Below are 88,899 nucleotides of genomic sequence, written 5' to 3' on the forward strand. Positions count from 1 at the left end.
ATTCTAAAGTTTATATATAATTGAGGTGATTGATATATTTAATTAAAATGTTTGTGGGAAATATAAATTCTTCTTCATCTTGGGGTGAACGAAGTTGTCCTGCAACAGAAATTGGATTTAATTTGTTTACAAAGTCTAGCTACGATAGATCCCAATTAATAACAGAAATTACTTTCTATTTTGACGATTCACGATCATTGCCACTTAAATATATTTCAATAATACTTAACACATCATGCTGTATATCCAATGATCTCGATGAAAGCAATTCAATTATTTCAACAAGTGTATCTTTATTCTCAATAAGGCTAAGTTTATCTGAATATAGTACTAGATCTGATAAAGGAATATCTAGTGCCTTTGCAATCTTTGCTAATATTTCGTAAGACACATTTGTTTCTGATCTTTCGATTTCACCCATATAAGTGGAGGAAATGCCAACTTCTTCTGCCAAATCAAGCTGAGTCCAATTTCGTTTTTTTCTTAAGATCTGAATTCTTTTACCAACCGTATCTGACATTAAAATCACCTCTAGAATAAGTAAATCCTAGAAGAAAACAAATGTTAACCAACTATAGTTGGTACTTACATTTGAATACCAACTATAGTTGGTATTTAGAAATTTTTTTGTTATTTTCACTTAAAATCGAAGTGATTTACCGTTGAAAGTGACTATGTTTTCGAATGTATATTCTTATGTTCAAATTATTTAAGAAGTAAGAGACTTCTAATTGAAATGAAAATTTATAGATAAATCCTAATGTGTTTTTTCTTAGTAGATCAGAATATGCTGCATTAGAAAAACACCTAACTCGAAGTCAGGTGTTCATACTCTACGATATATTTTTTTTAGTTTCATAAGACGGATCCGCCTTCATGCTTTGTGGTAGCATTTGTATTGAATCAATGACACTATCAAGCTTAGTTTCGATCCGATGCAGCAGGTAGAATGTCACGACAACCGGAAATCCAACCTCTTGAATAAAAGGCAATAACTGTTCCACTATGTTTTCCTCCTTTCTAATAATAAAGCCAACTCCTTAAAAAAAGAGTTGGCTCACATTTGTTTAGATTTCCACTTCTTCAACATTACGCTCCACAACACGTGCGCCTTTTTTCGCTGTAATCGGACCACCAGGTGTTAAAAACACATCTGATGAAACAATTAAGTCCATTGCTGCGGAAAGTGCTACTGAATCAACCGGTTCCTTTGGATTTTCAATGGAAACAGTTGCTGTTTTTCCAGCCAAGTTTGTAAACTGCATTTCAAGTGTTTTAGCCATTTATTATTCCTCCTTTCCCTAGATTTTGATTAATGATTATTCTCCATCCCCAGCTAGCATGTAGCTATCATTACGCTCGATGTTGAATAACTGTAAGCTTTGAAGCTTTTCGATTGCAACGGCAACTGAATACAATTGATCAGCAGTTGCAGAAGGGTTGATATTGTTGTAGTTTTTGTTTTTGTAGATTACTTTCCCCTTTTCGTCAACACCGGTTTCAAATACTAAGCGTAATTGTGTGTCTTGAATATCTTGGTATGCTGCCATGTCCCTCACCTCCTTTACACTTATGTTATAGAGGGAAAGGGGGCAAAAAGGGGCACCTCAATTAAAAATTTTTAAAGAAAATCTATCACTAGTAGATAAAATGAAAAATGTTCAAATATTTTTCACGAAATTCCAACTATTGTGGGGGATTTTGTAGAAAATACCCACTATAGTTGGTATACAACTTTCGTTTTTTAGGTTTTACTATATGTAGAGGTGATTGTTTGAAATAACAGAATGTACAATCCCCTAATTACATACTTTTTAAAAAAACGATTATCCACGAAAAGTTACTTCGCAAAAGGAGAAGACCCCATGAATCAAATACTAAATTTTTATGAAATCAATCCTCAAACGCAGGCAATTCTGTCAGTTGCTGAAATTGAATATTCTGCGATTGTTCTTGAGGATGGTAAGGAAATTCTTGTTAGAAAAACACCTTTACAATTAATTAAAGCAGCATGTTTAGAAGGTGGTGCTTCCTATGAAGGTAGACGAAAGGCTGTCAGCCATTTAACCGGGCGAAGCAAAAGGTACCCATTCCAATCAATCCACGAAGAAAGATCTTCGCATTTCCTACTCATTCACCTACCACGTTTGAGTGCAACTGGATTTTCTATCATCACATAAAATCTATTACTTTCCCAAAGGTTCTAAGTCCAACAAACCAATCTATTATTCAATTTAAGAATAACCAATCACTTTCCATGAATGAATCTTGTTATGTCTTGCAGAAACAATACCAGCGTACGGCTATGTGTATCTTGCAATATTCAACGCCTGAACAAATGCAAGCGCATTCAGTTCTCGGTATATAAACCAAACCTCGCAAAAAATACCTCAAAAAGGATGGAAACCACAAATGAGCGAAAAATTACTACTTAATGAAAGCCCTATACCTCTTCTACCGACGCTAGCAAGGAAGATTGGACGAAGTGCAAGTTTAGTTCTTCAACAGATTCATTACTGGCTTCAACGCACCGATAATATCCGACAAGAACGAAAATGGGTATATATCACGTATGATGAATTAGCGAAGCAAATCCAGGTCTCAAATAGTACGGTTAGGAGGGCCATTGAGAAGTTAGAAAATAAAGGTTTTCTCGCTTCCGACAATTTCAACAAAATGAAAATGGATAATACAAAATGGTACTCAATCAATTATGAAAAAGTAAAAGAACTAAAAGCGGATGATAATGCATTGCAACATGACGTAGAAGAAAAGACCGAAATCCCGCAACCCAACCATGAATCGTGTCCAAATAGAGCAGACGATATGCTCAAAGTGGACAGCACATCTGCTCAAAATGAACAGAAGATGTGTTCAACTTGGACAGACGTTGTGTCCAACATGAGCAGAGCAATACCAGAGATTACTTCAGAGATTACTTCAGAGAATACATCAAAGACTTCTTCTTCTTCAAAACAAACAAATGACAACGAAGAAGAATCATTTCGATTTTTCGAGCAAAATGGATTTGGAAAAATTGGAAACTATTATGCGCAAAAAATAAAATCATGGTGTGAGAAATTATCTTGTGAAATCGTCATAGTGGCAATGAAACTAGCATTGGAAAATGGATCGAAACGGTGGAATTATGTAGAGGCAGTCCTAAGAGATTGGAGTAGAAAAGGGTACAGAAGTGTTAAGGAAATCCAAGACGCACAACATGCTTATAAAACAAAAAAACAGCAGCAAACCTTTAGAAAACCACTTCGAAAAGAACTCATTCCGGAGTGGCTCCATAATGAAAATTTACCGGACAAACCAATAATTGAATTGGATTTTGAAGCGAAGAAAAGGCTGTTTGAGGAGAGGCTTAAGTTCCATTCCGGAGTGTAATTTGTATGGAAATCTTTTTAGAACGTAGTATTAAATATATTAGGTACATTTTAATTATGTTATTTTAATATCTATTTCTATTGGTAATTACTTGGGACTTTACGGAATGTTATAATTATACTTATTTACTAATCTTTATCCAATTGTGTTGACGAAATATACGTGTTACAAATACAGACTACTAGGAACTAGAGAATGGAGGACATGTATGGATGTAAATAGTATGATTACTACTATTTTTCAGGATTTTACTGTAATTGCTGGGAAAAAAGGTCTAGATAGAGAAGTGAAGACAGTAAATGTAATAGATGCACCTGGTATTCATCATTATCTTAAAGGCGGAGAGTTTCTGATTACAACAGGATACTTATTGAAAGAGGATCCTTCAAAGATAAAAGATTTAATTATAAGTATTCATTCTTATGGGGCTGCAGCACTTGGTATAAAACTTAAACGGTTTATAGATGAACTACCTTCTGAAGTAATAGAAACAGCTGAAAAGGTAAATCTTCCTATCATCTCGATACCTATCCATTATTCATTTTCTGATATTATTAATCCCGTTTTATCTGAGATAATCAACAAGCAAGCAAGGAGTCTTTTGTATTCTAATAATATCCATAAGTCTTTCACTGACCTTGCGATTAGAGGTGGAGGAGTTGATGAAATCATCGATACATTGGCAAATTTAATTGGGACGGACATCATTTATCATGATATTTTTTTCGAAAAGGTATATAAAAGTACAAACGCATATGAGTTTTTAGAAAAAACCAAAGGTATTAGCTTGTACCAAATTACAAAAGAGTTTAAAAGTTATCCTATAAAAATTGACTCGAAAACTTATGGTTATATTGTGTTGAACTCTTTATGTGACCATAATAACGAGGATGAAAATGAACAAATCGCTCTAGAGCATGCCAGTACTGTATTAAAATTAGAGATTCAAAAAAAGATTTCAAATCGACAGATTGAGGAACGCCATAGAGATGAATTTATACAAGATTTAATCCTTAATAATATCCAGTCGTACGATGAGATAAATAATAGGGCGAACCTATACAATTGGAATATGGATATAGAAACAACGGTAGTTATAGTGGATATCGATCATTTTAAGGAGAAATATAGTAAACTTACTAATCTTGAAAATCAAAAAAGATTGGATGAACTACAAGAAAAGATATTTACACTAGCAAAAACAAAAATAAAACAATCTTTTTCAAATGTCTTTTATACACACTTCAGTGATAGTATTACTTTTCTCATTCAGCATTCCGTAGATGATATTTATAAACTAAAACAAGACATAATCAAGGTAAGTAAGCAAATTAGGGACCAGGTTTCTTCAACTCTTAATTCCAGCGTTATGATTGGAATCGGAAACTATAAAAAAAATCCTAGTGACATTCATATGAGCTATCGTGAGGCAAGAAATGCTATTAGATTAGGAAGGATTATTCACAAAAATAATGAGACTGTATTTCATGACCAATTAGGTATATTTAACCTTCTTGAGACAGTCGATAAAGAAGAAGCAAGGTCCTTTCGTGATACCTATTTAGGAAAATTGTTAACTTATGATAAGGTGGATGATTCTACCCTTTTTGACTCCTTACTAGTTTTAGTAGAAAACGATTGGAATCTTAAATTAGCAGCTGAACAGATGTTTGTACATTATAATACGATGAAGTATCGATTTCAAAAAATATGTGATGTTCTTCAGATGGATTTAAAGAAATTTGAAAATAAAATCAATGTTACCATCGCTATACGTCTGTATCAAATGATTGATTGAGGTTTACCTATTAAAATTCGCATTATAAATAATTGTCCTTATGGTACATCTTTTTAAAAATTTTATGTCCCTTGGGTACAAAGACAAGTGTAGATAAGTAGAGTAAGATGGTAATAGATGTTGAATTTTACGAATTTTCAAAAGGAGTGAAAGAATGATGTATAGTCCAATTAAGGAAGATTTACCTAATTCTTTAGCTACTGTAATAAATGAAACTCTACAGGACCCAATAGGTGATTTGCAGCTTTCCGGAAGAACAATCTTAAAGGGCGGAACTGTAATCGATCCTAAAAATAGAATAGAAGAGATTAAAGATATTTCTATTTTACATGGTCGTATTCACCAAGTTGAAAGCGATATTATCCCTGAAAAAGGGGATAAGGTCATTTATTGTGAAGGATTACTTGTTGTACCAGGTTTAATAGATATGCATCTCCATTTAGGAGACTTATTCGATGTATCATCTGCACCTATTTTTGAAGCTGTACAGGATGGAGTTACGATGGGATTGTCACCTGGAGCTGGCAATTCATTTATGACACCTGCTCTAGTAGGGGCAGAAATGGATCGTGGCCTTCCTCTTAATATTGGGGTATTCTTAGGAGCACCAAATGTACTAGGAACTATGCTTGATGTAGAAGAACTAATTCTATTGTTTCAAGGGAAGTTAGACCAAGAGATAGCTGAACGTAAAATGACAAGAAATATGCTAACTTATAAGACTGCTCCATTAATTGTTGGACTTAAAGACCATATGGGTCATTATCTTATGCCGGACGAAAATTTTGATAAGATATTTGAAATTACATCAAGAGCTAAACTAATCTTTATGTCCCATACGCAGTGTCCAAGTCATGCAAATCGTGTCTTAGAATTATCGAAAGGACGTCCTGTACATTTAGCTCATGCTACAGCTGCGGGCTGTGGAAGTCATGCAGATCCAGTTGAAGGCATGAAAGAGGTAATTGAGCTTTGTAAAAGGGATAATGTCTCTGCTGAATTTGTTACAACAATGTTAAGAGAAGGGTTAGGTAGTCGAGAAGGATTAATGATGACAAAACAATCACAGCAACTTGCTTTTGATGCTCTATCTTCTGGGGTCGTTGACGTTCTAATCTCTGATGGTCAAAATGCTGCCACTATGAAAGGCTTTGGGGACACCCGCGACAACATCCCTGCCCTAATTGAGTTGGCAGAGCAAGGAGTATTGACTCTTTCTGATTCGATTGCCACTATGACAAGTAATGTTTCTAGACTAATTGCAGAGAAGACGAACAATCAATGGTGGACAGAAGAGGTTGGTCATCTTGGAGTCGGTGCCTTAGCGAATGTAACCATTATTGATAAAGCAGACAAAATGGCTACATATACCATTGTTAATGGAGAATTGGTTTCATTTGAAAATAGAGCTATTAGACGAGGTAATGGAGCTGGAGGTTGGGTAAGTAAGTTCGGAATGGTTAAGAGGGTTGGAGTTGGTGATTTAACGACACACTCCTACGAAAAACCTGCAGTTCGTTCCTAGAGGGAGTTTTAACATGAAGACAGAAATAAATAAGTTCGTGACAGAAGAACGTTGTATAGATATCCTTTCAACACTAGTGAAAATAAATACTACTCATCCTAATGGGAACGAAATGGATGTAATGAAAACTATTTTATCCTTTTTCAAAAACTATTCGATAACGTATCACCTCATTGATCATGGTGAAAATAGGGGTTCCCTCGTTATTACCATTCCTGGGAAAGATGCATCTGCATCCGTTGCTTTTATAGGACATGTAGATACTGTCCCTATTGGTGAACCAACAGAGTGGTCGTATCCACCATTTGAAGCGATTATTGAAGGCGATTATATGTACGGAAGAGGTACTGCAGATATGAAAGGTGGAGTAACCTGCATGATTATGACAGCGCTTCACCTCCTTGAACAGAAAATTACGCCAGCTCATGACATACTGTTCTGTTTTACAGCTGACGAGGAAGCTGGAGGAATGGGGATTCTGGCAATTAAAGAATCTGGGTATTTAGATCGTGTTAAGGAACTTATTGTTCCTGAGCCTTCTAATGAGAAGATTGGAATTGCAGAAAAAGGTGCCTTATGGTTGGATATTACAGTTGAAGGTTTACCTGCACATGGATCAAGGCCAGAACTTGGAGTAAATGCTGTTGAAAAGTTTGTTGAATTCACAGATAGGTTTAAAGCAGAGGTAGACACGGAGTTTACACATCCTCTATTAGGGAAAGCAACTATATCTGTAACAAAATTAGAAGGTGGTTATAAAACGAACGTGATCCCTGATTTTGCAAAGGCTTCACTTGATATTCGAACTCTGCCATCTGAGAAGAATGATATCGTAATTAAGAAGGCTAATAAGGTCGCTAAGGAACTAATGCAAGAGTTGGAGCATCTTTCGATAAAGATTAAGGTAGAAAATAATCGACCTCCAATCGAAACTCTACCAGACCATATATTTATAAAAAAGGTAAAGAGAACGTTCGATGAATTATCGATACCTGTGGAATTTACCGGTTTATATTTTTATACAGATGCTTCCCAAGTCGTTCCTGATTTACAGATACCTTTTGTAATAATAGGACCTGGTGACGATAAAATGGCCCATCAAAGAGACGAGCGAATTCAAATTTCATCTATTGCGAGAGTAACAGAAATATATATTCGCTATGTATTAGATTATTCATAAGTAAATACAAAGGGGGGATTAGATGGCAAAGGCACAAGTCACTGAAGAATTTGAACATGTAAAACCTACAATTGATTCTACAACAATTGGCCCATTACTTGGTTTTATTTCGGTATTAATACTTGGGTTTGGTTTATATTTCTTTTTAACCTTATTTCAAACGGATGGAACCTGGCTTCCTTATGAAACGGTTATTGCAAATGCCCATCACAACCTTTTTTACAAATTTATTTGGTTGTTAATGAACTTTACGGAAGCACAGTTTTATGCAGGTGCTTTAGCCTCCATTTTTATGATTGTGGGTGCTTTTATTGCCTGGCGATTAGATGTCAAAAGGTCACCTTTAGCAGGTATTAGAATTAGTTATGGAAGCAATCTCTGGCCGTGGATCTTTGCCTCACAATTCATTTCAGTCGCCATTGCGATTTTCATTTTGAATTACACGAATGCCTTTTCTACTGGAGAATATACGTGGCTTCCGACATTCATATCGGTTGTCGCTGTTCCGCCAGCTGTCATGCTTTTATATGGCCCAAGTTATCGAGCATTATTTACAGGTTCTATATTGGGCGGATTAATTAGTTATCCGGTTGCTTTTTGGATCATGACGACAATTATTCCTGTCTTAGGTGTTCCGGGAGTAGTAAGTAATGTATTGACGATGGCTATTACGGGTATTGTAGTCTACCACCTATGCCACGTTCTCCCTTGGATGAAAAAAGTACCGGCAAAAGAAATAAAACCGATTGAGCCAGCACCAACGAAGGATGAAATGAAGCAACAAATGTCTACTCCTTCATGGTTTGTTAGAAGGGTTTTGGCAGATTTTACGGAAGCACCTTTTTATGGAAATGAGATTGCAAGTATCTTTTTACTAGTAGGTGTGAGTATCGAATGGATATTAAATAGCGGTCATGGTGCGTATGCTTCTGGGGCCATTCCAGCTATAATACTTTCACAATTTATTAGTGCAGCAGTGGGAATCTACCTTTTCCGAGGTAAATATATCGAGCAAGGTTGGTATGCAACCTATGTTCCTGTTGTTAGTGTTGGTCCGGCTTGTGTTCTGATGTTTGGTCCAACAATCCCAGTTGCCGTTTTTGCAGGAGTACTTGGAGGTATAATTGGTGCTCCGGTTGCTGAATATTTTGCGAGAAAATTACCTGAACATATTCATCCAACTGTCGCAAATGTTACTTCAATGGCTCTTTGTACCATCGTAGTGGCTGTTGTTATGAATGCTTTACCATGGTTTTGATTTTAAATTTTAAAATTTAATTAAATAAAAATAAGATGAAGAGGTTGTGATTATTTTGGCAAGTCCAGTAAATGTTGCTGTCGTACAAATGGATCCACAAGTTGGATTGGCTAATAAAGAGGGAAATATCGAAAAAACACTTTCGTTTATTGAGCAGGCTTCTAACAATGGAGCTAATCTGATTGTTTTGCCTGAACTATGTAATACCGGTTATAGTTTTGAAAATCGTTTAGATGCTTTTGCTCATGCTGAACCCGTACCAGGTGGTCCAACAATAGAAAAGTGGATGGAAAAGGCTAAAGAAAAAAATGTATATATCGCTGCTGGAATTACAGAGGTAGATGGTGAAAAATTATATAATACGTCTGTATTAATAGGGCCAAAAGGATATATTGGAAAGTATCGTAAGACTCACCTTTGGAATCAAGAGAAGCTCTTTTTCACACCGGGTGATATAGGATACCCTGTTTTTGAAACTGAAATCGGTAGAATAGGATTATTAATTTGTTGGGATATTTGGTTCCCGGAAGTAGCTAGAATTCTAAGTATGCAAGGAGCGGATATTATTTGCTCATGTAATAACTGGGTATTCACTCCTCCTCCATTATTTGATGAAAGTGGAAAATGTATGGCGACCTATTTAACGATGGTGGCTTCGCATACAAATAATGTTTTTATTGCCGCTGCTGATCGCGTTGGTGTCGAAAAGGACTCAAAATTCCTAGGTTGTAGCTTAATTTCCGGTACAAATGGATGGCCACTTACAGGACCAGCTGAGCCAGAAGGAGAAACGATTTTACAGGCAAGTATCGATTTGTCTGATGCAAGGACTGCACCAATATGGAATGATTTAAATGACTTAGTACGCGACAGAAGAACCGACCTTTATGATGAGATGCTCGGCTACAAATTAGGAACAAAGTTCCCACGATAAAGTAGCCAAGACAGATATCAAGACTTTTCTTATATAGCTTGAGGTGTCTTAAAGTCAGGAAACAGGCTTTTGGGCCACCTCTTTTTTATACATGTCACTAATAACGAGGTGTAAGACAAAATGATAGATAGTTTGAAAGTTGCTCTTGTACAATTCGAGCCACAGCCACTGAATAAAAAAAGGAAAACTTACGATTTCATTTAGAAAAAATTGATAAACTGGCATCCGAGGGACATAAATTAATCGTATTTCCAGAAATGAGTTTAACAGGATTTTTTGTACATCAGCAGAATGAACGAAGACGCCATTGGGAGGAAGACGCAGAATACATAAATGGTGATCTCGTTCAATCCATTATCGAAAAAGCGAGACAGCATGATTGCTATGTGATTTGCGGAATGGCAGAACGTGACGAGAGAGAGTACGATGTTTTTAATAGTATTGTCCTGATTGGTCCTGAAGGAGTCATAGGAGTTTCCCGCAAACTCCATCTACCCTCTGCTGAAAAGCTTTATTATAAAAAAGGGAATGTTGGAGATGTATATGATACGCCAATTGGAAAAATTGGTATGATGACTTGTTATGAAATCTTTTTTCCGGAAGTGTCACGTGTACTAGCGAAACGAGGTGCGGAAATTCTAATAGCACCAAGTTCAATCTGGAAAGGTGGAAGCAATGGAGGCGTTGGATCAGGACAAAGCAAACAAAGACTGTTCTCTTATGCCCCTATAATGAGGGCAATCGAAAACCAAGCCCATTTTTTACTGTGCAATGCTGCAGGAGGACAATATTTAGGTGAAGCTTTTGGTAGATGGGAAAGGTTTGGACAAAGTAAAATAGTGAATGCACAAGGAGAAATACTTGGAGAAGCTTTGACAAATGAACCTATTGATATTTCGGCTACCTTAACGAACGAATCCTTGTTGAAAAGCAGAAGTGATTACATGTTTTTTACTGATAGAGAACCCAAATATTACGAAGATCTTGTTAGATAGGTTTAAACATAACTAAAAACACGAATAGCGCACATCTAAGTGCGTTATTTTTTGATTTACGGTAAAATTCTATTTCCCTTTTTAATATGATTCCAATAATTTTACTTTTAAAAAACAACTTACAATTCTATTGAAAGTGACATAATTTTTGCAAGGAGAAACAAGCATTGGAATGACACGTTCATCAAATGCTATTTTTTTTGCTCAAATGAAACTAGCGAAATCCAATACAGGTAGTTATTCAAGTATTTCATTGCTACACTTTAAATGTACACAACCTATACCAGAAGAAAAAATTGGTATTTTTTCATATTTGCATCAAACCCCAGTCATTATAAAAAGGATTTTGTAGAATTTTGATGAATATAGAGAGTATACAATATATGGGAAGGAGAGAATTTCTATGAACTATTGGATTTTCCAAGGAAACCTCAAGCAATTTGATGTGAATACATATTTGGAAGAGAATAAAGAAGTAACCTGGGATATCAGGCAGAAGCATTTCCTTGATGATATCAAAATCGGAGACAAAGTCTTCATATGGAGAGCGGACGGTGGAAAGAAGAATTCAGGAGGGGTAATTGCGCTAAGTGAAATCACTTCTGAACCCTTTGAAGGGAAAGAATACAATGAAGTGGAGTTAGAAGTCCTCGAATACCGGTTGACGAAAGAGGACGGTATGTTGATGCGCCATGAGCTAAAGGAATTACCAGAAATCAACACAATTCAAATTTTGAAAGCGGGTATGGGTACAAACTTCAAACTATCGGAACACGAATTTAACACGTTATTACATTTTTGGGAAAACCCAGAGTTGTTAGAAGAACGACTCCAACTTCCACTAGTCGAACGGTATTTACATGCATTTTTACCGAAAGCAAAAGAATGGTTTCAAAATACGCAATTCCTATATGATAACCATGCGTTTTTTGAGCGTTTTAAATCATTGGAGCATCTGCAGCAAATGGAATGGAGCGACATTCAAGAGTTAGGAAACCATATTAATGCGTTTGTCACAATGCCTCTCGCAAAGAAACGGGCACTTGGTAACCCGAATGCGCCCATTGAAAAATATCGAGAAAGTTTTATTTATCTTCTTTATGGTGAAGACCCAATGGAAATACGTATCAACCGATTTTTACAAGATGACAAGTACAAGCTCTTTGGAATTGGCGTAAGTTTTGTCAGTGAGTTTATTGGAAATGTGTTTCCTGAGGAGTACTGTTTTTACAATCAAAGAGATAAAGTAGCTGTGGAAAATATTTTGGAACTCGATCCCGAGTATGCAAGAAAAGATACAATCGGTGAAAAGTTTATGAAGTTTCAAAAGTGCCTTGAATTGAACGACATATCATGGCAATACCTCAATATTGTTGGGAAACAAACAGAGCTCCCTAAGTACCTTGAATTGGATCAGTTTTTTAGCTACTTATATGAAACATTTAGCAAACCGGGTGAGGAAGAGACAGAGGATATCATTGACGGGCCACAATATTGGTTGTTATCTCCGGGTGAAAACAGTTCGATGTGGGATGATTTTAAGAACAATGAATTGATTGGAATCGGGTGGAAAGACCTAGGTGATTTAAAGAAATACGGAAGTAAACGCGAGATTATTGAAACTTTAAAAGAGATTCATCAATTGGATTATAATCCGAATAATGATGCATTGGCGAATTACCAGTTTGCATTTGAAATGAAAATTGGAGACTATGTTCTGATAAAAGCAGGGATTCGAAAGCTGATTGCGTTAGGAAGGATTACATCTGAGTATATATATGATTCTACTAGAGAAGGCTATCACTCCATACGTCAAGTTGAATGGTTGAAATTTGGAGACTGGGATACAGGTGAGTTAACATTACATCAGAAAACATTGACGGATATAACACCATATGACGATTATCTTCAGGAACTTCTTGAAATCATGGAAGTAGGGGAGTCTGGCTCTACCTATCAACCTCCAAGTCATGGTGCGGATTCTATATCAGAAGGACCACCGGAAGAACAAGTGGAAGTACCTCCTTTTCATCCAGAAAAAATCCAACAGGAAATATTCATGGGAGAAGATGAAATCGAGGAAATTCTTGAAACCTTGGACTACAAGAAAAACATTATCCTCCAAGGTCCTCCAGGTGTAGGGAAAACATTCGTAGCGAAACGACTCGCCTATTTACATATGGGGGCCATTGATGAAAGTAAAATTGCAATGATTCAATTCCACCAATCATACTCTTATGAAGAGTTTATTCGGGGATATAAGCCAAATGAAAATGGCCATTTCGTCTTAAAGGACGGGATATTCTACGAGTTTTGCAAAAAGGCAATCGAGGATCCGGAAGGGAATTATTACATGGTGATTGATGAAATTAATCGTGGAAATCTCTCGAAGATCTTTGGTGAATTAATGATGTTAATTGAATCAGATAAACGAGGAAAGAAATATGCAGTGCAGCTCGCTTATAGTAGGAATAAGGGAGAAACTTTTTATATTCCGAAAAACCTTTATCTGATTGGTACGATGAATACCGCTGACCGTTCAATCGCCTTAGTGGATTATGCGTTGCGAAGACGATTTTCATTTATCAATATTGAACCAGCCTTTGATTCTGAAAAATTCAGTGAGTATTTACGAAAAAAAGGCTTAAGTCAGGGTTTTATTTCGACGATTATTCAAAATATCAACGATCTTAATCGGGAAATCGTAAATGACACTGTCAATTTAGGAAAAGGGTTTGTGATTGGCCACTCTTATTTTTGTCCTACAGTCGATACGGTAGCCGACGAGCAAAAATGGTATGACCGCATTATCAAGTTGGAAATTAAGCCATTGTTAATGGAGTATTGGTTTGACCAGGAGGAGAAAGTTCATGAGCTCCTTGACAGAATTAAGTAGAATTCCGGTAAAAAACATTTATTACATGCTCTGTTATGCCTGGGGGCATTTAGCGGAAAAGGACATGAGTAAAGTTGCACGGGAAGATGAAAAAGATATACAGCATCTGCTCACGAGAATTCTAGTGATTAAGTTACGTTCATTAATTAAGAGGGGATTTTATCGGGAATACAGAGGCAATCAAGAAGAGATGTCAATGTTAAGAGGAAAAATCCTATTTTCAGAATCCATTCATTCGTTTTCTTTTAACCGGGGGAAAATGCATTGTGAATATGAGGAGTTAAGTCTTAATATCCCTCACAACCAAATCATTAAGGCTACTTTGCACTCCTTATTAATGGTGCGTGAGTTCGATCAAACTTTACTAGATGAAGTAAAACGCTTATATCACAATTTTGAAGGTGTCAAGTTAATATCCCTCCATACAGGGGTGTTTTCCAATGTAAAAATACACAGAAGTAACCAGCAATATCGGTTTGTATTAGACATCTGTCAGTTTTTATTTGAATCTCTCTTGATTCACGAAAATGGAGAGGACGCGAGGTTTACTGATTTCGAAAGAGATGCAAAAAGAATGCCTCGTTTATATGAGGAATTTGTCCGGAACTTTTATAAAAGAGAATTACCTTCCTATCAAGTAAAGCGGGACAGATTTAATTGGGACGCAGAAGGGGACCAATTAAGCTATTTGCCGATTATGGAAACCGACATCTCATTGGAGAACAAAGAAGAAAAATGGATCATCGATACTAAATTCTATCAAGAGGCAGTAAAGGGCCATTGGGGCTCAGAAAAATTAATTAGTGGCAATCTCTATCAACTGTTCTCGTACTTAAGCAATTACCAAGATAGGGGTTTTCCTAAAAAGGAACTAAAGGGAATGCTGCTTTATCCGTTAACGGGAAAGGAACTGGATTTATCATATGAAATCAAAGGGTATCGGATTAATGTTTGTACCGTGGATTTGAATCAGGATTGGAAAAGGATTCATACGAGATTGAAGGAGATAGTTAATTAGAAATTGGAGGTGAGGTATCTCATCTCCATTTGTTTGAAATGGAGTAAGAGTATGAAAATATCGAATGCTGTCGTATATAAGAGAAGGGTTTTTGAATGGATTGCATTGACATGTACGAAAATTTAGACTATTCTAATACTATGAAAACAGCTTGTTACAATCGAATCGTAAACTCGTAATGACAGCAACTTATTTTCATTTTGATAACTACCAATCATTTTTTTTAAACAAATAACTCAAATGGTATATACCAATAATGCACAAGACATTTTTTGTAAAAAGCATCTTCAATTTCATTTATAATGGTATTGAAGATACTTGAAGGAAGTAGGAGAACATGTGTGAAGAAGAAATCCTTAGGAAAAGAGGAAGCCGTTCCTTTTTATAAACAACTCAAAGAGAAAATCATAGAAGATATCGAAGTTGGAAAGTTGAAGCATGGTGATAAGCTGCCTTCGGAACGTGATCTTGCTGAGCAGTATGGAATCAGTAGAATGACTGCAAGACATACCTTGTCCGTTCTAGAAAGAGAAGGCCTTGTTGAGCGTCGAGTTGGAGCAGGTACCTTCGTTTCAAATAATAAGATTCAAATGGATTTTATTACGTTTAATAGTTTTACAAACGATATGTTAGGCAAGGGATTAACGCCTAGTACACAGGTGCTTTCAATGGGACATATGGAAGCAACTCCATTATTAGCAGAGAAATTGCAGATACCCATGGGGATGGAGTTGTTTACTGTAAAACGTCTTCGCCTAGTCGATGATAGACCAATATCCATTGAAGAATCGTTTATTCCAGAAGAATATTGTAGCAACATAAAGGATTACATAACGAATGATATCTCTTTATATAACATTTTAGAGAATGAATATGGAATTAAACTTGTTAAGGCAAAAGAGTATATGAGAGTCACTTATTCGGAAGACCATGAGAGTAAGCTGTTACGCATTCGGTCAGAAAGTCCGTGTATTTTCCGTGAGGCCGTTGCGTTTGATCGAAACAATAAAGAAATTGAATTTTCTACATCATTAACTAGAAGTGATATTGTTAAATTCTACTCAGAATTGAACCTAAAATGATCTTCATTTTAGGTATTACTTTATAGTTAATGGTATATACCATTAATTGATTTGTTAGGGGGAGAAACAATGAGAGTAATTGGTGTAGGTGATAATGTAGTCGATAAATATGTGCACAAACGAATCATGTATCCAGGTGGTAATGCACTGAATTTTAGTGTATATGCAAAGCAGCTAGGCAAAGATGCAGCTTATTTGGGAGTATTTGGTGATGATGAAGCGGCAAACCATATTATGAAAACCCTTACAAACTTAGAGATTGATATTTCTCATTGCAGACAACATGAAGGTGAAAATGGATATGCCGCAGTCGACCTGGTAGACGGTGACCGAGTCTTTGTCGGTGGGAATGATGGTGGTATCCAAATTGAGCATCCTGTTGTGCTGATGAAGGAGGATATTGAATTTATCAAACTGTTTGATATTGCCCACAGCAGTGTATACAGTGACATGGACTCTGAATTACATAAAATCAAGCAAGCTGGTGTTCTCTTATCCTATGATTTTTCGAATGAGTATAATGACGAGAAATTATCCTCTGTTTGCAGAGATATTGATATTAGTTTGTTGTCCTGTGGACAATTGGTAGAGGAAGAAGTGGAGTCTTTACTCAAAAAGGTCCATCGGTATGGAAGTAGTTTGGCAATTGGTACGATGGGCTCCCGTGGAGCGATGGTCTTTGATGGGAATAGCTTTTATAAGCAGGAACCTCACTTTGTAAAACCAGTTGATACATTAGGCGCTGGTGATTCCTTTTTCACCGCCTTCATTTTGCACTATTTAGAAGGTAGGAAGGAAAATCGATATGATTCGCAGGCTCAGCTTATACAAAGCAGTCTTGAAAAAGGCGCTAAATTTGCAGCGAAAATCTGTTTAGTAGATGGCGCATTTGGTCACGGACTCTCTTATTAATGACTCTCATTTTGAGAGAATTTATAAACATGTTACATCATGTAGGAGGTGAAGAATGGAAATTAGAAATTAGTCCGAAGTAGTAGATCACAAAAAATAAGGAGGGTTAATGAGTGGGAAAATGGACAAAGACTCTTGGTATGGCAATGTTACTTTTCGTCCTTTTGTTATCTGGATGTTCTGATTCCTCATCGGGGGATGGAAAAACTGTCTTGAAATTTCTGCATAAATGGCCTCAACCAGAATACGCACCGTACTTTGAAGAGGTAGTCAAGGAATTTGAAAAGCAAAATCCCGATATTAAAATTCAAATGGAAGCAATCGCAGACGAACCCATTAAAGATAAACTGCGGGTTATATTAGGTGGTAGTGAAGTACCTGATATTATGTTTTCATGGTCAGGAGAGTTTGCTAGAAAGTTCGTTCGTGCTGAAGCAGCCTTAGACTTAACACCTTATTTAGAAGAAGATACTGCTTGGAAGGATAGTTTCATTCCGGCATCACTTCAGCCATTTTCATCTGATGGCAAAAATTACGGTATCCCTCTACGTTTTAATGGAAAGTTCTTCGTATACAACAAGGAAATCTTCGATAAATACAATCTACAAGCACCTCAGACATGGGATGAGTTTATCAATGTCTTAGATACACTCAAAAAAGGTGGGGAAACCCCGATTATTTTAGGTAATGAAAGTCCTTGGGCAGCCATTCATTATTTAACTGGCTTAAATCAAAAAATGGTTCCGCAAGATGTTCGAATGAAAGATTATAATCCTGGCTCAGGTGAATTTACAGATCCTGGCTATGTAAAGGCAATGGAAATGTTTGCTGAACTTAACGAAAAGGGTTATTTAATGGATAATGTGAACTCAAGCTCACATGATATGGCAAAGCAGTATTTCTTTACTGGAGAAGGAGCTATTATGTATGTGGAATTGGAAGAGTTCCAGAATGTTGAAGATAACATGCCAGGGAATTGGGGTTTCTTTCAACTCCCAACGATTTCAGAAGGAAAGGGTAATCAGAACTTCATAACAGGAGCGCCAGATGGATTTATTGTATCATCTAAAACTAAGCATCCTGAAGAAGCCATTAAATTCTTAAAGTTTTTAACGAGTAAGGAAAATGCAATAAAATTAGCAGAACAAATTGGTTGGCCTAGTCCAATCGATGGCGCAACAAACCCAGATACAGCGCTACAACAAGTTGTAGAAGGTGTTGAAACGATGAAAAAAGCAGAGGGTATGGCAGAATGGTTAGATACCGATGTCCATGCAAAGGTTGCAGATGTGTATCTCGCAAACATTCAATTACTACTTGATGGATCAAAATCACCTGAAGAAATCATTAAAGAGGTTCAGAAGGTCGCCAAAGAAATCCAAAGTGAAGTTGAATAATAACGAAAAGGGTAAACATATGAAAATAATGTTTACCCCCTCCTGGAGGGGACGTGATGAAAAATTATAGAAGTAGTCGAACCGCACTCCTTTACATCTTGCCGTCTTTTCTCATAGTTGTATGTATGGTTTTCCTGCCAATTGTACTTAATCTTTATAATAGTTTATTTAGGTGGAATTCGTTTGATGCTGGGAGGACGTTTGTCGGTTTTGAATACTATATCAGACTTTTTAAAGACCCTGTTTTTTACACTGCCTTAAAAAATAATGCGTTGTATGCGATTATTTCGCTCATCTTTCAGGTAGGCCTTGGTATCATTATTGCTGCTATTTTAGAAGATAAATTGATTCGAAGATTCCAACCGTTTTTTCGAACTGTCTTTTTTATTCCGTCTGTTATTTCGATAGCAGTGGTTGGATTGTTGTGGCAGCTTCTGTACAATCCAGAGATTGGTCTAGTGAACGGCGCCCTAGAGTCCATAGGTCTTTCAGAATGGACACATTCTTGGTTAGGAGATAGTAAAACTGCGATATACGCAGTAGTTGCAGTCTCGCAATGGCAATATACAGGGTATATAACCATGCTGTTCTTGATTGCGATGCAAAAAATTCCTTATGAGTATTATGAGGCAGCCATGATTGACGGTGCCTCTAAGATAAAAACCTTTCTTCATATCACACTACCTCAAATAAAAGAAATGATTCTTGTTGGGAGTGTTATTACTGTCATTGGCGCATTTAAGGTGTTTGATGAAGTATACGTCATGACGTTTGGAGGACCAGGTCGATCAACCGAAGTGCTGGGAACGATGTTATACAGATCTGCGTTCCGAAATGACGAGATGGGTTATGCTTCTACAATTGGAACCGTCATATTCGTTATTACGTTAACCTTATCACTGATACAAATGAAAATTGGGAAAACAGGTAAGGAGGTGTAATAACGACAATGACGATTAAAAATCGAATCTTTCAACTCGTCGTATTCGTGTGGTTTGGGATATTTTCGCTGGTAATCATTTATCCGCTTATCTGGCTCGGCTTAAGCGGTCTAAAGTCAAATCGGGATTTCTTTCTAAATACATGGACACTGCCAAAGGAATGGCTTTGGCAAAACTACAAGGCAGCCTGGGATGCAGGAGTAGGAGACTTTTTCTTTAATAGTGTGTTTGTAACAGTCGTTTCGGTAGTACTCATTCTACTAATTGGGGCGATGGCTGCATATGGACTAAGTCGTTTTCACTTTAAGGGCCAAAATATCCTGCTTGTCATCATACTAAGTGGGTTAATGCTTGCTCCCCAGGTAAGCTTACTTCCACTTTATAAAATACTGCAAACAATTGGTCTCTATAATACATATGGTGCCTTAATTCTTCCATATGTAGCCTTTCAACTGCCGTTTGCGATTTTCTTAATGAGATCTTATTTTCTTTCTATCCCTAGGGAACTAGAGGAATCTGCGATCATTGATGGCTGTAATAGCTGGAAGGTATTCTGGCATATCATTCTTCCAATGGGTCGGCCGATTATCGCATCTGCGGCTCTATTAACAGGCATGTTCGTTTGGAATGAATTTATGTTTGCTCTGGTTTTCGTAGAGGATTCTAGTCTCCGAACGATACCGGTAGGACTTATGAATTTACGAAGTCAATTAAATACGAATTTTGGAATCCAATTAGCAGGACTCGCAATATCCGCGATGCCAATGATTATTGCGTTCATCCTTTTCCAAAAGCAATTTGTCCGTGGTATTTCGGCTGGTGGGGTCAAAGGATGAAAAAAGGGAGTAAACCTTACTCCCTTTCCTAACTTTTATAAAAACGGCAAAAAAGTGTTGTCTGAAATGGTATATACCAAATGAGGAAGTAATAATCTACATTATAGAAAATGTGAAGGAGGGTTGTTATGACAAAAATCAATATGTCACAAATTACGGGAATGAACTTTCATTATCTCCATTATCCGCTGCACTATTTTTTTAGATGCCATGGTCAAGTACCGCTTCCAAAAGATTGAGCTGTGGGGTGCTTCACCACATTGTTATGTGGAGGATTTGAGTTTATCAGATATTCGCAACATCAAAAAAGAAATAGACACAAGAGAATTAGAAGTGATTTGTTTTACCCCGGAGCAATGTATGTACCCAATCAATCTTGCTGCGAAGGAAACAGCTATACGTGAACGAAGTATCAACTATTTTAAAAAATCAGTGGATGCTGCGATCGAATTAGATGCTCCGACGGTATTAGTAACAGCAGGTTGGGGCTATCGCAATGAAAGTAGAAATGAGGCGCTGGCTAGAGCCAAAAATTCTTTGGAGAGACTCACATCTTATGCAGAAGAAAAAGGAATTGTATTAGCACTTGAACCACTACAAAAGGTTGAATCGAATTTGATTTGTACTTTAAGTGATTTAAAAGAGATGCTGAGTGGAATTCGTTCCTCTAATTTAAAAGGAATGGTAGACACTATTCCATTAGCAGTCGAAGGGGAGAAGTTGGAGGATTATTTTACTGAGTTACAGGATGATTTTGTCCATATTCATTTTATTGATGGAACTCCAACTGGCCATTTAGCTTGGGGAGATGGAAATTTACCATTAGAAAAATGGATAACAACAATAGCAGACCATAAATACGAAGGTGCATTAACGCTGGAATTTACGTCATCCATGTACTTACAAAATCCAAATGCAGCGATTGAACAATCTTTACGAACATTAGAACCATACCTGAAATAGGGGCTATTCTGCCATGTAAAAAGAAAATGATATGAATGTTAAAAATGAGTAAATAAGGAGGTGAATCATCTATTACGTGATGTACAAAACGGATTGGATGTTTTTTTGCAAGGAGATCCCTTAGTGTTGTGGTGATTCTACGTAATACGCTCACTGACATACCTGTAGCTGGTAGAAATGAGAATGTGCTTTCACTATATAAAAGAGACGGAGGAAAACGTATGTTGAAATTTGATAAAGAACAATTTTTAAAATTTGTAGGGGAAGAGGGACTATCCAAACGAGGAGAAATCGAAAGAATAGTAGATGAGATTTCAGACAAAGGGTATAAAAACATCTTCCTAATTGGCTCTGGCGGTACGATTGCCATGATGTATCCATATGAATATATGTTAAAGTCTACTTCCACAATCGAAGTTCATGCAGAAATCGCGGCAGAGCTACTTGTTATGAATAATCGACACCTGTCAAAGGATTCTGTTTGTGTCTTTGCTTCGGTAACAGGTACAACGAAGGAAACGGTAGCTGCCGCAGAATTTTGTAAGGAAAAAGGTGCGACGACAATCGGATTAGTTGCTCTACCAGATACACCATTAGCCAATGCAGTTGACTATTGTATTTCAACAGGTCATGAGAAACACTCGTTTGACACATTCTTTCTTCATTTACAGCTATTAACGTTTCGTTTTATCCATAATCAAAATGAATTTCCTCAGTATGAACAGTTTGCAAATGAGTTGGCTTTCTTACCAGAAGGAATGGTTCAGGCAATGGAGAAATTTGATTCAAGAGCAGAGCAATTTGCGACCCATCATAAAGATACAGGCTATCATATGCTCGTAGGAGCGGGAAACCTTTGGGGAAATACGTATTCATATGCGATGTGTATCTTGGAAGAAATGCAATGGATAAAATCAAAATCGATTCATGCTGCAGAATTTTTCCATGGTACGCTTGAGCTTGTAGAGGATGACACAAGTGTAATCATTTTTAAAGGAGAGGATGAAACTCGTCCGTTAGCGGAAAGGGTAGAACGCTTTGCCAAAAAGATTACAAACGAGCTTTTGATACTCGATACAAAAGACTATGAACTACCAGGTATAAGTGAAGAATTCCGAAAGTATGTAGCAGTTAATGTGAATTGGGCCTTAACAGGTCGAATTAGTGTATATCTGGAGCGTGAAAGAGACCATTCGTTAGACATTAGAAGATACTATCGAAAAATGGATTATTAAGGGGTGTATACATGTATAACTTTGATGTTGAGAGATTTTTGAACATTCAAAACGGTGCATTGTCGTTACAGGATGACTTTGAAGAGGCCATTGATACGATTGTTGAAAGAGGAATCGAAAATGTCTTTTTCGTTGGGACAGGTGGAGCAACCATTTTAATGTTTCCTGCAGAATATATCTTAAAAACGAATTCAACTTTACCAGTCTTTACTGAAATTTCTTCAGAATTGATGAGGATGAATCATCAGCATTTAAGTCAAAAATCATTAGTTATATTACCATCCTTATCTGGTACAACAAAGGAAACAGTGGAGGCCGCAGCATTTTGTAAAGATAAGGGAGCCACAACCATTAGCCTAGTGGGTCATGCCAACACACCATTAGCTACCATGACCGATTACACGTTTGTCAACTTTGCCGCAGATGATACATCCTGTGAATCTTTTTATCTACAATCCTATCTTCTAGCATTCAGATTAATGTACAAACGTAATGAACTACCGAATTATCATCAAATTGTAGAAGAACTGAAACAGCTTCCAACCGCTTTAGTAAAGGTAAAAGAAGACACTGAAGACCGTGCATCAGCTTTCGCTAAAAAGCATAAAGACACACCGTATCACATTCTTTCCGGTACTGGCGTCGATTGGGGCGAAACTTATTATTATGCCATGTGTATCCTAGAAGAAATGCAATGGATTAAAACACGACCAGTTCATGCCTCAGACTTTTTTCATGGAACGCTAGAATTGGTAGAAGAGGATACAAGTATTATCCTGTTAAAAGGTGAAGGTCTTTCTCGCCCGCTTACCGAGAGAGTACAGCGCTTTGCAGAGTATTATACGAAGGAATTAACCGTCTTTGACACGAAAGATTATGAACTCAAAGGTATATCAGATGAAGTTAGAAGTCTCGTATCTCCCATTGTGCTGGCAACGCTCCTTGAGAGAGTAAGCTGCCATTTGGAGAAAGAACGAAACCATCCACTCTCCACAAGACGGTATTATAAGAAAGTTCCGTTTTAGCTCTTAGTAGGTGAAAATTACTCTCCCTAAAGCAAGCAGATTACCAAATCTGTCTTCAATAGGGGGAGTCTTTTTATGTCATCCTACTAGCAGGTTTATTTTTAGCTAGAGGATATGTCTGCCACTCCTAGGGAAAAGATGGGAGTGTTCTCCCACATTCCACTTCATTTCTGGAACATACTTCCAAAAATAAAATAAACAGAAAACTTAAAAATGTTTGACATATGAAAACGGATGCATTATATTTTAATTAATACATCATATGATGTTATATCAAATGGAGGTGCAAGAAATGAAACAAGAACATGTTAAACAAATTTCTGATGTGGTAGCTGCTGTCAAGGGTCTCGAGGTTAAGAATATGTATTTTGTCGCTTGCGGAGGGTCAATGGCTTCATTAGGTACGGGAGATTACTTTGTAGATCGTGAGCTTGATGTACCTACTAGAGTCTATACATCAAATGAATTTGTCCACAGTGCTCCTAAGGGATTAGGTGAAGGCAGTATTGTCATTTTACGTTCTCACTCTGGTACGACACCAGAAACAGTGGAAGCTGCAAGATTTGCAAGAGAAAAAGGTGCTTTAACGATTGCAATTTCGATGGAAGTTGAATCCCCACTTTGTAAAGAGTCAGAATTCATAATACACTACAACTACAAAGATGGATCTAATGCGATTGACGGTGAAGTTGGCATGTATTTCAGCTTACTATTTAATCTTTTAAATACACTTGCTCCAAATGAAAAATATGAGCGAGTTTTACAGCAGTTAGAAAATCTTGAAACATTAATCGAAACGAATAAACAACAAACCATTGATCGAGCATTTGAGTGGGGCAAGGAAAATAAGAGAGAAAAAATTATTTATACGATGGGTAGTGGTGTGTATTATCACCAAGCCTATTCATTCACGAGTTGCTTACTAATGGAGATGCTCTGGATTCATTCCAATGCCATTCATTCAGGAGAATACTTTCATGGCCCATTCGAAATTACAGATTACGATGTACCATTCCTTATTATTAAAGGGGAGGATGCTAACCGTCCATTAGATGAAAGAGCCATCACATTTGCTAAAAAGTTCAGTAATAATGTTGAAGTGGTTGATGTTGCGGAACTAGACTTCACAGGTGTTGATGAGGATCTCGTTGAATATTTTGGACCCGCTATTGTAGGTGCTGTGTTACGTCAATATGCTGATGGCTTAGCAGAACACACAGGTCATCCACTTTCTGTACGAAGATATATGTGGAAAATGGAATATTAAATCATAGTTTACGTTAAGTAGAGTAATAGATTCTTACTTTTAAGAGTTATACAATCATTACTAATAGGAGTAAGTTCCTTGTGAGACATTACAGTGGGGGTCATACATGGTGAAATTCTAAGGGTATGACTGGAAAAGGCAGCTAATGGACTCACTCCTGTTTTATAAATTATCTGAATAGATAAAAAACAAAGGGGAGTGAATTATGATGAAAAAATTCCTGTCGTTTTTAGCGATATTGCTTATCCTTGTTCCAGTATTAGTAGCATGCTCAGATTCATCTTCTACGAAAGAAGAGGATGGCGACAAAGTAGTGATCGATTTTTTCCACAGATGGCCAAACGAGCCACGTAAATCTTTTTATGATGAAAAAATTAAAGAGTTTGAAGAGGCTCATCCAAATGTAAAAATTAATGTTGACTCTGTACTCAATGACTCTTATAAAGAAAAGATTAGAGTTCTTGTCTCGAACGATGATCTTCCAGATATTTTCACCTCTTGGTCTGATTCGTTCGCCGCAAATCTAGTCTCTTCTGAAAGAATTATGTCATTAGATGATATTATCAAGGAAGATACTGAGTGGTCTGATAAAATTATCGAATCACAGTATTCAGGGTTCACTTTTGATGATGTTACCTATGGTATTCCATTCACAATTGATGGAAAAGCCTTTTTCTACAATACAAAAATATTTGAGGAACACAATTTAAAAGCACCAACAACCTATAGCGAATTAATCGAAGTATTAGATGCACTTCAAGAGGCTGGTTATGAAACTCCACTCGTGGAAGGGTTGACGAATGGCTGGGCGATATCCCACTACTTAGGAACCATTTTCCAACGGGTGTTAGACCCTGCTGTAACAGCTGTTGACTATGTTGACGGTACGGGTGAATTTACGGATCCTGGTTACATCCGTGGGTTAGAAATCTTCAAGGAACTTACAACCTATATGGGTGACGTTTCAACCGCGATTGATCACGAGGCAGCACGTAATATGTTTGGGAATGGCGAAGTCCCAATGGTATACATGCAATTTGCCGAAATCAAAATGGTTGAAGAAATGGGCCTATCAGACATTGGATTCTTTGATTTCCCTGCTATTGAAGGTGGAAAAGGAGACTCTAAAGCGTTAACAGGTGCACCTGAAGGGTGGATGTTAAGTAAGAATGCTCCAAAAGAAGCAGTGGAATTCTTGAAATTCTTAACTTCTGAAGAAACGGCATACGATTTTACGAAAGCTGATGGACAACTAAATGCAATTAAAGGTTCTGTTGATGCTGAAAATACATCCGAAACAAGTATGGCAGCCTATGATATCGTGTTAAATGCAAGTGCAACTGCTCCGTGGTTTGATAATGCGGTTAATATCAATATTGCAGATATCTTCATGAGAGGTGGTCAAACCTTAGCAACTGGTGATGCAACACCTGAGGATATCATGAAGGAAGTTCAGGAAGCAGCGGCTAAATTAGGAAAATAACTACCCGTAAATGATAACTAAAGATTCAGGACTCGTACTTGAATCTTTAGTTCCATTTCATAGAGTAGTAGCCTTTTTTAACAAATTAATTGATAGGGGTGAAGCGTATGTTAAGAAAAAGAAGTAAATGGATCCCTATACTCTTCTTAATACCGAGTATTGTATTTCTTGCCACATTTGTATATCTTCCTCTTGTACAAAATTTCTACAATAGCTTCTTCGACTTTTCCGTATTTTCACAAAAGAAGACTTTTGTAGGTTTTGAGAATTTTAAAAATCTATTGGGTGATAAAGTCGTTCTTACTGCAATTGGTAACAACTTTAAATATATGATTATATCAGTTGTTTTACAGGTAGGATTCGCGCTAGTATTAGCTTATATCCTTGAGGATAAGATTTTTCGAAAAGCAGCGCCATTTTTAAGAGTTGTCTATTTTATCCCTGTTATGGTTTCTATTTCAGTTATTGCTTTACTTTTTGGGTTTATTTATAATCCGCAAATGGGTATTTTAAATAGTTTCCTAGAGTTAATTGGTTTAGAGGAATGGGCAAAACCGTGGCTGGGCAATTCGGGTACGGCAATTTATGCCGTTATTGCTATGTCACAATGGCAGAGTATTGGCTTTATTATGATGTTATTTATCGTAGCCATTCAGAAAATTCCTCAAGAACTTTACGAAGCAGCAGACATTGATGGAGCGAGTAAAATACGTAAGTTTTTTAGTATAACCGTACCGCAAGTGAGAGAGACAATCTTTGTTAACACATTGATTACCGTAACAGGGTCAATGTTAGTGTTCAACGAACCATATATCTTAACAAACGGGGGGCCTGGCTTTAGTTCGATGACCATGTCTGTACATATGTATCAGCAAGGCTTTGTCAAGGATAATATGGGATATGCTTCTACTATTGCAATTTTTATTTTCATGATAACGGCGATACTTGCCCTCATTCAAATAAGATTGTCTCGTACTGGAAAGGATGATTAATATGGGAAGACTACTAAAATCATCTCGTCGATACCAACGATTCGGTCTCAGTGAATTTTTTATCACGATCGGATTAATTGTATACGCTGTCATTATCCTATACCCACTTTTCTGGATGGTCGTCTCATCGATGAAAAGCTACAATGAAATCTACAACAATGTATGGGGGTTTCCAAGTACATGGCTCGTTGAAAACTACTCAACAGCTTGGTCAAAGGGAATTTCAAGTTATTTCTTAAATAGTTTATTTGTTACGTCAATAACGGTTATATCCGTTGTACTGATCGGGTCTATGGCAGCATTCGTGTTAGCGAGATATCGTACAAGGCTGATAGACTTTGCCTTGATTTTTATCATCGGTGGAATGATGATGAACCCAGAAGTTGCCTTAATTCCATTGTTTAATATTTTAAGTGGCTTAGACTTAATTAATACTCACTGGGCATTGATCCTAACTTATATTTCTTATCGACTTCCATTGTCGGTTTTACTACTGCGTGCATATTTCTTAAGTATTCCGCGGGAGCTGGAAGAATCAGCAATTATTGATGGCTGTAGCGAATTTGGAATTTATCGAAGAATCTATCTGCCAATGTCCATTCCAATTATTATTACGGTCATTGTATTGACTTCCTATTATGCATGGAATGAGTTCTTATTTGCTACAATCTTTATTGAATCAAATGACTTAAAAACCATTCCTTCAGGATTGATGAACTTCCGTGATGCGTTACGAACAGATTGGGGCGTTCTACTAGCGGGTATGGTCATGTCAGCAGCTCCAATGGTTTTATTGCTTATTTTCTTACAAAAATATCTTGTTAGAGGTCTATCAGAAGGATCTGTAAAAGGATAATGGAAAGGTGAATGATGATGAAAGTAATCGCAATTGGTGATAATGTAGTAGATTGCTATTTAGACCAGGGGCTATACTACCCGGGTGGAAATGCAGTGAATGTTGCTGTGAATTGCAAACGCTCTGGTGCTGAAGAAGTTGGCTATATCGGAGTATTTGCAACAGATGATAAAGCCCAGCATTTGAAGGATGTCCTTTCAAAAGAGGGGATTTCTTACCAACGCTCAAGAGTCGTTGAGGGAAAAAGTGGACAACCACGGGTGAATCTAACGGAAGAAGGCGACCGAGTTTTCGTATTTAGCCCAAAGGATACGGTCCAACATCTTGTCAAAATAAGACTTGTTGAGGGAGATTATGATTATATTAAAACCTTCGATGTCTGTCATACAAGCTGTTATTCTTGGCTTGAGGATGAACTTCCTATATTGTCAAAACAAATTGATGTATCCTTTGATTTTTCAGAGAATAGGGATTCGGAATATTTACAAAAGGTTTGTCCCTATATTTCAATCGGATTCTTCTCAGGAGCTAGCTTATCTGATGACGAAATCGAGAATCTTCTTGCAGAGCTTAAAGGATATAACCTGAAAGTAATAGGTATCACAAGAGGGTCTAAACCTGCTATTTTCGTCCACAATGGCAAGCGCTATGAACAAGAGGTACTCGAGACGGAGGTAGTCGACACAATGGGGGCAGGCGACAGTTTCATCGGAGCTTTCTTAACGGCCTTTTATAACGAGAAAAGTATGGAGGAATCACTGTACGATGCAGCAAAAAGTGCAAGCACCACATGCACATTCTACGGAGGTTTTGGTTATCCAAACAAGCTGGAGTAGCTTAGGTTCGGTAGACCTTCCAGTATTTAATATTTATTAATATAAACGTAGGCAGCCACAATTTAGGAGTGGGGATGACAAAAGACAGAAGGATTATTGCTTCTACGAAATTGAGAACTCTATGAAAATGACCGGGTTGAGCGTTTTTAATCGCGTGTTACGAAATAGGATTCATTTGCAACTATGGCGGAAAATTTTGTATATTAATAGTATGAAAATAGTAAAAGAGGTAGCTTATGAGAAATGACAAATTCGTTAGTTCAGAGAGTAGTCTCCTATTATATGAACAAGTTATGCTTGGAATCAAGGATATGATAGCTAATGGAGACATTAAGCCAGGTCAGAAATTACCAAACGAACAAGAACTATGTACAATATTTGATACAAGTAGAATTACCATTCGTAGGGCTTTAAAAGAACTTGAAGACGAGGGCGTCATCGAAATCCTTCATGGAAAGGGTACCTTTGTCAAAAACATCAAGCACTCCCTTCATATATTAAATTTGAAAGGGTTTACAGAAGGACTTTCAACACAGGAAAAAAACAATTTTTCCAAAAAGATTGTTTCAAACAAACTCATCACTGCAGATCGACAATTGATGGAAGTTTTCAAGCGAGACAAAGAATTTGAAGTCGTTGAATTAGTGCGGATAGTGGAAGATGATAACGGTGTGTTCAGTCTTGATTATGCTTATCTGCCTAATGACATCTATAATGGTATTTCTGAAAAACTAAAGGATAATATTTCGACCTTTCAACTCATTCATAATGATTATGGTATCGAATTCAAACGGGTACAGAAAAATATTGAAATCATCATGCCAACGCCCGAACTTTGCAACCTAATTGGCATAACACGAATAGACCCATTAGTCCAAGTCACCAAAATCATTCATGGTGAAAACGATGAACCCGTTCACTTTTCTAAATACTACCTTCTCGCAAACCGAGTCAACTTCTACATCGACATAAGTGTTGATTAATTTTACGTACATGGTAACAGGTACATTGCCCGGGTCTTAGTGATTCAGACGGACATTTTGTCCGAGTAAATGTATCGTGGGTTAAGAGATATGTCCCACTTGCCCACTTTGGAGAGGAGAGTAAGGATGGAGCGACTCAAATTAGTCATATTCGATATGGATGGGCTATTATTTGATACAGAATGGCCATCTTACCTTGCCATGAAAAAGGCTGTGGAAGGCAGGGGATTATCGTTTCCCATCTCAAACTATCGGCAATTAATTGGTCTGCATGGAAGTATGTCTCGTTCTGTTTTAGATACAATATATGATGGGAAACTAGAGATTGAGAGTGTTATTGAAGAATATCGGATCAGATTTGGAGAAATTTTAGAAACTGAAGGTGTTTCACTTAAGCCGGGTGCAGAACAGTTATTGAACTGGTTGGAGGAACAAAAGATAAAAAAATGTATCGCATCCTCTAGTTCTCGGAGTACGATTGCGGATTATTTAAAGAGAGTCGGCTTTGAATCTAGGTTTGACTTTTTTATCAGCGGAAGTGAAGTCGAAAATGGCAAACCCCATCCTGATATATTTATAGAGGCTTGCCGGAGGGTAGGGGAAAACCCAACGGCAGCCATTGTTCTCGAGGACTCCTTAAATGGCCTATTGGCTGCCCACGCAGCCAATATCCGCTGTATATTAATTCCTGATTTAATCGAACCCACAACAGAAATGAACAAAAAAGCATATTTCACATTACCAGATATGGAGAAAGCAATCCCGATTATCAAGGCCTTGATTTAAGCTGGCGGAGGGTAAATGAACTTGGGAACCTTCGAATGCAATTGGAACGGTTGCTGGAATTCAAACCTTTATCGGTAACTTCGCTGAGATCATCACTCCAGCAGCAACAGGTGTAATTGTACAAGCCACTGGAAGTTTCGTATGGGGATTAGTCGTTTCTTGAATTCTGATTAGACTTACATTCCTGCCTAAATACACTACGGGTCAGCGTCAAAAGACGCTGGCTTTTTTAGTGAGCATTGATCATTACTAATAATTCAACTAAGGATAATAGAATAGTGTTTGTGATTAGCGGCATGATAGTAGGAAAACCACGGAAATTGAGGTTGGATTCTTGCAAAAAAATTTTATGATTGGTTGATAATATCAGATAACGTACCGCCTGCTAAATCAAAACATAAACAAGTTATCGTTCAGTGCACAAGGTGTAATACTTTAAAGATAAAAACGCTCACGGCAATAAAAAATGGGTATTCTAAAAATTGCGGGTGTCTGAGAAGTGAAAAAGTTTCAAGAATCGTAACTGAAAGAAATACTGTTCATGGGAAATCAAATAATAACCGGCTTTATATTATTTGGAAAAACATCAGACAGAGATGTAGTAATCCTAATGCTAGTGGTTATTCGAATTATGGGGGACGCGGCATCAAAGTGTGCCTTGAATGGAATGATTATTTGACGTTTGAAAAGTGGGCAACAAGTATGGGGTATAATGACACACTAACTATTGAAAGAATAGACAAAGATTTGGATTATGAACCGGATAATTGCTGTTGGATAACAAAAAGTGAAAACACATCAAGAAGAAATATCATTCTTACTGGTAGTGGTAAAACACTAAGAAGCAAATTCTCAGAACAAGATGTAAAAGATATGAAGAATATGAGAATAAAGGGAATAACGTTAGAAGTCATAGCCGGTGCATTCGGATGCAGCATAAGTCACGTGGCAAGGTTAACAAAAGGTGAATATAAGTACCTTAAAATAGAAAACAACTAAATACAATAATCTTGAGGTGAAGTGTCAGGGCCAAAATAGGATACCTGACACTTTTCTTCTTTACTTTTAGAAGAAGAGGAGTTAGTTACAACCTTTGTTTAGCATCATACATGCATCAAAAGGACCAAAAAACGAAACTTTTATAGAGGAAAATCGTAAATATTAGAGATCAAAAAATGATTGCCCGAAATTACCTTTTATTGAGCAAAAGGAATGACTCTTACAAAAATGTAAGGCGCGGTAAGTAAGCTCGATGGTTCTAGATCCCTTTATTTTTTACAATTGAATTATGAAATTGTTAAAAATTAAGGAGAAATGGGGAAATGAGTAAACTTTACAAATTATTGATTACGATTGTTGAAGTGCTTGTTGACGGAAAGCGGGCAGCAACAGAATTAAACGAGCAAATAAGTTTAAAAACAGATTAGAGGTAAAAGTATGTTCAGATTAATAAAATATCTACTAAAATTTGTATTGATGATTACTCTCCTTGTAGGTTCATTGATTGGAGGGTTAGGGTATTTGAAATATAAAGAAGTTGTTTCAGAGATTCCTATTACCGAAAAAGTTGATTCTATAAGGAATGAGGAAAATTTTGTTCCTCTAGAGGAAATCACCCCTGATTTTTCGGAAGCCATTGTTGCCATAGAGGATCATCGCTTTTATGAGCATGGAGCTTTTGATTTTAGATCGCTTGTCAGGGCAACTTTTGTCAACTTAAAAGCAAGAGAGCTTACACAAGGTGGCAGCACATTAACACAACAAGTTGGAAAGAATTTATATTTTAGCAATGACAAAAATCTGATTCGAAAAGCAGCTGAACTTTTTGTCGCCTTTGACCTTGAAAGGGTCTATAGCAAAGATGATATTTTAGAACTATACGTTAATGTCATTTATTATGGTGACGGAAATTACGGAATTAAGGACGCAAGTGATAATTATTTTGGTAAATTACCGGCTGAACTCAATTATGAAGAGGCTACGTTCTTGGCTGGTTTGCCCCAAGCGCCTAGTGTTTATAGCTCGAACTTTGACATGGCGAAACAAAGACAGTCGGAAGTGATTGAAGCATTAACTGAGTATCGAGCTGAATAGGATTTCTAGCTAGCTTATTCAAAAAAATGCATGAATATTGAGAAGACAGGACATTACATATTTTTATAATAAAATATGTAATATTCCTTTGAATTTTGTTCTTGATAACGAAATAAATCAATATAATGCTCATATACAACTTCAAAGGAAAACTTGCTTTTATAAAAAAGGAGGGGTGTCCATGAAAAAAATAATGGAAGCAGTTATCGCTAGTTATTCTTTATACGTTGAAGCAATCGAAAGAATTTCTAAAAATAAAAGAACACAATTTCAACTACAAAATGAAAAGAAAGAAATGTTTCATAGATCAAAAGTAATACCTTTTGTTTCAAGGGAGGAGACCTATAGAAATCATTCGAATAAACGTAGGAGGAAATGAAGAAACCAAAATAAATTTGATATCAGTGAAAAACATCTTATTTAACCTCTAATTGGTACTATACAGTTAATCTCCAAACCACCCAAGCTGTCCTATGCAGTATCTTCCTACATCTTACCTACCTTAATAAAACTTCATCACCAAAGAACACATTAAAAATAAAAATTGAATCTAAAATAGGCCAAAAGTTCTAAATGTTTTTTGAATAAATAAAATTTTCTAAAAATACTTGAAAGTTAAAAAATGATTCTTTATACTAATGGTCAAGAACAAGCATATGGAACCTTTTTACATACAAAATGCAACCGGTTACATTTGAGTCATTCTCTAAAAATAATATTTAGACGTACTCAACAAGCAATATCGGAAACGATAAGGAGTTATAATATGGCCAAAATGAGTGATGTTGCAAAATTAGCAAATGTTTCAAAAGCGACTGTTTCACGGGTGTTGCAAAATCCAGAGACAGTCAAAGAACAAACCCGAAAAAAAGTGCTTAATGCAATCGAACAACTAAACTATCAACCTAATTTACTTGCCAGACAATTTCGTAGAACGGAAACAAAAACAATACTTGTTGTTGTCCCAACCATTATGAATAACGTTTTCCCTCAAATTATTGGAGGAATCGATTCCGCGGCAAATGAGCTCGGTTATAAAGTTCTGTTAGGAAATACCAATCGAAATCCTGAGAAAACATTAATCTTTATTAATGAATTAAAGCAAAAACAGGTGGACGGTATGATTTTATTAACAATCCCCCTCGAAGAAAAGGTTATAACTGAGGTTGCAGCAAACTATCCTGTTGTTCTTACCTCGGATTACAATGAGGGATTAAATATTCCAACTGTAGCCATTGACAATATTAGTAGTGGACGAGAAGCGACTGAACATCTGATTAAGCTTGGTCATAAAAGAATCGCTCATATTACTGGACCACTTGAAATTTCAATAAGTAGGGATCGATTAAAAGGTTATCACCAAGCAGTGCTACAGTATGGAGTAGATGTAGATAGTTTGTTAGTACAAGAGGGTGACTACTCTTATGAATCCGGATATAATCAGATGCTAAAATTATTGGCCATAGAAAATCCACCGACTGCCGTGTTTGCTGGAAATGATGTGATGGCAATGGGTGTCGTGAAAGCTGCAAAAGCACAGGGACTCAAAGTACCGGAAGATATAGCTGTTGTAGGTTTTGACAATATTATGTTTTCAGATATTTTTGAGCCTGCTTTGACGACAATCGAACAACCATTTTTTGAAATGGGGAAACGCTCAATGGAGTTATTACTTCAGCAAATTAATGGAGAAAAGCTGACAAAAATAAAGCATGTACTAAATGCGAGGTTAACGGTAAGAGATTCCTGCGGTTTTAATAAAGTAACAGTTATAGAAAAATAGTTTTATCGTTAATTTTTACACAACGAAATGTAATCGGTTTCAACACCTGCATTACGTTCGTCGCTTAACAACAAGGTTTTAGGCTGTTTTTTGATGAAATAATGTAACCGGTTTAATCGATTTTTAAGGAGGTGAACAAAGCAACTTCGTTTACATAATCATTTTTAATAGAAAATTCTTAGTAAAGGGAGAGGTAAAATGAAAAACATTCCGATTGGACTTCAAATGTTTACACTAAGAGATGAGTGTAGTAATGACTTTTTAGGGACATTAGAAAAAGTCGCAGAACTCGGGTATCAAGGGGTTGAATTTGCTGGGTATTATGGTCTACCTGCAAATGAGTTAAAAAAAGTGATCGATCATCTTGGTTTAAAAGCTACATCAAGTCATATTCCTATATCCTCTTTAGAAGAAAACTTACATGAGATTATCGCCTACGAACATGCAATTGGAAACGACAAAATTGTTTGTCCATTCCTTCCTCCAGAACGACGAAAAGAAGAAGATTATCTACAACTAATTAATAGTTTGAATCATATTGGGCAAGAGTGTCAAAAAGAAGGAATTACATTCTGTTATCACAATCATGATTTTGAATTACAACTCCTATCGAATGGACGTACCGCACTTGAAACACTTCTATATGAAACAAATCCTGAATGGGTAAAAGCAGAGTTTGATATTTATTGGTTAACAAAAGTTGGTGAAGATCCGGTTCAGTGGTTGCAACGTTATCAAGGAAGAACACCACTTGTTCACTTAAAGGATATGACAACAGACGGTGAACAATTTTTCGCTGAATTAGGGACAGGTGGAGTAGATATAGACGCGGTATTAAAGCAAGGGGCAAACTCAAATGTGGAATGGTTCATTGTTGAACAAGATCGTTCAAGGCGCTCCCCACTTGAAAGTGTTGAAATGAGTATTCAATATTTGAAAAAAAAGTCAGTGCTTTCTAGTTAAGATATTAGTTAGTAATAGGTAACGAAGGTAGAACTTTACTTACTATATAAAAATTCAGGAGGTTAAAAAATGAAAAAGCTGATTACTATTTTTACAGTTTTATCTGTTTTACTATTAGCTGCTTGTGGGTTGAATGGTGGTGGTTCAACAAGCGAATCATCATCTGGAAAGGCTGAGGACAGTAAAAGTAATGAGGGTAAAAAAGTGTTGGAATTCTGGCATATTGATCCAGGTGAAAAAGAAAAGATCTATGAAGAAGCTGTTGCTAGATTTGAAGAAAAACACCCGGATGTCGACGTAAAGGTTCTTCGCATTCCGAATGATGCTTTTAAACAAAAACTTTCTGTTGCAATGTCAGGTAACGAAGCTCCCGATGTGTTTAGTAACTGGGGTGGAGGTTGGTTAAAGAACTTTGTTGATCAAGGGAAGGTGTTAGATCTAACGGAATCAACCGATAAGGCTCATTTTAACGAACTTGCTCTTGATAATACAACCTTTGATGATAAAGTGTATGGTCTTCCTTTAGGTTTATCAATTGATGTTGTGTTTTACAATAAAGAAATTTTTGAAAAATACGGATTAACACCACCTAAAACATATGATGAATGGCTCTCAGTAATTGATACGTTAAAAGAAAACAATATTATTCCAATTGCTTTAGCAAATCAAACAAAATGGCCAGGGGCTTATCTGTTTATGAACTTTGCAAGTCGTATTGCAGGTCCTGAATTATTTGATAGCGCGTTTAATAGAAAAGGCAGAGGCTTTGATGATCCTGCATATGTTCAAGCAGGGGAATATCTACAAGAAATGGTTGAAAGGGAAGCGTTTAACCCTGGGTTTAATGGTGTCCCTTATGATGAAGGTCAAGGTCGCCAATTACTTTATTCCGGACAGGCTGCCATGATGGATATGACAATCTCTTTCGTAAACAACGTAAGACAAGAAGCACCTGAATTTGAAGAAAAACTAGACTTTTTCTTATTCCCAACTGTTGAAGGTGGGAAAGGAGATCAAACCCAAGTTGGAGCTGCAACAGGACCGGTTTGGTCAGTAGCAAAAAACAGTAAATATCCTGATTTAGCTACCGAATTAGCAAAAGAATTAACAAGTGCAGAAACTGCTCAAAATTATATGGATCGTACAGGTTCACTATCTGCTATCCAAGATATTAAACCAGCAGATGAATTTACAAAACGCTTTTATGAGATTGTTCAAGGAGCAACACATTTGCAAATGCCATATGATCAAACACTTCCACCAGAATTGGCAGAACTGCATAAAGATACGACTCAAGCCATATATGGATTGGATATGACTCCAGAAGAAGCCGCTAAGAAGATGGAAACAAAAGCGAAAGAAGTATTAGAGTAACTATAAAAAAGGGAGAGGAGTTTTCTCTCCCTTACATATCCATAAAAAAGGAGGGGGATATATGATGGAAACAACAGAAGTTAAAGTAACGAACACAAGGTCAATTATAAATGTAGCAACTCGAACAAAGCAGAAAAAATTTAAGAGTGCTCTAACCATTGGATTGTTTGTAGCACCAGCGTTAATTGTATATTCCATTTATGTGATATACCCAATTTTAACAACGTTAATGTACAGCTTCTATGATTGGGATGGGATGGGAGTTGGAGTCTTTGTAGGATTACAAAACTATATTGACTTATTCAAAGACGTCATTTTCTGGAAGGCACTTACAAACAATACCTGGGTTGTATTAACTTCCGTTTTTGTACAAATTCCTTTAGGTTTAATCATGGCCCTTATGCTGTTTGCGCCTATTAAAGGGATTAGGTTTTTCAGCAGTATTTACTTTTTCCCGTTTCTTATGTCAACAGTTGCAATCGGAATGTTATGGGTATTGATGTTTGACCCAATCAACGGAATGATAAATCAGTTTATTAATTTGTTTGGCTTTGAAAATGTTGCGTGGTTGAGCCAGACTAACACGGCACTTTTTGCTGTACTACTCGTAATTGTGTGGCAATTCGCACCCTTCTACATGATTCTTTTTAAAGCTGCGATTGTCGGAATTCCAGAAGATTTGTATGAAGCAGCGGAAATTGATGGGGCGAATCCTTTAACGAAGTTTTTTCGTATTACCCTTCCTTTATTAATGCCAACCATTGTTAGTTCTTCCATATTAGCAATAGTCGGGTCATTAAAGGCGTTTGATATTTTCTATATTATGACCGGCGGGGGTCCTAACCATGGGACAGAGTTATTAGGTACATACATGTTTAAGCAGGCATTTATTAATTTTAACATGGGGTATGCTAGTGCCATTGCCTTTGTGATGTTCTTTGTTGCACTTTTTGTCACCATTATTATTCAAGTGATGGACTATTATCGCAAAAAGAGAGGGGCCTACGTATGACGATTGGATTCAAAAAGATACCTCTATATGTCATTGCAGTTTTATTGCTAGTCTTCACAGGATTTCCGTTTTTATATATGATCTCGACCTCTTTGAAGACACAGAGTCAATTTTTTGAAAAGCCATTTGCGTTGTTTTCATCTTTTAATCTGGAAAACTTCCAAACGGTCTTTGAAATGGGATTAAGTCGTTACTTTCTTAATAGTATCGTAGTTTCCACTGTAGCCGTTTTTGCAGTGATGATTATTGCTTCTTTAGCAAGCTATCCATTAAGCAGAATGAAATTTAAATTGAATAAAGTTTTGTTTTTATTGTTTATTTCAGGGATGATGCTTCCTATTCATGCAACCCTAATTCCAATTTTTAAACTTTCGCAAAGCATGGGTGTACTGGATACGATTTGGGCATTGCTTGGGCCGTATATTGCATTTAGTCTGCCAATTTCAATCTTTATTTTAACTCAATTTATGCAAGAAATTCCGAAATCACTAGAGGAAGCTGCCAAAATAGACGGATGCAATCACTTTCAGATTTTCTGGCGAGTACTTCTTCCAATGCTAACACCTGCTTTAATGACTGTATTAATCTATAATTTCATTCATTTATGGAATGAATTTATCTTTGCCCTTGTCCTGATTTCTAGTCCAGAAAACATGACATTACCTCTAGGTTTACAAGACTTTAAAGGGGAATTTTCTGTGAATATTCCTGGATTGATGGCAGCATTGACACTTGCTAGTCTTCCAATCTTAGTCGTCTATCTTTTCTCACAAGAAAAAGTTGTAAAAGGACTTGCTGGCGGTGCAGTTAAGGAGTAAAGAAAGGATGGCCAGAAATGAAAAAAGTAAAAATCGGTGTGGTCGGTTGTGGCAATATTAGCGATATTTATTTAACAAACTGTCAAACGTTTCAGAACCTCGAAGTAGTTGCTGTCTCAGATTTAGATTTGAATAAAGCTGCAGAAAAAGCATTGAAATATAATATCCGAAAGGTTCTATCTGTTCAGGAGCTACTAGCAGACCCTGAAATTGACCTTGTTATCAATTTAACAATTCCTCGTGCACATGCAGATGTTTGTTTGCAGGCTTTAGAGGCTGGAAAACACGTATATGTTGAAAAACCACTCTCAACAACCCTTAACGACGGTAATAAAATTTTAGAAAAAGCCGAAGAAAAAGGATTAATGATTGGTGCTGCTCCAGACACGTTTTTAGGAGGGGGCATACAAACTTGTAAAAAGTTGATCCAAGATGGGGCAATAGGCAAACCGATTGCAGCAACTGCATTTATGATGAAACATGGTCCGGAAAGCTGGCATCCTGATCCTGAATTTTTCTATCAAGACGGAGCTGGACCAATGTTTGATATGGGCCCATATTATATTAATGTCCTTATTCAGCTAATAGGTCCTGTTCGCCGAGTAACAGGATCAACACAAATATCGGTACCTGAGCGAACCATTACGAGTAAGCCAAAATACGGAAAAAAGATTGAAGTCAATACACCTACACATGTCACAGGTATTCTTGATTTTGAAAATGGTGCAATTGGCACAATCATTACAAGTTTTGATGTGTGGGGTTCGAAAACACCGTATATTGAGATTTATGGAACAGAAGGAACATTAAGTGTTCCTGATCCAAATACATTTGGCGGACCTGTCATGATTCGCAAACCAGGTGAGGCCGATTGGGAGGAAGTGGGCTTAACTCACGGATTCATAGAAAATAGTCGGGGACTTGGGGTTGCTGATATGGCAGAAGCCATTCACTCAGGGAGACCTCTACGTGCATCAGGAAAACAGGCCTATCATGTACTTGAAGTGATGCATGGCATTTATGAATCTTCATTAAATGGTATGCATTATACGATGAAAAGTACTTTTGAGCAAGCTGCTCCACTTCCTGAAAACGGAATAGAAGAACTAGAGAATGATAAAGTTAAAACTTTTGAGGGAGGAACTAATAATGAGTAAAGTAAAAGTGGGTATAATTGGATGTGGAAGTATAGCAAGACGTCGTCACCTTCCGGAGTATGCGGCACAAGAAAATGTTGAAATTGTTGCTGTCTGTGACATTGTTGAAGAACGTTCTATTGAAATGGCTGAATTATACGGGGCAATCGCATATGTGGATTATACGGAATTGCTAAAAAATGAAGACATTGATGCTGTAAGTGTTTGTTTACCAAATGCTTTACATGCGCCAGTTACGATTGATGCATTAAATGCAGGAAAGCATGTGCTATGCGAGAAGCCAATGGCTACATCGAGACGAGAAGCTGAGGAAATGATTCAAGCATCAATAGAAAACAATAAAAAGCTGATGATTGCTCATAATCAGCGCTTTGTTGCGTCACATGTAAAAGCAAAGCAAATACTTGACAGTGGAGAAATTGGCAAAGTGTACAGTTTTAAAACAACATTCGGTCATCCTGGACCAGAACGATGGAGCATTGATGGTGCGACAAGTTGGTTTTTTGATAAAGAACGAGCTTTTATTGGTGCAATGGGAGACCTCGGCGTACATAAGTCAGATTTAATTCGTTATTTGCTCGGCGAAATTGTTGAAGTTGGCTCATTTGTTGAGACAAATGCAAAGGAAAACACAGATGTCGATGATAATGCGGTTTGTATTCTTAAAACAGAAAACGGTGTGATCGGTACATTAACAGCAAGTTGGTCGTATGTTTCTGGAGGCGATAATTCAACAATTATTTATGGGGAAAATGGAGTACTAAGGCTAGAAGCTGACCCTGTACATTCATTAATCGTCGAATACAAAAACGGTGAAGTTGTGAAATATGAGCTAGATAAAATCCAATCAAATGAAGAAGGCGGACAAACCAATACGCATGTCATTGAAAACTTTGTAACCTGCATTATCAATGACACTGTCCCACCAATCAGCGGGGAAGAAGGAATGAAATCACTTCAGGTAATATTAGCAGCACTTGAATCAAATGAAACGAAGCAAATTGTTCGAGTAAACACAGAAAAAGCTGCAATTTCACATTCTTAATTTAGATTCTGTCAATTGTTGCAGTTAGATATTTCTACCTCAAGTATGGGGATTTAAAACAAAACTAAGAACTATAAATGTTACCCTGACCACTTATGTTATGTAAGTAGTCAGGGCTTTTTTTCGTTCCTTATAGATGTACAACTAATAAAACATATAAATTTTTTGTAATTAATAAGTTGAACATATTTTCGGGTATATTATACAAAATAAACGGAGTTTGAGTTGAATGGTATATCTTGGTCATAAACCAGATAAACAGAAAAATGCGATAAAACTAGATAGTGAAAGAGAAACTAAGGAATGGGACATGATGATTCATGAGTGCAATAAACAAACAAGAAAGGAGCTACTGATTTGGACTTCAATCATCTTCCTAATCAAGATTCACCCATTTCTGGTACGGACTTCACCATTTTAGATTTTTGGAAATGGGGTTTCTCCAATGTACTCACTAATTCATTAAGGGGTATTTTTGCTGAGTTTCTTGTTGGTGCGGCAATTGGCTCACTCAATGAAACTAGAATAGAATGGGACGCCTATGATTTAAATTACAAGGATAAAAAAATTGAAGTGAAATCTGCTGCCTTTATTCAAGCCTGGTATAAGGGAACACTTTCAAAAATTAGTTTTACGATTGGCCCCAAAAAGGAATACGACTATCAAACAAATACCTATAGTCCAGAAGCGACAAGACATGCGGACCTATATGTATTTTGTTTATTACACGAAAAGAATCCTCAAATAGTGAACCCATTAGATACAAACCAATGGAAGTTTTATGTGGTGCCTACCGTAGAATTAAATACATATTTTCCTCATCAAAAAACAATCTCACTTTCGACATTAAAGAAAAAGTTTGAGCCCAAATTATTCTCTGAATTGAAGGCGGAAATTGACTCGATAATCTAGAATTTTTTCTCCAGTTTAATAAGATTCTTTGAAGTGATACTGTATGTTAGAAGATAGAGATTGGGCATTTTTAAATGGGCTCTGTTTTAGGATGAAAAACACCAATACTAAAACTGGTTCAAGTTTTATCATTATTTCAAGTCTAACCAGATAAAGGATTGCCTTGGACTATTGCTACACCTTAAATTTCTTGTTCTTAATCAACTAACTAGTAAAAGTAAACTAAGCGGAGGTTCTTCGGTTAGTTGGAGAATGGAGCTCGTTTTGGGTTATATAAGGGAAGGCTTTCCGATTATGCAAAGAAAATCGTGTCATTTTCGAATGTTTGGAGGCATTACCGGAATCTCACCGTTTATATAAGCCTTTTTTAAAAATAATTACGAATTAAGCGGAATTTGACAGTTTATTTTATTTATTAGTCCGAGTGCTTAACCTAATCCCCTTACCATAATTGCATGCTATACGGGAATCAGCAGCTTTTTATCGACCAGCTTATAAAAATCAACAAGGTTGAACCGTTAACACGTAAATTATTTGCATTTTATATCATTATCTTTATGTTATTTAATAAAATATCAAAATTTTCTCTTGAAATCCGAACGTATTGTATTATAATTTATTTATTGTTCGATATTTAATAATATACAACCCCCGTATAATCCCGGTAATATGGTCTGGGAGTCTCTACAGAGTGGCCGTAAATCACTCTACTATGGACGGTGCTTCTGTTGATGAAACCGTTCAGTTTATTATACTGGATGGTTTTTTAGTGAGACAATATTGGGGGAAAAAGGGAGAAGACACATGGAAGACATACTTAAAGATTTACTAGCAGCATTCAGTGTTGTACTGAACGGTTTACCCCAGGGCTTACTTGCTCTGTCTTTCGGATTTGCATCTGTGCCGACTGCACTTGCATTTCTTGTTGGTGCGGTGGGGAATAGCTTAACAAGCAATGTGGCTGTTATATCATTTCAGGCAGAGACGATTGCGGTTGCTGGAACGATGGGAAAAGATATGCGGGAGCGCCTTTCTTCCATTTTTTATGGTGCTTTACTATTAGTAGTGATTAGTTTATTTGGATTAATGGAGCAAATCGTTGAATGGATTGGTCCTGTCATTACAAATGGAATGATGGCGGGTGTTGGTTTCATGCTTGCAAAAGTTGCATGGGATATGGCGAAGAATGATCGGATGATTGGAGTGACTTCCTTTGCCAGTGCTTTATTGACCTATATCATCACGAAGGATTTAGTTTATACAATTACGATTTCGGTAATCCTTTCTAGTCTTGTCTATAACTTTACGAAGAAAGGAAATGAAACAGTTACGAAAAACGTTATTGAAGATAAATTCAAGTTGCAAAAATTCATCCTCAATCCGTCTGTTATTCGAGGTGCATTAGCACTTGTTTGTTTAAATATTGGAGCCAATATTGCGTTTGGAAAAATCAATGGTGAAATTGCTGGCGAGGAAGTAAATATTGATACCCTTACCATCATAAGTAGTCTAGCAGACATGGCGTCAGCCCTGTTTGGTGGAGGCCCGGTTGAAGTTATCATATCGGCTACTGCATCTGCACCTCATGCTGTCTGGGCAGGGGTTTTAACAATGGCGATCATAGCCGTAATATTATTTTTTAGACTGTTACCAAAAATCGGGAAATATGTACCGAGTGCCTCTATTGCAGGCTTCCTTTTTGTACTAGGTGCGATTGTTACATTACCTGGTAATGCAACTGCAGCTCTGACAGGTACGGAACCAGGTTCTCCAATCGTTGCGGCTGTTACTATTATTGTGACGGCTATTACCGACCCATTCTTTGGATTACTGGCTGGTGTCATCATGGAATTTTTACTAGGAATTTTTGGAGTCTAATACAATAGGGGTGTTAAATTTGGAAACTTATCAAGTAACAGTAGCGGGGGTAAAGAGGGACTTACCGATTATACCCATTTCGAATTCATTAAAAATTGCAAGTTTTGTTATTTTAGGAGATACAGAGATTGTATCAGCAGCGGCACCATTATTGGCAGAAAAATTAACAGATGTTGATTATTTAGTAACAGCAGAAGCCAAGGGTATTCCACTTGTTTTTGAATTGTCCAAGGAATTAAATATGAAGCACTATATCGTTGCCCGTAAAAGTGTAAAGCCATATATGGAAGAACCTTTAATCAATCAAGTCATTTCGATTACAACACAAAAAGAACAACTGTTATGTCTTGATGGACATGACGCTCAAAAAATCAAAGGAAAACGAGTGGCATTAATTGACGATGTGATAAGTACCGGAGAGTCAATGAAAGTATTGGAAGAATTGGTGACAAAGGCAGGAGGTATTGTTGTTGCAAAAGCTGCTATCCTAGCAGAAGGAGATGCTGCAGAACGGAATGACATAATCTTCTTAGAGAAATTACCAATTTTCGCAGAATAGACTTATAGACTTGTACGTGGTTAGATGCTTGGACCCAATGTAATATAATTTTACATTCGGGTGCAGGCATTTTTTCCTTTATATATTCTTTTTCTCAAATAATGAAGAAAATGTTTGAATGCTTCTTCCGACTTGTGGAATCTACTTTCCATTTATTCAAAATATGTGATAAAAGATTAGCAGCCGTGCTCAATAAAGTTACTTTATTACTAAAACAAAATCCTTTATTCAAAGATGGGGATTTTCTTGAAAAAAATCCGATTGACTATTTAACCAATATCCAAAAAGCGCAAAGTCAGTAAAAACGAGAAGGTTTTGCTCGATTACTCAAAATAAATACATCAGTACTATAAATTTATTTTATCTTCCTATCCTAAAATCATGCACTTGACGGCTCTTAAAAATTTCCACCTATATTGTGTTAGGCTAGTCCACACAATATGAGAGTGAGGAGGGAAGAGTGATGAACTATATGCAACTACTTTCATCGGTACTTGGTAAGCTGACTGGAAACAAATCACTGAAGTTATTTAACCAAAAAAAGAAAAATAGAGGGTGGGTTTGGATTTCGATTTTAGGAATATCGCTCCTTAGTTTTTTGGGAAGTAGAAGTAGCAGAGTCAATCAAGAAGTTCAAAAGAAATTTGAACAAGCAAAAAATTCGTTTCAAAGTTCCTCTGAACCAAAAAGAAATCCTTTTGATGTGAACTTTGATATCGCCACAGAAATAGCGAAAGAAATAAAACCTGACTTTCAACCCCAAACTCCACAACCAAAGAATGAATAAATGATGGAATATGGCTGGATTCAATGTGCTCCAGCCATTTTTTACATACTTTGCTAATTATGTATTTGTTGTTGAACTTCTTGGATGATATGTTGTGCTTTTTCTAATTCACTTTGGGCAAAATGGCATGCTTCTGATTCAGTACTGTTTGAGTTCACTTGTTTCAAATGATGATGTGCATTATGAATGATATCTTGTGCTTCTTGTAGTTTACTTTTAAAATTCATTGTAGATTCTTCCCTTCATTAAAAATGGTACTTATTTATGATGTGCAAGACTTTTGTTAATTACGCATTTATGAAAAGGAATTCATAATTGCTAATATGCAAAAACATGATTTCCAATCGTGGTTGAAACAGCACGACTTCTGAGATAGGAGCTTGAGGTTTTATCAGGGTTGTAAAAAAACAATGCTCCGTTTGTTGGATCTTCACCATTTATTGCACGTTTGGCTGCTTCAATATGTTCTTTGGTAGGCGTAGCCTTTTGTATGGCGCCAGTTTCTGCCGGTGTAAATTGATAATACCCATAGCTTTTTTCAAACAAAACATCCTTTATGTTGTTCGGAAACAAAGGACTTTTTACTCGATTCATAATAACCGCACCAATCGCAATTTGCCCCTCTAATGATTCACCTCTTGCTTCACTGTATATCATTTTTGCTAACCACTCGACTTCTTCTTGGTCAGCCACTGCTTCTTGCTTAGAAGTGAAAGATTTTTCAATCGGAGCTGACCTATCGCCAGAAGGAATGGCTAATGTTTGTCCAAGACTTAATAAATCAGATGATAACTGATTCGCCTTCTTAATAGCATCAACTGTTATACCGTTGCGAGTGGCAATACTGTACAACGTATCCCCGGAAACGACCTGATAGGTCGTTCCATTCTTTTCAGTGTGAATGTGTGTTTCTTTAGACGGGATAGTCAACTCCTGACCAATCTCTAAAAAATTGGATGATAAATTATTGGCCTTTTTAATAGCTTCAACTGATGTACCGTTCCGTTGAGCAATGCTGTATAAGGTGTCACCAGGATCAACCTGGTAGGTGGTTTCATTATTTTGAGTTGGAGCGGTCGTTTCGCCAGATGGAATTATTAATGTCTGCCCGACCTGTAAGATATCAGAAGATAACTGATTGGCCTTCTTAATGGCATCCACCGTCGTACCATTCTGATTTGCGATACGGTATAACGTGTCCCCAGCTACAACCTGATAGGTAGTTTCAGCCGTTTGAATGGGAGCAGATGAAATGCCTGAAGGGATTGTAAGCACTTGTCCAATCTGTAACCTATCAGAAGATAATTGATTCGCTTGCTTTATGGCATCAACGGTTGTGCCATAATGTTGGGCGATGCTATAAAGTGTGTCACCAGCTGTTACTGTATAAGCTAAAGAAGTAGTGTGTGAATGATCCATTTTATTTTTAGCTGCAGAAGCTTTATGTGTAGGGAGCGTTCCAATTCCTAGTACGGATAACAGCATTCCACCGGCCATAATTTTTACGGTTTTTATCTTTAGTGAAGGTAATTTTCTTTTGATAAAGCTAATAGCTTCATTCGTCATACTAGACTCTTGCGCTTTGGAGATAGAGCCTAGTTCTGCAGAGAATTCTGTTGCATTGTCATTTAAAAATAAGACGACTTCCATTCCGTGTTCTGTTTCGTTTACTTTATAATGAGAAAAAATGTCCATATCATACATCCTCCGTTCTCCATTACTATCCCCATTTATTTCATTTTTACAATAATGGAAACACCTGACTCTATAATTTGTTGGAAAAGGAGAAGTAGAGAAACCGCATATCAACAATTACATTTGCAAGATTGAGAACTTTGAGTTTTTTTATATACGTTATTATTCATCCTTCTGTATCCATCAAATTATCTTTGGTATCAGACTTTTTCAGGATTTTAACGAACGAAATCCAGTTTATCCTATTAAAATCAGTTTACTACGCATATAATTTTGATAATTCATTCAATTCTTCACGATAAAAGTTTTTTATGGATACAAAGGGGCTGTTCTAATGCTGAATGTAAGGAATAAAATTGGATGGCTTGAAGGGATTATTGAAGCGGTTCATGATGGAATTTTGGTGATTGATCAAGATGGAATTGTTCAGTTAGTCAATGAAGAATATACCAATATAACAGGTGTAAGAAAAGAACAAATCATAGGTAGGTCGCTAATTGATGTCCGACCAGGTGCGCTACTGCCCACAGTAGTAAAAACCGGGAAGTCTATGGAAGGTGTGTTTCGGAAGGAAAAAGGGTTGGAGTATGTTGTAGATATGGCTCCTATCTACGAAAATGATGAGATTATAGGAGGAGTCTCAGTATGCAAAAGTGTTCCCGAAGTCTATCAATTATCATTAGAATTAAAGAAAAATAAACAACGTGTCAATCAATTAGAGAATGCAATTGGCCGTATCCATCAAGTAAAGTACACATTTTCCAATATGATTGGCAACAATCCACTGTTCAGAAAAGTTATTCATCAAGCAAAGAAAATAGCTCCAACGGACTTAAATGTGTTAATAACCGGAGAATCGGGTACAGGCAAAGAGTTGTTTGCTCAAGCCATACATCACGCTAGTGTTCGAAAGGCTTACCCCTTTGTCCCAGTGAATTGTGCCGCCATTCCAAGTTCCCTTCTTGAAAGTGAGTTATTTGGCTACGAAGAAGGTGCTTTTACGAATTCAAAAAAGGACGGAAAGGTTGGTCTGTTCGAGTTAGCCCATAAAGGAACCCTTTTTCTGGACGAAATAGGGGACATGCCAATGGACCTTCAGGCAAAACTACTTCGTGTACTACAAGAGGGTACTTTTCGAAAAATAGGAGGACTAAAAGAAGAACATATTGACGTTCGAATTATCGCAGCTACTAATAAAAATTTATTAAATATGGTAAAAAAGGAACGTTTTCGAGAGGATTTGTTTTACAGAATTAACACCGTACATCTTGCCATCCCACCTCTGCGTGAGAGAAAAGATGATATTCCGAAGTTTGTATCTTCTTTTATCAATATCCAAAGTACCTCCACACCATTTGAAATCGAAGATGATGTAATGAATACGCTCATGCAGTATGAATGGCCCGGGAATATTCGAGAATTAAAAAACACGATTAATTATGCGGTAAACATGGCTGACAACGATGTTATCACGTTTGATAACCTACCAGAAACCACTAAACTTCAATTTATGCATGTTAAGAAAAAGCCCCAATCCCAATCACATCAATCTTTAGAGAATTTGTTACGAGAAACAGAAAAGAGAGCCATTATTGAGACACTTCAAGAAACAGGTGTATCAGTTAAAGGTAAAAAAGCGGCTGCACAAAAACTAGGGATATCTTTAGCCTCTTTGTATAATAAAATGTCCAAACTACAGATCCATTTATAGTTTCTAGGTTTTTAGAATTCTTGCAAATTCATTTCTACCTTTTTAGAAAGCCTGACTCTTTGAGCAAGTAAGCTTTCAACCATACAATAAGTTTCTAAAATGCTAGAAAAATAACAACCCATTCAATTTGAAAAGCCTTGTAATATCAGGCTTTTTTTAGTTGGCATAAAACTTGCATCTCTTAGTTGTATGTGCGTCCAGAAGAAGGGAGGATAAGCTTACATTAATTTTGTTTAATCAATTACGTGGGGAGGAATGGAACGATGAAGAAAAGCCTTTTTCAAAAAGCCATTATTGTTATGTTAGTCTCGTTACTTTTATTACCTTTATTTAGCCTACAGGCATTTGCTCAAGGTAAGCATGGCAAGGTTAGTAAGCCTGAATCATCTGTTATCTCAGGACAATATTACAGAGAGCAATTGGTAGAGTTACGTTCAGCAACACCAAATGTCAAGATTCTCTACACCACAGACGGTAGCGACCCAATAAAAAATGGTCATGTGTATACGGAGCCAATCCTAGTTGAAAAAGACACGACATTGAAAACAATCGCAGTTCGTGGCAACGTTAGCTCAAAAGCTTTACTTAAAAGCAAGGGAAATACCCATAGTGATGTCGCGGTATTTACTTTCACGTTTGTAACAAGGGAAACGATTGCGGATCAATTCTTATCTTTTACGTATGATGGAATGCCTTACCGTCTCTATGTACCAGAAAACTATGACTCTTCAAAATCTTACCCATTAGTATTGTTCTTACATGGTGGAGGAGAGCGCGGAAACGATAATGAAAAGCAACTTCTTGCAAATGATGGTGCTATCATTTGGGCTGCGCCTGAAAATCAGGCCAAACATCAAGCTTTTGTATTGGCTCCACAAGCCCGTAATCAACATGATGGTGGATTCACGGTTACTCGTGATTCGAACAATATCGTGAATTTAAGCAAAGTTTTTCAGTTCTCTGAGGATCTTGGAAAAGCGTATGAAATTCTTCAACATGTATTACAAGAATATAATATTGATAGAAGTCGCCTGTATTCTACCGGATTGTCTCAAGGAGGATATGGTACGTTTAATTTAAATCTTAAGTACCCAGATTTGTTTGCGGCTATGGTTCCGATAGCAGGAGGTGGGGACCCGGCGGAAGCAGATAAACTTGTCGATAAACCTATTTGGGCGTTTCATGCGGAAGACGATGGTGTTATTCCAGTGGCTCACTCAAGAAATATCATTGCGGCTATTAAAAATGCTGGCGGTTCTCCAATTTATACAGAATATCCTTCAGCACTCGGTTACAATCATGCTTCTTGGGTACCTGCTTATGAAAATCAAGAAATGATTGAATGGATGTTTACTCAAGTAAACACGAAATAAAATGCGTACAAGACTAAAAACGTGAGGAAAAGATGTTGTTTCTTTGTCTTTTCCTCCAAATGAGAGGATACAAGTTGACATAATCACTGCATTTTGAAGGCGTTTTAAAAACGAGAGGGGGCTTACTATGTTAGCGTTATTGGGTTTTTTAACAATTGCAATCTTTTTGTATCTTATTCTATCGAAACGAGTTTCCGTCATTGTTGCCTTAATATTGGTGCCTATCCTATTTGGTTTATTTACGAGTGAGAGGGCTAATCTTGGTACCATGATTTTAGATGGGGTATCTGGGGTTGCACCGACAGGGATTATGCTAGCATTTGCTATTTTGTTTTTTGGCTTGATGAATAGTGTTGGTCTTTTTGATCCAATTATTTCAAGAGTGTTAAAAGTAGTAAAAGGTGATCCTCTAAAAATTGTAATAGGGACGGCTGTTATAGGAATGCTTACCCATCTAGATGGTTCAGGAGCGTCTACATTTTTAATTACAATTCCAGCGCTGCTTCCGCTTTACGATCGTTTGGGAATGAGTCGCTTAGTACTGGCAGGAGTCGTTGCACTTAGTGCCGGGACGATGAACATTGTTCCATGGGGCGGTCCAACGGCACGGGCTGCTAGTGCACTGGGATTGGATGCGAATACTTTATTTACTCCTGTGATTCCCGCGATGATTGTCGGATTAATTTGGGTGTTGTTTGTTAGTTATCTTTTAGGAAAAAAAGAAAGAGAGCGTGTAGGCATAAAACAAGTAGAGTATGAGTTTAACCAGGAATTAAGTGAGAGGGAATTAAGCCTAAAAAGGCCAAAATTATATTGGTTTAATCTTTTATTGACGATTTTAACACTTGTTGCTCTTGTAAAGGTATGGCTTCCATTGCCGATCGTCTTCATGGTATCGTTTGCGATTGCACTTGTCGTAAACTATCCGAAACCAAAAGATCAGCAAGATCGGATTACCGAACAAGCAACTGGCATGGTTACTGTTGTATCCATCATATTTGCTGCAGGTATCTTCACGGGTGTCTTATCTGGTACAGGAATGATTGAAGCGATGGCTAATGCGATGGTGAGTGTCATTCCAGAGAGCACGGGCTCCTTCATGGCGTTGATTGTAGCCATTACCAGTATGCCACTTAGCTTAGTGTTTACCCCAGATGTCCTATTATTTCGGTGTACTACCGATTTTAAGTGAAACAGCTAGTGCCTTTGGAATTGCTCCAGTTGAGATTGGGCGAGCAGCTATTTTAGGGCAAATGACAACCGGTTTTCCATTAAGTCCACTTACAGCTTCTACCTTCTTACTAATCGGGTTGGCTGGAGTAGAACTTGGCGATCATCAACGTTTTATCTTTAAATGGGCATTTGGCACAACCATAATAATGACAATTGTTGCTTTTATTACTGGCGCGATTTCTATTCTTTAACTGAGGAGTGTTAACCTTGTTGCGAATTGGATCTGGAGCAGGATTTGCTGGTGACCGTATCGAACCTGCAAAAGCATTAGTGGAAAAAGGGAATTTAGACTATCTCATTTTAGAAGGATTAGCAGAGCGTACGATTGCTCTCGCACAGAAACATAAGCAGAAAAATCCATCTCAAGGATACAATGAATATCTTGAGGAACGTATTCGCGTTTTATTGCCGATTTTACTAAAAAAGAAAGTACGCTTGATAACGAATATGGGGGCGGCAAATCCATCCAGTGCTGCAAAGAAAATAATTGAAATCGCCAAAGAACTGGGTCTTTCATGCAAGGTAGCAGCTGTGACAGGGGATGATGTATTCGATAAAATAAATGGAGCATACAACGTATTAGAATCAGATAAAAGTCTCAGAGATTATGAACCTATTATTTCTGCAAATGCTTATCTTGGGATTGAGTCAATTATTCCTGCATTAGAATCAGGAGCCAATATCATCGTTACAGGTCGGGTTGCAGACCCGTCATTATTCCTAGCTCCAATCGTTCATCATTATGGCTGGGACCTAAAAGATTACAATTTGATTGGTCAAGGTACTTTAATCGGTCATTTATTGGAGTGCGCCGGACAAATAACGGGTGGCTATTTTGCTGACCCAGGACGGAAAGATGTTGAAGGGCTTGAAAATCTCGGCTTTCCTTATGCAATTATCGAGCCGAATGGTCATGCAACGATTACAAAATTACCTGAAACGGGAGGTACGGTTAGCTTACAAACGGTGAAAGAACAATTACTATATGAAATTCATGATCCTACAAATTATTATACGCCTGATTGTATTGCTGATTTTTCTACAGCAAAACTCGAAGAAACCGGAAAAAACAAAGTCCTTGTATACGGTGCAACCGGAAAAAGGAAACCAGATACGCTAAAAGTATCAGTTGGATATCATGCTGGTTTTTTAGGAGAAGGAGAAATTTCGTATGGAGGTTCTACAGCATTACAAAGGGGACAATTAGCACAACAAATTTTAACAAAGAGGCTTTTACAAAATTATCCTCAGTTAAAAACAGACTTAATAGGAGTTTCTTCTTTACATCCTCGCCAATTTGGAAACGCATGCCCATATGAGGTTCGTGTTCGAGTGGCTGCTCTTTGCAAAACTGCAGAGGAAGCGAAAACAATCGGTCATGAGGTAGAATCTTTATACACAAACGGACCTGCAGCCGGAGGAGGCGCTAGAAAAAATGTGCAAGAAGTAATCGGGATTGTCTCGACCTTTATCCATCGTAAAGAAATCACTGTAAATACAGAAGTCTTGGAGTGAAGCAAATGAAAAAAGTAAAGCTAATTGACATCGCCCATAGCCGAACTGGGGATAAAGGCAATACACTAAACATCTCATTAATCCCCTACAAAGAGGGCGATTACGAATGGCTCTCGTCATCTGTCACAGCAGAAAAAGTAAAAAATCACCTTAACACTATCATCAAGGGCAAAGTCACGAGGTATGATCTATCAAACATCAAAGCCTTTAATTTTGTATGTGAAGATAGTTTAATGGGTGGTGTAACAACATCAGTAGCCATTGATACTCATGGCAAGAGCATAAGTTCCGCATTATTAGAAATGGAAATTGAAGTGAAAAACTAGACTCTATCAAACTTAATAGAAAACAAAAAGACATGGATTTTACCATGTCTTTCGTTCTAGCAGAAGATCGCCCACATTTTGGTTTAACTAGATTATCAAATAATGATAAATAAAGATCCACTTGGTTTATTAGGGTACCTATTTTATTTACACAACTACTCTTGTTCCTTGGAGTTTAGGCGCTCGACTCCTGCAGGAATAGAGAGCCAAGCGAGACCCCGCAGTGAAGCAAGGAGGCTTGCGGATTGCCCTCGTAAAAGCGAGCGCCGTAACGGAGAGGAACAGTTCCAGGAGCGGAAATCACCCACGTTTAATAACAACAATCACGTTTAATAACAACAATCTTTTAGGTAATGCGCCTATTATCTAGTTAGACAGTGTCGAATCAAGTCTATAAAAAAATTCTTTCCTACTTTTTACCCAAATACAGGTAAGTCAGGCCTGAAATTAAGGTTTTCCAAACGTGGAAATCGCTATTTTTACAAATATTGAGTGAATTGACAATATTCAATTTAGTTGCTATGCTCTATTCGATGAAACGTTTCATTCAAAAAAGCATAGGAAGTATACCATGAATAAAAAAGTGACGATACGAGATGTTGCGGAGTTAGCTGGTGTATCACTCGGTACTGCATCTAAAGTCATAAATAATACTGGTAACGTCCAAATTGAACTAAAAGACAAAGTAAACGCAGCAATAAAAGCCCTACAATACTCCCCAAACATGATCGCAAGAAGTTTGAAGTCATCCGTCTCCAAAACAATTGCCGTTCTTCTATCTAACCTTACAAATCCCTTCCAGATGACTTTGGCAAAAGGTATTGAAGAAGTTATCTTTGAAAAAGACTATCTATTCATCATCAGTTCCACAAATGAAAATCCTACTATTGAGCGAAAAAATCTACAAATGTTTTATGAGCAACGTGTTGACGGCATTATTCTTTGTTCAACTGGCCATGTCAACGAAGAAATTATTTCGTTAGCCGAAAGAAACATTCCAATCGTCCTTGTCGATCGGCCTATTTCCCATTTGCCAGTCAACATCGTGGCAGATGATAACTTTATTGGAATGGAAAAATTAGTTACATACTTATATGAATTAGGTCATAAAGAAATAGGGGTCGTACATGGTGATTTGAATACCATTCACGGAAGAATTCGTCATAAGGCTGTTTTACAGTCACTTGTGAAATATGGTCTTTCGACGAGACACCAGTATATTGGTGATTTTACCTATAAAGGGGGCCAAAATGCAGTCGATTATTTTTTATCAACTACAAACGTTCCTACTGCCATCATTACTTCGAACAATAATATGACGGCAGGTGTACTAAAGGCATGTCAAAACTACAAGATTACTATTCCTGAACAACTTACGGTTGTGTCATTTGGAGAACTAGAGTATGAATGGGATTTGATTGTTCCGAAGGTGACTTCAGTTGTTCAATCTCCACGTGAAATAGGGAAAAAGGCAGCAACAATCCTATTAGAACAACTGAAGAATGGGGGACACCACCAAAATATTCAAATTTTTATAGAACCTGAAATTGTAATAGGTAACTCTTCATCTCCTCTACATTAATCAAGAAAAGGTGATAATCATGAAGGCTCTTGTAAACTACGATTCTGGTAAAAACAAAGTTGAAATTAGAGAAGTACCAATCCCGAAGATAGGTGCAAAAGATATTTTATTAAAAGTAGAAGCCGTTGGAGTATGTGGTAGTGATTTGCATATGTACCATGATATTCAAGGGTTTGCAGTGAAACGACCTGTGATTTTAGGACATGAGTTTGCAGGAACTGTTGCCGACGTAGGTTCAGAAGTAACCCAATTTAAAAAGGGAGACCGTATTGTCAGCGAGACACCTTCATATGTCTGTGAAACTTGTATTTATTGCAAAACAGGATTATATAATTTGTGCCCAGATAGAAAAGGGTTTGGTGTGTTAGCAGATGGGGCAATGGCTGAATACGTGAAAACGAGAGAAGCAATCGTACATCACGTACCAGATGGAATTCCATTTGAAAAAGCAGCCTTAACGGAGCCGTCATGTGTTGCCTATAATGCGGTAGCGCATCATTCGCGAATTCGGCCAGGTGACCATGTTGTTGTCTTTGGACCTGGTCCAATTGGATTAATGTGTGTACAAATTGCGAGATTATTTGCACCTGGGAAATTAACAGTGGTTGGTTTAGAAAAAGATTCTAACCGTTTAGAAGTAGCCAAGGAATTTGGCGCAGATAAAGTGATTATTGCAGATAAGCAAGATGTAATACATGAAATCTGCAGCTATGGAGACGGTTTTGGCGCAGATTTAGTGCTTGATGCAGTTGGTGTTAGCCAAACACTGAAGCAAAGTATTGAAATTGTTCGACCAGCAGGGCAAATTACGAAAATTGGATGGGGTCCAGAACCTATTGGCTTCAGTCTCGACCCACTTATTCAAAAAGCCGCTAAATTACAGGGGTCATTTAGTCATACCTATCCGATGTGGGAGAAAGTATTGCTTCTCATGCAAAAGGGAGAAATAAACCCACTACCAATGGCGAAGATTTATTCACTAGATAATTGGCAACAGGCTTTCGATGAGATGGATTCGTTAAAACATGCGAAATCTGTTATTGTACCAAACTAGCTTGTTAAAAAACTTTAAAAAGGAGAAATAAATGGAAGATACTATCAAAATATCAGTTTTCCCTAAAGGCTTTATCGATGATTTATCTACTGGTAAAATGACGGTTTTTGAATGGATTGAACAAGCAGGAACCCTTGGTGCCGACGGATTGGAAATGTATCCGACTTTTTTACAATCTACGGATAGAAATTACTTGGAAAAAGTAAAGGAAGCAGCTACTTCTGTTAATCTAACGATTCCAATGATGTGTGCATCACCAGATTTCACTCATCACGATCCCGCTTTTCGAGAAAATGAAGTCAATAAGATAAAAGAAATGATTGATGTCATGGCATTTCTCGGGCCAGAAGAGTTTCGAAGTTGTCGTGTACTTTCTGGCCAAAGAAGACCTGAGGTTTCGAGAGAAGAAGGAATCAAGTGGACCCAAGATTGTATAAAAGAACTCCTTGCTTATGCGGAAAGCAAACGTGTTTATCTCGTGATGGAAAACCATTATAAGGATGGGTTTTGGATTTATCCAGAATTTGCTCAGAAATCAGATATCTATTTAGAAATTATTGAAGGAATATCTTCTAATTGGTTTGGGGTCAATTTCGATCCATCCAATGCTGTATTTGCAGGAGATGATCCGTTAGAGTTACTAGAAAAGGTAAAGGATCGATTAATCACAATGCATGCCAGTGATCGTTATATAAAAGACGGATATACCATGAAAGATATCGAATCTCATTTGGTACAAGGATACTCAGATGCCTTGGCACATGGTGTTATCGGAAAAGGCATTATTGATTACGATCGTATTTTTCAGCTGTTAGCTTCTATCCATTTTACAGGATGGATTTCCATTGAAGATGGTGTTAATGGGTTAGAGGAAATGAAGGAATCAGTAGAATTTCTAAAGCGGAAAGTCAATGAATATCGTTGATAGGGTAATTGACGTAAATTCAAATGAAAACGCTTTACGTCTTAACCATATAAAAATATGAAAGGGGAAAGTGAAGTGAAAAGATTAAGGGGGCTGAGCTTTTTACTAGTTTTTGGATTATTCATAGGCTTAATGGCTGCTTGTAGTGACAATGACAGTTCTTCAAATGAGCCATCATCAGATAATGATGGTGATAAAAACAAAGACGTTGAATTAAGAATCGTTGCCGCGAACCACCCATGGACTGAAGCGATAGAACCATTCATTCCACAATTTGAAAAGGAGACAGGGATTAAAGTAAAGCTAGAAAAATATTTTGAAGATCAACTAACTCAAAAACTCACAACAGAATTTACGGCCGGTTCAGATAGTATCGATGTCTTTATGATTCGTCCGTTACAAGAAGGGAAGCTCTTTAATCTTAATGGCTGGGTCGCAGATTTATCAGGTTATACAGGTGATTCAGAGTGGGATTTAAGTGATTTTACAGAGTCCTCCGTTAATTCCTTAAAAGATGGTAATAAGATCTTTGGAATCCCAACTGTGACTGAACGTGAAATCCTATATTACCGTAAAGATATATTTGAAGAGAATAAGATTGAACCTCCTAAAACATTAGATGAACTATATGAAATTGCAAAGAAATTAAATGATCCTTCGAATGACTTTTACGGAATGGTATCACGTGGACAAAGAGCTGCAGCAGTTACACAATTCTCCAGTTACTTATATGGATTTGGTGGTGACTTTATCGTCGACGGAAAAGCTGCCATTGATACACCAGAAGCGATTAAAGCATTTGAGTTCTATGGGAATTTACTGAAGGAAGCAGGACCTCCAGGCGTATTAAATATGAGTTGGCCACAAGCGGCTGGTTTATTTGCGCAAGGGAAAGCAGCGATGTATACAGATGCGGATAGTATTTATCCAAACTTGTTGGATCCTGAAAAATCCGTAGTAGGTGAAAAAGTAGGGTTTTCTGTATTCCCAGAAGGACCTTCAGGTCAAACGCCATATAACGTTACATCGTGGGGAGTCGCGATGAATGAAAAATCAGAACATAAAGATGCCGGATGGGAATTTATCAAGTGGGCGACAAGTAAAGAAATTGTGGCTGAATTGCAAAAGAAGAGTGTTCCAGGCCCAAGACAGTCAGTATGGGATTCACCGGAAGGAACAGAAGCATTTCCTGAAGAACTTGTTCAAGTCATTTCCGAATCCAATAAGATTGGAAAAGAATATGACCGTCCATTGGTAATCAAGGTGAATGAGGCAAGAGATATGATTGGAACAGCGATTGTAACGGGTATAGAAGGTGGCGATGTGGAAGCAGCAGCAAAAGAAGCCAACAAACAGTTCCAACAATTGCTAGATGATGAAAAATAAATATTGATAGGATAGGGCGGTATTAATGGATACATTAATACCCTCTATCCAGTTTATTGGTTTACATAGAAGGGGGATGATTGCCATTCAACTTTGGATTGAAAAACATCTTAAGTATATTTTTACGTTGCCTTCCGTACTTTTTGTACTCATCATGATTGTATTTCCAGTTGGCTATACAGCATACTTGAGTTTTTTGACTGGAGTATGTCAAGTGTTACACCACCTAAATGGGTCTTCTTAGACAATTTTAAGAAACTATTATTTGATGATCCACGGTTTTGGCCTGCTTTTTTCAGAACTTTTTATTTTACGATTTTGGCTGTTGTTACTCAAACCGTATTAGGAGTTGCAATTGCTATTTTATTCTTCAGAAACTTTAAAGGTAGTAATCTAGTAAAGACCTTATTTTTACTTCCTATGGTTTCAACACCCGTGGCAATTGGACTTGTATGGTTACTTATTTTTGAACCATCGATTGGATTTGCAAATCAGTTCTTAAGTTATTTTGGAATTGATCCACAGTTATGGATTGCTTCACCAAAACTGGCACTACCAGCGATTGCGATGGTAGATACTTGGCAATGGACACCGATGATTACGTTAATCACATTGGCTGGACTCTCTCAATTACCAAACGAAAATTATGAAGCGGCAGCTGTGGATGGCGCTAACTCATGGCAAATTTTTTGGAAAATCACATTACCTCTTATGGCCCCTACTATTTTCGCAGCAGTGCTACTTCGTTCCATAGATGCAGTTAAACACTTTGATTTAATCTATGCGATGACACAAGGCGGACCTGGCTATGCGACAGAAACTTTAAATATTTATGGGTTCGCAAATGGTTTTCAATATTTTAAATTAGGATATACAAGTGCCATTTTAATGGTATTCTTTATGATTGTGCTGATTATGAGCTGTCTAATTTTAATCTTCCGTAAGAAAACGGAGGTGACATTATGAAGCATAAAAAGAGAATGGAGATTATCCGCTATATTCTAATTGTGATTGTGAGTTTAGTATTTTTATTCCCATTTGTTTGGATGATTATTGCCTCTCTGAAAAATCAGGCTCAAATCATGTCGACTGATTCAATCTTTATTTTCAAACCAAGCTTTACCAATTACAAAGAGGTTTTTGAACAATATGACTTTATTAAATTTATCATCAATAGCTTTGTCGTTGCATTTGCTTCTACTGTTCTAGGATTAGTGTTGGGATTACCTGCAGCATATGCAATTTCAAAATATAAATTGCATAAATTCGGGGTGATTATTTTAATTGCGAGAATCATACCAGGTATTTCGTTTATGATTCCTTGGTTTATCATTTTTTCAAAATTGGGACTGGTTGACACCTATACAGCACTGACATTAAGCCATATGTTAGTTGGGTTGCCATTTATCATTTGGATTATGATTTCTTCCTTTGAAGCTCTTCCACAAGAATTGGAGGATTCAGCAAGAGTTGATGGTTGTACATTGCAAGGTGCTTTCTTCAGGGTTTTGCTACCGCTCGTTTCGCCTGGAATTATCACCGCGTCGATGATGTCCTTTATTCTATCCTGGAATAATTTCATGTTTGCTTTAGTACTTGCTGGAGATGACACGAAGACCTTACCAATTGCCGTCTTTAACTTTATCTCGTATTCCGAAATAAATTGGGGAGCACTTATGGCAGCTGCTGTCATTATTACGCTACCGATACTAATCATATCATTGCTTTTACAACGATACATCGTTAGTGGAATTACTTCAGGAGCAGTAAAAGGGTAACCATCATAAAGAAAGGGTGATACAGTTGCAGATTGAATTATCAGGAATGGTAGGAATCGTTACTGGAGTCGGGAAGGGAATTGGAAAAGAAATCATAATGACGCTTGCACGAGAAGGAGTTAAAACAATTGGGGTTGATGTAAACCAAGAGGATCTAGACCAACTCTCACAAGAGTTTAGTGAAGAAGGATTAGATGGTCTGTTTTTTAACTGTGATGTCAGAGATAGCAAAATGATAACTGAAGTAGTCAATAAGACTATAAAAGAGTATGGTCGGGTTGATCTTTTAGTTAATAATGCAGGGGTTGCCGGAAATGGAGAAGTGGAAACATTACCTGAGGAAATTTGGGATTTCTGTCATGATGTCAATCTAAAAGGAATGTACCTGATGTGTAAAGCAGTCATTCCTATCATGAAAAGGCAGCAATTTGGTCGGATTATAAATTCAGCATCCTTTGCAGCGATTATTCCAAGCATCGGGAGTGCTGCTTATGCTTCGTCAAAAGCGGGAGTAAAACAATTTTCACGCGTTCTTGCTGGGGAGTTAGGACCGTGGAACATTACGGTTAACAGTTATGCTGCTGGAATGATTCCTACAACTCTCAATCATTTTTCTGAACTTCCACAAGAACAGCAGGATCGGTTACTTGACAGTTTAACCTTACGAAGGTGGGGGGAGAAAAAAGATATTGCTCAACTCATCTGTTTTTTAGCATCAGATTTGGCAGGGTATATAACTGGTACGCTAATCGATGTAAGTGGAGGGAAATATGCTACGCAATTTCCTAAGGCAGCGTATGAGTAAAATGTTTATAGTGGCGTATGAGTCATTCCAAATAAGCAGGGAGCTGGAAAAATGGAACCAATTGTGCAAATTTCATTAGATTTGACTAATATTAATGAAGCAGTGGAAATGGCAGAAATTGCAATAGAAGCTGGAGTTGATTGGATTGAAGCGGGAACTCCACTCTTACTTGCAGAAGGTTTACATGCTGTTAAAAAACTTCGCCAAAGATTTCCTGATAAACCGATTGTCGCCGATTTAAAGACGATGGATGGTGGCTATTTAGAAGTAGAGATGATGGCTAAGGCTGGTGCAACACATGTAGTTGTCATGGGAGTTGCTCATCCAGCTACCATTCGAGCAGTTGTTAAAGCTGCACGCGATTATGATGTGAAGGTTATGGGGGATATAATGGCATCACCTGATAAAATATCCTGTGCACAAATGCTTGAGGAAAATGGTGTTGACTATATTATTGTTCATACAGGCTTTGATGAAAGAGGAGAAGATCCAGAACGTTCACCTTTTGACTGCTTAGAAAATGTTGTATCCGCAGTGTCCATTCCTGTTCAAGCTGTAGGTGGTTTATCGATTGAACAAGCTGCCCAAATGCCAAAGCATGGTGCACCACTCGTAGTCATTGGAGCACCTTTAGTCATTGATAATCAAGAATTTAGACCAAGTTCTGATTCAGACCAACTCCGAAATACATTAAGGAATTTTGTAAAAAGAGTGAAGAACACGTAAGTTAATCTGAGAAAATGATATTCCTAATTGAAATAGTAAAGCGTCAGGACCGCAAGTATGGTACCTGACTTTTTTATGAAGACATCCTTTATATTCGTCTTTTGCTAAATCAAAGTTCTTTAACGATCTCAACCTAAGCCCGTTTCTTATTTGGAATTAGATTTCCCTTTCTTTTTTTGTAAAAATAATGGAAAAGTTCGCCCATGATAGTCAGCACAAAGGAAAAAAGAACTATTACTTCAGCGGCATCCATTACTTGAAAAGGACTAACTGCATTTCGAATCGTTGTATTAAGATCATATCCTTGCAGATAATCAAGCCCAAACGAAAAACCCATTAAACAAACCATTATCAACAGGCTAATTCCAATTATCTTCATTTTATGTCCCTCCTTTTATTTATCATCCCCTGTAAAATCACCTATATCACAAAGGTATAAATAAAAATGTTAATGGCGACAACTGTATGTAAAAAGTGTAGGAAGGTTATAGATAATGCCTGGTTTTTTCAAGAGTAAACAAAATAAACGAAGCATAATCAATGAAAACCAACATAATAGTCAGGCGAATCAGGATTCCAAGAACCCCTTAGATGAATTATTATCTACTAATCTCGATGTGATTCAAAAAAAACAGGCAATAGTTCTGATGTCATCATTCGAACAGTAAACATTGGACTCCATACCAAGTCTCAGATTGCTATTGTATTCATAGAAGGACTTGTTGATAGCGACTCCATTAAAGATTTTTTAATTGAAACCATCATGAAAAATCCTGATTTACAGGAAAAACTGATTCGACAAGATCCAATAGAAATCATCGAAGAAGAGGCATTGCCTTTTGGCAGTATCAAATTAGCCAGTGATTGGGAACAACTGTTTTCTTCATTGATGGAAGGGGAAACAATCATTCTTCTCGATGGAAAAACGAAGGCGATGATTGTTGATACAAAGGGTGGAGAAAAACGATCGATTGAAGAGCCAAGCAGTCAGGTGGTCGTTCGTGGTCCGCGTGATGGATTTACGGAGTCCATTAGAACAAATACTTCGTTGGTCCGCCGACGTATCAAAGATCCGAATTTATGGGTGGAGTCCATGAAGATTGGAAAAGTCACAAATACTGATGTTGCCATGATGTATATAAAAGGAATTGCGAATGACAAAATCGTTAAAGAGGCTCGCAAACGGCTCGAACAAATCAACATTGATAGTATTCTTGAATCGGGCTATATTGAACAACTCATCGAGGACCAAACGTTTACCTCTTTTCCGACTCTTTATCACACAGAAAGACCGGATGCTGTTGCTGGGAATCTTCTCGAAGGGAGAATTGCCATTTTCGTGGATGGAACTCCTTTTGTATTACTCGCCCCGGCAGTTTTTATTCAATTCTTTCAGTCTGTCGAGGACTATTATGCCCGCTTTGATATTGCAACAGCCATTCGTTTTCTAAGAATCTTGATTTTTTTTATTTCGCTCATTGCACCGGCTGCCTATATTGCCGCAACCACGTTCCATCAGGAAATGATTCCGACTCAGCTATTGATTGCGGTAGCGGCACAGAGGGAAGCTGTGCCCTTTCCAGCATTTGTGGAAGCCATGATTATGGAAATAACATTTGAAATATTAAGAGAGGCTGGAGTTCGAATGCCAAGGGCAGTGGGCTCGGCGATTTCCATTGTTGGAGCACTTGTCATCGGACAAGCAGCTGTTCAAGCAGGAATTGTTTCGCCTGCCATGACGATTGTTGTGGCGATGACTGCAATTGCTAGTTTCGCAACACCATCATTTGCGATGGCAATTGCTGCCCGTTTGGTTCGTTTTATCTTTATGATTGGTGCTGCAGCATTTGGTTTTTATGGCATAATTCTCGGGATTATCATGCTCACAATCCATCTTTGTGGTCTACGCTCGTTTGGTGTACCTTATATGATGCCATTTGCCCCATTAAGCCTTGTCAACAATGAAGATACTTTAATCCGGGCACCATGGTGGGCATTAAAAAAACGTCCTCCACTTATTAGTAGTGAAAATAAGGTTCGGGAAGGTAAAGACCAGAAACCCCAACCTCCAAGTGACCGTGGAATGATGAATCTGAGTAATGAAAAGGGTGACCAGCATGAATAAAGTTATCTTATTTGTCATGTTATTCCTTAGTATGTTACTCCTAACAAGTTGTTGGAGCAAAAAGGAGCTTACCGATATTGCCATCGTTTCCGCTTTAGGGGTTGATTTGGATGGAGATGGTAGGTATGTAGGTACAATTCAAGTGGTAAACCCCGGTAACGTTGCAGGAGGCCAGCAAGGTGGTGGCAATAATAGCTATGGGCCACCCGTTAATGTGTATAGTGAAACTGGAAATAACTTAGTTGAAATAAGTAAGAAGTTTTCAACAAAGATTTCAAGAAGGCTTTATTATGCTCATACAAATTTGGTCGTTGTCGGAGAACGATTAGCAAGAGAAGAGGGAATTTTGCATATTCTTGATGCCATGGACCGTGACCCAGAATTTCGAATTACGTCAGTTGTGGTCATTGCTCAGGATACTGCAGCTAAAGACCTTTTAAGAACATTGACTCCTATTGATAAATTACCTTCTAACAAAGTTATTAAAACATTAAAGAGTACTGAAAAAAATTGGGGTTCACATTTAGAAGTTAATATGAAAGATGTAATAAATGACCTTGTTTCAGAAGGGAAAGAACCGTTAATAACCGGTTTTGGTGTAAGAGGGGAAATCAATCAAGCGATGAAATTGGAAAATCTTCAAGAAACGACTCCTGAAGCCATTCTTCAAGCTGAAGGAATCGCTGTATTTAAAGACGGAAAGTTGGTTGATTGGTTACAAGATGATACGGCAAGGGGAAGTTTATGGATTTTGGACAAAATTCAAGAAACAGATCTTAATATTGATTGGGAAGGAAAAGTTGATGCGATTGCGTACGAAGTGATTCGACAGAATACCAAAGTTTCGTCCACGACTCAACAGGGAAAACCCATGATTAATGTTGAAGTTCAAGCCGAAGGAGAAATAGGGGAAGTTGAGGTGCCCATTGATTTAACAAACCCACACTTACTATTAAGAATTGAAACGGAAATTGAAAAAGAAATCAAGAAAGAAATTCAGGAAGCCATTAAACAAATACAAGCAAATAAATCAGATGTTTTCGGTTTTGGGGAAGTAGTACATCAATCTGATCCAAAGCTTTGGAAGAAGATAAAGGCGGACTGGAATGATGTGTATTTCCCAGATTTACAAGTGGATGTTAAGGTAAATTCCTTCGTACGCCGGTCGGGACTACGAAGTAAATCCTTCCTCTCTGAAATGAAGGAAAATCGTTAAATGGTAAAGGAGCATTAACATGGAGAAGGCAAAAATAAGTTCGTATCAGTTATTTGTACTTATCTTGCTGTTTGAATTAGGAAGTGCATTACTGCTTCCTCTTGCAATTGATGCGAAGCAAGATGCCTGGCTTTCCATTCTTCTCGGGATCATTGGAGGAATGTCCCTTTTTATGCTCTATTATCGACTATATCAATTTTACCCCAACCAATTGCCTACAGAGTATGCACAAATCATACTTGGGAAACTAGTAGGGAAAATATTTGCCTTTTTATATCTGCTTTATTTTACGTATCTTGCAGCTAGAGTACTACGTGATTTTGGTGTCATGCTGGTTACATTCGCCTATTCTGAAACGCCATTATTTATCGTGAATGCACTATTGATGATGGTTGTTGTGTATGGTGTGCGTAAAGGGATTGAAGTGTTAGGAAGGACAGGGGAAATACTTTTTGTCATCATGTATTTACTTGCAATAACCGGTTTTATCTTAATCGTGGTTTCTGGGTTAATCGATTTTAACAACCTAAAGCCCATATTAGAAAATGGTATTTCTCCTGTTATAAAAGCAACACTTACTCAAGTCCTGTTTTTTCCGTTCGGAGAAGTGGTCGTCTTTGCAATGATTTTCCCTTATTTGAATAATCCACGTAAAGCAAAGATTGCTGGTTTATTTTCGATAGGTTTAAGTGGCGTCAACCTTGCATTAGTTATGTTAATAAATGTTAGTGTCCTTGGTGTTAACCTGACATCCCGTGCGCCTTTTCCACTGCTTGCGACAATCCAAATGATTCAAGTAGCTGAGTTTATTGAACGTCTGGATATCTTCTTTATGTTAGCTTTAATAATTGGCGGCTTTTTTAAGATTGGTATCTTTTTTTATGCAGTCGTTTCTGGAATTGCAAATTTGTTCAAAATTGAAAATCACACCCGTTTATGTTTTCCAACTGGTCTAGTCGTGATCCTTTTGTCGATTACGATGGCCAGTAGTTTTCCTGAACATCTTCAGGAGGGATACAAATTAGTTCCTTGGATCCTCCATTTACCATTTCAAATCATCATACCTATAGCACTTCTTTTGATTGCATATATTAGAAAAAGGAAAAAATAGGGAAGATTGAAAAGCTTCAGGCTCGTAGAGGGGTACCTGACACTTCTCTTTTTTGGAATTTATTATGGTTGTTCGAGATATAATCGAATCAGTGTTTGAGTAAAAAGTGAGTACGTCGTTTAATCACAAATTTTGTTTTTGAAGTTTTGAAAGGTTTTTGTAAAAGAATACTCCAGAAAAAAGTAATACCATTCCAAATCCAAATGTTTTCATATCCGCAGTACCAGCTACAATGACCCAGGTTGAATAGATTGTTGAAAATAAGGCAATTATGCCGTCTGAGAATCGTGAACCTGGTTTCAGATTATACGTTTCACCAGTTAGTACAAGTTTCATTTGATAAACTGATGAAATGAAATAAGGAAGTAAATAAGATAAAGTTGCAATATATATGACGAAATCAAAAGCAGCAGAAATTGAATTAAAGACTGTTGAAAAAATAAAAATTTGGCCTAAACTATTTGTCAATAGTAATGAAAAAGTTGGCATCCCAAGCTTATTTACTTTTAAAAACGAAGGTAGGAAAACGCCTTGTTTTGCAGCTTGGTAAGGTACCTCTGCACTTAGCATAATCCATCCAATGGTTGAACCAAGTAAACTAATTAGCCCTATTCCAGCAAGGAATTTAGCCCCGATTGGACCTAACGCAGTCTCAATAGCATCAATTAAAGGCTTATCTGAGTGGATAAGTGCTTCCTGGCTTAACATTCCCATAACGAGTAGACTGATTCCAAGATAGATTGCAAGGGCTATTAATAGTCCAAGAACCGTTGCACGTTTTACATCTGCTTGTTTTTTTGCTCTAGAAGCAAAAATCATGGCAGACTCTATACCAAGAAAAGCCCAAAGTGTACCTACAGCCGCCCGATTAACTTGGCCAAGAAGTCCAATCGTTTCACCTGTTTCATCAAATCTAGGTGCAACAAAAGGCAGCAGATTACTTACTTGAAACGCAAACAGCCCAATTATTATAAATAGTATAAAACCGATTACTTTTGTAGCCGTTGCTATGAAATTAATCTTTCCAGCTCCGTTAACACCGTTAAGAATAATAAAATGAGTTCCCCAAAGCAGAAATGTACAAATAAGAAATGTAAGAGCATTCCCCATTTTTAACGAAAATGATCCGATTGTAAATAAGACTCCCTGATTTGTGAGAATCGGAAAAAATGTAGATAAATAACCAGCAAACGTCGTAATAATGGCGATGTTACCAGCAACATTTCCTATCCAATATCCCCACGTAGTGATGAAGCCTGAGATAGTAGATACGTGTGATTCTGGTTTAAAAAGTTCTTTCGCGTATATTTGTGGTCCACCAGAAAGGGAGGGTTTTCGAATAACTAAATTTCCAAAGACTAATGCAGTAGCTAACACCCCTAACCCTGTTAACCCCCAAGCAAGCATAACTCCAGCTGGACTCGCTGCCTCTGACAGTGTACGTGGTAGCATGAAAATCCCAGATCCAATCATATTCCCAACGACTAATGCTGTCAGGGTCCAAAATCCTAGTTTATTTGAAGAACTCATATTGACAGTCCTCTCTTTTTTTAAACGTAATATCGTTATGTTATCCAACTGCGTGTAATTTCAACATCTCTTAAAAGGGGTACAGTCTCTGATTAGAATTGTTTGAGAAGGACTTCAGAAATAAGTTATGTAATAGAATGAACGTACATATACCGGTTGTAGGAAAGGAGTTCTTTTGACTTCTTATATTCGTTATGTATTTTAAAAACAGGAAATAGATTATTTTCTTAAAAGGAGAAATTGTGATGGACCGTATAAAAGAGAGTGCGGAGTTTGACTGGGTTAAAGAAACTATCTCTAAATACATGGGAAATACAAAAATCAAACACATCATGAAACTAGGAGAAGGATGGCGGAGTAAGGCATATTTGATCAATCATACTTTTGTTTTTCGATTTCCAAAGGCAGAAGCCGGAGCTATTGATACAGAAAAGGAAATCAAAGTGCTGCCGTACTTAAAAAATCAGATTACCTTACAAATACCGGAATTTATATATTGTGGAAGACAAGATAATGGATTTCCTTTTGTCGGTTACAAAAGATTGCAAGGAGATCCATTGACTGAGCAACAGCTTCTTTCCTTACCAGTAGAAGTAAGGAACAGGATTTGTGATAAGATTGCTGAATTTATCAATCAGATTAGTTCCTTCAATGTCGAGAAGGCAAGGGAACTTCATGTACAAGAAACAAACTTTTATCATGAATATCTACAAACCTTTAAAGAAGTTCAGGAAAAGGTATATCCTATCATTAATAAAGAACTGCAAACGCATATTACCTCCAGATTTACATCCTACTTAGACAATAAAGAATACTTCATATATACACCAATGCTCCTACATTCTGATCTATCTATAGACCATTTATTGTTTGATAAACAGAGGCAGGAACTCACTGGAATCATTGATTTTGGTGATATGAGGATAGGTGATCCTGATTATGAATATATTTACTTGTTTGAAGAGTGCGGCGAAGAATTTACTAGAAATGTAATGGAAAAAAGATACGTAAAAAACATTCCGAATAAATTGGAAAAAGTATCTTTTTTTCTTACATTCGATAATGTGCTGCTCTTACTAGAAGGTCTAAAAAGCAACAATCATGATGTAATGGAAGAAGCAATTAAAATCATTCAAGATGAAATGAGACTATAAAAATGCAAGCTACTTCCAACAATTCAAAAAATAAAGTCATTACAACTATAAAAAAGCCTTGTGGTAGGATCTCCACAAGGTGCTTTTGCTTTTAGTACAAAGTAGGAATTGGATTACAGGCTACCGTTTGAACTAATCTTTCATCAAAACCATAGAACGTCCAGAATGTACCCGTGCACCTATATCCAGCAACTTCACCAAATTGGAGGTATGTCGGATAAAACCAAAAATTCTCTCCAGTTACGAGCCAAACATTTGTGTAGTTATATAAACAGTCGACTAAATACTGAGAAGGAAACGGTTTTGGTGGAACGTATGGTGGTGGAGGTGATTGTGGTTGTTCTCTCATAAATCCTTGAAATGGAATAAATGCCAAACCTTTTCACTCCCTTTTTAGGTAATTATCCAGCAACATATGCAAAAAATGTATAAAAAGTTAAAAGTACCTTAGGTGACATAAAAATCAGTTATTGTTTCGGAGCACCGATGGGAATCGTACACCGCCTGGTCATATAGATTCATATAAAAAAACATGCATATAAATGACTGGGACAAATTATTCATTTTTTTAATTTTCAGTATTTTATCTTGTTAAACACTTTTTTCGCTGATATAATAAAACAAACGTTCCCATTCAACCGAGGGAAGGCCATCTACTAAATGACATACATACAACAAGACAGAGGGAATAAGGGTAATTATGTTTGAAAATAGATTTGAAGGAGGAGAATCTTCATGAAAAATCAAGTCAAATTATTACCGTTTACAATTCAGTCTGTTGTGGATCAAACAAATGAAACGCCAGAAGGAGTTCAATTGGTACAGGCCCCTTCAGTATGGGAAGATAGCAGTCAGGGAGAAGGCATTGTCATTGCGGTTATTGACACTGGGATTGATAGTTCTCATCCAGATTTAAAGGATCGAATTATTGCTGGACGGAATTTTACATCAGATTACCAAGGAGACCCTGAGGTTTTTGAAGACAACAATGGTCATGGTACACATGTATCTGGTACCATCGCCGCTAGTTTGAATAACGAAGGAGTTGTAGGGGTTGCTCCGAAGGCTCAAATTTTAAGTTTGAAAGCTTTAACAGGACAAGGCTCAGGTAATTATGAGTGGATCATTGATGCCATTCATTATGCAGTTGATTGGAGAGGTCCTAACGAGGAAAGAGTTCGAGTGATTTCCATGTCACTAGGTGGTCCTGAAGACGTACCTGAAATGCATAAGGCCATTCAAAATGCAGTCAATCAAAACATATCTGTCGTTGTTGCTGCGGGTAACGAAGGAGATTCCCAGGATGATACATTTGAGTATGCCTATCCTGGAGCGTACAATGAAGTCATTTCGGTAGGAGCTGTGGACATGGATTTGCAACCTGCTCCATTTTCCAATACACATACAGAATTAGATCTTGTGGCCCCTGGTGTTGATGTCATTTCAACGTATCCAGATAATAAATATGCAAAATTAACGGGAACATCGATGGCGACTCCACATGTTGCGGGTGCTATCGCATTACTAATTAATAAAAGTGAAAAAGAGTTTGATCGAACACTAAGTGAAGAAGAGGTCTATGCCCAACTCATCAGACGTACTGTACCACTAGGTAATAGGAAAAGTGCAGAAGGAAACGGGTTTCTCCAGCTTAACGTAGTCGAAAAATTACAAGATTTAATTCCTACGACAAGCGTGAATGCAAATTAGAATTTATTGAATCCTTTACAGGTTAACGAATAAACCAGGAAGGGAGAAAATAAATGGAAATACTGCAAGGTGAAGTGACGAATGAACGCACAGATTTAAAAGCCGTCTTGTTAGAGGTAAAGGAAATAAAAAAGAGATTTGAAAATGAAAAAGAGTATTATGATGAAGAAGTGGACAAGCAGAACATCACTGAATATTATCAGAACATTGATTTTACTCAGAGTGATAAAAAAGAATTATATAATCAAATCAATCAGTTACTTACGAATACACATAAACATCAGCTTCCTTATAACTCAAAAACCCGGAATATTCTTTATTCAAGGGTAGACCTCCAAATGAATGGAAAGCTAAAGAGCATCTATTCTGGAAAAGACAGGGAACCAGAACAAGTTATTCAAGAAGATTATGAAGCGGATAGAAAAAGAATAGAAAGTTATGACCTGTTACAAAAAAATGAGACGAAAACTGAATTTGATTTACAGATGGCAGTGGCGACTATTAAAAAAGAAAATATGTTTAATTGTGAACATGTCGTACCACAGTCATGGTTTAATGAGGATAATCCGATGAAAGGGGATTTGCATCATCTTTTTACATGCGAAAAAGACTGTAATTCAACAAGATCGAATTATCCTTATTATGATTTTGATGATTATCTTCCTATAATAGAGTCTGGTTCGATAAAAGTAAATTGTGGGAAATATGAAGAAGGTAAGTTTGAGCCAGAAAGTGGAAAAGGAGAAGTGGCCAGAGCGACTTTGTATTTTTTGTTACGATATCCAGGGGAGATTAATCAATACAACAAAAAAGACATTGAAATGATGCTAGAATGGCATCATGCTCATAAAGTATCTATCTATGAAAAACATCGTAACAAAGAAATTTTCCTAATTCAGAAGAACAGAAATCCCTTAATTGATTATCCTCAACTAGTAAATAATATCGATTTTGCGTCAGGCTTATCACAGTAATCGTTTAAACGTTCATGTCACCTCCTTTAGGAACTAGGGGGTGATATTTTTTTTGAAAAATCTATCGTGTTGTAGGGTGGTTATTAAAAAGATAGCTTTGTAGTATACATGATAGTAAATGAAAAGTGAGGGGGTCTATAAATGTTTAAAAAGAAAGTAATGTTAGGCCTAGCATCTTTACTTACTATTGCTACTTTACTTGCAGGGTGCGGTACAGATGAAAAAGAAAAGAGTGGAGAAGAAGTAAAAAAGTCTGATTTAAAAGTGGGAATGGTTACTGACTCAGGTACAATTGATGATAAATCATTCAATCAAGGTACTTGGGAAGGGATACTAGCAGCGAAAGAAAGTCTTGGTATTCAAGAAAAATATTTAAAGCCGTCAGGTGAAATTGAGTCGGAGTACCTAAAAGAGATTGCTAATCTTTATGATGCAGGTTTCAAATTTATAGTTACACCTGGATTTAAATTTGAAACGGCTATTTACCAAGCACAAACGAAATACGAGGATGCTAAATTCGTTATTTTAGATGGGAATCCACATAAAGGTGATTTTGTTCCAGAGGTAGCTACGAACACGGTTTCAATTTTCTTTGCGGAACATGAATCCGGATTCTTGGCTGGTGTTGCTACTGCCTTAGAATTAAAAGAGGGTGAAGCTGGATTTATTGGTGGAATGGAAATCCCTGCAGTTCAAAAATTCAACTGGGGATTCCAACAAGGTCTTACGTACGCGAATGAAAATTTAGGCACAAATTTAACGATTAAGGCGGAGAATGTTATTTATCAAGGTACATTTGATGATGTTGCTGCCGGTGGTCAAATTGCGGCTCAAATGTTTAATAAAGGCATTGATGTCATTTTTGCTGCAGCTGGCGGAGTAGGAATTGGTGCTATCAACGAAGCAAAAACACGCGTTTCAAAGGGAGAAAACGTCTGGATTGTTGGTGTCGATGTTGATCAATATGCAGACGGGGAATATGAAGATGGCAAGTCTGTAATACTGACATCTGCTACGAAGAAATTGTCTCACGCTACACAAGAATTAATTGAACAGGAATTAAATGGAGAATTCCCAGGCGGAGAAACCATTATATATAGTGTTGAGAATGATGGTGTAGGTATCCCAGAGGAAAACCCTAACCTAAGTGAAGATACAGTAACTAAAGTTAAAGACGTTTATGAAAAAATTAAATCTGGGGAAATTGTTGTATCTGCTGAACAAGGTGATTTATTTAAGTAAAGATTGTTGGTATGTTTTCACAAAGGCTCTTTTCTAAAAGATTGTTGCCAACGGATAAAATAAACCTATTGATTGCAGTATAGGGTGGCGACTCCAGCGGGAAAAGCGCGGGACTTGAGACCCCACCAAAGGAGCAATTAGCGACTTGTCTAGATTCAGCGACAAGACACTCGAGAAACTTCACCTTCTCTTACAGAGGCAAATTACGCCTCTTTGTCGGAGTCTCCAATTTCCTTGTTTCTGATTGAGCCGCTTAATGCATTTTGTTGAGTAGGCTCAAGCCATGCACGCGGAAAGCGTCCACCTGGAGTGGAAATCAATTGTGTCAATAACAACAAAGTTTGCGAAAACAATCTTCACAAAAAAGCCTTCAGAATCAGTTGAAATTAACTAATTCTGGAGGGCTTTTTTACTTGGTAGGTGTTGGTTCGTTTGGAAGAAGACTTCTTATTTGTAAGCAAGTCATACAATCATCCCCAACTGTACCCACCCGTTGAAACATGAACGAGAGGGGGGGCTCAGAGACAATTAGACTGAGACTATTATGATTTTGTCTGTGAGAAGCGGTGTCAGAGACAAAAGACCGTTGGACTAACTTAGTTTCGTCTTTGAACGGGGGTCTCAGAGACAAAAAGACTTGGGACTATTAAGAGTTTGTCTGTGAGCGGTCGTGTCAAGACAAAAAACCGTTGGACAAACTTAGTTTTGTTTTTGAGAAGTAATCTCAGAGACAAAAAAACTGGAGACTATTAAGAGTTTGTCTGTGAGAAGCCGTGTCAGAGACAAAAAACCGTTGGACTAACTTAGTTTTGTCTTCGAGAGGGGTCTCAGAGACAAATAGCCTGGAGACTATCATGATTTTGTCTTTGAGAAGTGGTGTCAGAGACAAAAAACCGTAGAACTGACTTCGAGCGCGAGTCTCAGAGAAATCAATTGTGTCAATAGCAACAAAGTTTGCGAAAACAGCATTACAAAAAAAGCCCTCGGAATTAGTTAAAGTTAACTAATTCTGAAAGGCTTTTTTACTTGGTAGGTGTTTCTTCGTTTTGGAAGATGACTTCTTATTCAAAGCCAGTAACACAATCATCCCAATGATACAAACTGTTCCTACCCATTGAAACATTCCAAAAGGTTCTTGTAACCATACAACGGTGGTAAAGACGGCTGCTAGAGGTTCTAACGTGCCGAGTAGGCTCGTTTCTTTAGGTGCCAGACTTTGTAAGCTTTCAATATAAAACCAAAAAGCAATCATGGTACCGAAGATGATGACAAAAAATAAGTAGCCATACGTTTCTAAGGTAAAGGTTGATAAGTCAATTTGCCATGGGGGATGAATGAAACTTAATCCTAATCCTCCAATCAACATTGCCCATCCAACAATCAGAAGAGAATCGTATTTTGCTAGAAGGGGAACGGCATATAAGGTATAAAATGCTAAAGAAACACCAGATAAAACACCCCAAATGATGGCGACTGTTGGCACCGATAGCCCTGAAATCGAGCCATTGGTTAATAAGAAAAAGCAACCAATTAAAGCAAGTGAAACAGTTATTACATCTTGTCGCGTCAATACCGCTTGTTTACGTAAAATTAAATAAATGATAATCATAGCTGGTGCTAAATATTGTAGAAGTGTTGCCACAGCAGCATTCCCGTGATTGATTGATGCCATATACGTATATTGAACGGCAAGCATACCAAGTAACCCAAAGGTGATTAGTTGAAAAGCCACTTTTTTATTTTTCCAGACTCCGAGAATTTGAGATCGGTCTTTTGTAAAAAAATGAACAATCAAAAGTAAAAAACCGGATATAAGCAATCGAGTGGTTACGAGCCAATTGACATCAATGTCATACTGTTGAAAGAGCTTTTGTGCGACAGTACCACCGACACCCCAAAATGTTGCTCCCATGGTTACAAGTACAAACCCTGTTCTTCTAGAAAGTTTATTCATGACTGATTCTCCAATAAATATAATAATAATGTTATAATAAGTGAAAAATTGGTCAAATAATACCTAAATTGAATGAAAAAATATAAGAATATTGAGGTGATTATTTGCAAATAAAAAATTTCAAAGTGGATGATCGTTTAAAAGAGCTGACAGAACATCGTACAATTGCATTACCAATTGCATGTTATGAAACAACGATTAACCAAAATGTACATGGCTATATACCTCTACATTGGCATGATGAGCTTCAATTTGTTTTGATTGTAAAAGGGGAGGCTATCTTTCAAATAAATGAACAAAAAATAATGGTGCAAAAAGGGGACGGGCTATTTATAAATAGTGGCTGCCTGCATATGGCGGAAGAAAGCAACAAGTCAGGTTGTGTATATATTTGTTTAAATGTTTCGCCTGAAATCATTTTGTCTCAAGAGCTTTATACCGCTTATGTATCTCCTTATCTTCAAGCCACAAATTTACCTTATGTATCTTTACATGCTAATGAACCTTGGGGGAAGAATATTTTAGAGGCAATTCAAAAAATCAATGAATGGATTCAAGACAAAACACCATTCTATGAAATTGATATCACAACAAAACTAGCGTTCATTTGGAAAAACCTAATGATTAATGGCTTTCAATTAGAATATGATCAAACAGAAATGGTAAAAAATCATCGAATGAAGCAAATGATAAATTGGATCCACTATCATTATGCTGAGAAAATCTTATTAGACGATATTGCGAGAGCTGGTGGATTGAGTCGTTCCGAATGCTGTCGTTATTTTAAACGAATGGTAAAGAAATCTCCACTTAGTTACGTAACCGATTATCGGATTCAAAAAAGTTTACTCTTGTTGCAACAAGAAGAATCCAATGTTACCGATGTAGCTTATCAAGTCGGATTTACTAGCACAAGCTATTTTATTGCTAAATTTAAAAGTTCGATGAACATGACACCACTATCATACAAAAAGTATAAAATGAATGCTTCGGATCACAAAGAGTGTTGAAATCATAAATAAATCTTCCATTCTGGAAGATTTATTTTAATTCGGGATATCCTTGCTGACGCAATGCCTCGTACACCAATATGGCAGCTGTATTTGAAAGATTTAATGAACGAACATGATTATTCATGGGGATCCTCATAAAGTGATCTTTGTTCTGTTCTAGTAAATCTTTTGGTAAACCTGTTGTTTCCTTACCAAACATAAAATAATGGTCTTTTGACACATCACTGAAATCGAAGGATGAATGTGGTTTTTCACCGAACGTCTCGATATAGTAAAACTCACCTTTATTCTTTATGAAAAAGTCATCCAAGGAGTCATAATACGTGATGTTAACAGTATCCCAAAAATCGATACCAGCTTGTTTTAACATTTTTTCATCTGTTGAAAAACCAAGTGGTCGGATTAAATGAAGGGCTGTATCCGTTGCGGCACAAGTACGTGCAATATTTGCTGTATTAGATGGTATATCTGGTTGATATAGTACAACATGGATTGCCAAGATTCTCACCTCTACCTTTATTTTACCCTCCAAATTATAGCATACATATTGTAAAGATTAGCACTTTGTACAAGAAATGGTTTGGTTAGTTTCATTATGAATGAGATTGTATGTATTGAAAAACATGAGGTATCTCTATGGGGTGTCTTTTAATATCGGACTAAAAAATTGGTGTCGCAAATGGAAAACATTTGCAGTAGACGTAGGACACCTATTGAACCTTTAATGAATTTGATATTTTTCAAGAGCATTTAATAATCTATCAAGCTCCTGACTACATTTAATTGTTTCACTGTTTAATAGACCATTTACGGCAGCGAGACGAATCATTTCATCTCTTTTTTGCACGATTGATATAATAATAAACTCTCTACTAATCTGTACATTTTCCTGTAACACTTTTTACACCTCTTTATTGATTTAACGCAATTTAGAACAAACACAAACAATATTATGCATAATTTTTTACATAAAGAAAAGACCTTCGACAAAATTAGTCAAAAGTAGAGTAATAGAATGTGACAAAAATATGAAAAACATAACTATCACTTTACAAAGTGTCGTTTTATCAAATTAAAGATAAATGTTTTCATGGCTATTTTTGTCTTACATCCATACAAATTCCCTTCAGTTGAAATAATCTTGGAAAAAGAAGTATATAATGAAACTATGTATTTGAACGAATTGAAAATTAGGTGATCTAAATTGAAAGAAAAAGTAACGACATTGAAGGATCGGTTGAATGACATTAGTCGACGAAATCGATCCATTCGCATGCTTAAGGTGTATAACAAATGGAACTTTGATCTGAGTGAAGTTGGGAAAATTAATTTAATTCCTCAGGATATTTTAAATGCCATCATTAAGCACAATAGTAAAGTAGAAATCGTGAAACAAAATGTAAGCGATGAACAATCGCTTACTTTGTCAGGGAAATTAACAGCCCTTTATCGGAATTTAAAGGCAATCGAAGACGAAACAGGTTTGTATGATTTATATATCGGGTATCCGTTCATAAGTGGTGCGATGTTAGATGGAACATACATTCGGGCTCCCTTGTTTCTCCATTCGGTTAAATTAGAACGAGTAAAAGAACATGGAACAAAGTGGGTACTTCAGCCAATGGACGATGCAGAGCCAATGTTAAATCGACCTCTTTTTTTAGCCATGCAAAAAATGAGCAATCTTTATGTTCCCGACGAGATGTATGACGAGGCCGTCGAACAATCTACGGAGATGGATTTTCTCGGTTGGCTAACGTGGTTGAAAAAATACAATATCGATATTAAGTGGTCGAATTCCACAGATATTACGCCATTTACGAATCTCACAACCGATCTCATTCCTACCTTTAAAAAAGGTCAGTTTCAACTAGATAATCATGCAATTTTGGGTCATTTCCCCCAAGGGAATTCAGCCATTTTAAAAGACTATGAAGACTTCCTTCAACAATTGGAAGAGGGTGACCCTGATTTTGGATTGGCTGGAGAATTGATGAAGGTTGGGGAAGAAAGTTCTACCTTCACAACCGATAATCTCGGAAGTGGTGAAAGGAATGTTGATACACCTCTTAAAAAGGAAAAGAAAAGTTCTTTGTGCTAGACACGGATGCTTCCCAAGAGGAGATTATCAATTCAATCCAACATATCGATGGCATGGTTGTTCATGGTCCTCCTGGGACTGGTAAATCACAGGTTATTGTGAATATCATTGCCAATGCAATTGCCGATAAGAAGAAGGTTTTATTAGTGTGTCAAAAGCGCGCTGCACTTGATGTCGTCTATCAAAGACTTGATAGCCTAGGTCTTTCAGCGAGTGTCAGTCTTTTACATGATGAAAAAACGGACCGAACTGGACTATACCGCAAACTTCATAATCGCTTGGTTAAAGATGAATATATTCAAGATTTAGAAGTGGAATATGAACAATTATCACAGAAAATCGAAAAAATGGAAGATGAACTAAACGCGATTGCCAAAGGTTTGTATGAAACGCAACCTCATGGATACCGTGCTTATGACCTGTATGGCCTGGGAAAACCGGTTAATCAACAAGAGGTTATTCTCAATTTGACAGCAGTTATTAATGACTTAAATAAGAATAATATAGATGATGTGTTAACAACGATCTTTTCATACGGGAATTATTATAGTCGATTCGGACAGGAGAATTATCCATTAAAAGACCGTAAATCGTTTGCAAAGCTAGAAATAAAAGATCGTTTGACGATTGTTGAGATTCTCAAGAAGGTAACAGAGAAAGCTCAAGAAAGTATTTCCTTTCTGGAGCACTTTGAGCAAGACGAGATTACGCCGGAGTACAGTTGGGAAGTTGGCGGGAAGCTCGAGAAAATCTATGAGGACTTAAATCCCCAAGAGAAAAAGACGTTACAGAAACTGAGGCTTTGGTGGTGGACTTCTTTTACAGGGAAAACAATAGTTGAAGAATTAATCGCCGGTGACAAATTTAAAGGTTTGTCATCGACCGAGTGGCCAAAGCTTAGAGAAAGCTTACGAATCCTATATGAACTTTCTCATGTATCAAATGACATGACAGCCGAATTGAAGCAACTTTCTCCTTATTTTAAAGAAGAAAAAATACAGAAGTATAAGGAGCAAATCTCAAAAGGAGATATTCCATTAGCACAATTTCAAAAGCAACAAGAATATGTCATTCAAGATTTTGATGATCTTCGTAATATGGACAGAATTTATGATGAAAGTATGCCTTTTATCAAAACACTCATCGATGAACTAAAGGAAAAAAGTAAAGACCAACTTCATCGAGATTTAGCAAAAGAATGGGTTGAGAACATAAAGCAATCGACCTATATTTATTGGATTGATGAGATTGAACGTAAACACCCGGAATTAACGAAGATTGGGACGGAAAGCTTTCAACGAATGCGAACACGATTCAAGGAACTATTAGAAGAAAAGAAACAACTATCGGCTAAGGTTTTGCAAAATCGTTTATTAAAAGCACTTGATGAAGTAAGGGAGCACCATTCGAAAGCGATTAAGGACATCATTTACCAAACAGGAAAGAAACGACAAATTTGGGCTGTACGAAAGCTTGTGAATAAATATGCGCAAGAAGGTATCTTAGATGTGTTACCGGTGTGGCTTGTATCACCTGAAACGGCGTCGGCCATTTTCCCATTAGGAAAGGAGCTCTTTGACCTTGTTATTTTCGATGAAGCTTCCCAGTTAACAGTCGAAAATGGCATTCCCTCTGTTTACAGGGCTTCGAAGGTTATTATAGCTGGTGATGAAAAACAGTTACCGCCAAGTAATTTGTTTAAGGGAAGTATCCAGATTGATGAAGATGATGTCGATGAGGACGATCTGGTTGTATCAGAAAGTCTTTTAAATTTAGCGAAACGAGTATTTCCAAGTCAAATGCTGCAATGGCATTATCGTTCAAAGTCTGAGGAATTGATTAACTTTTCAAATCATGCCTACTATAACGGCAATATTCAAATCGCGCCAAACGTGGAGCATCTTAAGAATCCGGCTGCTATCCAATGGCGGAAGGTAGACGGTCAGTGGATAAATCAATGTAATGAAGTAGAGGCAAAAGAAGTTGTCCTCTTATTAAAGGAGCTTCTCCAGAAGGATTCGACGAAATCGATTGGAATCATTACGTTTAACGCCAAACAACAAGATAAAATACTGGATTATATTGATCTAATGGCGGAAGACGATGAGGAATTCAATACCTTGTATCATCAGGTCATGAGTAAGGACTTGGATGAACAAATCTTTGTAAAGAATATTGAAAATGTGCAAGGAGACGAGCGAGATATCATCGTCTTTTCTGTTGGGTATGCGAAAGCAGAAAATGGCAGGGTATACAATCGATTTGGTCCACTTGGTCAACAGGGTGGAGAAAATCGCCTGAATGTCGCTGTGACTCGTTCAAAAGAAGCCATTTATGTTGTATCAAGTATTGAACCAAATGAACTGGACGTCTCGAAGACGAAAAACGTCGGTCCCAAGTTTTTCAAAAGTTATTTAGAGTATGCACAAGCTGTTTCGAATTTACAAAAGGAGAGAATCGGAGCCGTGCTTTCAGAGCTGAATGAAGAGATGAACACACAGCGTCAGGAAAAAGCTCTTCACTTTGATTCACCTTTTGAAACACAAGTGTATGAACAGTTAATGGATATGGGATATAAAGTAGACACCCAAGTGGGGATGTCCAATTATCGGATTGACTTAGCCATCGTTCATCCTGAAAATGAATCGAGATATATACTTGGTATTGAATGTGATGGGGCTATGTACCATAGCTCACCATCTGCAAAAGAAAGAGATGTCTATCGACAAAAATTCCTTGAAAACAAAGGCTGGACCATCCACCGCATCTGGAGCAGAAACTGGTGGAAAGACCCAAGTGCTGAACTAGAAGAAGTCCACCAACTAATAAAACAAATTCTTGAGAAAGAAAAAAACGCACAAAAAGTCAAACAGATGATGTAGGAACAAGGAAACCAGGGAACCAGGGGCCGGTTCCCGTGGTCCCACTTACAACACAAAAAGAATCACTTATAAATCATTTCACTCTAGTGAAACCTAGTTACTATTTTTAGATTGTATCTAGGTTTTTTTGTCTCGTGTTATCGTAAAACAAGAGTATTTTTTCAAAAAAATAATAGAAAAATCACCTTTCAGGGTGTAAAATAAAAAAGCAAAAAAAGTAGTTCACATTTAACGAACTATGTAAACGTTGACATCCATTCTGTAAAACGGAGGTACAAAGGAAAAAAACGAATAAACTGCTTTCTGTGATATCAATCCATATATAAAAAAATCTAATGATTGAAGAGGTTGATGAAAGTTGACAATGGATGCTACAAATGTACCTGTGAAAGAACCAACTATTTTTAGTCATATTGGCAATAAAATCATTACAGATGATCGCGACATACAGATAATTGCGAAGTTGGAAGAGCCATTAATTGTGGTTTTAGGAAATGTGTTAAGTGATGAAGAATGTGATGAGTTGATTAGATTGTCTAAGGATCGAATTAATCGTTCTAAAATTGCCAATGCGAATGTAGATAACATGAGAACAAGCAGCAGTACATTCATAGAAGAAAATGAAAACATCATCGTTTCTAGAATTGAAAAAAGAATCTCGCAAATTATGAATATACCAACTGAATATGGTGAAGGTCTACAAATTTTAAACTATCAGGTCGGGCAAGAATATAAATCTCATTTTGACTTTTTCAGTTCTCCTCATAACGCTATAAACAACCCTAGAATTAGTACGCTTGTTATGTATTTAAGCGATGTGGAACAAGGGGGAGAAACATATTTTCCAAAGCTTCATTTTTCAGTATCTCCACAGAAGGGGATGGCCGTGTATTTTGAATACTTCTATAATGATCAAACATTAAATGAATTAACCCTACATGGTGGAGCACCTGTTATCGTCGGAGATAAGTGGGCTGCGACCCAATGGATGAGAAGGAAAAGAGTGAAATAGACCAATATGGACAGGTGCTATCTTCGAATTTTGGAAGGCACTGTACAAGTGGAAATACTACTTGTTAAGTGAGTCTTTCCTTCATAAAAAAGTCGCTATTCTTTTTTGAGGGAATAACGGCTTTTTTTTAAAATTGTTCAAATTAATAATGACCAAATAAGAGGACGTGAGTTTTCTTCATCAAGTACCCATTGATGAAGCCATTCGTAGCATCTCCAAATCTCATGCATCCAAGACTAAGCCTTGATACATCTAAACCGGTATTTCCAAGTTTTGTATATTCCATCTTAAAATTCCACTCTTTCTAGTAGAATTATGTATAATTTCGCCCTAGATTTTTGTAATCCATATATATTTGATTTATCTTAATGTTGCAAAGAAATAGTTGAAAACCCTTGACATTTGGATAAAACTAGGAAAATGGAGAAAATGAAAAAGACCTCATTTTCGCTGAGGTCTATAATGTAAAATTCATTAATTCCAAGATTTTTGCTGTGTTGCCCTTGAATGTTAAGAAATAGGGTTTGTTCTCATCGTCAAACAGCATTAAATATGGTTTTTCTTGTTCTGGAAAAATAATTGTGACTTCATCCACAAGATCATCAAACCATTTGTTTCTTATCATAATAGTAGGTTCTACAGGAATTCTAATCATGATTCCCTTAGCTGGAATGGGATTGTATTTAACATATACTCCATTTATATTTTTTAGAAAAGTCTCAACTTCTTGGTGTATGTTTGGATTAATCGCTACATGTTTTACAACTTTAGCTTGATTTATATCGAATATTTGTATTTGCTGATTCGTTTGAGCGATACCATTTGTTGAAATGAGTTGAAAAATAAAGAAACATACTATAACCTTTCTCATCATTGCTACCACCTCAAAGGTATTGTTCCCTAAAAAATAAGGTGAAACACCTTCTTGCGAAAATAGGATACAGAAGGAAAATTCATCAAAGAGGAAATATACATAAGTAAGGATATTGCAATTGTAAAAGGGGATGTGTTCCCCAGGAGGTAAGTGATTTGAGAGAGGATTGAAAGTATTGGGGGAAAGTATGGAAGTAAAATATAATTTATGGTCATTCCATTTAACATTCTTTTGCATAGGGCTATCAATCTACGCATTTTATTCTTATCTGGAAAGCACTTGGTTACTTGCACCTCCCAATTACATCCTACTTGGCATGAGTGCTTTAGCCCTCATCTTAGGGATTATAGGGTTAACAGATAAAAGTAATTGGTTGGCATTCACAAGAGGGTGGTTAACCGTCATTTTTTCATTGTTGTTATCGATTATTCTTTCCTTAACCCTCTTATTTACGATTCTTTTTTCTTCAATGGAAGCTAATAAACATGTTAAAACCATACATTCTCCTAATGGTGACTATACAGTTGATTTTTATCGCTGGGACCAAGGCGCAACGGGCACATTTGGAATAAGAGGAGAATTAAATGGTCCACTTTGGTTTAAAAAAAGAATTTATATTCAAAAAAGGATGGAAGATGTTAGCGTGGATTGGCAAAGCAATGATATTGTGTCGATAAACAATCATATTCTAAATTTAAAAGAAGGGGAAACTTTTGGCTATCATTGATTTAGTATAAAGCAAAAATTTCCTTCATAGATAAACTATTTATAAGGGGTGTAAAGGTGACCTACTGGAGCTGGTGTTATAAAAGGAAATTTATTTGGAATTTAGCATTTATACCGATAGCAATATTGATAATCGTTTGGGGATTTTATTTGTTCCCATAAAGATAGCATTCATACAAACCATACTATTAATAGTGATTGCAATTAGAACCCTCAAATACACCTATACCAAATGGAAAAAAGAAGAAAAGTAAAGGATAAATTAAATTTTTGAAACACTACATGTAAAGATAGATTCGGATGCTTTGAACCAAGAAGGGATAATGGCACTTTTTTTGTTACACTCCATAGTAAGCTAAAAAAATTAGCATATTTTAAGTGCGACTTTTGTACTTTTCAAATAAGTATTGTAATCCATAGAACAGAAATACCTTAGAAAAGAAATAAAAGAAAAACTGTAAATGAGTAAGACGTACCAATGTGAAATACTTAATTTTTCTTGCGAATCTGGCGAATGGATAAGCAAATAAAGCATTACCAATTGCATTTAGAAGGACAAATTTTGTGAACTTTCCATATGACCACTTCATTAACCAAATTGAAGATACCAAAAACATACCAATATTAAAAGGGAGCTCATTAAGGAGGTATGACTGTGGTTTATTATAAAAAACCCACCATCTACGTTTTTTTCCGATTAAGGCAGTTATCCCCTCTATACATCCGATAAGAATGGAAACAGGCAAGAATCGCTTTACATGTTGTAATCCAATAAAAGGTACTGTCGACAGTGCAAGTAAGACCATAACAATATTAGATATCTTTTGAACCTTTAATAACATAACATTAACATCCTTCTCCCAATATAGGCTAACTTTCTTGTTATTAACGTATCCCAAAATTGATACTGTATGAAACTTCAAATCAGCCAATTAAGGGAGGTTATCCCGAGAAAGGAAGAGTTTACCTATTTTAAAAGTCATCACAAAAGGAGAAGAATAGTTCAACCAGATTTGGGGTTTTGATGAATCTTGAAGAGAAGGATTTTACTCATGAAATAAAATTTATCATTATTTTTTACAGAATATGGATAAAATAGTAATCAGAAAAATGTGGAGCTGATTACATGCATTTGATTTTTAATGGAATATTTCTTGTTGCTTCACTAAGATGGGGGGATTGGAGGAACTGGAGGGAGTACCATTCTACAATTTTGTTTTTATGGTTTGGCGACTTACTTTACAATTTTATTTGTCATGATTATATAATGTGGGAGTATAAAGAGACCATATTTGCTGAAAATCTCCTTTCAAGTCATACCATTATTTCCTTATTAATCATGTTTGTTGCCTACCCATCAACAGTGTTGATATACCTTAGTAAATTCCCAAAGGGGATTTATAAGGGCATTATTTGGATTATATTCTGGGTAACTTTATATTCACTAATAGAATATATAAATTTACAATTTTTGAATTTAGTTTCTCACCAAAATGGTTGGACAATTGGGTGGTCAGTAGGTTTTAATTTCATTCTTTTTCCAATGCTTTGGTTCCATTACAAAAAACCAGTTTTAGCTCTACTCACCTCGATTCCCATTATCTTATTTTTTGTACTTTATTTTCATGTCCCAATACTCTAAATTACAGGTTATTTCTAGTGTCCTAGCTAAGAGCGTTGGTTTTCCGAGATTAACACTATCATTTATGAATAACAACCCAAGTACCAATGGCAACTTTAGATGATAAGTCTAGAACATCATGATTGTACATTCTAATACATCCATGTGATACATTTTTACCGATTGAAGCTGGGTTATTTGTTCCATGTATACCGTAATGAGGTTTTGACAATCCCATCCATAGTACTCCAAATGGTCCTCCGGGATTAGGTTGTTTATTCATAATCATGTAAGACCCAGTAGGCGTTGGTGTCAATATCTTTCCAATTGCAACTGGGTAAGATTTTATCAGCCTGTTTCCATCAAAAAGTTTTAATTGATGCTTTGATGTAGATACGTTAATCCATTTCGCCAAGAAAATCAGCTCCATTTTTTGAATAGTGTATGAAGTAACCTAGGCTTTTGTTAATTATCAGAGAGTTGAACAATCTATGAGAAGAGAAAACAAGACTGCTTACTTTTCCAGTTTACCATCATAAAAATAACCACCAAAGCGGGTGGTGGTTGACAATAACATTGCAGTTTTTTTATGTTCGTACCTTGTTTTCTTACTCAATTACGAATTCATAAACTTTTTTATCCTGCAGGCGGTGTAGGGGCGGCAGTAGCTGTATTTGTTCTAGCACCCAGTTCTTGATCCAATAATAAAAGGGCGGAAGGATTATTTTCGGCCAGTCTAAGGCGGTCAACAATTGTTTTGGCTTGTGCTTCTTCGTCAATTTGTTCTCTTAAAAACTCCTGTATGATGACACCGGCTTGTGGATCTACTTGATTAGCGTAGTTATAAGCCTGCCGATAGGAATTTGTAACAAATTGCTCATGTGCTAAAACCTTTTGAAACGTTTCTAAAGGCGTACCGAAGTCACTAGGTTGGGCAGGAATGGTACTGAGTTGTACAGTGCCATCACGACCTACAACAAAATCAATTAATTTAAGCATATGGGTTCTTTCTTCTTCAGATTGCAATCTTAGCCAGCGGGCCATACCTGTTAAGTTCAGTCTCCCCATATATGAAGACATAGCAAGGTATAATGTCGTTGAAATATGTTCAATTTGAATTAAATTATTGAACAGCTTTTGAAGCTCCTCGTTCATACTCTCCACTCCAATTCTATTTTTAAGTTACGTTATAACTTTAGTTTATAAACAAAACAGATAAGGGTACCTTGGATTACGCCTTTTGGGCGAAAAAGTATCAGAGGAATTTTACTTAACAATTTTAAAAAAATGCCTTATTCCCACATTGAATCAGTTATCATCCTTATTTTGGGAAGGAAAACATACAGGTCTTTTAGGTAGGATATTTAAAAAGGCTGTCTTCGTATACGGGTACTGTTTTAAGGTGCAAAACACCATATAAAGGATGAACTAATTATTTCAAAAATAACATTGCTAAGAGGAAGTAAAGTGTAAGAAATACGTCAAAATGAGGTTCTCTTGGATTTTTCAGATTATGATGTCTTGCACTTAAGTGTATAAACAAAAATAAAATAAGAGCTAGTATTCTGGTTAAATGCAGAATGAAGCTCTATTTGGGGGAATAAGGGGAGGGTTTCCGATTATACAAAGAAAAATCTCTCATTTTCATATACTTTAAGACAATGGCCGGAATCTGTCCGACTATATAAGCCTATTTTATTAATAAATACAAATTATGAGGCATCTTTCCGTTTATTTATCAGCTCTTGTGCTCAGCCTAATCCCCTAAGCGTGAACCGACCTACTAATTCAAATTCCGCAGTGCTTTCTTTTGCAAATTTTCCGAAAACTAATATACTTACATATAAGACGTGTCTTTCATTACATATGGGAAGGGTGATTTGTATGGCATCCCCAAAGGTTGCTTCAATTTGGAGGTACCCTGTTAAGTCAATGATGGGGGAGGAGTTAAATGCATGTGAAATTACAGAAAAGGGGTTAGTAGGAGACCGAGCTTATGGGGTAATTGATAATGAGACTGGAAAACTTGCTAATGCTAAAAATCCTAAGAAATGGCCGGACATGTTTCAGTACCGGTCTAATTTTATCGAGCCCCCACAGAAGGATGGAGAGATTCCACCCGTAAGAATTACTTTACCAGATGGTCGTTCGATTGTTAGCACAGATGAAGAAAAAAATACACTGCTCTCAAACAGTTTTAATCGAAACGTTCATTTGTCAACTCCTTCACGTGTTGATGTACAATTTGAGGGCTATATTCCTGAAGAAATAGAGGAACTCGAAAACAGAGGGACGATTTTTTCGAGAACTTCACCTACTGATACGTTTTTTGATATTGATATGGTTCATATTATTACAACCTCAACAATCAATTACTTAAGGAAACTTGCACCGGAAAGCAGAATTGAGCCACGACGGTTTAGGCCGAATATGATTATTGACGTTGCGGATACGGACAGTTTTATCGAAAAAGAGTGGGTGGGAAAGATCTTAACAATTGGCAGCGTTCAGTTGAAAATATCTCAGGAGACGAAGAGATGTATAATGACAACATTGGCTCAAGGAGACCTACCCAAAGATCCCAATGTACTACGGTCGATTGTGAGAAATAATGCCGGGGGCTTCGGAATCTATGCCTCCGTTGTTAGGCCAGGAAAAGTAAGCATTGGGGACAGAGTAGAGATTGATTGAGCAACGAAATTACTCTCAGTCTTGCTATTATTGATTCTACAACGGTTATCACACCAAAACTTTGTCAATAGTAGTCTTATAAGGCAAGAATAATTCAATTATGCAGTAAATAGAATTTGAAAAGGTGTAAAAATGGAGGAGTATTTATGGCAACAATTGAGGATTTTTTAAAATTGGATATCCGTATAGGTACTGTTGTTAAAGCAGAAGTTTTCCCAGAGGCACGAAAACCTGCAATAAAGTTAGAAATTGATTTTGGTGAATTGGGTTTTAAACAGTCTTCAGCCCAAATTACAAAAAGATATCAACCAGAACAACTAGTTGGTAGTCAAGTAGTTGCAGTAGTAAATTTTCCTCCAAGACGTATCGCAGGTTTTAAATCAGAGGTATTAGTCATTGGAGGAGTTCAAGAAGAAGGTGACGTGGTGCTATTAAAGCCAGATCAACCAGTTAAAAATGGAACTCCAATAGCTTAAAAAATTTGGCGCATTGCAACCTAAATGAGTATTTTGGTTGCACTTGAAAATAGCATAGTTTGTTCATGCAGAAATGAATGTTTGGGTGCTTACCTTAAGAAGGAATAGTACCCTTTTTGTTGAATGTGAATTGAGCATACTTAGAACGGAAGTGAAAGAAAATCGGATATGAAATTCGTTTGAATAAGTATAATCCAAATTGTTCTATATTTCTATAATTTCGGAAAATGGTTTGACTATAACCCTATAAATATAGTATTACTATATAGAAGGACAATTGAAAACGTTTACTCCCACTGTATAAAGGTAGCTAATTTCTTTTCGTAATCGAAATGATTGCTGCACAACAATTGCAATAAAAATGTTTTGAAATTGGAGGAAATAACATGTCAAACATTCCATCAATTCTGAAGTCTTTAAGGATTCCTGTTATCGGTTCACCAATGTTTATTATTAGTAATCCAAAGCTTGTGATTGAGCAATGTAAGGCAGGGATTGTTGGCTCTATGCCTGCACTAAATGCTAGACCAGCTTCACAATTAGATGAATGGTTAGCTGAGATAACAGAGGCGCTTGCAGATTACAATGCAAAAAACCCTGAGCGTCCTGCTGCACCATTTGCAATTAACCAAATCGTACATAAGTCAAATGATCGACTTGAACATGATATGGAACTTTGCGTGAAGTACAAAGTACCGATTATCATCACTTCCTTGGGTGCTCGAGAAGAAGTTAACGTAGCTGCCCACAGCTATGGGGGAATCGTGTTACATGACATCATCAATAATAAGTTTGCTCATAAGGCAATTGATAAGGGAGCAGATGGGCTAATTGCCGTTGCTACTGGTGCTGGAGGACATGCTGGAAGCAAAAGTCCATTCGCGTTAGTACAAGAATTACGCGAGTGGTTTGATGGTCCATTAGCGTTAGCTGGTTCAATTGCAAGTGGTAAGTCAATCTTAGCAGCACAAGCTATGGGTGCAGATTTTGCCTATATCGGTTCACCGTTTATCGCTACACATGAAGCGCGTGCATCTGAGGACTACAAACAAGCTATTGTTGAATCCACGTCTGATGATATTGTGTATAGCAATTTATTTACTGGTGTTCATGGAAACTATCTTGCTCCATCGATTCGTGCAGCCGGCTTAGATCCTGAAAATCTTCCTGAAAGTGACCCATCAAAAATGAATTTTGGTGGAGATGGAAAATCAAAGGCTTGGAAGGATATTTGGGGAAGTGGCCAAGGAATTGGTGTGATTAACGAAGTGACAAGTGCTGGAGAGTTTGTTCATAAGCTCCATCAAGAATATATAGAAGCAAGAAACGAATTACTAAAGACAAGTGAAGTATTTGCTTGATGATTTTATAGTAGTGCTTACTCCTAGCATTTAGGAGTAAGCAC

General features: G+C 37.0%; 81 protein-coding genes, 5 pseudogenes and 1 riboswitch. Of the genes and pseudogenes, 69 read left to right on the plus strand and 17 right to left on the minus strand.

Features of this window, described 5'->3' with window-relative positions; translation table 11 throughout:
- Positions 1–175: 175 nt before the first annotated feature.
- The 4 genes from BTHG_RS23985 to BTHG_RS01255 form a co-directional block, all read right to left on the minus strand.
- Positions 176–520, minus strand: coding sequence for a helix-turn-helix transcriptional regulator (locus tag BTHG_RS23985; protein ID WP_010281100.1), 345 nt, complete (start codon positions 518–520; stop codon positions 176–178).
- A gap of 313 nt (positions 521–833) precedes the next feature.
- Complete coding sequence (locus BTHG_RS26090; protein WP_010281103.1) at positions 834–1,004, minus strand: YvrJ family protein; 171 nt, start codon at positions 1,002–1,004, stop codon at positions 834–836.
- A gap of 63 nt (positions 1,005–1,067) precedes the next feature.
- Positions 1,068–1,283 (minus strand): DUF2922 domain-containing protein, encoded by a 216-nt coding sequence (locus tag BTHG_RS01250; protein ID WP_010281105.1) that lies wholly within the window; start codon positions 1,281–1,283, stop codon positions 1,068–1,070.
- 36 nt (positions 1,284–1,319) lie between these two features.
- Entirely contained in the window at positions 1,320–1,550 is a 231-nt protein-coding gene (locus BTHG_RS01255; RefSeq protein WP_010281108.1) for a DUF1659 domain-containing protein, read from the minus strand.
- Between the two features lie 315 nt (positions 1,551–1,865).
- On the opposite strand from BTHG_RS01255, the pseudogene BTHG_RS23990 reads away from it, so the two are divergent.
- From BTHG_RS23990 to BTHG_RS01475, 40 genes and pseudogenes are all read left to right on the plus strand, one after another.
- Positions 1,866–2,368, plus strand: a pseudogene (locus BTHG_RS23990) (competence protein ComK).
- A gap of 44 nt (positions 2,369–2,412) precedes the next feature.
- Positions 2,413–3,393: a DnaD domain protein gene (locus BTHG_RS01265; protein WP_010281112.1), complete on the plus strand. Its 981-nt coding sequence runs from the start codon at positions 2,413–2,415 to the stop codon at positions 3,391–3,393.
- 208 nt (positions 3,394–3,601) lie between these two features.
- Positions 3,602–5,191: a PucR family transcriptional regulator gene (locus BTHG_RS01270; protein ID WP_010281115.1), complete on the plus strand. Its 1,590-nt coding sequence runs from the start codon at positions 3,602–3,604 to the stop codon at positions 5,189–5,191.
- Positions 5,192–5,345: 154 nt separating this feature from the next.
- Positions 5,346–6,716 carry an amidohydrolase family protein gene (locus BTHG_RS01275; protein ID WP_198420970.1) on the plus strand — a complete coding sequence of 457 codons (1,371 nt, stop codon included), beginning with the start codon at positions 5,346–5,348 and terminating at the stop codon, positions 6,714–6,716.
- A 13-nt stretch (positions 6,717–6,729) separates the two neighbouring features.
- Positions 6,730–7,896 (plus strand): M20 family metallopeptidase, encoded by a 1,167-nt coding sequence (locus BTHG_RS01280; RefSeq protein WP_010281119.1) that lies wholly within the window; start codon positions 6,730–6,732, stop codon positions 7,894–7,896.
- 22 nt (positions 7,897–7,918) lie between these two features.
- Positions 7,919–9,154, plus strand: a complete 1,236-nt coding sequence (locus tag BTHG_RS01285; protein WP_010281121.1) for a hypothetical protein — start codon at positions 7,919–7,921, stop codon at positions 9,152–9,154.
- A gap of 46 nt (positions 9,155–9,200) precedes the next feature.
- A complete protein-coding gene (locus tag BTHG_RS01290; RefSeq protein WP_408605266.1) occupies positions 9,201–10,088 on the plus strand; it encodes a nitrilase family protein in 888 nt (295 codons plus the stop codon).
- A 191-nt stretch (positions 10,089–10,279) separates the two neighbouring features.
- Positions 10,280–11,083: pseudogene (locus tag BTHG_RS01300) on the plus strand (carbon-nitrogen hydrolase family protein); the annotation flags it as partial.
- 403 nt (positions 11,084–11,486) lie between these two features.
- Positions 11,487–13,979, plus strand: coding sequence for an AAA family ATPase (locus tag BTHG_RS01310; RefSeq protein WP_010281131.1), 2,493 nt, complete (start codon positions 11,487–11,489; stop codon positions 13,977–13,979).
- A complete protein-coding gene (gene mcrC, locus BTHG_RS01315; RefSeq protein WP_010281134.1) occupies positions 13,954–14,997 on the plus strand; it encodes a 5-methylcytosine-specific restriction endonuclease system specificity protein McrC in 1,044 nt (347 codons plus the stop codon). The genes BTHG_RS01310 and mcrC overlap by 26 nt, the downstream gene beginning before the upstream one ends.
- Positions 14,998–15,338: 341 nt before the next feature.
- Complete coding sequence (locus tag BTHG_RS01320) at positions 15,339–16,079, plus strand: GntR family transcriptional regulator (RefSeq protein WP_010281137.1); 741 nt, start codon at positions 15,339–15,341, stop codon at positions 16,077–16,079.
- 69 nt (positions 16,080–16,148) lie between these two features.
- A complete protein-coding gene (locus BTHG_RS01325) occupies positions 16,149–16,991 on the plus strand; it encodes a fructoselysine 6-kinase (protein ID WP_010281138.1) in 843 nt (280 codons plus the stop codon).
- A gap of 113 nt (positions 16,992–17,104) precedes the next feature.
- Complete coding sequence (locus BTHG_RS01330) at positions 17,105–18,388, plus strand: ABC transporter substrate-binding protein (RefSeq protein WP_010281141.1); 1,284 nt, start codon at positions 17,105–17,107, stop codon at positions 18,386–18,388.
- A gap of 56 nt (positions 18,389–18,444) precedes the next feature.
- Entirely contained in the window at positions 18,445–19,329 is an 885-nt protein-coding gene (locus tag BTHG_RS01335; RefSeq protein WP_010281142.1) for a carbohydrate ABC transporter permease, read from the plus strand.
- A gap of 8 nt (positions 19,330–19,337) precedes the next feature.
- Positions 19,338–20,165, plus strand: coding sequence for a carbohydrate ABC transporter permease (locus tag BTHG_RS01340; protein ID WP_010281145.1), 828 nt, complete (start codon positions 19,338–19,340; stop codon positions 20,163–20,165).
- A gap of 210 nt (positions 20,166–20,375) precedes the next feature.
- Complete coding sequence (locus BTHG_RS23995; protein ID WP_083849028.1) at positions 20,376–21,128, plus strand: TIM barrel protein; 753 nt, start codon at positions 20,376–20,378, stop codon at positions 21,126–21,128.
- A gap of 221 nt (positions 21,129–21,349) precedes the next feature.
- On the plus strand, positions 21,350–22,363 hold the full coding sequence (locus BTHG_RS01350) for an SIS domain-containing protein (protein ID WP_026021643.1): 1,014 nt from the start codon (positions 21,350–21,352) through the stop codon (positions 22,361–22,363).
- Positions 22,364–22,374: 11 nt separating this feature from the next.
- Positions 22,375–23,388, plus strand: coding sequence for an SIS domain-containing protein (locus BTHG_RS01355; protein ID WP_010281151.1), 1,014 nt, complete (start codon positions 22,375–22,377; stop codon positions 23,386–23,388).
- Positions 23,389–23,680: 292 nt separating this feature from the next.
- Positions 23,681–24,655 carry an SIS domain-containing protein gene (locus BTHG_RS01360; protein ID WP_010281153.1) on the plus strand — a complete coding sequence of 325 codons (975 nt, stop codon included), beginning with the start codon at positions 23,681–23,683 and terminating at the stop codon, positions 24,653–24,655.
- Positions 24,656–24,860: 205 nt separating this feature from the next.
- Positions 24,861–26,138 (plus strand): ABC transporter substrate-binding protein, encoded by a 1,278-nt coding sequence (locus tag BTHG_RS01365; protein WP_010281156.1) that lies wholly within the window; start codon positions 24,861–24,863, stop codon positions 26,136–26,138.
- A 107-nt stretch (positions 26,139–26,245) separates the two neighbouring features.
- Positions 26,246–27,130: a carbohydrate ABC transporter permease gene (locus BTHG_RS01375; RefSeq protein ID WP_010281157.1), complete on the plus strand. Its 885-nt coding sequence runs from the start codon at positions 26,246–26,248 to the stop codon at positions 27,128–27,130.
- 1 nt (position 27,131) lies between these two features.
- The gene (locus BTHG_RS01380; RefSeq protein WP_010281158.1) at positions 27,132–27,986 is read left to right on the plus strand and encodes a carbohydrate ABC transporter permease; all 855 of its coding nucleotides are present in this window, start codon (positions 27,132–27,134) and stop codon (positions 27,984–27,986) included.
- A 17-nt stretch (positions 27,987–28,003) separates the two neighbouring features.
- Entirely contained in the window at positions 28,004–28,822 is an 819-nt protein-coding gene (locus BTHG_RS01385; RefSeq protein WP_010281159.1) for a PfkB family carbohydrate kinase, read from the plus strand.
- A gap of 236 nt (positions 28,823–29,058) precedes the next feature.
- On the plus strand, positions 29,059–29,805 hold the full coding sequence (locus tag BTHG_RS01390) for a GntR family transcriptional regulator (protein ID WP_010281160.1): 747 nt from the start codon (positions 29,059–29,061) through the stop codon (positions 29,803–29,805).
- A 126-nt stretch (positions 29,806–29,931) separates the two neighbouring features.
- On the plus strand, positions 29,932–30,591 hold the full coding sequence (locus tag BTHG_RS24000) for an HAD family hydrolase (protein ID WP_010281162.1): 660 nt from the start codon (positions 29,932–29,934) through the stop codon (positions 30,589–30,591).
- Between the two features lie 702 nt (positions 30,592–31,293).
- On the plus strand, positions 31,294–31,590 hold the full coding sequence (locus tag BTHG_RS26595; RefSeq protein WP_148361128.1) for a hypothetical protein: 297 nt from the start codon (positions 31,294–31,296) through the stop codon (positions 31,588–31,590).
- A gap of 522 nt (positions 31,591–32,112) precedes the next feature.
- Positions 32,113–32,685, plus strand: coding sequence for a biosynthetic peptidoglycan transglycosylase (locus BTHG_RS01410; protein ID WP_010281164.1), 573 nt, complete (start codon positions 32,113–32,115; stop codon positions 32,683–32,685).
- 181 nt (positions 32,686–32,866) lie between these two features.
- Entirely contained in the window at positions 32,867–33,064 is a 198-nt protein-coding gene (locus tag BTHG_RS01415; protein WP_010281166.1) for a hypothetical protein, read from the plus strand.
- Between the two features lie 387 nt (positions 33,065–33,451).
- A complete protein-coding gene (locus tag BTHG_RS01420) occupies positions 33,452–34,468 on the plus strand; it encodes a LacI family DNA-binding transcriptional regulator (RefSeq protein WP_010281168.1) in 1,017 nt (338 codons plus the stop codon).
- A 198-nt stretch (positions 34,469–34,666) separates the two neighbouring features.
- Positions 34,667–35,431 carry a sugar phosphate isomerase/epimerase family protein gene (locus BTHG_RS01425; RefSeq protein ID WP_010281170.1) on the plus strand — a complete coding sequence of 255 codons (765 nt, stop codon included), beginning with the start codon at positions 34,667–34,669 and terminating at the stop codon, positions 35,429–35,431.
- A gap of 69 nt (positions 35,432–35,500) precedes the next feature.
- Positions 35,501–36,805: an ABC transporter substrate-binding protein gene (locus BTHG_RS01430; RefSeq protein ID WP_010281172.1), complete on the plus strand. Its 1,305-nt coding sequence runs from the start codon at positions 35,501–35,503 to the stop codon at positions 36,803–36,805.
- Positions 36,806–36,866: 61 nt separating this feature from the next.
- Positions 36,867–37,817: a carbohydrate ABC transporter permease gene (locus tag BTHG_RS01435; RefSeq protein WP_010281176.1), complete on the plus strand. Its 951-nt coding sequence runs from the start codon at positions 36,867–36,869 to the stop codon at positions 37,815–37,817.
- Entirely contained in the window at positions 37,814–38,635 is an 822-nt protein-coding gene (locus tag BTHG_RS01440; protein WP_010281179.1) for a carbohydrate ABC transporter permease, read from the plus strand. Before BTHG_RS01435 ends, BTHG_RS01440 begins: the two co-directional genes overlap by 4 nt.
- A gap of 17 nt (positions 38,636–38,652) precedes the next feature.
- Positions 38,653–39,792: a Gfo/Idh/MocA family protein gene (locus BTHG_RS01445; RefSeq protein WP_010281182.1), complete on the plus strand. Its 1,140-nt coding sequence runs from the start codon at positions 38,653–38,655 to the stop codon at positions 39,790–39,792.
- On the plus strand, positions 39,785–40,837 hold the full coding sequence (locus tag BTHG_RS01450; RefSeq protein ID WP_010281185.1) for a Gfo/Idh/MocA family protein: 1,053 nt from the start codon (positions 39,785–39,787) through the stop codon (positions 40,835–40,837). Before BTHG_RS01445 ends, BTHG_RS01450 begins: the two co-directional genes overlap by 8 nt.
- Before the next feature lie 357 nt (positions 40,838–41,194).
- On the plus strand, positions 41,195–41,749 hold the full coding sequence (locus BTHG_RS01455) for a hypothetical protein (protein WP_010281187.1): 555 nt from the start codon (positions 41,195–41,197) through the stop codon (positions 41,747–41,749).
- A gap of 631 nt (positions 41,750–42,380) precedes the next feature.
- Positions 42,381–42,482, plus strand: a riboswitch (purine riboswitch).
- On the plus strand, positions 42,441–42,581 hold the full coding sequence (locus tag BTHG_RS26600; RefSeq protein ID WP_157256096.1) for a hypothetical protein: 141 nt from the start codon (positions 42,441–42,443) through the stop codon (positions 42,579–42,581). (Overlaps the previous riboswitch by 42 nt.)
- Positions 42,554–43,627: a guanine permease gene (locus BTHG_RS01465; protein WP_010281190.1), complete on the plus strand. Its 1,074-nt coding sequence runs from the start codon at positions 42,554–42,556 to the stop codon at positions 43,625–43,627. Before BTHG_RS26600 ends, BTHG_RS01465 begins: the two co-directional genes overlap by 28 nt.
- A 19-nt stretch (positions 43,628–43,646) precedes the next feature.
- Positions 43,647–44,186: a phosphoribosyltransferase family protein gene (locus BTHG_RS01470; protein WP_010281192.1), complete on the plus strand. Its 540-nt coding sequence runs from the start codon at positions 43,647–43,649 to the stop codon at positions 44,184–44,186.
- 463 nt (positions 44,187–44,649) lie between these two features.
- Entirely contained in the window at positions 44,650–44,973 is a 324-nt protein-coding gene (locus BTHG_RS01475; protein WP_010281194.1) for a hypothetical protein, read from the plus strand.
- A 53-nt stretch (positions 44,974–45,026) separates the two neighbouring features.
- On the opposite strand, the gene BTHG_RS26980 is transcribed toward BTHG_RS01475, so the two are convergent.
- Both BTHG_RS26980 and BTHG_RS25665 read right to left on the minus strand, forming a co-directional pair.
- A complete protein-coding gene (locus tag BTHG_RS26980) occupies positions 45,027–45,200 on the minus strand; it encodes a hypothetical protein (protein ID WP_187370744.1) in 174 nt (57 codons plus the stop codon).
- 91 nt (positions 45,201–45,291) lie between these two features.
- Positions 45,292–46,668: a LysM peptidoglycan-binding domain-containing protein gene (locus BTHG_RS25665; RefSeq protein ID WP_010281195.1), complete on the minus strand. Its 1,377-nt coding sequence runs from the start codon at positions 46,666–46,668 to the stop codon at positions 45,292–45,294.
- Positions 46,669–47,002: 334 nt separating this feature from the next.
- Here BTHG_RS25665 and BTHG_RS01490 point away from each other — a divergent pair, with 334 nt between their 5' ends.
- From BTHG_RS01490 to BTHG_RS01550, 13 genes and pseudogenes are all read left to right on the plus strand, one after another.
- The gene (locus BTHG_RS01490; RefSeq protein ID WP_010281198.1) at positions 47,003–48,379 is read left to right on the plus strand and encodes a sigma-54 interaction domain-containing protein; all 1,377 of its coding nucleotides are present in this window, start codon (positions 47,003–47,005) and stop codon (positions 48,377–48,379) included.
- A 263-nt stretch (positions 48,380–48,642) separates the two neighbouring features.
- The gene (locus BTHG_RS01495) at positions 48,643–49,752 is read left to right on the plus strand and encodes a chitobiase/beta-hexosaminidase C-terminal domain-containing protein (RefSeq protein WP_010281201.1); all 1,110 of its coding nucleotides are present in this window, start codon (positions 48,643–48,645) and stop codon (positions 49,750–49,752) included.
- Between the two features lie 127 nt (positions 49,753–49,879).
- Positions 49,880–51,176 (plus strand): annotated as a pseudogene (locus BTHG_RS24020) (CitMHS family transporter).
- Between the two features lie 7 nt (positions 51,177–51,183).
- Positions 51,184–52,500 carry an acyclic terpene utilization AtuA family protein gene (locus BTHG_RS01505; RefSeq protein ID WP_187370745.1) on the plus strand — a complete coding sequence of 439 codons (1,317 nt, stop codon included), beginning with the start codon at positions 51,184–51,186 and terminating at the stop codon, positions 52,498–52,500.
- Positions 52,501–52,505: 5 nt separating this feature from the next.
- Positions 52,506–52,826 (plus strand): AtuA-related protein, encoded by a 321-nt coding sequence (locus tag BTHG_RS01510; RefSeq protein WP_010281211.1) that lies wholly within the window; start codon positions 52,506–52,508, stop codon positions 52,824–52,826.
- A gap of 571 nt (positions 52,827–53,397) precedes the next feature.
- A complete protein-coding gene (locus BTHG_RS01515) occupies positions 53,398–54,408 on the plus strand; it encodes a LacI family DNA-binding transcriptional regulator (protein WP_010281213.1) in 1,011 nt (336 codons plus the stop codon).
- A 19-nt stretch (positions 54,409–54,427) separates the two neighbouring features.
- Positions 54,428–55,462 (plus strand): zinc-binding dehydrogenase, encoded by a 1,035-nt coding sequence (locus BTHG_RS01520; protein ID WP_010281216.1) that lies wholly within the window; start codon positions 54,428–54,430, stop codon positions 55,460–55,462.
- 31 nt (positions 55,463–55,493) lie between these two features.
- A complete protein-coding gene (locus tag BTHG_RS01525) occupies positions 55,494–56,387 on the plus strand; it encodes a sugar phosphate isomerase/epimerase family protein (RefSeq protein ID WP_010281218.1) in 894 nt (297 codons plus the stop codon).
- 75 nt (positions 56,388–56,462) lie between these two features.
- Positions 56,463–57,773: an ABC transporter substrate-binding protein gene (locus BTHG_RS01530; RefSeq protein WP_010281221.1), complete on the plus strand. Its 1,311-nt coding sequence runs from the start codon at positions 56,463–56,465 to the stop codon at positions 57,771–57,773.
- A 207-nt stretch (positions 57,774–57,980) separates the two neighbouring features.
- A complete protein-coding gene (locus BTHG_RS24025) occupies positions 57,981–58,739 on the plus strand; it encodes a carbohydrate ABC transporter permease (RefSeq protein ID WP_010281223.1) in 759 nt (252 codons plus the stop codon).
- A complete protein-coding gene (locus BTHG_RS01540; RefSeq protein WP_010281225.1) occupies positions 58,736–59,551 on the plus strand; it encodes a carbohydrate ABC transporter permease in 816 nt (271 codons plus the stop codon). The genes BTHG_RS24025 and BTHG_RS01540 overlap by 4 nt, the downstream gene beginning before the upstream one ends.
- 16 nt (positions 59,552–59,567) lie before the next feature.
- Complete coding sequence (locus BTHG_RS01545; RefSeq protein ID WP_408605267.1) at positions 59,568–60,356, plus strand: SDR family NAD(P)-dependent oxidoreductase; 789 nt, start codon at positions 59,568–59,570, stop codon at positions 60,354–60,356.
- A 51-nt stretch (positions 60,357–60,407) separates the two neighbouring features.
- Positions 60,408–61,082, plus strand: a complete 675-nt coding sequence (locus BTHG_RS01550) for an orotidine 5'-phosphate decarboxylase / HUMPS family protein (RefSeq protein ID WP_010281229.1) — start codon at positions 60,408–60,410, stop codon at positions 61,080–61,082.
- 133 nt (positions 61,083–61,215) lie between these two features.
- Here BTHG_RS01550 and BTHG_RS01555 read toward each other — a convergent pair whose 3' ends face one another.
- Entirely contained in the window at positions 61,216–61,461 is a 246-nt protein-coding gene (locus BTHG_RS01555) for a hypothetical protein (protein WP_010281230.1), read from the minus strand.
- A 115-nt stretch (positions 61,462–61,576) separates the two neighbouring features.
- Between BTHG_RS01555 and BTHG_RS24030 the strand changes: the two are divergent.
- The 3 genes and pseudogenes from BTHG_RS24030 to BTHG_RS01570 all read left to right on the plus strand — a co-directional run bounded on the left by BTHG_RS24030 (position 61,577) and on the right by BTHG_RS01570 (position 65,534).
- A pseudogene (locus BTHG_RS24030) lies at positions 61,577–63,207 on the plus strand (spore germination protein).
- Positions 63,200–64,423 carry a Ger(x)C family spore germination protein gene (locus BTHG_RS01565; RefSeq protein ID WP_010281232.1) on the plus strand — a complete coding sequence of 408 codons (1,224 nt, stop codon included), beginning with the start codon at positions 63,200–63,202 and terminating at the stop codon, positions 64,421–64,423. The pseudogene BTHG_RS24030 and the gene BTHG_RS01565 overlap by 8 nt, the downstream one beginning before the upstream one ends.
- 19 nt (positions 64,424–64,442) lie before the next feature.
- Positions 64,443–65,534, plus strand: coding sequence for a GerAB/ArcD/ProY family transporter (locus BTHG_RS01570; RefSeq protein ID WP_010281234.1), 1,092 nt, complete (start codon positions 64,443–64,445; stop codon positions 65,532–65,534).
- 123 nt (positions 65,535–65,657) lie between these two features.
- Here BTHG_RS01570 and BTHG_RS01575 read toward each other — a convergent pair whose 3' ends face one another.
- Positions 65,658–67,064, minus strand: a complete 1,407-nt coding sequence (locus BTHG_RS01575) for an amino acid permease (protein ID WP_010281236.1) — start codon at positions 67,062–67,064, stop codon at positions 65,658–65,660.
- A gap of 245 nt (positions 67,065–67,309) precedes the next feature.
- Here BTHG_RS01575 and BTHG_RS01580 point away from each other — a divergent pair, with 245 nt between their 5' ends.
- The gene (locus tag BTHG_RS01580) at positions 67,310–68,218 is read left to right on the plus strand and encodes a phosphotransferase family protein (RefSeq protein ID WP_010281239.1); all 909 of its coding nucleotides are present in this window, start codon (positions 67,310–67,312) and stop codon (positions 68,216–68,218) included.
- Between the two features lie 91 nt (positions 68,219–68,309).
- On the opposite strand, the gene BTHG_RS01585 is transcribed toward BTHG_RS01580, so the two are convergent.
- Positions 68,310–68,594: a hypothetical protein gene (locus tag BTHG_RS01585; protein ID WP_010281241.1), complete on the minus strand. Its 285-nt coding sequence runs from the start codon at positions 68,592–68,594 to the stop codon at positions 68,310–68,312.
- Positions 68,595–68,953: 359 nt separating this feature from the next.
- Here BTHG_RS01585 and BTHG_RS01590 point away from each other — a divergent pair, with 359 nt between their 5' ends.
- From BTHG_RS01590 to BTHG_RS01600, 3 genes are all read left to right on the plus strand, one after another.
- Positions 68,954–69,928 (plus strand): S8 family peptidase, encoded by a 975-nt coding sequence (locus BTHG_RS01590; protein WP_010281243.1) that lies wholly within the window; start codon positions 68,954–68,956, stop codon positions 69,926–69,928.
- Between the two features lie 53 nt (positions 69,929–69,981).
- Positions 69,982–70,902: an endonuclease I family protein gene (locus tag BTHG_RS01595; RefSeq protein WP_010281246.1), complete on the plus strand. Its 921-nt coding sequence runs from the start codon at positions 69,982–69,984 to the stop codon at positions 70,900–70,902.
- A gap of 141 nt (positions 70,903–71,043) precedes the next feature.
- The gene (locus tag BTHG_RS01600; protein ID WP_010281250.1) at positions 71,044–72,144 is read left to right on the plus strand and encodes a BMP family lipoprotein; all 1,101 of its coding nucleotides are present in this window, start codon (positions 71,044–71,046) and stop codon (positions 72,142–72,144) included.
- Positions 72,145–73,147: 1,003 nt separating this feature from the next.
- Here BTHG_RS01600 and BTHG_RS01605 read toward each other — a convergent pair.
- A complete protein-coding gene (locus BTHG_RS01605) occupies positions 73,148–74,098 on the minus strand; it encodes a DMT family transporter (protein WP_010281253.1) in 951 nt (316 codons plus the stop codon).
- Between the two features lie 104 nt (positions 74,099–74,202).
- Here BTHG_RS01605 and BTHG_RS01610 point away from each other — a divergent pair, with 104 nt between their 5' ends.
- Complete coding sequence (locus BTHG_RS01610; RefSeq protein ID WP_010281257.1) at positions 74,203–75,108, plus strand: AraC family transcriptional regulator; 906 nt, start codon at positions 74,203–74,205, stop codon at positions 75,106–75,108.
- Between the two features lie 31 nt (positions 75,109–75,139).
- On the opposite strand, the gene trmL is transcribed toward BTHG_RS01610, so the two are convergent.
- Positions 75,140–75,610 (minus strand): tRNA (uridine(34)/cytosine(34)/5-carboxymethylaminomethyluridine(34)-2'-O)-methyltransferase TrmL, encoded by a 471-nt coding sequence (trmL, locus tag BTHG_RS01615; RefSeq protein ID WP_010281260.1) that lies wholly within the window; start codon positions 75,608–75,610, stop codon positions 75,140–75,142.
- 222 nt (positions 75,611–75,832) lie between these two features.
- On the minus strand, positions 75,833–76,009 hold the full coding sequence (locus BTHG_RS26605; protein ID WP_010281262.1) for an aspartyl-phosphate phosphatase Spo0E family protein: 177 nt from the start codon (positions 76,007–76,009) through the stop codon (positions 75,833–75,835).
- A gap of 306 nt (positions 76,010–76,315) precedes the next feature.
- Here BTHG_RS26605 and BTHG_RS01625 point away from each other — a divergent pair, with 306 nt between their 5' ends.
- From BTHG_RS01625 to BTHG_RS01635, 3 genes are all read left to right on the plus strand, one after another.
- Positions 76,316–77,212 carry a DUF4011 domain-containing protein gene (locus BTHG_RS01625; RefSeq protein WP_026021650.1) on the plus strand — a complete coding sequence of 299 codons (897 nt, stop codon included), beginning with the start codon at positions 76,316–76,318 and terminating at the stop codon, positions 77,210–77,212.
- Positions 77,206–80,094 (plus strand): AAA domain-containing protein, encoded by a 2,889-nt coding sequence (locus BTHG_RS01630; protein ID WP_026021651.1) that lies wholly within the window; start codon positions 77,206–77,208, stop codon positions 80,092–80,094. The genes BTHG_RS01625 and BTHG_RS01630 overlap by 7 nt, the downstream gene beginning before the upstream one ends.
- 364 nt (positions 80,095–80,458) lie before the next feature.
- Entirely contained in the window at positions 80,459–81,106 is a 648-nt protein-coding gene (locus tag BTHG_RS01635; RefSeq protein ID WP_042341505.1) for a 2OG-Fe(II) oxygenase, read from the plus strand.
- Positions 81,107–81,261: 155 nt separating this feature from the next.
- Here BTHG_RS01635 and BTHG_RS26610 read toward each other — a convergent pair.
- Both BTHG_RS26610 and BTHG_RS01640 read right to left on the minus strand, forming a co-directional pair.
- Positions 81,262–81,392: pseudogene (locus tag BTHG_RS26610) on the minus strand (aldo/keto reductase); the annotation flags it as partial.
- Between the two features lie 171 nt (positions 81,393–81,563).
- Complete coding sequence (locus BTHG_RS01640) at positions 81,564–81,977, minus strand: hypothetical protein (protein WP_010281266.1); 414 nt, start codon at positions 81,975–81,977, stop codon at positions 81,564–81,566.
- Between the two features lie 190 nt (positions 81,978–82,167).
- Between BTHG_RS01640 and BTHG_RS01645 the strand changes: the two genes are divergently transcribed.
- Positions 82,168–82,707 (plus strand): DUF5412 family protein, encoded by a 540-nt coding sequence (locus BTHG_RS01645; protein WP_010281268.1) that lies wholly within the window; start codon positions 82,168–82,170, stop codon positions 82,705–82,707.
- 373 nt (positions 82,708–83,080) lie between these two features.
- Here BTHG_RS01645 and BTHG_RS01650 read toward each other — a convergent pair whose 3' ends face one another.
- Positions 83,081–83,548, minus strand: coding sequence for a hypothetical protein (locus tag BTHG_RS01650; protein ID WP_010281270.1), 468 nt, complete (start codon positions 83,546–83,548; stop codon positions 83,081–83,083).
- Positions 83,549–83,832: 284 nt separating this feature from the next.
- On the opposite strand from BTHG_RS01650, the gene BTHG_RS27765 reads away from it, so the two are divergent.
- On the plus strand, positions 83,833–84,348 hold the full coding sequence (locus tag BTHG_RS27765) for a CBO0543 family protein (protein ID WP_010281273.1): 516 nt from the start codon (positions 83,833–83,835) through the stop codon (positions 84,346–84,348).
- A 58-nt stretch (positions 84,349–84,406) separates the two neighbouring features.
- Here the strand turns inward: BTHG_RS27765 and BTHG_RS01660 are convergent, their stop codons facing one another.
- Together BTHG_RS01660 and BTHG_RS01665 are read right to left on the minus strand one after the other, a co-directional pair.
- Positions 84,407–84,742: a L,D-transpeptidase gene (locus tag BTHG_RS01660; RefSeq protein WP_010281276.1), complete on the minus strand. Its 336-nt coding sequence runs from the start codon at positions 84,740–84,742 to the stop codon at positions 84,407–84,409.
- A 221-nt stretch (positions 84,743–84,963) separates the two neighbouring features.
- Entirely contained in the window at positions 84,964–85,482 is a 519-nt protein-coding gene (locus tag BTHG_RS01665) for a ferritin (protein WP_010281280.1), read from the minus strand.
- 729 nt (positions 85,483–86,211) lie between these two features.
- Between BTHG_RS01665 and BTHG_RS01670 the strand changes: the two genes are divergently transcribed.
- The 3 genes from BTHG_RS01670 (at position 86,212) to BTHG_RS01680 (ending at position 88,855) form a co-directional block, all read left to right on the plus strand.
- The gene (locus BTHG_RS01670) at positions 86,212–87,018 is read left to right on the plus strand and encodes an MOSC domain-containing protein (RefSeq protein ID WP_010281282.1); all 807 of its coding nucleotides are present in this window, start codon (positions 86,212–86,214) and stop codon (positions 87,016–87,018) included.
- 146 nt (positions 87,019–87,164) lie between these two features.
- The gene (gene csaA, locus BTHG_RS01675) at positions 87,165–87,494 is read left to right on the plus strand and encodes a chaperone CsaA (RefSeq protein WP_010281285.1); all 330 of its coding nucleotides are present in this window, start codon (positions 87,165–87,167) and stop codon (positions 87,492–87,494) included.
- 386 nt (positions 87,495–87,880) lie between these two features.
- A complete protein-coding gene (locus tag BTHG_RS01680) occupies positions 87,881–88,855 on the plus strand; it encodes an NAD(P)H-dependent flavin oxidoreductase (RefSeq protein ID WP_010281287.1) in 975 nt (324 codons plus the stop codon).
- Positions 88,856–88,899 lie beyond the last annotated feature (44 nt).

Source organism: Bacillus timonensis (assembly GCF_000285535.1).
In the GTDB taxonomy this organism is placed as follows: Bacteria; Bacillota; Bacilli; order Bacillales; family Bacillaceae_L; genus Ferdinandcohnia; species Ferdinandcohnia timonensis.

Bases quoted from the DNA above. Each gene is read 5' to 3' on its own strand.
- BTHG_RS01380 (WP_010281158.1), top strand. From the start codon at position 27,132: ATGGGAAGACTACTAAAATCATCTCGTCGATACCAACGATTCGGTCTC.
- BTHG_RS01275 (WP_198420970.1), top strand. From the start codon at position 5,346: ATGATGTATAGTCCAATTAAGGAAGATTTACCTAATTCTTTAGCTACT.
- BTHG_RS01390 (WP_010281160.1), top strand. From the start codon at position 29,059: ATGAGAAATGACAAATTCGTTAGTTCAGAGAGTAGTCTCCTATTATAT.
- BTHG_RS24000 (WP_010281162.1), top strand. From the start codon at position 29,932: ATGGAGCGACTCAAATTAGTCATATTCGATATGGATGGGCTATTATTT.
- BTHG_RS01665 (WP_010281280.1), bottom strand. From the start codon at position 85,482: ATGAACGAGGAGCTTCAAAAGCTGTTCAATAATTTAATTCAAATTGAA.
- BTHG_RS23995 (WP_083849028.1), top strand. From the start codon at position 20,376: ATGGTCAAGTACCGCTTCCAAAAGATTGAGCTGTGGGGTGCTTCACCA.
- BTHG_RS01310 (WP_010281131.1), top strand. From the start codon at position 11,487: ATGAACTATTGGATTTTCCAAGGAAACCTCAAGCAATTTGATGTGAAT.
- BTHG_RS01525 (WP_010281218.1), top strand. From the start codon at position 55,494: ATGGAAGATACTATCAAAATATCAGTTTTCCCTAAAGGCTTTATCGAT.
- BTHG_RS01280 (WP_010281119.1), top strand. From the start codon at position 6,730: ATGAAGACAGAAATAAATAAGTTCGTGACAGAAGAACGTTGTATAGAT.
- BTHG_RS01255 (WP_010281108.1), bottom strand. From the start codon at position 1,550: ATGGCAGCATACCAAGATATTCAAGACACACAATTACGCTTAGTATTT.
- BTHG_RS01250 (WP_010281105.1), bottom strand. From the start codon at position 1,283: ATGGCTAAAACACTTGAAATGCAGTTTACAAACTTGGCTGGAAAAACA.
- BTHG_RS25665 (WP_010281195.1), bottom strand. From the start codon at position 46,668: ATGGACATTTTTTCTCATTATAAAGTAAACGAAACAGAACACGGAATG.
- BTHG_RS01595 (WP_010281246.1), top strand. From the start codon at position 69,982: ATGGAAATACTGCAAGGTGAAGTGACGAATGAACGCACAGATTTAAAA.
- BTHG_RS01495 (WP_010281201.1), top strand. From the start codon at position 48,643: ATGAAGAAAAGCCTTTTTCAAAAAGCCATTATTGTTATGTTAGTCTCG.
- BTHG_RS01420 (WP_010281168.1), top strand. From the start codon at position 33,452: ATGGCCAAAATGAGTGATGTTGCAAAATTAGCAAATGTTTCAAAAGCG.
- BTHG_RS26980 (WP_187370744.1), bottom strand. From the start codon at position 45,200: ATGAATTTTAAAAGTAAACTACAAGAAGCACAAGATATCATTCATAAT.
- BTHG_RS23985 (WP_010281100.1), bottom strand. From the start codon at position 520: ATGTCAGATACGGTTGGTAAAAGAATTCAGATCTTAAGAAAAAAACGA.
- BTHG_RS01570 (WP_010281234.1), top strand. From the start codon at position 64,443: ATGGAGAAGGCAAAAATAAGTTCGTATCAGTTATTTGTACTTATCTTG.
- BTHG_RS01565 (WP_010281232.1), top strand. From the start codon at position 63,200: ATGAATAAAGTTATCTTATTTGTCATGTTATTCCTTAGTATGTTACTC.
- BTHG_RS01575 (WP_010281236.1), bottom strand. From the start codon at position 67,064: ATGAGTTCTTCAAATAAACTAGGATTTTGGACCCTGACAGCATTAGTC.
- BTHG_RS01450 (WP_010281185.1), top strand. From the start codon at position 39,785: ATGAGTAAAGTAAAAGTGGGTATAATTGGATGTGGAAGTATAGCAAGA.
- BTHG_RS24025 (WP_010281223.1), top strand. From the start codon at position 57,981: ATGTCAAGTGTTACACCACCTAAATGGGTCTTCTTAGACAATTTTAAG.
- BTHG_RS01670 (WP_010281282.1), top strand. From the start codon at position 86,212: ATGGCATCCCCAAAGGTTGCTTCAATTTGGAGGTACCCTGTTAAGTCA.
- BTHG_RS01435 (WP_010281176.1), top strand. From the start codon at position 36,867: ATGATGGAAACAACAGAAGTTAAAGTAACGAACACAAGGTCAATTATA.
- BTHG_RS01325 (WP_010281138.1), top strand. From the start codon at position 16,149: ATGAGAGTAATTGGTGTAGGTGATAATGTAGTCGATAAATATGTGCAC.
- BTHG_RS01490 (WP_010281198.1), top strand. From the start codon at position 47,003: ATGCTGAATGTAAGGAATAAAATTGGATGGCTTGAAGGGATTATTGAA.
- BTHG_RS01555 (WP_010281230.1), bottom strand. From the start codon at position 61,461: ATGAAGATAATTGGAATTAGCCTGTTGATAATGGTTTGTTTAATGGGT.
- BTHG_RS01510 (WP_010281211.1), top strand. From the start codon at position 52,506: ATGAAAAAAGTAAAGCTAATTGACATCGCCCATAGCCGAACTGGGGAT.
- BTHG_RS01605 (WP_010281253.1), bottom strand. From the start codon at position 74,098: ATGAATAAACTTTCTAGAAGAACAGGGTTTGTACTTGTAACCATGGGA.
- BTHG_RS01550 (WP_010281229.1), top strand. From the start codon at position 60,408: ATGGAACCAATTGTGCAAATTTCATTAGATTTGACTAATATTAATGAA.
- BTHG_RS01270 (WP_010281115.1), top strand. From the start codon at position 3,602: ATGGATGTAAATAGTATGATTACTACTATTTTTCAGGATTTTACTGTA.
- BTHG_RS01580 (WP_010281239.1), top strand. From the start codon at position 67,310: ATGGACCGTATAAAAGAGAGTGCGGAGTTTGACTGGGTTAAAGAAACT.
- BTHG_RS01375 (WP_010281157.1), top strand. From the start codon at position 26,246: ATGTTAAGAAAAAGAAGTAAATGGATCCCTATACTCTTCTTAATACCG.
- BTHG_RS01360 (WP_010281153.1), top strand. From the start codon at position 23,681: ATGAAACAAGAACATGTTAAACAAATTTCTGATGTGGTAGCTGCTGTC.
- BTHG_RS01350 (WP_026021643.1), top strand. From the start codon at position 21,350: ATGTTGAAATTTGATAAAGAACAATTTTTAAAATTTGTAGGGGAAGAG.
- BTHG_RS01590 (WP_010281243.1), top strand. From the start codon at position 68,954: ATGAAAAATCAAGTCAAATTATTACCGTTTACAATTCAGTCTGTTGTG.
- mcrC (WP_010281134.1), top strand. From the start codon at position 13,954: ATGAGCTCCTTGACAGAATTAAGTAGAATTCCGGTAAAAAACATTTAT.
- BTHG_RS01335 (WP_010281142.1), top strand. From the start codon at position 18,445: ATGAAAAATTATAGAAGTAGTCGAACCGCACTCCTTTACATCTTGCCG.
- BTHG_RS01340 (WP_010281145.1), top strand. From the start codon at position 19,338: ATGACGATTAAAAATCGAATCTTTCAACTCGTCGTATTCGTGTGGTTT.
- BTHG_RS01600 (WP_010281250.1), top strand. From the start codon at position 71,044: ATGTTTAAAAAGAAAGTAATGTTAGGCCTAGCATCTTTACTTACTATT.
- BTHG_RS01440 (WP_010281179.1), top strand. From the start codon at position 37,814: ATGACGATTGGATTCAAAAAGATACCTCTATATGTCATTGCAGTTTTA.
- BTHG_RS01425 (WP_010281170.1), top strand. From the start codon at position 34,667: ATGAAAAACATTCCGATTGGACTTCAAATGTTTACACTAAGAGATGAG.
- BTHG_RS26595 (WP_148361128.1), top strand. From the start codon at position 31,294: ATGGGGTATAATGACACACTAACTATTGAAAGAATAGACAAAGATTTG.
- BTHG_RS01680 (WP_010281287.1), top strand. From the start codon at position 87,881: ATGTCAAACATTCCATCAATTCTGAAGTCTTTAAGGATTCCTGTTATC.
- BTHG_RS01415 (WP_010281166.1), top strand. From the start codon at position 32,867: ATGAAAAAAATAATGGAAGCAGTTATCGCTAGTTATTCTTTATACGTT.
- csaA (WP_010281285.1), top strand. From the start codon at position 87,165: ATGGCAACAATTGAGGATTTTTTAAAATTGGATATCCGTATAGGTACT.
- BTHG_RS01365 (WP_010281156.1), top strand. From the start codon at position 24,861: ATGATGAAAAAATTCCTGTCGTTTTTAGCGATATTGCTTATCCTTGTT.
- BTHG_RS01465 (WP_010281190.1), top strand. From the start codon at position 42,554: ATGGAAGACATACTTAAAGATTTACTAGCAGCATTCAGTGTTGTACTG.
- BTHG_RS01445 (WP_010281182.1), top strand. From the start codon at position 38,653: ATGAAAAAAGTAAAAATCGGTGTGGTCGGTTGTGGCAATATTAGCGAT.
- BTHG_RS27765 (WP_010281273.1), top strand. From the start codon at position 83,833: ATGCATTTGATTTTTAATGGAATATTTCTTGTTGCTTCACTAAGATGG.
- BTHG_RS01385 (WP_010281159.1), top strand. From the start codon at position 28,004: ATGAAAGTAATCGCAATTGGTGATAATGTAGTAGATTGCTATTTAGAC.
- BTHG_RS01520 (WP_010281216.1), top strand. From the start codon at position 54,428: ATGAAGGCTCTTGTAAACTACGATTCTGGTAAAAACAAAGTTGAAATT.
- BTHG_RS01430 (WP_010281172.1), top strand. From the start codon at position 35,501: ATGAAAAAGCTGATTACTATTTTTACAGTTTTATCTGTTTTACTATTA.
- BTHG_RS01540 (WP_010281225.1), top strand. From the start codon at position 58,736: ATGAAGCATAAAAAGAGAATGGAGATTATCCGCTATATTCTAATTGTG.
- BTHG_RS01650 (WP_010281270.1), bottom strand. From the start codon at position 83,548: ATGTTATTAAAGGTTCAAAAGATATCTAATATTGTTATGGTCTTACTT.
- BTHG_RS01265 (WP_010281112.1), top strand. From the start codon at position 2,413: ATGAGCGAAAAATTACTACTTAATGAAAGCCCTATACCTCTTCTACCG.
- BTHG_RS01645 (WP_010281268.1), top strand. From the start codon at position 82,168: ATGGAAGTAAAATATAATTTATGGTCATTCCATTTAACATTCTTTTGC.
- BTHG_RS01475 (WP_010281194.1), top strand. From the start codon at position 44,650: ATGAACTATATGCAACTACTTTCATCGGTACTTGGTAAGCTGACTGGA.
- BTHG_RS01635 (WP_042341505.1), top strand. From the start codon at position 80,459: ATGGATGCTACAAATGTACCTGTGAAAGAACCAACTATTTTTAGTCAT.
- BTHG_RS01355 (WP_010281151.1), top strand. From the start codon at position 22,375: ATGTATAACTTTGATGTTGAGAGATTTTTGAACATTCAAAACGGTGCA.
- BTHG_RS01285 (WP_010281121.1), top strand. From the start codon at position 7,919: ATGGCAAAGGCACAAGTCACTGAAGAATTTGAACATGTAAAACCTACA.
- BTHG_RS01640 (WP_010281266.1), bottom strand. From the start codon at position 81,977: ATGAGAAAGGTTATAGTATGTTTCTTTATTTTTCAACTCATTTCAACA.
- BTHG_RS01515 (WP_010281213.1), top strand. From the start codon at position 53,398: ATGAATAAAAAAGTGACGATACGAGATGTTGCGGAGTTAGCTGGTGTA.